This window comes from Rothia uropygioeca (genome assembly GCF_004136585.1).
Taxonomy (GTDB): domain Bacteria; phylum Actinomycetota; class Actinomycetes; order Actinomycetales; family Micrococcaceae; genus Rothia.
In genome coordinates this window covers 749089-864431 of record NZ_NOIR01000001.1, presented here as the reverse complement: position 1 = coordinate 864431, position 115343 = coordinate 749089, and the positions used below count along the sequence as shown (strand labels likewise).

At 61.0% G+C, this 115343-nt stretch carries 105 protein-coding genes, 1 tRNA gene and 1 pseudogene (2 of these 107 only partly in view); 51 read left to right on the top strand and 56 right to left on the bottom strand.

Features of this window, described 5'->3' with window-relative positions:
* The 4 genes in view from EWR20_RS03830 to EWR20_RS03815 are tightly spaced (at most 20 nt apart) and all read left to right on the top strand, a layout consistent with a single transcriptional unit that may run on beyond the window.
* Nucleotides 1–687: the 3' portion of a Rossmann-like domain-containing protein gene (locus EWR20_RS03830; protein ID WP_129359143.1), read on the top strand. Its footprint begins 132 nt before the window's first position; only the last 687 of its 819 coding nucleotides appear in the window; its start codon lies beyond the left edge, outside the window; its stop codon occupies nt 685–687.
* A gap of 20 nt (nt 688–707) precedes the next feature.
* Nucleotides 708–1955 carry an MFS transporter gene (locus EWR20_RS03825; RefSeq protein WP_129359141.1) on the top strand — a complete coding sequence of 416 codons (1248 nt, stop codon included), beginning with the start codon at nt 708–710 and terminating at the stop codon, nt 1953–1955.
* Nucleotides 1952–2950: a GHMP family kinase ATP-binding protein gene (locus EWR20_RS03820; protein WP_165000943.1), complete on the top strand. Its 999-nt coding sequence runs from the start codon at nt 1952–1954 to the stop codon at nt 2948–2950. The genes EWR20_RS03825 and EWR20_RS03820 overlap by 4 nt, the downstream gene beginning before the upstream one ends.
* Nucleotides 2947–4011, top strand: a complete 1065-nt coding sequence (locus EWR20_RS03815; RefSeq protein WP_238147550.1) for a pyridoxal-phosphate dependent enzyme — start codon at nt 2947–2949, stop codon at nt 4009–4011. Before EWR20_RS03820 ends, EWR20_RS03815 begins: the two co-directional genes overlap by 4 nt.
* Here EWR20_RS03815 and EWR20_RS03810 read toward each other — a convergent pair.
* The gene (locus EWR20_RS03810; protein WP_129359137.1) at nt 3995–4414 is read right to left on the bottom strand and encodes a GNAT family N-acetyltransferase; all 420 of its coding nucleotides are present in this window, start codon (nt 4412–4414) and stop codon (nt 3995–3997) included. The genes EWR20_RS03815 and EWR20_RS03810 overlap by 17 nt on opposite strands.
* 1 nt (nt 4415) lies before the next feature.
* On the bottom strand, nt 4416–5456 hold the full coding sequence (locus EWR20_RS03805) for an o-succinylbenzoate synthase (protein WP_129359135.1): 1041 nt from the start codon (nt 5454–5456) through the stop codon (nt 4416–4418).
* A 151-nt stretch (nt 5457–5607) separates the two neighbouring features.
* Between EWR20_RS03805 and EWR20_RS03800 the strand changes: the two genes are divergently transcribed.
* On the top strand, nt 5608–6549 hold the full coding sequence (locus EWR20_RS03800; RefSeq protein WP_165000942.1) for a phosphatase PAP2 family protein: 942 nt from the start codon (nt 5608–5610) through the stop codon (nt 6547–6549).
* A gap of 78 nt (nt 6550–6627) precedes the next feature.
* Here the strand turns inward: EWR20_RS03800 and EWR20_RS03795 are convergent, their stop codons facing one another.
* On the bottom strand, nt 6628–7536 hold the full coding sequence (locus EWR20_RS03795) for an MBL fold metallo-hydrolase (protein WP_129359131.1): 909 nt from the start codon (nt 7534–7536) through the stop codon (nt 6628–6630).
* Between the two features lie 104 nt (nt 7537–7640).
* On the opposite strand from EWR20_RS03795, the gene gluQRS reads away from it, so the two are divergent.
* From gluQRS to EWR20_RS03755, 8 genes are all read left to right on the top strand, one after another.
* Nucleotides 7641–8609 carry a tRNA glutamyl-Q(34) synthetase GluQRS gene (gene gluQRS / locus EWR20_RS03790; RefSeq protein WP_129359129.1) on the top strand — a complete coding sequence of 323 codons (969 nt, stop codon included), beginning with the start codon at nt 7641–7643 and terminating at the stop codon, nt 8607–8609.
* Nucleotides 8596–9540, top strand: a complete 945-nt coding sequence (locus tag EWR20_RS03785) for an EamA family transporter (RefSeq protein WP_129359127.1) — start codon at nt 8596–8598, stop codon at nt 9538–9540. Before gluQRS ends, EWR20_RS03785 begins: the two co-directional genes overlap by 14 nt.
* Before the next feature lie 153 nt (nt 9541–9693).
* Nucleotides 9694–11208, top strand: coding sequence for a sodium/proline symporter PutP (putP, locus tag EWR20_RS03780; protein ID WP_129359125.1), 1515 nt, complete (start codon nt 9694–9696; stop codon nt 11206–11208).
* Nucleotides 11209–11286: 78 nt separating this feature from the next.
* The gene (locus EWR20_RS03775) at nt 11287–12252 is read left to right on the top strand and encodes a 1,4-dihydroxy-2-naphthoyl-CoA synthase (protein ID WP_129359123.1); all 966 of its coding nucleotides are present in this window, start codon (nt 11287–11289) and stop codon (nt 12250–12252) included.
* 41 nt (nt 12253–12293) lie between these two features.
* Nucleotides 12294–13505, top strand: a complete 1212-nt coding sequence (locus EWR20_RS03770; RefSeq protein ID WP_129359121.1) for an AMP-binding protein — start codon at nt 12294–12296, stop codon at nt 13503–13505.
* A 106-nt stretch (nt 13506–13611) separates the two neighbouring features.
* On the top strand, nt 13612–14487 hold the full coding sequence (locus tag EWR20_RS03765; RefSeq protein WP_129359119.1) for a 1,4-dihydroxy-2-naphthoate polyprenyltransferase: 876 nt from the start codon (nt 13612–13614) through the stop codon (nt 14485–14487).
* A gap of 4 nt (nt 14488–14491) precedes the next feature.
* Nucleotides 14492–15814 (top strand): MFS transporter, encoded by a 1323-nt coding sequence (locus EWR20_RS03760; protein WP_129359117.1) that lies wholly within the window; start codon nt 14492–14494, stop codon nt 15812–15814.
* 523 nt (nt 15815–16337) lie between these two features.
* On the top strand, nt 16338–17276 hold the full coding sequence (locus EWR20_RS03755; protein WP_129359115.1) for a LysR family transcriptional regulator: 939 nt from the start codon (nt 16338–16340) through the stop codon (nt 17274–17276).
* A gap of 10 nt (nt 17277–17286) precedes the next feature.
* Here the strand turns inward: EWR20_RS03755 and EWR20_RS03750 are convergent, their stop codons facing one another.
* The gene (locus EWR20_RS03750) at nt 17287–17580 is read right to left on the bottom strand and encodes a DUF4229 domain-containing protein (RefSeq protein ID WP_129359113.1); all 294 of its coding nucleotides are present in this window, start codon (nt 17578–17580) and stop codon (nt 17287–17289) included.
* 74 nt (nt 17581–17654) lie between these two features.
* On the opposite strand from EWR20_RS03750, the gene EWR20_RS03745 reads away from it, so the two are divergent.
* Entirely contained in the window at nt 17655–18020 is a 366-nt protein-coding gene (locus EWR20_RS03745) for a PLD nuclease N-terminal domain-containing protein (RefSeq protein ID WP_129359111.1), read from the top strand.
* Between the two features lie 91 nt (nt 18021–18111).
* Here the strand turns inward: EWR20_RS03745 and ccsB are convergent, their stop codons facing one another.
* From ccsB to EWR20_RS03695, 10 genes are all read right to left on the bottom strand, one after another.
* Nucleotides 18112–19227: a c-type cytochrome biogenesis protein CcsB gene (gene ccsB / locus EWR20_RS03740; RefSeq protein ID WP_129359109.1), complete on the bottom strand. Its 1116-nt coding sequence runs from the start codon at nt 19225–19227 to the stop codon at nt 18112–18114.
* 79 nt (nt 19228–19306) lie between these two features.
* Nucleotides 19307–20932, bottom strand: a complete 1626-nt coding sequence (gene resB, locus EWR20_RS03735; RefSeq protein WP_238147549.1) for a cytochrome c biogenesis protein ResB — start codon at nt 20930–20932, stop codon at nt 19307–19309.
* Between the two features lie 60 nt (nt 20933–20992).
* Complete coding sequence (locus EWR20_RS03730; protein ID WP_129359105.1) at nt 20993–21760, bottom strand: cytochrome c biogenesis CcdA family protein; 768 nt, start codon at nt 21758–21760, stop codon at nt 20993–20995.
* A gap of 8 nt (nt 21761–21768) precedes the next feature.
* Entirely contained in the window at nt 21769–22407 is a 639-nt protein-coding gene (locus EWR20_RS03725) for a TlpA family protein disulfide reductase (protein ID WP_129359103.1), read from the bottom strand.
* A 123-nt stretch (nt 22408–22530) separates the two neighbouring features.
* Nucleotides 22531–23208, bottom strand: a complete 678-nt coding sequence (locus tag EWR20_RS03720; RefSeq protein WP_129359100.1) for a histidine phosphatase family protein — start codon at nt 23206–23208, stop codon at nt 22531–22533.
* Nucleotides 23209–23275: 67 nt separating this feature from the next.
* On the bottom strand, nt 23276–23581 hold the full coding sequence (locus tag EWR20_RS03715) for a glutaredoxin family protein (protein WP_129359098.1): 306 nt from the start codon (nt 23579–23581) through the stop codon (nt 23276–23278).
* Nucleotides 23582–23682: 101 nt separating this feature from the next.
* Nucleotides 23683–23781 carry a 30S ribosomal protein bS22 gene (locus EWR20_RS03710; RefSeq protein ID WP_003792170.1) on the bottom strand — a complete coding sequence of 33 codons (99 nt, stop codon included), beginning with the start codon at nt 23779–23781 and terminating at the stop codon, nt 23683–23685.
* Between the two features lie 181 nt (nt 23782–23962).
* A complete protein-coding gene (locus EWR20_RS03705; protein WP_129359096.1) occupies nt 23963–24928 on the bottom strand; it encodes a FadR/GntR family transcriptional regulator in 966 nt (321 codons plus the stop codon).
* 61 nt (nt 24929–24989) lie between these two features.
* Complete coding sequence (locus tag EWR20_RS03700; RefSeq protein ID WP_129359094.1) at nt 24990–25814, bottom strand: ArsR/SmtB family transcription factor; 825 nt, start codon at nt 25812–25814, stop codon at nt 24990–24992.
* 96 nt (nt 25815–25910) lie between these two features.
* Entirely contained in the window at nt 25911–27083 is a 1173-nt protein-coding gene (locus tag EWR20_RS03695; RefSeq protein ID WP_238147548.1) for an acetoin utilization protein AcuC, read from the bottom strand.
* 160 nt (nt 27084–27243) lie between these two features.
* Between EWR20_RS03695 and EWR20_RS03690 the strand changes: the two genes are divergently transcribed.
* Both EWR20_RS03690 and EWR20_RS03685 read left to right on the top strand, forming a co-directional pair.
* Nucleotides 27244–28653, top strand: coding sequence for a TrkH family potassium uptake protein (locus EWR20_RS03690; RefSeq protein WP_238147547.1), 1410 nt, complete (start codon nt 27244–27246; stop codon nt 28651–28653).
* Nucleotides 28646–29314, top strand: a complete 669-nt coding sequence (locus tag EWR20_RS03685) for a potassium channel family protein (RefSeq protein WP_129359090.1) — start codon at nt 28646–28648, stop codon at nt 29312–29314. Before EWR20_RS03690 ends, EWR20_RS03685 begins: the two co-directional genes overlap by 8 nt.
* Nucleotides 29315–29385: 71 nt before the next feature.
* Here the strand turns inward: EWR20_RS03685 and proC are convergent, their stop codons facing one another.
* The 5 genes from proC to EWR20_RS03660 form a co-directional block, all read right to left on the bottom strand.
* Nucleotides 29386–30237, bottom strand: coding sequence for a pyrroline-5-carboxylate reductase (gene proC / locus EWR20_RS03680; protein WP_129359088.1), 852 nt, complete (start codon nt 30235–30237; stop codon nt 29386–29388).
* 177 nt (nt 30238–30414) lie between these two features.
* Nucleotides 30415–31215 (bottom strand): sugar phosphate isomerase/epimerase family protein, encoded by an 801-nt coding sequence (locus tag EWR20_RS03675; RefSeq protein ID WP_129359431.1) that lies wholly within the window; start codon nt 31213–31215, stop codon nt 30415–30417.
* A 32-nt stretch (nt 31216–31247) separates the two neighbouring features.
* Complete coding sequence (locus tag EWR20_RS03670; protein ID WP_129359086.1) at nt 31248–32231, bottom strand: Ppx/GppA phosphatase family protein; 984 nt, start codon at nt 32229–32231, stop codon at nt 31248–31250.
* 1 nt (nt 32232) lies between these two features.
* Nucleotides 32233–35082: a type I DNA topoisomerase gene (topA, locus tag EWR20_RS03665; protein WP_129359084.1), complete on the bottom strand. Its 2850-nt coding sequence runs from the start codon at nt 35080–35082 to the stop codon at nt 32233–32235.
* A gap of 201 nt (nt 35083–35283) precedes the next feature.
* Nucleotides 35284–36936 carry a DUF7059 domain-containing protein gene (locus tag EWR20_RS03660; protein ID WP_238147546.1) on the bottom strand — a complete coding sequence of 551 codons (1653 nt, stop codon included), beginning with the start codon at nt 36934–36936 and terminating at the stop codon, nt 35284–35286.
* 63 nt (nt 36937–36999) lie between these two features.
* Between EWR20_RS03660 and EWR20_RS03655 the strand changes: the two genes are divergently transcribed.
* Nucleotides 37000–38091, top strand: a complete 1092-nt coding sequence (locus EWR20_RS03655; protein WP_129359080.1) for a glutathione S-transferase C-terminal domain-containing protein — start codon at nt 37000–37002, stop codon at nt 38089–38091.
* Here the strand turns inward: EWR20_RS03655 and trhO are convergent.
* Nucleotides 38088–38996: an oxygen-dependent tRNA uridine(34) hydroxylase TrhO gene (gene trhO, locus EWR20_RS03650; protein ID WP_129359078.1), complete on the bottom strand. Its 909-nt coding sequence runs from the start codon at nt 38994–38996 to the stop codon at nt 38088–38090. The genes EWR20_RS03655 and trhO overlap by 4 nt on opposite strands.
* A gap of 68 nt (nt 38997–39064) precedes the next feature.
* The gene (locus EWR20_RS03645; RefSeq protein WP_238147545.1) at nt 39065–39508 is read right to left on the bottom strand and encodes a pyridoxamine 5'-phosphate oxidase family protein; all 444 of its coding nucleotides are present in this window, start codon (nt 39506–39508) and stop codon (nt 39065–39067) included.
* Nucleotides 39509–39627: 119 nt separating this feature from the next.
* Between EWR20_RS03645 and EWR20_RS03640 the strand changes: the two genes are divergently transcribed.
* Complete coding sequence (locus EWR20_RS03640) at nt 39628–42168, top strand: Zn-binding domain-containing protein (protein WP_129359076.1); 2541 nt, start codon at nt 39628–39630, stop codon at nt 42166–42168.
* On the opposite strand, the gene EWR20_RS03635 is transcribed toward EWR20_RS03640, so the two are convergent.
* The 8 genes from EWR20_RS03635 to EWR20_RS03600 all read right to left on the bottom strand — a co-directional run bounded on the left by EWR20_RS03635 (nt 42103) and on the right by EWR20_RS03600 (nt 47815).
* Nucleotides 42103–42582 carry an Rv3654c family TadE-like protein gene (locus tag EWR20_RS03635; RefSeq protein ID WP_238147544.1) on the bottom strand — a complete coding sequence of 160 codons (480 nt, stop codon included), beginning with the start codon at nt 42580–42582 and terminating at the stop codon, nt 42103–42105. The genes EWR20_RS03640 and EWR20_RS03635 overlap by 66 nt on opposite strands.
* On the bottom strand, nt 42579–43040 hold the full coding sequence (locus tag EWR20_RS03630) for a TadE family type IV pilus minor pilin (RefSeq protein WP_129359074.1): 462 nt from the start codon (nt 43038–43040) through the stop codon (nt 42579–42581). The genes EWR20_RS03635 and EWR20_RS03630 overlap by 4 nt, the downstream gene beginning before the upstream one ends.
* Nucleotides 43041–43152: 112 nt before the next feature.
* Entirely contained in the window at nt 43153–43410 is a 258-nt protein-coding gene (locus EWR20_RS03625; protein WP_129359072.1) for a DUF4244 domain-containing protein, read from the bottom strand.
* A gap of 62 nt (nt 43411–43472) precedes the next feature.
* On the bottom strand, nt 43473–44021 hold the full coding sequence (locus EWR20_RS03620; RefSeq protein WP_238147543.1) for a type II secretion system F family protein: 549 nt from the start codon (nt 44019–44021) through the stop codon (nt 43473–43475).
* The gene (locus EWR20_RS03615; RefSeq protein WP_165000941.1) at nt 44018–44722 is read right to left on the bottom strand and encodes a type II secretion system F family protein; all 705 of its coding nucleotides are present in this window, start codon (nt 44720–44722) and stop codon (nt 44018–44020) included. Before EWR20_RS03615 ends, EWR20_RS03620 begins: the two co-directional genes overlap by 4 nt.
* Nucleotides 44723–44898: 176 nt before the next feature.
* Nucleotides 44899–45996: a TadA family conjugal transfer-associated ATPase gene (locus EWR20_RS03610; RefSeq protein WP_238147576.1), complete on the bottom strand. Its 1098-nt coding sequence runs from the start codon at nt 45994–45996 to the stop codon at nt 44899–44901.
* Between the two features lie 5 nt (nt 45997–46001).
* Nucleotides 46002–47384: a hypothetical protein gene (locus EWR20_RS03605; protein WP_129359063.1), complete on the bottom strand. Its 1383-nt coding sequence runs from the start codon at nt 47382–47384 to the stop codon at nt 46002–46004.
* Between the two features lie 146 nt (nt 47385–47530).
* Complete coding sequence (locus tag EWR20_RS03600) at nt 47531–47815, bottom strand: CHY zinc finger protein (RefSeq protein ID WP_238147542.1); 285 nt, start codon at nt 47813–47815, stop codon at nt 47531–47533.
* Between the two features lie 112 nt (nt 47816–47927).
* On the opposite strand from EWR20_RS03600, the gene EWR20_RS03595 reads away from it, so the two are divergent.
* Nucleotides 47928–49703, top strand: a complete 1776-nt coding sequence (locus tag EWR20_RS03595) for a bifunctional 3'-5' exonuclease/DNA polymerase (RefSeq protein ID WP_129359061.1) — start codon at nt 47928–47930, stop codon at nt 49701–49703.
* Between the two features lie 63 nt (nt 49704–49766).
* Here EWR20_RS03595 and EWR20_RS03590 read toward each other — a convergent pair whose 3' ends face one another.
* Nucleotides 49767–50507, bottom strand: coding sequence for an NUDIX hydrolase (locus tag EWR20_RS03590; protein WP_371811920.1), 741 nt, complete (start codon nt 50505–50507; stop codon nt 49767–49769).
* The gene (gene nth / locus EWR20_RS03585) at nt 50497–51375 is read right to left on the bottom strand and encodes an endonuclease III (RefSeq protein ID WP_129359059.1); all 879 of its coding nucleotides are present in this window, start codon (nt 51373–51375) and stop codon (nt 50497–50499) included. The genes EWR20_RS03590 and nth overlap by 11 nt, the downstream gene beginning before the upstream one ends.
* A gap of 190 nt (nt 51376–51565) precedes the next feature.
* Here nth and acs point away from each other — a divergent pair, with 190 nt between their 5' ends.
* Both acs and aroQ read left to right on the top strand, forming a co-directional pair.
* A complete protein-coding gene (gene acs, locus EWR20_RS03580) occupies nt 51566–53503 on the top strand; it encodes an acetate--CoA ligase (protein WP_129359057.1) in 1938 nt (645 codons plus the stop codon).
* Nucleotides 53504–53592: 89 nt separating this feature from the next.
* Entirely contained in the window at nt 53593–54024 is a 432-nt protein-coding gene (aroQ, locus tag EWR20_RS03575; protein WP_129359054.1) for a type II 3-dehydroquinate dehydratase, read from the top strand.
* A 39-nt stretch (nt 54025–54063) separates the two neighbouring features.
* Here the strand turns inward: aroQ and EWR20_RS03570 are convergent, their stop codons facing one another.
* Nucleotides 54064–55242: a MarP family serine protease gene (locus EWR20_RS03570; RefSeq protein ID WP_129359052.1), complete on the bottom strand. Its 1179-nt coding sequence runs from the start codon at nt 55240–55242 to the stop codon at nt 54064–54066.
* 286 nt (nt 55243–55528) lie between these two features.
* On the opposite strand from EWR20_RS03570, the gene EWR20_RS03565 reads away from it, so the two are divergent.
* On the top strand, nt 55529–56206 hold the full coding sequence (locus EWR20_RS03565; protein WP_129359050.1) for a Crp/Fnr family transcriptional regulator: 678 nt from the start codon (nt 55529–55531) through the stop codon (nt 56204–56206).
* An 89-nt stretch (nt 56207–56295) separates the two neighbouring features.
* Here EWR20_RS03565 and EWR20_RS03560 read toward each other — a convergent pair whose 3' ends face one another.
* The 3 genes from EWR20_RS03560 to EWR20_RS03550 are packed head-to-tail and all read right to left on the bottom strand — an operon-like array spanning nt 56296 to nt 57956.
* Nucleotides 56296–57282, bottom strand: a complete 987-nt coding sequence (locus tag EWR20_RS03560) for an NUDIX hydrolase (protein WP_238147541.1) — start codon at nt 57280–57282, stop codon at nt 56296–56298.
* Entirely contained in the window at nt 57269–57751 is a 483-nt protein-coding gene (locus tag EWR20_RS03555; protein ID WP_129359048.1) for a RidA family protein, read from the bottom strand. The genes EWR20_RS03560 and EWR20_RS03555 overlap by 14 nt, the downstream gene beginning before the upstream one ends.
* Before the next feature lie 4 nt (nt 57752–57755).
* On the bottom strand, nt 57756–57956 hold the full coding sequence (locus EWR20_RS03550) for a hypothetical protein (RefSeq protein WP_129359046.1): 201 nt from the start codon (nt 57954–57956) through the stop codon (nt 57756–57758).
* A 202-nt stretch (nt 57957–58158) separates the two neighbouring features.
* Between EWR20_RS03550 and EWR20_RS03545 the strand changes: the two genes are divergently transcribed.
* From EWR20_RS03545 to EWR20_RS03520, 6 genes are all read left to right on the top strand, one after another.
* Nucleotides 58159–60312 carry a transglycosylase domain-containing protein gene (locus EWR20_RS03545; protein WP_129359044.1) on the top strand — a complete coding sequence of 718 codons (2154 nt, stop codon included), beginning with the start codon at nt 58159–58161 and terminating at the stop codon, nt 60310–60312.
* A gap of 6 nt (nt 60313–60318) precedes the next feature.
* On the top strand, nt 60319–61272 hold the full coding sequence (locus tag EWR20_RS03540; protein WP_129359042.1) for a metallophosphoesterase: 954 nt from the start codon (nt 60319–60321) through the stop codon (nt 61270–61272).
* A gap of 77 nt (nt 61273–61349) precedes the next feature.
* Nucleotides 61350–63278 carry an ABC transporter ATP-binding protein gene (locus EWR20_RS03535; protein WP_129359040.1) on the top strand — a complete coding sequence of 643 codons (1929 nt, stop codon included), beginning with the start codon at nt 61350–61352 and terminating at the stop codon, nt 63276–63278.
* Nucleotides 63271–65109 (top strand): ABC transporter ATP-binding protein, encoded by a 1839-nt coding sequence (locus EWR20_RS03530; RefSeq protein ID WP_129359038.1) that lies wholly within the window; start codon nt 63271–63273, stop codon nt 65107–65109. Before EWR20_RS03535 ends, EWR20_RS03530 begins: the two co-directional genes overlap by 8 nt.
* Before the next feature lie 25 nt (nt 65110–65134).
* A complete protein-coding gene (locus EWR20_RS03525; protein ID WP_238147540.1) occupies nt 65135–68062 on the top strand; it encodes an FAD-binding and (Fe-S)-binding domain-containing protein in 2928 nt (975 codons plus the stop codon).
* Between the two features lie 122 nt (nt 68063–68184).
* A tRNA-Pro gene (locus EWR20_RS03520) sits at nt 68185–68261 on the top strand.
* A gap of 111 nt (nt 68262–68372) precedes the next feature.
* Here EWR20_RS03520 and EWR20_RS03515 read toward each other — a convergent pair.
* On the bottom strand, nt 68373–69860 hold the full coding sequence (locus EWR20_RS03515; protein WP_129359036.1) for an MFS transporter: 1488 nt from the start codon (nt 69858–69860) through the stop codon (nt 68373–68375).
* A gap of 176 nt (nt 69861–70036) precedes the next feature.
* Here EWR20_RS03515 and EWR20_RS03510 point away from each other — a divergent pair, with 176 nt between their 5' ends.
* Nucleotides 70037–71104, top strand: a complete 1068-nt coding sequence (locus tag EWR20_RS03510) for an NAD(P)-dependent alcohol dehydrogenase (protein ID WP_129359034.1) — start codon at nt 70037–70039, stop codon at nt 71102–71104.
* Between the two features lie 290 nt (nt 71105–71394).
* On the top strand, nt 71395–72015 hold the full coding sequence (gene udk / locus EWR20_RS03505) for a uridine kinase (protein ID WP_129359032.1): 621 nt from the start codon (nt 71395–71397) through the stop codon (nt 72013–72015).
* A gap of 36 nt (nt 72016–72051) precedes the next feature.
* Here udk and EWR20_RS03500 read toward each other — a convergent pair whose 3' ends face one another.
* Genes EWR20_RS03500 through EWR20_RS03490 form a run of 3 tightly spaced genes read right to left on the bottom strand, consistent with a single transcriptional unit; the run spans nt 72052 to nt 75301 of the window.
* Nucleotides 72052–72933, bottom strand: coding sequence for an SMP-30/gluconolactonase/LRE family protein (locus tag EWR20_RS03500; RefSeq protein ID WP_129359030.1), 882 nt, complete (start codon nt 72931–72933; stop codon nt 72052–72054).
* Nucleotides 72930–74435 carry a CoA transferase gene (locus EWR20_RS03495; RefSeq protein WP_129359028.1) on the bottom strand — a complete coding sequence of 502 codons (1506 nt, stop codon included), beginning with the start codon at nt 74433–74435 and terminating at the stop codon, nt 72930–72932. Before EWR20_RS03495 ends, EWR20_RS03500 begins: the two co-directional genes overlap by 4 nt.
* Entirely contained in the window at nt 74432–75301 is an 870-nt protein-coding gene (locus EWR20_RS03490; RefSeq protein ID WP_129359026.1) for a 3-hydroxyacyl-CoA dehydrogenase NAD-binding domain-containing protein, read from the bottom strand. Before EWR20_RS03490 ends, EWR20_RS03495 begins: the two co-directional genes overlap by 4 nt.
* A gap of 167 nt (nt 75302–75468) precedes the next feature.
* Between EWR20_RS03490 and EWR20_RS13020 the strand changes: the two genes are divergently transcribed.
* Entirely contained in the window at nt 75469–76353 is an 885-nt protein-coding gene (locus EWR20_RS13020; protein WP_165000940.1) for a LysR family transcriptional regulator, read from the top strand.
* Between the two features lie 39 nt (nt 76354–76392).
* Here the strand turns inward: EWR20_RS13020 and EWR20_RS13105 are convergent.
* The 4 genes and pseudogenes from EWR20_RS13105 to EWR20_RS03460 form a co-directional block, all read right to left on the bottom strand.
* A pseudogene (locus EWR20_RS13105) lies at nt 76393–77094 on the bottom strand (HNH endonuclease family protein); the annotation flags it as partial.
* A 208-nt stretch (nt 77095–77302) separates the two neighbouring features.
* Nucleotides 77303–77947, bottom strand: a complete 645-nt coding sequence (locus tag EWR20_RS03470) for a LutC/YkgG family protein (protein WP_129359024.1) — start codon at nt 77945–77947, stop codon at nt 77303–77305.
* Nucleotides 77948–77949: 2 nt separating this feature from the next.
* Nucleotides 77950–79710, bottom strand: a complete 1761-nt coding sequence (locus EWR20_RS03465) for a lactate utilization protein B (protein ID WP_129359022.1) — start codon at nt 79708–79710, stop codon at nt 77950–77952.
* Between the two features lie 2 nt (nt 79711–79712).
* Complete coding sequence (locus tag EWR20_RS03460) at nt 79713–80516, bottom strand: (Fe-S)-binding protein (RefSeq protein WP_129359020.1); 804 nt, start codon at nt 80514–80516, stop codon at nt 79713–79715.
* A 421-nt stretch (nt 80517–80937) separates the two neighbouring features.
* On the opposite strand from EWR20_RS03460, the gene EWR20_RS03455 reads away from it, so the two are divergent.
* Together EWR20_RS03455 and EWR20_RS03450 are read left to right on the top strand one after the other, a co-directional pair.
* Entirely contained in the window at nt 80938–82602 is a 1665-nt protein-coding gene (locus tag EWR20_RS03455; RefSeq protein WP_129359018.1) for an L-lactate permease, read from the top strand.
* 36 nt (nt 82603–82638) lie between these two features.
* Nucleotides 82639–83370, top strand: a complete 732-nt coding sequence (locus EWR20_RS03450; protein WP_129359016.1) for a FadR/GntR family transcriptional regulator — start codon at nt 82639–82641, stop codon at nt 83368–83370.
* Here the strand turns inward: EWR20_RS03450 and EWR20_RS03445 are convergent.
* The 3 genes from EWR20_RS03445 to EWR20_RS03435 form a co-directional block, all read right to left on the bottom strand.
* Nucleotides 83334–84257: a phosphoribosylaminoimidazolesuccinocarboxamide synthase gene (locus tag EWR20_RS03445; protein WP_129359014.1), complete on the bottom strand. Its 924-nt coding sequence runs from the start codon at nt 84255–84257 to the stop codon at nt 83334–83336. The two genes, EWR20_RS03450 and EWR20_RS03445, sit on opposite strands and share 37 nt — an antisense overlap.
* A 73-nt stretch (nt 84258–84330) precedes the next feature.
* Entirely contained in the window at nt 84331–85623 is a 1293-nt protein-coding gene (gene purD / locus EWR20_RS03440; RefSeq protein ID WP_129359012.1) for a phosphoribosylamine--glycine ligase, read from the bottom strand.
* Between the two features lie 91 nt (nt 85624–85714).
* Nucleotides 85715–86935: an LLM class flavin-dependent oxidoreductase gene (locus EWR20_RS03435; protein WP_238147539.1), complete on the bottom strand. Its 1221-nt coding sequence runs from the start codon at nt 86933–86935 to the stop codon at nt 85715–85717.
* Between the two features lie 145 nt (nt 86936–87080).
* Between EWR20_RS03435 and EWR20_RS03430 the strand changes: the two genes are divergently transcribed.
* From EWR20_RS03430 to EWR20_RS03420, 3 genes are read left to right on the top strand one after another with little or no spacing between them, the layout of a single operon-like run.
* Nucleotides 87081–88130: an ABC transporter substrate-binding protein gene (locus EWR20_RS03430; RefSeq protein WP_129359010.1), complete on the top strand. Its 1050-nt coding sequence runs from the start codon at nt 87081–87083 to the stop codon at nt 88128–88130.
* A gap of 8 nt (nt 88131–88138) precedes the next feature.
* Entirely contained in the window at nt 88139–89002 is an 864-nt protein-coding gene (locus EWR20_RS03425) for an ABC transporter ATP-binding protein (RefSeq protein ID WP_129359008.1), read from the top strand.
* Between the two features lie 7 nt (nt 89003–89009).
* The gene (locus tag EWR20_RS03420) at nt 89010–89879 is read left to right on the top strand and encodes an ABC transporter permease (protein ID WP_129359006.1); all 870 of its coding nucleotides are present in this window, start codon (nt 89010–89012) and stop codon (nt 89877–89879) included.
* Nucleotides 89880–89987: 108 nt separating this feature from the next.
* On the opposite strand, the gene EWR20_RS03415 is transcribed toward EWR20_RS03420, so the two are convergent.
* Entirely contained in the window at nt 89988–90605 is a 618-nt protein-coding gene (locus EWR20_RS03415; protein ID WP_238147538.1) for a TetR/AcrR family transcriptional regulator, read from the bottom strand.
* A gap of 116 nt (nt 90606–90721) precedes the next feature.
* Here EWR20_RS03415 and EWR20_RS03410 point away from each other — a divergent pair, with 116 nt between their 5' ends.
* The 6 genes from EWR20_RS03410 (at nt 90722) to purM (ending at nt 97069) form a co-directional block, all read left to right on the top strand.
* The gene (locus tag EWR20_RS03410; protein ID WP_129359002.1) at nt 90722–92233 is read left to right on the top strand and encodes an MDR family MFS transporter; all 1512 of its coding nucleotides are present in this window, start codon (nt 90722–90724) and stop codon (nt 92231–92233) included.
* 128 nt (nt 92234–92361) lie between these two features.
* On the top strand, nt 92362–93357 hold the full coding sequence (locus EWR20_RS03405; protein WP_129359000.1) for an asparaginase: 996 nt from the start codon (nt 92362–92364) through the stop codon (nt 93355–93357).
* Between the two features lie 3 nt (nt 93358–93360).
* The gene (locus EWR20_RS03400) at nt 93361–93771 is read left to right on the top strand and encodes a sterol carrier family protein (protein WP_129358998.1); all 411 of its coding nucleotides are present in this window, start codon (nt 93361–93363) and stop codon (nt 93769–93771) included.
* Entirely contained in the window at nt 93768–94124 is a 357-nt protein-coding gene (locus tag EWR20_RS03395; protein WP_129358996.1) for an MFS transporter, read from the top strand. Before EWR20_RS03400 ends, EWR20_RS03395 begins: the two co-directional genes overlap by 4 nt.
* Nucleotides 94125–94237: 113 nt before the next feature.
* Nucleotides 94238–95887, top strand: a complete 1650-nt coding sequence (purF, locus tag EWR20_RS03390) for an amidophosphoribosyltransferase (RefSeq protein ID WP_129358994.1) — start codon at nt 94238–94240, stop codon at nt 95885–95887.
* Between the two features lie 30 nt (nt 95888–95917).
* Nucleotides 95918–97069, top strand: a complete 1152-nt coding sequence (gene purM / locus EWR20_RS03385) for a phosphoribosylformylglycinamidine cyclo-ligase (RefSeq protein ID WP_129358992.1) — start codon at nt 95918–95920, stop codon at nt 97067–97069.
* 159 nt (nt 97070–97228) lie between these two features.
* Here the strand turns inward: purM and EWR20_RS03380 are convergent, their stop codons facing one another.
* On the bottom strand, nt 97229–97435 hold the full coding sequence (locus EWR20_RS03380; protein ID WP_129358990.1) for a DUF3073 domain-containing protein: 207 nt from the start codon (nt 97433–97435) through the stop codon (nt 97229–97231).
* Nucleotides 97436–97607: 172 nt separating this feature from the next.
* Nucleotides 97608–98552, bottom strand: coding sequence for a Sir2 family NAD-dependent protein deacetylase (locus EWR20_RS03375; protein WP_238147537.1), 945 nt, complete (start codon nt 98550–98552; stop codon nt 97608–97610).
* 99 nt (nt 98553–98651) lie between these two features.
* Between EWR20_RS03375 and EWR20_RS03370 the strand changes: the two genes are divergently transcribed.
* The gene (locus EWR20_RS03370) at nt 98652–99914 is read left to right on the top strand and encodes an alpha-hydroxy acid oxidase (RefSeq protein WP_129358986.1); all 1263 of its coding nucleotides are present in this window, start codon (nt 98652–98654) and stop codon (nt 99912–99914) included.
* Nucleotides 99915–100051: 137 nt separating this feature from the next.
* Here EWR20_RS03370 and clpB read toward each other — a convergent pair whose 3' ends face one another.
* Nucleotides 100052–102652, bottom strand: a complete 2601-nt coding sequence (gene clpB, locus EWR20_RS03365; RefSeq protein ID WP_129358984.1) for an ATP-dependent chaperone ClpB — start codon at nt 102650–102652, stop codon at nt 100052–100054.
* 167 nt (nt 102653–102819) lie between these two features.
* Nucleotides 102820–103407 carry a hypothetical protein gene (locus tag EWR20_RS03360; protein ID WP_129358982.1) on the bottom strand — a complete coding sequence of 196 codons (588 nt, stop codon included), beginning with the start codon at nt 103405–103407 and terminating at the stop codon, nt 102820–102822.
* Between the two features lie 120 nt (nt 103408–103527).
* On the opposite strand from EWR20_RS03360, the gene EWR20_RS03355 reads away from it, so the two are divergent.
* The 4 genes from EWR20_RS03355 (at nt 103528) to trmB (ending at nt 107370) form a co-directional block, all read left to right on the top strand.
* Nucleotides 103528–104193: an HAD family hydrolase gene (locus EWR20_RS03355; protein ID WP_193553876.1), complete on the top strand. Its 666-nt coding sequence runs from the start codon at nt 103528–103530 to the stop codon at nt 104191–104193.
* A gap of 125 nt (nt 104194–104318) precedes the next feature.
* Nucleotides 104319–104747, top strand: coding sequence for a hypothetical protein (locus EWR20_RS03350; protein WP_129358978.1), 429 nt, complete (start codon nt 104319–104321; stop codon nt 104745–104747).
* A 227-nt stretch (nt 104748–104974) separates the two neighbouring features.
* The gene (locus EWR20_RS03345) at nt 104975–106495 is read left to right on the top strand and encodes an alanine/glycine:cation symporter family protein (protein WP_129358976.1); all 1521 of its coding nucleotides are present in this window, start codon (nt 104975–104977) and stop codon (nt 106493–106495) included.
* 95 nt (nt 106496–106590) lie between these two features.
* Entirely contained in the window at nt 106591–107370 is a 780-nt protein-coding gene (gene trmB / locus EWR20_RS03340; protein WP_129359422.1) for a tRNA (guanosine(46)-N7)-methyltransferase TrmB, read from the top strand.
* Between the two features lie 38 nt (nt 107371–107408).
* Here the strand turns inward: trmB and EWR20_RS03335 are convergent, their stop codons facing one another.
* From EWR20_RS03335 to EWR20_RS03315, 5 genes are all read right to left on the bottom strand, one after another.
* On the bottom strand, nt 107409–107849 hold the full coding sequence (locus tag EWR20_RS03335; protein WP_129358974.1) for a heat shock protein transcriptional repressor HspR: 441 nt from the start codon (nt 107847–107849) through the stop codon (nt 107409–107411).
* Between the two features lie 3 nt (nt 107850–107852).
* Nucleotides 107853–108893 carry a DnaJ C-terminal domain-containing protein gene (locus EWR20_RS03330; RefSeq protein ID WP_129358971.1) on the bottom strand — a complete coding sequence of 347 codons (1041 nt, stop codon included), beginning with the start codon at nt 108891–108893 and terminating at the stop codon, nt 107853–107855.
* A 177-nt stretch (nt 108894–109070) separates the two neighbouring features.
* On the bottom strand, nt 109071–109694 hold the full coding sequence (locus EWR20_RS03325) for a nucleotide exchange factor GrpE (protein ID WP_129358969.1): 624 nt from the start codon (nt 109692–109694) through the stop codon (nt 109071–109073).
* A complete protein-coding gene (gene dnaK / locus EWR20_RS03320; RefSeq protein ID WP_129358967.1) occupies nt 109694–111553 on the bottom strand; it encodes a molecular chaperone DnaK in 1860 nt (619 codons plus the stop codon). The genes EWR20_RS03325 and dnaK overlap by 1 nt, the downstream gene beginning before the upstream one ends.
* 225 nt (nt 111554–111778) lie before the next feature.
* Nucleotides 111779–112495, bottom strand: a complete 717-nt coding sequence (locus EWR20_RS03315; RefSeq protein ID WP_129358965.1) for a hypothetical protein — start codon at nt 112493–112495, stop codon at nt 111779–111781.
* 218 nt (nt 112496–112713) lie between these two features.
* On the opposite strand from EWR20_RS03315, the gene EWR20_RS03310 reads away from it, so the two are divergent.
* The 4 genes in view from EWR20_RS03310 to EWR20_RS03295 are tightly spaced (at most 39 nt apart) and all read left to right on the top strand, a layout consistent with a single transcriptional unit that may run on beyond the window.
* Nucleotides 112714–113301, top strand: a complete 588-nt coding sequence (locus EWR20_RS03310; protein ID WP_129358962.1) for a DUF4282 domain-containing protein — start codon at nt 112714–112716, stop codon at nt 113299–113301.
* Between the two features lie 39 nt (nt 113302–113340).
* A complete protein-coding gene (locus EWR20_RS03305) occupies nt 113341–113847 on the top strand; it encodes a low molecular weight protein-tyrosine-phosphatase (RefSeq protein ID WP_129358960.1) in 507 nt (168 codons plus the stop codon).
* Nucleotides 113844–114446 (top strand): nucleoside/nucleotide kinase family protein, encoded by a 603-nt coding sequence (locus EWR20_RS03300; protein ID WP_129358958.1) that lies wholly within the window; start codon nt 113844–113846, stop codon nt 114444–114446. The genes EWR20_RS03305 and EWR20_RS03300 overlap by 4 nt, the downstream gene beginning before the upstream one ends.
* A gap of 39 nt (nt 114447–114485) precedes the next feature.
* On the top strand, nt 114486–115343 hold the 5' portion of the coding sequence (locus EWR20_RS03295) for a multidrug effflux MFS transporter (RefSeq protein ID WP_129358956.1). Its footprint extends 378 nt past the window's final position; the window shows 858 of its 1236 coding nt (coding positions 1–858); its start codon is at nt 114486–114488; the stop codon falls past the right edge of the window.

Sequence of the window (115343 nt, the reverse complement as noted above, 5' to 3'; positions counted from 1 at the left end):
GCCGCCGGAGAACAGCTCTATCGAAATCAATACGTACTCGTCCGGGTCGACGGCGCGTTCGGGGCCTGTGCTTTCGAGGCCGGGGAACTCGGCCCGGAAATTTCCGAGCTGTCCGGCAGCCCGGTGCGAGAACTGCTCGAACACGGCTCGGCCCCGATTCGATTGGCGGCACTCGACGCGTGGCTTGCCGCCCGAAACCCGCATCGCGACGATGCGAGGGCGCGGCTCGTCCGGCTTCCCACGGGCACTCCCGACGAACGGGCCGCCGCACGCGACCACGCGGTGGCAAGTCTGCTCGACATAACCGCGGGCGATCGGGTCGCGCTGATCGGCGTGGTCAACCCCTTGATCGCCGCGATCAGGCAGCGCGGCGGAGAGCCACTGCCCTGCGATTACGGAATGCGAACCACGCAGTGGGGAGATCCTGTGAGCCGTGACATGGAAGAGGTTCTGGACCGGGCAGATGCGGTCATCGCCACGGGAATGACCTTGGGAAACGGGAGCTTCGATCGCATTCGAAACAGGTGCGTGGAGCGTCGGATCCCGCTCGCGGTCTACGCCCAATCGGGATCCGCAGTGGCCAGAGAGTTCTTGGGATGCGGGGTTTCGGCCCTGAGTGCCGAGCACTTCCCCTTCTCGCAGTTCAGCGCCGAGGAAACCCCTCTCTACGTGTACAAGGCGCTATGACAGAGGACCGAGGAGCACACATGCACCACGAGCACCCGACCGATTCCGATGCAACACTGACTGACCGAGCGATCGTGGCCAGGATCTGGCCGCTTCTGGGCGCGTGCGCCCTCGGACTAGTCCCTTTCACCGTTTATTCCAATTTTCTCGTCGAGATCACCCGGGACAGCGGTCACCACGCGACCCTGATGGGGAGTCTGCGCGGTGTAGGGGGCGTCGCCGCACTCCTCGTCGGGCTGACGTGCGCGCCTCTTCTGGACCGTATCTCCCGGCGCATGGCCACGATCGTCTCATTGGTCCTATTGGCGTCGGCCTGTTTGGTCGGGATCATCGGCTCGCCCTGGGCTTGGGTAATCTTCTGCCTGTTCGTCGGAGCAGGCACCTCGATCCTCAATCCGGCAGCCTCCGCAATGGCCGCCGACCGGTTCCGCGACGAGGCGACATCTGGACGGGCCGCAACGCAGGTCTCGTCCGTCATGACCTTGACTGCGGTGTTGTCGGCACCCCTTCTGGCAGTCCCGGCCGCGTGGTGGGGCTGGCGAGGAGACCTCGTCGCCACGTCGTTGCTCTGCCTCGCACTGGCGTGGTCCCTGAAGTCGGGGATCGGTTCCACGTTGGAAGACCGGTCCCCGAGACAGGAGGGCCTGCACACCGGTTACGTGCAATCGCTCAAGATAGCCGTCGGGCTGCCTTGCATTCCGGCGTTGCTGACAGCTTCGATGTTGCGGACGGCGGCCTTCATGGGGCAGCTCGCCTACCTGGCCGTCCTGTACAACGAGCGCTTCCAGGTTGGCCCAGGGCTCTTTTCCTTGGTCTGGACGCTCTCCGGGTTGGCATTCTTCCTCGGTAACTGGTTCGGCGGTGTCGCGCTGCGCAAAATCTCCAATTCGGTCATGACCGCGTGGATCGGCGCGATCGCTGCGGCACTCGGAACCGCGGCAATCATGTGGCTGTTCGGGACCCATCACGTGGCTTCGGCCCTGGGCGCCACAACGCTCTTGGGGGCGTCCCATGCGGTTCTGGCCGCCACGGTGACAACCCTGCTTGTACGCCAATCAGGAAGTCACCGTGGGACGGTCCTCGGGCTCAATGGTGCGGGCCAAAGCCTCGGAGTATGCATCGGAGCCTCGATTGCAGGGCTGGGCCTGGCCCTCTCCGGTTGGAACGGCGCGGGGATTGCCTTGGGGGCGGTGACGGCGTGTGCAGCCGTTGCGGCAGCCAGGGCCGCGTGGCATCTTCGCGCAGTCCGCGAAGGAGCGAATCCATGATTGATCCTCTCCTGCCTCACAGCGGGTCTTCTGCCAAGCTTCCCGCGCCTCGCCGGGAACATGCCTCCGTCTCGGCCCCCGAAGTCGATCCCACGCTGATCACCGGCCGGGGATCGTGCATAGGGCACCACGGCGAATTGCTCCAAGGAAGCTTCTGGGACCGATCCCGCGGCAAGTACGTTCCCGGCCTGCTGACCCTTCCGTTACCCAGCAGGCGGGCCTACGCGACCTTTCGCCCCCGGGATTCTCAGGCCGGTGTCCGTGTGCAGGGCGCCCATTCGAAATCGGCGAAAGCAGCCGAACTGACCTTGGAACTGTGTTCCCGGCGAGGCCTCAACCGGCCTACGGGCGGGCATTTGCACCTAAGCAGTGACATCCATCGAGGTTGGGGAATGGGCTCTTCGACGGCCGACGTCGTGGCAACGATTCGTGCTGTCTGCGATTGTTGCGGCCTGGTGCTGGACGAAAAGGAGGTCAGCGCGATCGCTGTGCGTGCCGAAACGGCTTCCGACCCCCTGGCCTTCGACACCACGCCGGTGCTCTTCGCACAGCGCGACGCTCACGTCCTGCAACGGTGGGAGCAACCGCTGCCGCCTCTGTGGTTGGTCGGGTGCAGACTCGACGTCGAACCGATCGACACGGTTTCCATGGGACCCACACGGTATTCGACCTCTGAACGAACCGAATTCGATCGTCTACGGGGCCTCTTGGATCGGGCCGTTCGCCGGCGTGATCCCAAGGCCCTGGGGAGGATTGCGACGCGCTCGGCACTCATCAACCAAAGGCATCTGCCCAAACCCCATCTCGGGCGGGTGCTGGATATCTGCGGTCGGACGGGTGGTGTGGGAGTCCAGATCGCACACAGCGGGAACGTCTGTTCCATCATGTACGACGCCACCGACCCCGGCGTCGCGTCGCGCGCCTTCGAAGCCCGCCGAGAACTCACCGACTTAAGCTTGCCGACAACCATCCACGAACTTTGGGAGAATCCGTGATCGACGAGGCGTCACCGAACAATGCCGACATTCCCCGAGCGATATCGAGGCACGCGGGTCAGTCGTTGGGTGCCCCCGACCTGATCGAGCTGGCGCCCCAGTTGTTCGCTCTGCGATTCGAGGTGATGAAGGCACGCTCGGCCCGTGCGGCTCTGGGTCGTCTCATGCAAGACGGCACGATCCGGGCCGGTTCGACGGTCATCGACTCGTCGAGCGGCATCTACGCGTACGCCTTGGCTCTCGCATGTCACGAGCTCGGAGTGCACTGTTACATCGTCGGTTCGACCACGATCGACGAAACTCTGCGCATACAGCTTGACCTCCTGGGGGCCGAACTCGAGCAGATGCCTCCTTCCGAATCATTGCGGGCCGACCAACACCGCCGTGTATCGCGAGTCCAGGAGCTGGTCAGCGCTCATCCTGAGTGGCACTGGATGCGCCAGTACCACGACGCGGTTCATTACCTCGGGTATGAACCTGTCGCTTCTGCTTCGGGCCGCCTCCTGCTCGAGAGAGGTTATCGGTCCGTTGATCTCGTCGCTCCCGTGGGTTCGGGGGTTTCCAGCGGTTCGCTCGCCCTCGGTCTGGCATCGTCGGGGCTCGATGTGCGACTCGTCGGTGTTCAGCCCTTCGGCTCGGTCACTTTCGGCTCGGAAGGAGTCGAAGATCCGGACATGCTCATCGCCGGGATCGGCAGTTCAATCGAATTCGAAAACGTCCGACATGATATGTATCACTCGATCCATTGGATCTCGTACGAGGTGGGACGGTCGGGCACCATATCTCTCTGCCGGGAGCATGCGCTCTTCGCGGGACTCAGCTCGGGAGCGGCTTACGCAGTGGCGCGCTACCTCACGCAGCATGAGGATCCTCAGGAGCGTTGCGTTCTGATGACGTGCCCGGATACGGGACATCGCTATCTCAAGGGAGTCTACGACAACGCCGCGAAAGTTCGGGAGGTCTCCACCTACGAACCTCACCGCCTGGTCTCGCCCGGAGAACGACCGAGGCTTCCGTGGTCGTCGGTTCTTTGGGGAGGCAAAGTCAGTCCCGTGGAATGACCATCCCCATCGATTGGGGCATCGCGTCTCTGAACCCCATGCTGTAATACAGCGCGCGCCCTGGTTTGTCCGCCATCAAGGTGATGTACGGGTCAGCCGGGGCGTGCTGTCGAATTCTTCGGATCAAAGAAGAGATCACTTCCCGACCGATGCCCCTGCCCTGGTGGTCGGGCAGCGTCGCCATATCGGCGATGTGGAAGTACCATCCGCCGTCGCCCAGGACCCTGCCCATGGCCACAACCTCCTCCGATTCCACGTGCCTCACGTGCGCCCAGGCCCACGAACCGGTCAGTGCCGGAGCAGCCTGTTCCGGGGTCTTCGGAGACAGTCCCGCTTCCGCTCTCAAACGCACGTAGTCCTCGAGGTCAGGCGCATCCCCGATCAGACGGTAGTCCTCTCGCATCTCATTCCTCCTCGCCATTGGGTTGCCTCCGGACGTGTCCGGTCTTCTCGGCCAACCGGGCGTAATTGTCTCGGAGCCGGCCCATCCACCAGTCACGTCGGTGTCCGGGGGCTCGGAATTCTTCGAGTCGTGCCGGGTCGGGGGCTACTCGTCGGACCGGCAGATAGCCGTCCTCGGGAATCAACGGCTCATTCGTCAGGTCACCGGCGAGCAGGGAAGCCGTTCCCAAACCACAAGCGTGCTCCAGCTCAGGAATCGAAGCCGCGAGCGCAAGACCCGCACTCATTCCGACCGACGTCTCCAGGGCCGAGCTGACAACAGCCGGAAGACCAGCGTCGCGGATGATGCCCAGTGCATTGCGCGGACCGCCCAGCGGCGCGGCCTTGACCACGATCAAATCCGCTGCCCCCTCTTCCGCGACCCTTAACGGGTCCGATTCTTTGCGCACGGATTCGTCCGCCGCGATCCGCACGCCAAGACCTTCGCGAGCAATCGCCTGGCGCAATCTCGCGAGGCCGTCGATCGTGGGCACGGGTTGTTCAATGTATGCAGGAGCGAATTCAGCGAGCGCTCGGAGGGCATCCAACGCGGATTCGTGGTTCCATCCGCCATTCGCATCCATCTTCAGAACGGCCCCAGGAACGGCTCGTTGGACCGCACGCACTCGGGCGACATCGTCGTCAAGTGACTGTCCTTGCTCGGCCACTTTGATTTTGACTTCACGCACTTGACCGCGAGACCGAGAGAGTACCTCGGGGACGCGTTCCGGCCCGATGGCGGGAACGGTTGCATTGACAGGTACCTTGTCCCGGCGCGCGGCGGGGAATGGTTCCCATGCGGACTCTATGGCGGATGCCAGCCAGCGGGAAGCCTCGGTCGGTCCGTACTCCAGAAAAGGACAGAATTCGCCCCAGCCTTCCGGCCCTTGGAAAAGCAGAGCTTCCCGGTGATCGACGCCGCGGAACCGCACGTTGAGCGGCACGGAAACTACCGTTGCGGTGTCTTCCAATTGTTCAAGGCTGGGCCAGTCTCGCTCGGTCATGTCTCCACTGTGCACCTTTTCCTCGCGCAAGACTATGCAATGACATGGCGCTCAGGAAACGTTCAGGGAAATTCCGACGAATGGGCAGGTGATACTGGCATCCTGAACTGAAATGGGGTGGATTGATGAGCAGAAAGGGGGCCCGAGCCGTATGAGTACCGAGCCAACGCGAGAATTGGGCAACGGCCCTGAACGCGATTGGCCGTCGACGCATCGGAGACCGTTTCAGCCGCCAACTTTCGGAATCGTCGTCAAACACCTGGTCGTGATCGCGGTCATGATCGCAGGTTTGTGCGCAACGATCTGGACTTTCCTCTACAGCTATTCGGGCCAGTGGATCGACCAAACCGCACTCTCGGAAGTCAGCAACAACTTCCGCCAGTACAGCAAAGGTTCCGACGATCTTCTCAATGCCCTTCCAGTGATCTCCGGAGTGCTAGCGGTGATCGGCATCGTCCTGGTTCTCGTGCGCCGGCACAGATTCCTTCCGGCGTTGATCGGCCTCCTGATGGCGGTCGGCGCAAATGCCACGACGCAAGTTCTGAAATCTTTGATCCTGGACAAGCCCGATTTGGGGGTCCAGGAAGCGACCATGAATTCTCTGCCTTCGGGTCACACGACGTTCGCCGCCGCGGCCGGGGCCGCGCTTTTCCTTGCCGCACCCAAGAAGTGGCGGCCGTTCCTCTCGCTGATCATGTTCCTGTTCGGCACGCTCACCGGCGTTGCGACTGTCATCAATGAGTGGCACCGGCCAGCCGATGTGGTGGCCGCGCTCTTCGTGGTGGGCACGTGGACCGGACTCGGCCTGCTGGTTCTGCGATTCATCCCGGCCGAGGACCACGACACATCGAGTACACGCCACACGGGGATGCTCATCATCCCCCTGATGGTCATCTCCGGCCTCTTCCTGGCTTTTTGTGCGATGGCTACCTACATGATCGCCACCCAGCAGCACTTCACAGGAGCTGCCCTCTTGGGAAGCTTGTGTCTGATCTTTTCCGTGGGCTTGCTGACCACCGCGCTAAACGTTTGGCTCCTGCGCCGCAAGCAGCCCGCGGACGAACGTCCGTATACCAAGGTCTGGACCTACTAGAGGCATGTTCCTGCAGACAACATGACGAAAAAGCGGCGGGCGCTGTACCCGCCGCTTTTTTGTCATGGAAGATCAAACCTACTGGGCGTGCTCTCCCGTGGTGATGGGACCGGTAACTCCGGTGGGTGTGTCCTCCACGGACAGGTCCTCGCCCATCATTCCCTTTTCCTCCAGCCATGCCAGCCGGTCCAGGAGGATACGCGTGACCCCGGCATCGTACGGCAGCTTGTACATGGCCGCCGTAGTCGGGCCGGCATCCGGGTTGGAGGTCGAAGCCGCGATGCGATCGATCGCCTCACGCATGGTCTCCGACTGGCGCTGCACGAATGTTCGTTCGACCGGGGTGCCGTGCCCGGGAACGAATACGTGGTACCGGTCCAGTCCGGCAACGGTTGCCAGGGTTTGGACCCATACCTCGGGGAAAGAATCGTCGAATGCGGGGTCCGCGCCCTGTTCGACGATGTCGCCCGTGAAGAGGATTTCGTCCACCCCCGCCAGGACATCGTTGTCGGTGTGCCCCAAGCCCAGGTAGAACAGCGTCACGGCGCGGTCTCCGAGATCGACGCGCGTGAAAGAAGCACGACCGCCATCCCCTGGGAGTAAACGCGTCGGCGGGACGATATCCGTGTTGGGACCCTGGTGATGAGCCATCTCCGGCTCGAGAGTCTCTACATAACCGCGCTGACGGTCCGCGTAACGTTCCATTGCCCTTTCCGCATTCGGATGGGCCCAGAAATCGGTAGCTCCGTCCGCCGCGAAAACGGCATTTCCGAAGAAGTGGTCATAATGCGCGTGCGTGTTGACGACCACGAAGGGAAGGTCCGTGATTTTGCGGGCAGCACGGAAGATTTCTGCGCCTTGCCGCGGTCCGGCACCAGTATCGATGACCATGGCCTTGTCCGCGCCAAGGATCAATCCGGTGTTCAAACGGTAGTCATCCGTCATGATGACATAGATCCCGTCGGCAATTTCCTGTGTTCGAGCCATATACACACGGTACTTGATCCGAAGTGATTCGCGGGGCATCCCGGCGGGGAAACTCGTCAGCCCAACGCGATCGCCCACTTGCTCCTTCTCGCTACTATGGGAGCATGTTCACCCCATCCGACCAGCACATTTCCGCCCAAGGAGCGGGGCGTTACGCACCGTCGCCTTCCGGAGATTTGCATCTCGGCAATCTCCGGACCGCCCTTTACGCGTGGCTCTTTGCGCGGTCAACCGGTCGCCGCTTCGTCCTGCGCGTCGAAGACCTGGATCGCGTGCAAGAAGGCTCCGCGCGGCGCCAGTTGGACGATCTCGCGTCCCTCGGCATCGATTGGGATGATGAGCCGCTCGTGCAGTCGAAGCGCACCCATGCCTATGACGTGGCTGTAAGTGAACTTCGTGCCAGGGGTTTGGTCTACGAATGCTTCTGTACTCGTCGGGAGATCCAGGAAGCGGCCTCGGCGCCCCACGGGGCTCCGGGCGCCTACCCCGGAACCTGTAGGCAACTGACGGACGAGCAACGAGCCGAAAAAGCCCTGTTCCGGCCCGCAGCCTTGCGCCTCCGAGCCGAGGCCAGCGACTGGACGGTATGCGACCTCTTCGCCGGTCGGTACACGGACACCGTCGACGACATGGTGCTTGTTCGCAACGACGGGCGGGCGGCATACAATCTCGCGGTGGTGGTCGATGATGCGCATCAGGGAATCGACCAGGTCGTCAGAGGGGACGACCTTCTTTCATCGACGCCTCGGCAGTCCTATCTTGCTCATTTGCTGGGCCTCGACGAGATCGTCTACGCACATGTTCCGCTCGCCCTCAACCGCGACGGCAAGCGACTGGCCAAACGCGACGGCGCCGTCACGATGGCCAGACTTCGGGATGCGGGGCTTTCCTCCGCCGATATCGCGCGGATGATCGCCCAGTCGATGCCGCTCCGACCCGTACGCGGCTCCACCGGTCCGCACCTGCCGGAAACCGCGCAGCAGATGCTCGAGGTCTTCTCGCCGGATGCGATATCCCATGATCCCTGGACTGTCCTCGATCCCTTGATGGAGTCTTCCTGTGCCGCTTGTTGACCGCATCTCACCCCGTCACAAAGGCACCACGGCGTTGCTCGCGGTGCTCGTGGGTTCAACCGGCATCCAGATCACAGCCGCTGTCGCTTCGACACTCTTCGAAAAATTCAACCCCGTTTCGGTCTCGGGTCTGCGCATGACGACGGCCGCGGTCGTTCTCCTGCTGATCGCGCGACCACGCTTCTGGCGGTTCACCCGGAAAGACTGGCTCTCGGTCCTGGCCTACGGGGTCGTCTCATCCTTGATGAATGTTTTCTTCTACCTCGCGGTCGATCGCATTCCGCTGGGCGTCGCCGTCACCATCGAATACCTGGGCGCATTTACCGTGGCCATGATGGGTGTCCGCAAGATCAAGGACGGCTTATTCGCGCTCGGAGCCCTCGCCGGTGTGGTTCTCATCGCAGGTCCGACTTTCGGCAACACCGATTTGCTGGGCTACGTCTTCGCCTTCATGGCCGCCGCGTCCATGACCGGATACACATTCCTGTCGGGAAAGATCGGCAACGGTACCGAGGCGACCTCCGGGATCCGCGGGCTGTCGGTGTCCATCGCTATCGGAGCGATCCTATGGTCGCCCGCCACCGCGCTCGCGGTGCCGAGAATGAATCTGGGGGATTGGGGCATCGCAATATTCATCGGTGCCGTGGGGCTTGCATTGGCTTTCTCGTGCGATGCCTTCGCAGCGACGCTCACCAATCCTGCCGTTGTGGGCGTATTCTTCTCCCTGGACCCGGTGGTTTCCTCGCTGGTCGGTCTTGTGCTGCTCGGTGAGCTACTGGCCGTTCCGGCCTACGTGGGTATCGCGCTGATCGTCGTTTCGGGCGCCGCCGTGACCTGGCGCGCCAACCGCTCCGCGGCGATGATCACGACGCATACCGAAGCCCTCCAGGTCCTGCATACCTCTCAAATGCCCAAGGCTCCCCGGAAATAACACCGACGCCCGTACCGAAATACCGTGCGCTCATCTATCTCATATTTAATATAATCCCTGTGATCTGGCATACTAAACGATTCAAAGTCTGCCCCGAATACCTTGGGGGCGGATTGCGACACTCATCAATCCAGACGCACCGGAGATTTTTTGATGTCAGATCAGACATTTCAGTACATAGCCCTGGGGATATATTTTCTGGGGATGATCGTGATCGGCCTCTGGGCCAGCACCAAGAACACCGACAACGAAGACTACATGCTCGGCGGTCGCTCTCTCAGGCCAGGGGTCGCCGCCTTGTCCGCCGGTGCGTCCGACATGTCCGGCTGGCTCGTGATGGGCCTTCCCGGGGCGATCTACGTCTCCGGCCTTCTGGACGCATGGATCGCTATTGGCCTGACCATCGGAGCATGGGTCAATTGGAAGCTCGTCGCCCCACGTCTGCGCGCTTATTCGGAGGTCGCAGGCAATGCGATAACCATTCCTTCCTTTTTCGACAATCGCCTCAAAGCCGACGGTCTTTCAAGCCGCGTGCTGCGCGTAACGTGCGGAATCATCATTCTTGTATTCTTCATTTTCTATGTCTCGTCGGGCATGGTAGCCGGGGGCAAGTTTTACCAGACCACGTTCGGTGGAAACTATCTGCTGGGCATGATCGTCATTGCCGCGATCACGGTGCTTTACACGTTCTTCGGCGGATTCCTTGGGGCTACCTTCACGGACGTGGCACAAGGTCTGCTGATGCTGATCGCGCTCATCATGGTCCCGGTCGTCGCCGTCATTCAGTTCGGCGGCCCATCGCATGTTCTCCATGCCGTCTCGGAGGCGAATCCGAACGCTCTGTCGCTCGTCAGTGGCGCTACAGTCATCGGCGTCATCTCCTCTTTGGCCTGGGGCCTCGGATACTTCGGCCAACCCCACATCGTGATCCGTTTCATGGCCCTCCGGGCCCCCAAGGACGCACCGACCGCCCGACGTATCGGAATTTCGTGGATGGTCCTCTCCGTATTGGGCACCATCGCCACGGCCCTGACAGGTATCGCGTATTTCTCGACGCACCCTGAGGCAAGCCTCACGGACACCAAATCCGCCGAAACCGTATTCTTGGATCTGTCCCAAATCCTGTTCCATCCTCTGGCGGCAGGCTTCGTCCTTGCGGCCGTGCTCGCCGCGATCATGTCCACGGTTTCGTCCCAACTCGTGGTTTCGTCGTCGGCCGCGGTCGAAGACCTGGCCATGTTGATCATCAAGCGCAAGCCTTCCCCCAAGGTCCAACTGTGGATGTCCCGGGGCGCTGTCCTGACGGTTTCGGTCATCGCGGCCCTGATCGCTCTCGACTCGGATTCCGCGGTGCTCGAGCTCGTGGCCTTCGCCTGGGCCGGCTTCGGTGCGGCCTTCGGACCGCTGATGCTGATGTCCCTGTTCTGGAAAAAGCTCACCGCAACTGGCGGACTGTGCTCGATGATTGTCGGCGCCGTGGTGACGATCGTGTGGCGGTACGTGTTCCAGGACCCCGAGTCCACGGGCATCCTCGCACTGTACGAAATCGTCCCCGGCTTCTTGGCCGCGCTCGTGGTCGGCATCGTGGTGTCCTTGACGACCCACAAGCAGTCGGAACGCGTCGAGCGAGAGTTCGAGGAGGCCAAGGAACTGGCCTCGGCCCGCTGACCTGCACCGCCCCCGATGTCCTGCCCACGTGGTCCTCCCCGCGGGCAGGACGCGTAGAACACGGTTAGAATCGCAAAGATGACTACGCGCGAGAACTTCCCAGTGCCCCAGTCCGTTTCCGACACCTTCGATCCTCACCGGTGGCGTGAGGTCGAAGGCTTCGACGACTTCCAGGACATCACGTATCACCGGCAGGTCGAGCGGGACGCGTCGGGCCAGGTGGTTCGGGACCTCCCTTGCGTCCGCATCGCCTTCGACCGGCCCGAAGTTCGCAATGCTTTCCGCCCCGGGACCGTGGACGAGTTGTACCGGGCCCTGGACCATGCACGCATGACCAGTGACGTGGGAACTGTATTGCTGACCGGCAACGGCCCTTCGCCCAAGGATGGCGGCTGGGCCTTCTGTTCGGGCGGTGACCAACGCATCCGGGGACGCGACGGGTACCGTTACGCCGAGGGCGACACTGCAGATTCCATCGACCCGGCGAGAGCGGGCCGCCTCCACATCCTGGAGGTTCAGCGGCTGATTCGCACCATGCCCAAAGTCGTCGTTGCAGTGGTCTCGGGCTGGGCGGCCGGGGGCGGGCACTCTCTCCACGTGGTATGTGATCTGACCATCGCTTCTCGAGAATTCGGCAAGTTCAAACAGACCGATGCAACAGTCGGCTCTTTCGACGCCGGTTACGGTTCGGCCCTTCTGGCACGTCAGGTCGGTCAGAAGGCCGCGCGCGAAATTTTCTTCCTGGCCAGGGAATACGATGCCCAGCGCATGTACGAGATGGGCGCGGTCAATGAGGTCGTTGCACATGCCGACTTGGAAGAGACCGCTCTTCGATACGCCGCGGACATTGCGAGCCAATCCCCGCAAGCGATACGTATGCTGAAGTTCGCGTTCAATCTGCCCGACGACGGAATGGTCGGCCAGCAGGTCTTCGCGGGTGAGGCTACCCGCATGGGGTATATGACGGACGAGGCGGTGGAAGGGCGAGACGCCTTCTTGGGCAAGCGTGATCCCGATTGGTCCTCCTTCCCGTACTACTTCTAGTCACGGGGTGCACCGGAGCGCAGGGCTAGGCTGGAGGAGTCATGGATTTTTCTTCGCTCTCCCCTGCGCCCCCACCCTCAGCGGTTTCCGATGCCGCTCTTCACCTCGCCGGACCCGGATCCATCGGGCCGGAAGAGTTGTACCGAGGTCTCGGCGCGATCATCACCCGAGAGACCAGAGTCGGGGAAGAGGTCGCCGCGCTGGTCGTCGGGACCTCGGGCTCCACGGGACGCCCCAAAAAGACGGTGCTGAGCGCCCGGGCCCTGCGTTCCTCCGGACTTGCGACCGAGGTGGCCACGGGAACCGATGGCGGTGCCCATTGGTTGCTCGCGCTTCCGGTTCACTACGTGGCCGGGGCGCAGGTCGTGGCTCGTTCGATCTTGGCGGGTACACGACCTGTAACGACGGAATCCATTGTTTCCGGAAGCCATTTCACCGCACGGGACTTCCTCGACGCGGTCGACCGTCTCGGTGCGGGCAACCGAATGACCTCATTGGTGCCCACCCAAGTTCATGCTTTGCTCGAAGAGGTCGAATCCGGTGCAGTCCCGGAAACGGACATGCTCGAAGCGCTGCGCAGTTTCGATGCGATCCTGCTGGGAGGGGCCCCCGCGTCGTCCATGCTCTTGAGCCGTTGCGACGAACTACGGATTCCCCTCGTGCTGACCTACGGAAGCGCGGAGACAGCCGGCGGATGCGTCTACGATTCCCACCCGCTGCCCGGAACCCGTATTGCCATCGAGCCCTCCGCAGATGAGAGCGGTGCCGGACGAATCTGGCTGGGTGGACCAACCTTGGCCTCTGGGTACCTGGAGGACAGCGAGCGTACGGCCGAGTCATTCCGACGCGATCCAGAGGGGGTCTGGTGGTACCGGACCGACGATCTCGGAAGGTATACCCCGGAGTCCGGCCTGCGCGTCATGGGTCGAGCGGACGACGTTGTGATGACCGGCGGTGTCAAAGTCTCCGCTCGTGCAGTCGCGCGTGTCCTCGAAGAGGATCCCACGGTACGCGAAGCAATAGTCGTCGGGGTGGAAAGCCCCCAATGGGGCCAGGAGATTCGTGCCGCTGTTTCCCGCAGGCCGGAGCGTGACCCCGACGCCAAAGCTCTGACCGAACTCGTACGCCAACGATTGGGGCCTGCGGCGGCGCCCAAGGAAATCGTCGTATTGGACCAGTTGCCGCAGGCCAGTACCGGAAAGCCTGACCAAGCCGCGGTCCGGCGGCTGCTGGAGGGCTCCTCCGTCCAGTAACGATTCTCGCTCGACTGGCGCGTTCCGGCCTCAGTGAGACAATGAATTGTCATTCCATGCATCTCGCCTGGCGCTCGTGTGCCCGGCTCGTCCGAGAGGAACCATCGTGGCAACCATTGCACAATGGGTCGAAGGCGCTCGTCTGCGCACACTTCCCCTTGCCGTCGCCCCCGTAATCGCGGGGACCGCAGCCGCGATCGAACTGAGAGAATTCCGCCCGGTCTGTGCCGTCTTGGCGTTGCTCGTGGCCTTCTTCCTGCAGGTCGGCGTCAACTATGCCAATGATTATTCGGACGGCATCAAGGGCACCGACGATTCACGGGTCGGGCCCATGCGCCTGACCGGTTCAGGCGCGGCCCCCGCCAACCACGTCAAATTCGCGGCCTTCGGATGTTTCGCCGCAGCCATGGTTTCTGGGCTGGCCCTCGTCGTGATCACGGGTCAATGGTGGTTTCTGCTCATCGGCCTCTCGGCAGTCTTTGCCGCGTGGGGGTATACCGGAGGAAAACACCCGTACGGATATATGGGGTTGGGCGATGTTTTCGTCTTCCTGTATTTCGGGCTCGTCGCGACGATGGGAACAACCTTCGCGCAGGCTTCGCAACTGTCGATAACGGCCGTGGTCGCCTCGGTTTCCATGGGTCTCATAGCGTGCGGTTTGCTGATGGCAAACAATATTCGGGATATTCCCACGGACACCGAGGCAGGAAAACACACCCTTGCAGTCCGACTGGGCGATTCACGGGCACGGCTGGCCTACGCGATCGAACTCGCTTTGGCTTTTGCTCTGATGCTCTTCACCGTCCCTGAGAACCCGTGGAACCTCTTGGTTCTGCTGGCCATACCCCTGGCCTTGCCCGCCACGCGAACCGTTCTGTCCGCGACGGACATGAGAAAACTGATCCCTGTCCTCAAGCAGACTGGCTTGCTCAGCGTGCTTTTCGCGCTTCTGCTCCTGGTCGCTTCAATCATCGGAGCCTGACTCATTGACCAATACTCCCGAGAATTCTTCTTCGGAACCAAGTGACGGCGCCGACCAGCCCGGATCCGGGGCCACGGCGAGAATGCCGGGTGCTCACCGGGTCACGGCCGCGTGGTGCATCGTCGTCCTGCTGATCGCATCGTGCTTGAGGCCCGCGCTGACCACGGTAGGGCCGGTTCTGACGCAGATCGGCGACGACACAGGCTTGGGCTCGGGCGGTTTGGGTCTCATCGGTGCGCTTCCGCTCTTGGCCTTCGCGGTTCTGTCCCCCATCATCTCGATCCCGGCGCAAAGGGTCGGCATTGAGAGGGTCGTTCTTGTTGCCCTCGTGGTTCTGAGCTTGGGGATTCTTCTGCGGTCAACGCCCGGTATCGCGTGGCTCTGGGTCGGAACCCTGCTGGTGGGCGTCGGCATCGCCATAGGCAATGTGCTGGTGCCCGTCATCGTCAAGCGCGATTTTGCGAAGCACGTGTCTCTGATGACGGGGCTGTACACGGCGGTTCTGTCGGTGGGCGCTGCTACGGCCTCGGGAATCACCGCTCCCCTGTCACACAGCCTTCCCGGTTCGTGGCGCTCGGCCTTGGCCCTCTGGGCTATCATTCCGGCAATCTGTGCGGCATGGTGGTTCTACCTGACGCGCAAGGCTCGCAGGAGCGAATACGAGCGCTCTGGTTCACTGGCGAAGGCGATCACGGGCTCGATTCCCGCGGTCCCTTCCGCAGTCGAGCCCAACGCTTCGAGAAAGGTATCGCTCTGGAAGTCTCCCATCGCGTGGCAGGTCACGATGTTCATGGGATTCCAGTCGCTCATCTTCTACACCGCGGCGAATTGGCTCCCGACGGTCGAATCGACGATCGGCATCGGCGCGGCCACCGCGGGGTTCCACCTCTTCTTGCTGCAGCTCCTCGGAATCCTGGGCAATTTGAGCGTGAGCTTCCTGGCCGAACGCGGCGCGTCCCAGAGCTGGCTCGCAATGGTTCTCGCGGGATTCCTCATCGTTGCCCTGGCGGGAGCACTCGTTGCTCCTCAAGCGGCAGCCTTGTGGGCCAGCTTCATCGGCATCGGCTGCGGCGGCAGCTTCTCACTGTCCCTCGCCATGATCGGTCTCCGGACCAGCAGCTACGCCCAGACCATGAAACTCTCCGGAATGGCCCAGTGCTTGGGATATCTGATGGCCGCTCTCGGCCCGTTGCTTGCAGGTTGGTTCGCCGAAGCCTTGGGCGGGTGGGAGCTCGTTCTCGTGATCCTATTGGTTCTTATGGTCGTTCATTTCATCGCGGGTGCATTGGCCGGGCGCAACCGCAAGATCGGTACCGTCAAGAAATAACGCACGGGACACAGGACCGTGTGCCGGTCGCTGACCGGCGAACTTTGCGGACCCCGGTATTCCGTCGGGGCTGTCAGCTCCGAGACCGGTTCTATTCTGCGCACGGTAGGGCCTCGCCTGCTTCCATGGGACGTGGCTCCCCCGGCGGGGACCACCCGCCCGGCAGCAAACACAGACCACGCCATACGGTCGCGCAGGCATCCGGCCATCCCAGCTTCCTCAAGGGAATCCTCTCGCTGCATTCAATGACGATCCGGCCGCACAAGAAGGCAACTACCAGGACAAGAAGTATGACAATCGCCGACACCGCGGCGAGAAACAGTAATGCGATGAGCTGATCCATGATGGCCCTTGATTCTTCTCAGAAACGTTTGTCGGTATCAGCTTCCGATGTCCGTGCTCGGTGGACCATAGTCAATTCCCGCACAATCATTCGGACGGCCCGAACGATGACGCCCCGTCCGGCGGCCGGTGTCTTACAGTAAGGACTGTCCAACCCTTCGCGAGCACCTGGAGTATACAGATGAGCCTGTCGCCCGATCTCCACCGACTGCGCCTGTTTCTGGCCGTGCTCGACTCAGGCTCCGTCACCCTGGCAGCCCGGAATCTGGGATTCGCCCCGTCGACCGTGAGCGAGCAAATGCGTACTCTGAGTCGTGAAGCGGGAGGAGAGCTGTTTCGTCGAGATGGAACAGGCATTGTCGCAACCGAACTCGCGCGAGTCCTGGAACCACATGCGCGGGCTCTGCTCGACCGATTCACCCGGGCCAACGCCGAGCTCCGGGTTCATCATCAGCAGGCCACCTCGAGAGTCAGCGTCGAGTTCACATCCAGCGTGGGAAGCTCAATACTGAGCCCAGCTGCTGCGGCATTTTCCCGGATTCATCCCGAGGTGAAGCTCGAACTCACTCTGCAGACGGACGCTCTCGCGTCTGCGGACAAGGTTCGCCACGGAGAATTGGATCTGTCCTTCTCATTCGTCCGGTTAGAAGACCTTGGCCCCGGCCTTGCCGCGCAGGCGGTTTTGTTTGATCCTTTTGTTGCGGTGGTTCCCGCGGACGATCCTTTGGCAGAAAGAAATGACGTCACTCTCGAAGAGCTCGGGCGCAGACCGTGGATAAGTCATGACCATCCGCTCGGCTCGTGCTCCCAAGGCCTCGTCGAACAGTGCCGAGGCGCGGGCTTCGAGCCTCCCTACGAGATCGCAACCGACACTTTCGAAACGGCCCTGGACCTCGTCGGCGCCGGACTCGGTATCGCGGTCATCCCGGCCCTTGCGCTGGCCCGGCCGCGCGAGGACGTCCGACACATCACGATCAGAAAGGGTCATTCCGAGACCCAAGTCCCGGGACGTTGCATGGTGATCCTCCATCGGCCCGATGCGTCTCAGCACGCCATGGATTTAAATGATCTACTGCTGCGCACGGGGCAAGAGTTCCTTGCTGACCGGCATTATCTCTGAGGACAGAAGTTCAGACGTCTCGGCCTTCCTGGCGGAGCTGCTCGTCGACGTACTGGTCCTCGACCTCGACGTCCTCGTCCCCAACCGTCTTCTTCACGCGCTTGCCACGGATCTTCTGCCAGAACCGACCGAAATCGCGACTGGCCGCATTGTGAAGCTTGGGGAAGGCCAAATAGGACACGGCGAAGGCAATCAGAATTGCAAACACCCCGGCCAGGACCAAACCGGTCTTCAGGAAGAGGCAGACCACGAAGACCACGGCCATCATGCCGAAGCGAAGCAGGGTGTAGTACAAGAAATTCACGGTGTTTAACTCTACTCTCCGGACCTGAAGGTCCGCTCGGTGTCACATGGTCCAGCCGCCGGTAAGCTGTATTCATGCGAGCAGTTCTGATCATCGTCGCGGCAGCCGTCGTCGTCGGCATGACCATTTACGCCCTTTTGGATATCTCCCGTACGGAGAAGCACCATATCGTGGCTTTGCCCAAGCCCGTGTGGTTCGTCATCGCGCTGGTGTTTCCGGTCCTCGGGCCCGTCCTCTGGTTAATCTTCGGCTACAAACGGCGGCCTCCCACACGTGGTGAGGGCCCGGCACCCTCGGGCCCACGCCCCGGAGCCGCTCCCGATGACGACGAGGCTTACCTCCGGTTCCTGGACCAGCAGACCGAGCGCCGCAAACGCGATGAAGACCGACGCCGCCGTGAGCAAGGCCGTGAACAGGACGGCAACGAGGGCGCCGGCTGAGACGGGTCCCTCCAAATACAAAAAAGCGCTGCGTGAAAAAGACCCCACAGTGGACGGTCTCTTTCACGCAGCGCTGTTTTACGGACGGGTTCTACAGCCCCGAGTAGGAGTGCAACCCGTTGAAGACCACGTTGACCGCAGTGAAGTTGAAGATAATGCACCCGTAACCGATGATCGACAGCCACGCAGAACGCGGGCCTGTCCATCCGCGGGTCGCACGCGCGTGCAGGTAGGCAGCGTAGACCACCCAGATGACGAACGTCCAGACTTCCTTGGTGTCCCAGCCCCAGTAACGGCCCCAGGCCTTGTTGGCCCAGATCGCGCCCATCGCCAAAGTGAACGTCCACATCACGAAGCCCACGGTATTGAGACGGAAGGCAAAGTTCTCCAGAGCCTGGGAGGAGGGAACGAGGCGCATGAATCCGAGCCCGGTCTTCTCCCCTTCGATCAGTTTGCGTTCGCGCCGGGACTGGATGAGCTGGAGCACCGCCATAGCGAAGGTAATGGTGAACACTCCCGAAGCCATGACTGCAACAGACACGTGGATGACGAGCCAATAGGACTGGAGAGCAGGTTTGAGGTGCCCGACCGGTGTGGGGAAGCCGATGGTTGCCGCAACCATCATGATCAGCGCAAGACCCGTAACCAGCGAGCCGATAAATCGAAGGTCGCGGAAAATCAGGGCAATCAGGAAAACGATCGAGACCACGAGCGCGCCCGTGGTGCAGAATTCGTACATATTTCCCCACGGCACGCGACCCGCCGCCAGGCCGCGCGTCACGACACCTACGACGTGGATCGCGCAGCCGATGATCATCACGGCCACCGCAACGTTTGCTGCTGGGCGACGCTCGCCCGTGTAGGTCATGGAATCGTCAGCGACGTAGGAACTCAGTTTGGCCCTCGTCTGGGCGTTGTAAGCACGTCCGCGACTTCCGCCACCTCCGCCTTCGATGAGGGCCGTCGAAACACCGGATCTGGAACCGGTACCCGAGGACGCGGCCCCGCTCTCGGCTGCACCCACTCCTGCGCCGGCCATGACCGGGGCCTCCTCAGGCGCTCGCTGCGCGGCGGCCTCAGCCTTTCGTGTGGCCTTCGAGTGGGAGGCCAGGTCCCATGTGAAGGCCACGAAAGACACCAGATAGGTCACCGCGGCCAGGAGCATGAATGTCTCGCTCCACTGGCCTAGGTTCTCGTTGATGGTCATGCTTCCCTTTCTGGGCCGGTAAGTCGTGCCGAGCGCCGATACGGGTGCTCGCGCGGTTGTTCGGCCCGATGCGAGAAAATTACCCCTCGCTGAATTCTAGTCCCCATTCCTGGGCGAAAATCTCGGTCAATTTGTCGGCTTCTGATGCGAGCCGCGGGTCTTCACCGCGCGCCAGGAGTCCGTATTCGACAACGACGGCCTTGCTTCCGTCGTCGAGCTGTGTCTCATGGGCCTTGACCCACAGGCGGCGCCTTGCCACGAACAACGAGATGATCAGACCGCCGAAAGCCAAGAGGAACGACACCAGGACCACGGGCTTGCCCGGGTCGTAGTGGATGTCCAATCCCGCGTAGCGTTTGACGCCTTCGAATTCGATGCTGCCCTTTCCGTCGGGAAGATCGAATTTGTTGTTGTCCTCGGTCAACACGATGCCACCGTGTTCCGATTTCATCGAGTTGAGCTCGTTCAACTTATTCGTGTCGAGCACGTAGACGTTCTGCGGGTCTCCTTTGTCCAGTCCCAAGTCGCCGGAGTACGAAGACAGGACGAGCGCGGGATTCGCCGGCGCGGCGTCGGCAGAATACGGCATCTGACCGGACTGGATGACGGCGGTGGGCAGGAACATGCCCACGAATCCGAGTTGGTCGGGACCGGCGTCGGGAACCTTGAGGACCATGGACGAGGTGAAGACCTTGTCCGTAGGCAACGTGACCACTGGGCCCTCGTACGCGACCTCGCCGTTTCCACCGGTGACCTTGACGACCGGAGCGTACCCGTTGCCCGAAAGGTATACGTTGTTGCCGTCGATATTGAGCGGCTCGTTGACCTTCAGGGATTCCTTCTTCGCCTCCGCGTTCGGGCTATCCTTGACGGTCATCTGAGCGTCGTAGCTGAGGTCCTGTCCGTAGGTCGACGATGTCTTGTCGCGGTCGTAGGTGACGTTCAATTTGTCCAACGAGACCGAGAAATTGCGGAGCCAGTCCGGGTTGTAGTTGGTTCCGGGTTTGAACGAGTCGTAGCTGATCAACGTGTTCACGTGGGAATCTCCCTCGGTCACGATCTTCTGACCGCTGTAACCGAACTGGCCGCCGATAGCGACGCCGACCAGGACGCCGATCATCGCGGCGTGAAAGATCAAATTCCCGATTTCCCGGACGTATCCCCGCTCGGCCCCGACGCTCGGGTAGGCCCGATCCTCCCGAATTTCCGTGCGGTAATGACGCTTGCGAAGGATTTTGTTGGCCGTGCGAACCGCGGTATCGGCGGTGAGTCCGCCGTCGACGGAGTCGACCGGGATCGTCAGAACACGGTGTTGAGGCAGTCTTTTCAGATTGCGCGGGGTTCGAGGCGGCTTCGCCCCGTAGGCCTTGGCGTGTTTGATCGCGCGTGGTATCACGCAACCGATCAGCGAGATGAACAGAAGAATATAGATTGCCGAGAACCAGGCCGAGGAGAAGACGTCGAAGAGCTGGAGTTTCTCTGCGATGGGTCCCCACGTCTTGTGCGAATCCATGTACTCCTGGACCTTCTGAGGGTCCTGGATGTTCTGCGGGAACATTGATCCGGGGACCGCCGCAACCGCAAGCAGCAGCAAGAGGAACAACGCAGTATTCATCTTGGTCAGCTGGGTCCATGCCCACCTGAGCATGCCAATGGGCCCCAGTACCGGAGCGTCTTTCTTGGCTGCCTTCTTCTTTTTACTCATGCCATCCATTTTCGGTAGCGGGTTTCTGCCGTAGTGAGCTCGGGTTCTCCCCGAGTCCGATCACACCGGGAGCTCATATCCGGGACTGGTTGCCTGGAGCCAGGACATCATGTCGGCCCACAAACCGGTCGCCATGAGCACCCCGACGACGACGAGCGCAAGGCCGCCGATCACCTGCAACGACCGGCGGTGCCGTTTCAGGAAGTCGAACATGTCCGCCGACTTCCGGAAGCCAAGGGCGATGACCAGGAACGGGATCCCGAGGCCCAGACAATACGCTAGCGTGAGGCCGATGGCCTTCAGGCTGTTGGGACCTTCGATGAAGACCAGGGCCTGAACGGCCGCAAAGGTCGGCCCGATGCAGGGCGCCCAACCGAGTCCGAAGGTGATCCCGAGGATCGGGGCGCCCCACAGCCCGGCAGGGGGTTTGGAATGAATTTTCCGGTCTCTCTGGAACCACGAGAAACCGCCCATGAAGACGATCCCCAGGACGATGACCATGAGCCCCAGGATCACCTGGATCCAGGTTTGTCCGCGTAGCCACGGGGCCGCTCCCAGCTGCGCCAGGACCACTGACATCAGCACAAACACTGCGGAGAATCCCAGGATGAACAGCGCGGTTCCGGCGAACATGCGTCCGCGACGTTTCCGTTGCAGGTCGGTTCCCGTCAGGCCCGTGACGTAGGCCAAGTAGCCCGGAACCAAGGGAAGTACGCAGGGCGAGGCGAAAGAGATCAGTCCGGCGAGTGCGGCCAGCGGGATCGAGGCCCAGAGAGACCCCTCCAGCACTACGGAGCCAAAGGACGAGGAATCGGCGGCTAGATCCAATGCTCAACCTAAGAGTTCTTCGAGGACGAGGAGTCTTTTCCGTCGACCTGGTCCTGGAGCAGAGTACGGACCACGGATTCGTCGATCTGTCCGAGCACCCGGGCAGCGACTCGCCCCCGTGAGTCCAGAATGAGCGTCGTCGGAACGGCTTGCGCCGGAACGTACTGGGACAAAGCCATTAGGACGCCACCCGAGCGGTCCTCCACTGACTGGTACTTCACTCCGAAATTGCGTTCAAAGGCTTCCGCAGTGCCTTGCTCGTCGCGCAGGTTGATGCCATAGAAATTGGCCTTGTCGCCGAACTGGTCGAATAATTTCTGCAGATGAGGCGCTTCGGCCCGGCAGGGCGCGCATCCGGCATACCAAAAGTTCAGCAAGCTCGGTTTGTCGGTCAGGTCCGAGCCTTTGAGGGTCGTGCCGCCGAAGAGTTTGCCGTCGAAGTCAACGGGATCGCCACGGTCGGCTTCTTTGAATTCCGTGACCGAACCATCACCCGAAACATATCCCTTGCCGTCGGCCGAATTTGCTTGGTTCGCCAGATCGGAGTTGTCGTTGTTCGAACACGCGGTCAGGGCGGCCAGCCCAAGCACCGAGGCTGCCGATAGCAGGCCCCGGCGAGTCAGCGGGTTGGGATGAGAACTGGACATGGTGACTCTCTGAAAGATTGAGCGATGTTGTTATCGGCTCCGACCCACGGATCTGTCGGTCGGGCTCCGGACGGTTCGGACCTGCGCAAATTCACGCGACGAAGTACAAGTCCAACCGTTAGATTATGATCCGGGAAGCTGAACGACCCCTGAATACAACTCCGAAGCCGGTTCGCAATACGCGATGCTCGGACGCTGCCCGGCGCCGATGTCGTCGAAGGTGAAGGAGGTCAGAGACGCGAGATTACACTGTCGCGTTCGAGGGTCATGAGGCAGCATTCGTCCCTCAACGCTGGATCTCGCCATCCAGATGGGAAGCTGATGCGACACGATGACCGCCTCCGCGCCGTCTCCTCCTCGGGCGACGGCCCGGACCGCGGCATCCTTGATCGCTGCGGACATCCGCTCAACTTGTTCCCGATACGGCTCTCCCCACGAGGGCCGCAGAGGATTCAGCAATTTCGGCCAGTGTCGGGGGTTCCGTATCAGTTCGGACTTGTTGACGTGCAGGCCCTCGAAATAATTTCCGGCTTCGATGACCCGTTCCTCTGGATGGATCGGCAGACCGAGCTTCTCCGAGATCGGGCGCGCCGTCTCCTGCGTCCGAGTCAAAGGCGACGCCGCCAAGTAAACGATCTCGGCACCGTTCTCGGCCCTGCGCGCAAGTTCGCGAGCCGCCAGTTCTGCCATGGCCCGGCCGGTTTCGGACAAATGGAATTCCGGGAGGCAACCATAGACGATGCGGTCCGGGTTGTGAACTTCACCGTGCCTCAATAGGTGAACAGTTGCGCTAGCACTCATGTCTTCAGTCTTGCAGATCCGGCATCCGGCGGCCATTCTATTGCGGATTTGTGGAAGGAGCTTTCCCTCATACATCTTCCGGATCGGACCCGGCGATCAGTCCGCGGAGAATCCGGTCAAGGCGCCGCTTGTCCACGCGCCAGAAATCACGCGGAATCCCGTTGACCCTGACAACAGGAATGTCCTGTGCATGTTGTTTGAGAAGATCCAAGTGTTCCTCGACGTTGATCTGCGTCCATTCGATGCCGAGCGGCTCGGTCACCTCCGTGAGGTCGGATTTCGCCGCCTCGCAGAGATGGCACCCAGGGCTCGTGAGCAGTTCAACCGAGATCTCCCGAGCGGCTTGCGCGGCGTCGTCGTGTTCTGCGGCCATGCCGTGACCTCCAGTCGTGTCGATGGGTGTGTCCGGATACGCATTCGGCCGCCCCTCGCGCTATGGAGGTGGCGGCCGAAGATGCTGGGCACAAGAAGTGTCTACTTCTTGTTGCGGCGCTGGTGGCGAGTCTTGCGAAGCAGCTTGCGGTGCTTCTTCTTCGCCATGCGCTTGCGGCGCTTCTTAATAACTGAACCCATAGGATCCCTACCTTGATAGTCGTACATCGATGGCAGACACGCTCAAGCGCGGCAAAGCCACCGGATGGCGTCCTTGTCCCCCGTACCGAGGACGGCGGAGGCTTGCGGTCAAAACGTTCGCTCACAAAGTTTCGTGCGGGCAAAGACAAGCCCAATAATGCGAAAACGTTCCTCCCATACCCTACAAGGTCGAGTCAAATTTCTTCGAATCGTCCGAACTCCTTCCGTCACCCGTCGGAGGACTGGACGAGGAGCCCCCGTTCTGCCCGTTATTCTCGACCGGTTCCATGGAATTCAAGGTTTCCGCGACGGTCGGGGCGGTATCGGGCATATCCACGTCCCGTTCCTTGGTGTCCGCGACACTGTGCGCCAATGTCGAAGAAGGCTCCAAAGGATGCACTTCCCCGTCCTCATCGGTCTCCGGCTGAACGAAGACCGAGCCCGAAGACCTTTGCTTACGATCCGGGTCCACACCGGCCTCGAGGTAATGCCCCTCGATGTGTTCGGCGACCATTCGAGCGGCGAGTTCGTTGTCGCCCGCCTCGATTGCCGCGTAGATCGCCCGATGTTCCGCGCACAGCCGTGTGGCGGTCGTCGACCACAACGGAACGTAGCCCACGAGCGACAAGGTGTACTCGTAAATCGAGTCCCTCAATGAGGTGATGAGACCTGTTACCAACGAATTACCGGCCAACCGGGTCAGTGCGACGTGAAAAGAGACTTCGAGGTGGTGAAAATCCTTGAGCGACAGATCGTCCCGAGCCATTTCGTCCATGATCTTGACGAGTTCCCGCATTGCTGGGTGTTCTCGGTCTGCACGGCGGAGGGCCCACGTTTCGAGTAATACCCGGGTGTGAACGATGTCCCGCAGGGGGTATTCGGCAGTAGCCATATGAAGTTTGAGGGCAGGACCTGCGCTTGCGGCGGGTTCACGAACCAGCTGCGCTATCATCTGGTGTCTCTTGCCTTCGTAAAGCCGGACGATGCCCATCGATTCGAGATTTTTCAGCGCCTCGTGCGTCGCGTTGCGGGAGGCCCCGACGGCATCAGAAATTCTGCGTTCGCTCGGCAGCTCTTGCCCAAGGACAAGGTTCCCGTCGAACAGCTCGTTCTCCAGCCATTGGAGGATCTTACGGTCGGTAGCCATGCGGTGATGAGTCTTTCACTGTCGTCAACGATGAGGTTCCAGGACGGAGAGGTCACCCCTCCTATCGCCCACGCTTTCTAGCAAACAGATTAGCCAAAAAACCTGATTGTTTGTTCTCTGCGGCCACGTGTTGAGCGCCCGAGACCCCTTTGGTGCGGCGCACTTCGGGGTCCAGAGGCTCCCAGCTCGTGGATTGCGTCGAGCCCTCCGTCTCCTTCTCCGAGGAGGGTTCGCCCCCGGGCAGTTCCGCGGTCGTCTTCTCGGTCTCGTGGTTGATAACGGCCGGCGTCAGGTCCGAGGTGAACTCCTCGACGTCGTCACCGCCCGCAGGCTGAGCACTCGCACTCAGAGGCGCAAGAGGGGTGAAGACAACCCCGTGGCGCTTCCTAACGACTGCAGGCCTTGTGGCCTCATGGGCGTCCACGGTGTCAGGTTCTGCCGGGGTGGCTTGTGAAGAAGTTCTTTCGGGACCGAGGTCACGGCGTTCCGAGACACCGGCAGAAACATTCTCCTGTGCCTGCACTCCGGGGTCCTCGGTAGAAGCCGATTCGGCGGTCGACTCGGTGGCTTCGTTACTGTTTTCTTCTTCTGCAGGGGCCCCGGTCTCCGGTCCCACAGCGTCGCCCTCTTCGGCGACCAGCTCCTCCGTCCATTCGCGAAGGTCGCGAAGCGGCTCGGGGTTCAGCGAGTAAAGCCTCCTCTGCCCTTGCGCCTTCATGGTCACCAACCCCGCCTCCCGAAGGACTTTGAGGTGCTTCGACACGGTCGGTTGACTCACGCCCAGTTCCGTGACGACGTCGTTGACCGGGTGCGGCCCGTTCTTCACGACTGTCAGAATCCGCCGGCGGGTAGGGTCTGCTACCACAGCAAACACGTCATTGCTCATGCCTCCACCATAACGGTGTATGCCCTATGACGTATGCATACACGCCCGCTTGGGTCCATTGAGAACTCTTGAGTCAGTTCAGGGACAGTCGATTCCTCAGTCAAACCAAGGGTCCAGCCCCCAGAGTGGGAAGACTTCCTTGCGGGTCGCCATAACCGATCTGTCGAGGACATCGGCCGGGTCGAACCCGATCTCCCATGAACGCCACCAGATGTCCGCTTCGTCACCCATCATATGGGCCGCACGGACGCCGTACTTCTCCGTGATGTAGGACCGCCAGCTCTCCGGAGTGGGCGTCGTGGTCTCGACAGGATGATTGGCCACGATCCCGATCAGATGCGCCCAAGCCCGGGGCACAGCGTCGAGGCAGTTGTATCCTCCGCCGCCGGTCGCGATCCATCGGTCTTCGCAGAGCTCATTCGCCAGGTCGGCGATGGACAAGGCCGCTTCGCGCTGAGCATCCACGCTCAACCGCATATGCGTCATGTCGTCCTTGAAATGCGAATCACAGCCGTGTTGCGACACGATGATTTCAGGGTCGAAAGCGCGTGCCAATTGAGGAACGATCGCATGGAAGGCCCGCAGCCAGTCGGCATCGGCCACAGTGGTCGGCAGGGCTACGTTGACCGCGCTTCCCGTGGCAGGACCATCGGCTCCGATCTCTGCGGCGAAGCCCGTACCCGGAAACAGGGACATCCCTGTTTCATGGAGCGAGATGGTCAGCACGCGCGGGTCGTCCCAAAAGATGCTCTGGGTCCCGTCCCCGTGGTGCGCATCGACATCGATGTAGAGAACACGCTCGACGCCGTGGTCCAGGAGGTACTGGATTCCCACCGCGCAGTCGTTGTACACGCAGAACCCGCTCGCGTGGTCACGGTGCGCGTGGTGCATTCCGCCGCCGAAGTTGACGGCGCGCGTGACCTCTTGGGCCATCACCGCCGACGCCGACCGCAGCGTCCCGCCCACGAGCCTGGCCGCGGCCTCGTGGACGCCTAAGAATCCGGGCGTTTCTTCTCCGTCGAGTCCGCTCCCCGGAACCTTGAGAGCCGGGTCCGCACTGACAGCCTTGACCGTGTCCACATACTCGCGAGAGTGAGCAGTCAACAGGGCGGCGTCATCGGCAATCTCGGGCCTCTCGATTTGAAGATGAGGAAGGTCGAAAAGCCCCAGTTCCTGGGCCAATCGCGCAGTCGCATCGAGACGACAGGGGTTCATGGGATGATAATCGCCGAAGAAATACGAGGTCATGGCGGGATCCCACGTCACCATCGCCGTCGGATCCGCTCCTTGCCCACTTTCCTGAAAGTTTGTAAGTGACGTCACAGGGATATTGTGGCACGGGAGCAGGCAGGTCACGTACTCGGGCCGGTCAGATATCATGCCTACCGCTACGCTAGGTAGGGTCAAACATTCGTCGTCAGGAGTTCGCGTGCTGAGCAAGGACACGACCCTGACCGCGGAGCCTCGCCGGCCCGTGGATCAGGTGAAAGACCTGGTCAACCGAATCTTCGGGACCACGCCCGCACGGATTTCGATCACGTTGTTCTTCCTCGTGATCGTGTTGTGCTCACTTCTGCTGATGTTGCCCGTCTCGAGCAGATCGGGTCATCCCCCGGCCCTGGAGCAGGCAACGTTCACGGCGACGTCAGCAGTCACGGTCACGGGCCTGACCACTCTCACGACCTCGGCCCAGTGGACTCTTTTCGGGCAGTTCGTCATTCTTCTGGGCGTTCAGATCGGCGGTTTGGGCACGCTCACCATGACGTCTTTGCTGTCGATGGCGCTGGGACGCAAATTGGGACTGCGCACGAAGCTATTTGCCCAAGAAGGACTCAGCATTACGAGCAAGCAGGGGAAGCTCGGAGAGGTCGGATCTCTCCTACGCACCGTGGTCCTGACATCGGCCAGCATTGAGGCGACGATTGCCGCTATCCTGACTCTGCGACTGATGACCCTCGGGGAAAACCTTCAGCAAGCTCTGTGGCACGGAATCTTCTACGGTATATCCTCGTTCAACAACGCGGGTTTCACACCGCACACAGATGGACTCGTACCCTACGGCAACGACTGGTGGATTCTTCTTCCGCTCTGCGCGGGCGTCTGGGTCGGGTCCCTCGGATTCCCCGTGATCCTCGTCGTCAGGATGTTCGGCCTGCGATTGAGGCACTGGAACCTCAATGCTCGCATCACGGTCTTCGGCTCCCTGCTGCTCGTCGTCTTCGGGTCGATCCTCTGGGGTGCTTCGGAATGGAACAACCGGGACACGATTGGCAACGAAGGCGTCGGCGAACGCCTCCTTCACTCTTTCTTCGCCTCGGTCATGACGCGTTCGGGCGGGTTCAACCTCGTCGACATGGACCAGACGCACTCGATCACCAAGCTCCTCAGTGACCTGTTGATGTTCGTCGGAGGCGGATCGGGTTCGACCGCAGGCGGCGTCAAGATCACCACAATGGCCGTCATTTTCATCGCTATCGTCGCCGAAGCACGAGGAGACCAGCATGTGATCGCTTTCCGTCGCACTATTCCCGATACCGTTCTGCGCATTGCCATTTCGGTGGTCATGATGAGCGCAACGATCGTCATGCTCGGTACGGCGGCCCTGATGCTGATCTCGAATCATCCGCTGGACGAGATCCTCTTCGAGGTCATCTCTGCCTACGCAACATGCGGTCTGTCCGTAGGATTGTCGTCAGAGTTACCGGCCGCGGGATTGTACGTTCTGTCCGTCCTGATGTTCATCGGCCGTCTCGGAACCATTACCGTGGCCACGGGTTTGGCGCTGAGGACTCGCAGCCGTCTGTACAAGTATCCGGAAGAGAGGCCCATCATTGGCTGATCGTTCACCTCACAACGCCCCGGTTCTGGTCATCGGGTTGGGACGCTTCGGCGCCGCCACGGCGCAGCAACTCAGGCGTCAGAACAAAGAGGTCCTGGCCATCGAACGGGATCCGGATATGGTCCAGCGTTGGTCCGGGCTTCTTACCCACGTAATCCAAGCGGACGCCTCGGACATCGATGCCCTGCGTCAGGTCGGAGCGGGAGACTTCACCTCGGCCGTCGTGGGCGTAGGAACCTCGATCGAGTCGAGCGTTCTCATCACGGCAAACCTGGTGGACCTCGGTATAGAGAGAATCTGGGCCAAGGCGATCACCCCGGCCCACGGCAAGATCCTCTCTCGCATCGGGGCCCACTACGTGATTTTCCCCGAAGCCGACGCGGGTCGACGTACCGCACACCTCGTCTCCGGCCGCTTGCTGGATTACATCGAATTCGACGACGATTTCGCGATCGTCAAAATGTACCCGCCCAAGGAAACCCACGGATTCACGCTCCAGGAATCGGATGTCCGGAACCGTTATGGCGTGACCATTGTCGGTGTGAAATCGCCGGGCGAGGAATTCACGTATGCGACGGCGCGCACTAAAGTCACCTCGCGCGATGTGCTGATCGTCTCGGGCCAAGTCGATTTGATCGAACGCTTCGCGGCTCGCCCTTAGCTTCCCACCCGGTAGACGCCGCCCCGGTCCGGGAGCCCAAGGCGGCGTCGTGGGTCAGCAACCGGAAGAGGTCACCGACGGAATTCCTCAACCATTTCGGCGTTTCGGTGTGCCGAGGCCTTTGCGGCCTTCTCCGTCAGCTCGATCAGCCCCCCGTCCGCGAAGACATCGATGGCCCGCTCCGTGGTTCCGTTGGGGCTGCACACTGCTTTACGGAGCGCTTCGGGGTCGGCATCGTCGGCGTGGAGCAATTCGCCGGCACCGGATACCGTCTCCTTGGCGAGGAGACGAGCGGTTTCGGCGTCGAGACCCATGGACTCACCGGCCTTCTGCATCGCTTCAGCGAGGAAAAAGGCGTAAGCCGGACCGGAACCCGAGACGCCGGTGACCGCATCGATCTGATCTTCCTCGACGTCGATCACGGTGCCAGAGTTCTTGAGAACATCGTGGGCCAGATTGAGCTGCTCCGCAGTGCAGTGCGTGCCGGGGGCCAAAGCGATCACACCGCGTCCGACACGAGACGGCGTGTTGGGCATGGATCGGATGACCGGCTGGCCATCTCGCAACTGGCCTTCCAGCATCGACAGGTCGATTCCGGCCGCGACGGAGATGACCAAGGCCTCATCTTTGAGGGCGTCCTTGATTTCGGCCGCCAGATCCAGAATGCCCTTCGGTTTGACGCCGAGCAGGACGACGTCGGCGTTCTCGACGGCATCGAGGTTGGCGGAATCGCTGTCCTCACCCGAATAGATGGCGACTGCCCGTTGGTCTTCCGGAAGTGACTCCTCGAGCTTGCGAGCGCTCTCAACGGAACGGGTGGTCGCACGGACCCGCTTCGGGTCGGTGCCACCGGCGAGCAACCCGGACATGATTGAGCCGTTCATGGATCCCGTTCCCAAGAAGGCGATGATGGGCTCGGACATTTGGTCCTCCTGTGAGGTTGCGGTCGTTCGTTCTTCCTCTACGTTAGCGAAGGCCAACACAGACTTTCATTCCCAGGGGACCTTGAGACGCAACCAAGTCGGTGCACATCCGAAGCGTTTAACGTTGTCAGTACCTCATAGGTGCGAGTGATAAGCGGATTTCAGGGGTGAGGACCCCTACTTCCCCAAGTGCCGGTGAGCGAATTCGAGGGTTTCAGACAACCATTCGTCTCGCTCACCGGCATTTTTGGCTTTGCGCGTGGAAACCTCGACCGCGACCACACCTTCCCACTCGGTCTCGACCAAGTGATGCAGGGTCTGAGCAACCGGTTGAGTCCCATGACCGGGGCGGGCGTGCTCGTCCATCACCGATTTGCCGGAGCCGTCGGTCAGGTGCACGTGGCCCAGACGGTCACCCAGCTGTCGAACTGCTTCCAGCGAATCCGTCCCAGACGCCGCGGCATGGGAGAAGTCCCAGGTCACCCACTCGTAGTTCTGGCCGAGAGGGGACCAGTGCGGGGCGTACATCAGAACTTCTCGTCCTCCGAAGCGCCACGGATACATGTTTTCAACCGCGATTTTCACGCCTTCACTGTCCGAGATGCGACGTACACCCTCCGGAAACCCCTTGGCGTATCTCCTCTGCCAAACAAACGGCGGATGGGCCACCATGACGTCCGCACCGACGCGCCTGACCATCTTCGCGGCGAGACGAATTTTGTTCCACGCGTCGCCCCAGACGTGTTGCGTCAGCAAAAGTGTGGGCGCGTGGATCGCCGAGATGGGCAGCTGGTATTCCTGCACGTAATCGAGAAGTTCGTCGGGATCACGGCTCAAGGGATTGCCGGTAATCATGATCTCCACGGAGTCGTAGCCCAGATCTCGCGCGATCGCGAAAGTGTCTTTGACGCCCAATGGAAAGACCGATGATGTCGACAGGGCCACGGGTCGCTGAGGCAGCTTCATTGCACCTTCCATGGCCCTCCCGGAAACCGATTCCTCCACGGCACTTACTCCTTTTTGTTCGGCGTCAATGACTTCGGGTCAACCATAGCCGCCGAATCTTGGGAATTGAGCCGATCCATTCGTCGCAGGATCAGGCCCTCTCGCAGTGCCCAGGGAACCGAACGCATGGTGTTGATCCCGTACATGTCCAACGCCGTCTCCGCGACGATTCCGCCCGCCAGGATTTGGGCTGCGCGCTTGGACGAGACTCCAGGCAGATCGGATCGTTCGTGGGGTGTCATGGCTTCCATCCTCCTGGTCCACAGACGAAGGTCTTCGAGATGGAATTCGCGTTTGACGTACGGACCGGCCGCGTAGGGGGCGGCGCCGCAGATACGGGCCAGTGATCTGAAGGTCTTGGACGTGCCCACGACCATATTCGGAGACCCCGCTTTCTTCACCGTCTCCACGGCCGGCCTGAGCGTCTCCTTGACGTGTTTGCGCAACGCTTTGATCTCTTTGGGCTTTGCCAAATCATGGTGAATGAATTGTCGAGTCAAGCGACCAGCACCAAGCGGGGTAGATACCGCGACATCCGGCAAGGCATCGATACCGAGGGCCATCTCGAAGGACCCTCCACCGATATCCAAATCCAGGATCCTGCCGGCGCCCCATCCCTGCCAACGACGCACCGCGAAGTAAGTGATCGCGGCTTCCTGGTCACCGGAAATCTCCGTGAGGTTGACTCCAGTCGAGGACTTCACATGGTCCAGGACTTCTCCTCCATTGCCGGCTTCTCGGATAGCCGATGTGGCAAATGCCAAGAGATCCTCGGCGTCGTGGTCAGCAGCGAAATCACGCGCTTCGGTGACAAACTTGGTCAGCGCGTCCCGTCCTGCGTCGGAGATATCACCGTTCTGATCCAAGTACTGCACCAGCTGAAGCGGCATTTTGTGGGAGGCGTACGGTTCTGGACGTGAGCCCGGGCGCACATCGAGCAGGAGCAGATGAACCGTATTCGACCCCACGTCGAGAACCGAGAGCCTCACCTCAGTTCTCCTCTGATTTCACTGTCTTGGATCCTGAACGGGAGGGCGTCGACTTCTTCGCAGCGGAAGTCTTCTTGGATGCCGTCGTTTTCTTGGCAGCCGGAGTCTTTTTCGACGTCGACTTCTTGGCGGTCGACTTCTTCGCGGTGGATTTTTTCGCCGGCCCCTTGGCTCGCTTCTCCGCAAGTAGTTCTACGGCTCGCGTATGCGTCATGGACTCGATGGTCTCCGAGCGGGGAACCGTGACGTTGGTCTCCCCGTCCGTTACATACGGCCCGAACCGCCCGTCCTTGATCACGATCGGTTTCTCGTTGCTCGGATCCTTGCCCAGCTCGGCCAAAGGCGGCTTGGCGGTTGCGCGCCCACGCTGCTTGGGCTGTGCGTATATCGCGAGCGCTTCGTCGAGAGTGATCGAGAAGATCTGCTCCTCCGTACTCAGCGAACGCGAGTCCGTGCCCTTCTTGAGATAAGGACCATACCGGCCGTTCTGGGCGGTAATTTCCGTGCCTTCCTCGTCCTTGCCCACGACACGCGGCAGGGAGAGCAATTTGAGCGCGTCCTCGAGTGTGACCGTCTGAAGAGACATGGACTTCAGAAGTGAAGCTGTCCGGGGTTTCTCCTTCTTGGGTTTCTTCGGCGGCTTCGGCTTGCCGTTCTTGTAATACTCGACCGGTTGGTTGGCCAGCTCTTCCTCGGTAAGTTCAGGAACGACCTCGGTGACGTAAGGGCCGAACCGACCGTCCTTCGCCAAAATCGTCCGTCCGTTCTCGGGGTCTGTTCCCAGCTCACGTCCGTCGGCTTTGCCCTGTTCGATGAGCTCGGCAGCCTTCTGAGCGGTCAGTTCATCCGGGGCAAGATCGGCCGGGACGTTGGCGCGGATCGGATCCGTGACTTCGCCAGTCTCTTCATCAACCGAGCCGCCGGTCTCCAGGTACGGACCGTAACGGCCGACTCTCAAGGTCACGCCGTCGGTGATCTCGATCGAGTTCACCGCACGGGCGTCGATCTCTCCGAGATTTTCCACGATCGGCTTGAGACCGCTTTCGGCGTCGTTGCCGAAATAGAAACCCGTGAGCCAATCGACCCTTTGTTCCTCGCCCCGGGCGATTCTGTCCAGATCGTCTTCCATCTCGGCCGTGAATTCGTAGTCCACATAACGCGAGAAATGTTCTTCGAGGAGTCGCACCACGGAAAACGCCGTCCACGATGGCACCAAGGAACCCGAGCGGTTGTTCACGTAACCGCGGTCCATGATCGTCGAGATCACAGCGGCATAGGTCGAGGGCCGACCGATTCCCAGCTCATCCATGGCCTTGACCAGAGACGCTTCGGTGTATCGGGGCGGAGGTGAGGTCTCGTGTCCGTTGGCCTCGATATCGCGGCCGGTCAGCACATCGCCCTCGACCAATTTGGGCAGGCGTTTGTCGTCGCCGTCCTTCGCATCGTCTGCGTCTCGGGCGGCGTCCTTGCCTTCCTCGTATGCGGCCATGAAGCCACGGAAGGTGATGACCGTACCCGAGGCGGAGAATTCCGCCGTGCGCGAGTCGCTGGTCTGCGCTTCGAGTTTGATGGAAGCCGTCTGCCCCTTGGCGTCAGCCATCTGCGATGCGACGGTCCGCTTCCAGATCAGCTCGTAGAGCCTGAACTCATCGGGTGAAAGCTTGGACTTGACCGCCGACGGAGTGCGGAAAGAGTCCCCTGCCGGTCGAATGGCCTCGTGCGCCTCTTGGGCGTTCTTCGACTTCGAGGCATACAAGCGTGGCTTCGACGGTACGTATTCTGAGCCGTAGAGTTCAGTGGCCTGATTACGCGCCGCGTTGATCGCCTGATCGGACAATGCCACCGAGTCGGTACGCATATATGTAATGTGCCCGTTCTCGTACAGGCGTTGGGCAACCTGCATCGTGGACCGCGAGGAGAAACGAAGCTTGCGGGCCGCTTCCTGCTGGAGGGTCGACGTCGTGAACGGCGCGGCCGGGCGGCGGGTATACGGTTTAGTCTCGACCGACGAAACCGAGAATTCCGAGCCTTCCAACGCGGAAACCAGCCCGCGTGCCGCTTCTTCATCGAGGTGGGCGACCTTGGCGCGGGCGGCCGACTTCAAATCGCCGGAATCAGAGAAATCCTTACCCGTTGCGACCCTCATCCCGTCGAGGGATGAGAGCTTCGCCTTGAATCTCTCGGACGACTTGGTCTCGAAAAGGCCGGCCAAATCCCAGTACTGCGCCGAACGGAACTTCATCCGTTCCCTCTCCCGCTCGACGACGAGCCTGGTCGCGACAGACTGAACACGTCCGGCGGACAGTCCCTGAGAAACTTTGCGCCACAACACTGGCGAGAGTTCATAACCATAGATGCGGTCGAGCACACGCCGCGTTTCCTGCGCATCCACGAGAGAATCGTCGATGTCTCGTACGTTCTCGAATCCGCGTTCGACTGCTTCCCGAGTAATCTCAGGGAAAGTCACCCTATGCACGGGAACCTTGGGCTTGAGCACTTCGAGAAGATGCCAGGCGATGGCCTCGCCTTCGCGGTCCGCATCGGTTGCGAGGTACAGAGCGTCGCACTCTTTGAGCAACCGTTTGAGCTCGGTAACCTTTTTCTTCTTGTCAGGGTTGACGACGTAATACGGCGCGAAGCCGTGATCGATGTCCACGGCGAATTTGCCGACCGGAGTCTTCTTCAGCTCGGCGGGCAGCTCGGAAGGCTGGGGCAAATCCCGGATGTGTCCCATTGAGGACTCGACGATATACGCGTCCCCTAGGTAACCTCCGATGGTTTTGACCTTGGAAGGAGACTCCACAATGAGGAGACTCTTACCGGTCGTCTTGCCCTTGGCCTGTGTTGGCACGTCGCTCCTTGTGTCCGATCTGGTGGATACGCCCCCACAATAGCCGAGGAAATGAGACGGCTCGTCACGTATCCACAGACACGGTGAGATACGCCTCTCTCCGCCAAGGGGTTCTCGGACCACGCTACCGGTTTGCGTAATGTGCCGTGGCCCTCGCAATCGGCTTGGTCACCCAACCCACTTTTCTTGGGGCGCAGAGGTTCACCCTGCCTCGTGGAAGTCGAGGAACCCACCCTCGATCATTCGTCTGACATGGGACAAGAGGGCAACTGAGGCGTCCGGTGCTTCCCAGTCGAGCAACGCCGCGAGCGCGTCGATGATCTGACCGGCCGTCAACTCACCATCACATGCCGAGACGAAACCTGCGGCTTCGGTCGAGAGAAGCTCGGTCCGACGCAACCCGGCTCCCTGCCTGAGCACAATTACTCCCGGATGCTCGGAACCGGGCCTTTGATGCCGCTCCTCGGTCACGTCGTCGGCAACCGACAGGTGACTCGCACGAAGTTCGTTGTCGCTCAGTGGGGCGAGAGTGTCTTGGGCCTCGATGGCTCTGGTCACGAAGGGCGCGATCGGTTGTTGGATAGGATGCTCTATTTTCTCGAATCGTAGAACCGAGGGCGTTCCGGTCGGCCGTCGAAGCCAGATCATCCCGAACCCGATGGAGACGACTCCCCTTGTCGAGAAGTCCCGCATATAGTCCAGATAAGCTTCTTCGAATGCCTGCGGGTCGCGATTCTGACTGGCGTCACGCAACCAAGTCTCCGCGTACTGCTCCGGCGAGGTCTCTTCGCGCTGGATGAACCAGGCCTCACAGTCATCAGGCAGCCACTCCCTCGGGCGCAGGTCCCAGGACTGTTTCCCAGTTTCCTCGTGAGCGTCTTCCAGAATTTCCCAGTTGCCCAGCATCTGCGCTCGTCCGTCGCGGTTCAGAACCTGCGGAATCCGGCGCACTAGGGTCGAGACGATGTCATCCCCCGGCAATCCGCCGTCGCGGTAGGTAAAACGATCATTCTCTCCTTCGCTCTCGCGCCGAGGCGTGATGACGAACGGCGGGTTCGACACGACGAGGTCGAAGCGATCCCCTTGGACGGGCTCGAGCAGACTTCCGAGGCGCAAGCTCACTCGCTCCTCCAGGTTATCCGGGTCAATGCCCAAAGCCGGTGCGTTGAGGACGAGGTTGAAGCGTGTGATCCCTAGAGCCCGTGAGGAGATATCGGTCGCGGTCACGTGACGGCAGTGCCCCAGCAAATGGAACACCTGAATTCCGCACCCTGTGCCGAGGTCCAAGGCCTTGTCCACGGGCCGGCGCTCTGTGAACTGAGCCAACGTGAGGGAAGCCTGTCCCACGCCCAGAACGTAATCACGAGGCAACACCCCATCGGTCTGGTGCGCGCCCAGATCGGAGACGACCCAGAGGTCGGTTCCGTCGTCGGCCGAATGCGGTCGCAGGTCGAAGGCCGCGCGGAACATGGAGGAGCCTTGATGTGCCGGTGCGGACTCCGGGATCAGTAGATTGAGACGATCGAGTACGTCATAGGCACCCTCGCCCAGGGTCGCCTCGAGAGCCTCAGCGCTCGCAGCTCCTCCCAGCATGAAGAAATCGACGACACCTGCAAGTCTCCGCCGGCCTGGTTTCGCGGAGGCTCGTCCGCTCAAAATCTGCCGGATCCGGTGCTTGGCCGGAACCACCTGTTCCCTGACCATTGCTTCGAACGCTCCGTCCCCCAACAGGGAAAGGATCCCCTCATAAGAGAAATCGACCGCGGCCAACGCCTCAGCGAGGCTTTCCACGGCCGTGCCGTCATAGCTGTAAGGGGTTTCGGGCACGCGAGAGAATTCCGGTTGTGAAGTCACACCTCTAGCATACGAGGTGCAGAATTGGTTTACGGAGCAACCATTCGGGGGCATAGTGGGACTATGGAACAGAACCAAGATAGCCATTCCACTCGTGGGTCCTATGTCACCCAAGGAGAAGAATTCACCCGGGACACCAACTACATCGAGGACCGGATTCTTGATGGAACGGACCTGCCCGCTGGAACCGAAGACCGCGATCGTGGGGTTTGGCCGGTTGAAGCAGAACGTTATCGCCTGATTGCGGCACGCGCGTGTCCGTGGGCCAACCGAACGATCATCGCCCGCAGGCTTCTCGGTCTGGAAGACGCCTTATCGATCGGCATGCCCGGACCGACACATGACGCCCGTTCCTGGACATTTACATTGGACCCGGACGGTAAGGATCCGGTGCTGGGAATCGAAAGGCTCCAACAGGCGTTCTTCGCGCGCTACCCGGATTACCCCCGGGGCATCACGGTCCCCGCTATCGTGGACGTCCCGTCGGGAAAAGTGGTCACCAACGACTTCCCGCAGATCACCGAGGATTTTTCGAAGCAGTGGACCGCGTTCCACCGCGAAGGTGCCCCGGATCTGTGGCCCGAAGAACTCGAGGAGGAGATGCGTGAAGTCATGCAACGCGTCTTCACCGAAGTGAATAACGGCGTGTACCGTTGCGGCTTCGCGGGCTCGCAAGAAGCGTACGAGAAAGCCTATCGGAGGCTCTGGACCGCGATGGATTGGCTTGAAGAGCGCCTGTCCTCCCGGCGTTACCTCATGGGCGATCACATCACCGAGGCTGACGTCAGGTTGTTCACCACCCTGGCGCGATTCGATGTCGTCTATTTTTCGCATTTCAAGGCGAACCGGCAAATGCTCTCAACCTTGCCGAACCTGTGGGGGTACGCACGCGATCTCTTCCAAACGCCCGGCTTCGGCGACACGGTCGACTTCGAGCAGATCAAGGAGCATTACTACGGGGTGCAACGAGACATCAATCCGACGGGCATTGTGCCCGTAGGCCCTGATACCTCCGGTTGGCTGACCGATCATGGACGGGAACGTCTCGGCGGAAGCCCGTTCGACACCGAGAACGGAGCGACGCCGCCCGGGCCGGTTCGTGCAGACGAGAAGGTTGCGGCGGGTCACAACCCGCTCTATCCCGTCAGCGCCTAAACGGAGGAGGTCTGCCGGCCCTGGCGGGCGGTGGCGCAGCCGCTGGGACAGGTGAGGTTCTTCGCCGCACAGTCAGGGCACAAGAGAATAAGCTCCCGGCAGTCCTGATTACTGCAGTTCTCGAACTTGTTCGAGGCTGATCCGCAGGCTTCGCAACGACCGATCATCACGGCCTCCGGGGAGAACTCGATGTGCATTCTCTGGTCGAAAACGTAGAGGGAACCTTCCCACAACCCCGCGTCGCCAAATTTCTCGCCGTAGCGAACGATTCCGCCGTCGATCTGATAGACGTCCTCAAACCCCCGATTTTTCATGAGGGCCGAAAGGATCTCGCAACGAATCCCACCGGTGCAGTACGTGACAACTTTTTTGTCCTTGAGGTCATCGTATTTTCCGGATTCGAGCTCGGCCAGGAAGTCGTGCGTGGTTCGCGTGTCCGGCACCACCGCATTCTTGAATCGCCCGATGCGAGCTTCGAACGCGTTCCGGCCGTCGAAGAAGACGACATCGTCCCCGTTCTGCTCGACGAGTTCGTTGACTTGCTCCGGGCTCAAGTGGGTTCCTCCCCCGACGACGCCGTTCTCGTCCACCTTGAGTTCGTCCGCGGCGCCGAACGCCACGATCTCTTCGCGTGCTTTGACGGAAAGCCGAGGGAAGTCCTCGGCACCACCGTCGGACCATTTGAATTCCATGTCCCGGAATCCGGAAAACTGCCGAGTGGTGCGGACATATTGTTTGACCGCGCTGATCTCACCGCCGACGGTTCCATTGATGCCGTGTTCGGATACGAGAATACGACCTCTCAGCCCCCATTTTTCGCAGAGAGCGCGTTGCCAGAGCACGACGGACTCGGGGTCCGCGATGGGAGTGAACTGGTAATAGAGAACGATGCGAGAAAGAGCCACGAAAGTATTTTAGGCGATGCCCGCCCCGTGGTGAGCGTGATCTTCGGCCCGATGCTCCGGCGCCGGGCTCAGTCACCTAGCCGGAACCTTCGACCGGTGATCTCGGTCGGCGTGATCTCCACGAACTCAAGCTTCTCTGTGCGCACCCACGGGAACAGGGGCATCGCGGCCACCCGGTCCGTCTCTGCCGGATCGGTCAGCAGACGCGCGCTACCTCGCACTACGACGCTGTGCGCGACCGCCCCTTCAATTTTGTCCGTTTCCAAGGCCACATTCGGGTTCAGCTGAAGCTTGGTGAGTTTGCTCCCGGGAGCGGTTCTGAAATAGATCCGCCCGTCCGAAGCGAAGATGTTCAGTGGCGTGATGTCGATTTCGCCTTCGTCGACGGTGACGAACCGTGCGATTCGCGCTCGGGAAAGGACCTGCCAGCTCTCATCATGGGTCAGTTCCCGGACCCGGGGCCCATCATCATACGAACGCTTCTCACCTGAGATATTCATCGGCATGTTCATGGCTTCAGTTTGCCACGAACAGTTGATTTTGTGGCCACTTCGCGGCCTAAACACCGCGGCTACGGACGCGGTCGAGATGCGGATCTGCGCCGCGATGACAAGGGTGTCACAATGGTCTAGTGCCGCAGCCCAATCACCTCCTCCGAGCGCTCAACCGAGGCGATAATCCACCGGAGGTCGTCCATACCCGCGTCCTACCCGAACGCGATGCTGTGACTTCGTCCTGGCCGGATTGGCTCCATCCGAACGTCGTCGACGCGTTTCAGGGCCTCGGAGTTCCAGAGCCGTACCGCCACCAGGTTCTCGCGGCCGACGCCGCTCATTCGGCCCAGGCTCGATCTGTCGAATATGCAACGGAGTGCAGATCCGCCGGAAGGCAGGTCTCGACAGGAAGAGGGCACCACGTCATCGTCGCCACGGGGACCGCTTCTGGAAAATCCATGGCGTACCAGATGCCGACGCTGGACGCGATCGTCCGAGGCTCGGTAGAGCCTGGTTCAAGGCTGCATTCAAGGGAAGCCACGGTACTTTATCTAGCGCCAACCAAGGCTCTTGCGGCCGACCAGCTGGCCTCGGTGCGATCTTTGGAAGTGCCTCAGGTTCGTGCGGACACGTACGACGGAGACACGGAGTTCGGCGAACGGGCCTGGATTCGCGATCACTCGAACTTCGTGTTGTGCAATCCAGACATGTTGCACGCGGGAGTTCTGCCGAACCACGAACGCTGGGCGAGGTTCCTGCGCCAGCTGCGTTACGTAATCGTCGACGAGGCTCATGGATATCGCGGAGTGTTCGGCGCTCACGTCTCGATGGCCTTGCGACGACTGAGGCGCATCTGCGCACTTCATGGTTCCTCCCCGACATTCATCGGAGCCTCGGCGACCTCAGCCGATCCGCAGCGATCATTCTCAAAGCTCTTGGGGGTCGAGGAACCGAGGGTCTCTTCTTTCGTCCACGACGATTCGCCGCACGGGTCCGTCACGGTGCTTCTCTGGGAACCGCTTTTGGAAGAAACAGTCTCCCGCGACGGACTTGCCCCGGGAGTACCTCGTGTGCCCGACACGACCAGCGCACTGCCGACGCCGTCCTCCCCAACCTCCCCCGTGCACACGCGCGGGTTCAACGGTGCGGGTCCGACGGGCGCTGGAGAAAACGGCGCACCGCGTCGTCGCTCGGCATTGTCCGAGGCAGCCGAGATGCTCACCGATTTGGTCGCGGAACGCATTCGGACCATTGCATTCATCAAATCCAGACGCGGGGCCGAAACAATGGCCGGTCAGGCTCAGGATTATCTTCAGGATATAGACCCCTCGGTGGCCCACAGGGTCTGTGCCTATCGTTCGGGATATCTTCCTGAGGAGCGGCGCGAACTCGAGCGCCAAGTCCGTTCGGGGGAAATGCTGGGTGTGGCCTCGACTCCTGCTCTCGAGCTGGGGATCGACGTCGCCGGCCTCGATGCGGTTCTGGTCGCGGGTTGGCCGGGGACGCGGGCTTCGTTCTTCCAACAAATCGGCCGTGCCGGCCGTGCCGGCCAGGAGTCCCTCGCGGTGTTCGTCGCAAGCGATGATCCCCTTGATACCTATTTGGCACATCACCCTCGGGATATTTTCGACACGACCGTCGAGTCGACCGTTTTCGACCCGAGCAACCCTTATGTTCTTGCACCTCATCTCTGTTCGGCCGCCGCCGAGAGGCCGCTGCGCCTGGAGGAGTTGAGCTTGTTCGGGCCGACTGCCGAGTCTGTGCTCGATACTTTGGTCCGCGATGGCTACCTCCGTCGACGACCGACCGGTTGGTTTTGGACACATCCCGAATCTGCCGCTGAAATGGTGGATATCCGGGGCGGCGGTGGTCATCGGTTACAGATCATTGACGCCGAGACGGGCGGAATCATCGGAACGATGGAATCCAGCCAGTCGCACTATCAGGCACACCCCGGGGCCATTTACGTGCATCAAGGAAAGACCTGGCACGTAGAAGAGCTGGACGAGGAGTCAAGAGCGGTCGTTGTCAGCCGCGCGCACCCCAACTTCTATACCCAGGCCCGGGACGTCACGGAGGTGAGCGTCCTCGAGACCGAAGACAGCAGGAGTTGGGGGACCGTGACTCTCAACCGCGGCCTTGTCCGAGTCCGAACCCAGGTGGTCTCTTTTCAGAGGAAAGCGTTGTCGAGCAATGACCTCATCGACGAGGAGCCCCTGGATCTCGATGCGCAGGAGCTCGTGACACGAGCCGTCTGGTGGACCATTCCCCCGAATCTCATGACCACCGCCGGCGTCGTCGAATCCGACGTTCCCGGGGCCTTGCACGCGGCCGAGCACGCTTCGATCGGTCTGCTTCCACTCGTGGCAACCTGTGACAGATGGGATATCGGAGGCCTCTCCACCGCGCTGCACGTCGATACCGAGCTGCCCACGATCTTTGTCTACGACGGGTATCCGGGTGGTGCAGGCTTCACCGAACATGGTTTTTTCGTCGCGCGTTCCTGGCTCAAGGCGACGCTCGAAGCGATTGTCTCGTGCGAATGTGAGAACGGATGTCCCTCGTGCGTTCAGTCTCCGAAGTGCGGCAACAAGAACAATCCCTTGAGCAAATCAGGCGCCGTTGCCTTGCTCCGGGGCATGCTCGCTGAGGCGGCCCCCGATCTCCTCGGAAGATGAAGCTGCTTCCTCTTCTTCGGACGGAGGGGGGCCGGCACGAGAGATCCCGCGCGCCGGGCCCAGGACCGCGAGCATGGGGTGCAGCGAGACTTCGACTTCGACATCGACGACGTCACTTCTTTCCGGTGCTAGCGCGCAGTGAACGAGCCTGGCCCCGTTGTCCGCGCCCAACGAACGCGCGATGTCGCAAGGTTCCCCCGGGGTGATCCCTCGGGCCGCATCAGCCGCGGCAAGGGCTGCGAGGTCGGCAGACTTGGCCGCGCGATGGTTCATCAGGGCCACGTGGCTCACGCCCGAGACCAGCATCAGAAGGCTGATGACCATCATGACGACGACGATACCCATGACGGCCGCCGATCCTTGGTCGTCATCGCAATCACGGACCTGCCGCACATCGAATCGGATGACGCTCACGGCTCGGTACCGGTTTCCCGCTGAGCGTGCGCGTGCGAGGTGAGAACGAGATTTCCCCAGCTCCCGAGGATTCCGGGGGGCCGAGCTGAAACGCTGATCTCAATGTCTTGTCCGGACCGCTTGATGTCGACGCGAGCATCATCTCCCGCTATACCCCGAGCTACGTGTGACGTTTCTTCCCACGGTTCACCTCGCGCGGCTGACCTGGCCGACATCCGTGCGGCTTCTTCGACTTTGACGGCGCATGCTCCGACAGCTCCGGCACCGACGACGAATGCAACCAGAATGATGACCACCGGCATGACCACAGCGAACTCTGCCGTTATCGTTCCGGATTCGCCGTCTGGATTCAGAAAAGCTCTCGCTCGTGGGCAAGAGACCGATACATTTTTTCGGCGGCGACCAACGGCCGAATGCAACTGGTTACCCGAAGCGGCGTCTTTTCGTCCTATCTCCACTAGGTTTCCTTCCTGCACATGCGTGGTTTGATGCGTGGCTTCCTGAGTGCGGCATGAACGACGAGGGCGCCGAGAAGTCTTTAAACGGCTTCACGGCGCCCTGTTGAGGCCCCTATCCAGTCGAGAGTGCCGTTCGTATCACGCCGAGCAGGAGTTCCTTGACTTCTCCACTCTTGAGGATCACCACGAGGAGGCCGGCAAAGCCGACGGCAGCAAGCATCACGATTCCGTATTCGGCTGTCGTCGCGCCGAGATCCGGGTCGTCGGGCTCTCCCGCTGGCGCGAGAACAGTTTTCGCGAGTGCTCGTTCCGGATTGCCCGGAGCATTCTCCTCGATGAATCCGGTTTGGTCGGTCAACTGGTCGTGCATCTTTTCTTTCCTTTCTCAGCCGGCTTGTCGGTTGCCGGAGTCCAGCCGTTCGCAAGATCTGGTCATCGCCAAGTGGTCGGCATGAGCCCAATCAGTACGGGTATTACTCCCAAACAGATGAATGCGGGCAATGAGCACAGGCCCAAAGGAAGCACGAGCCTGACGCCGAGTGCCGCGGCCAATTTCTCCGCTTCGCGATGTTCCGAACGACGCATTTGCCCAGCCCTCGCCCGGAGCAAGGACGACGACGGCGCACCGGTGCGGACCGCGAACCCCAGAACCTCCCGGAGCACCGCTGCGGTCTCCGTTGCCCGCCCGGTCCCGACCACACTCCACGCGTTGTCCCATGAGATTCCGAGCCGGAGCCTCTCGGCGGCAGAAACGAAAGCCGGGGACCCCTCTATCCTGGCAACGATGCCAACCGCTTCGGTCAGCGGCAGCCCTGCGTCGAGAATGGTTGCGACCAGTTCGAGACATACCCGAGGACTCAACTCATGGGCTCTCTGGCGTACAGAAACGAGATCACCCTGGATCAATCGCGATGATCGGGTCCCACCCAATCGATAGAGAACGCAACCCACACACAGCACAAGCACAAGCACAATCGTCACGGATTCCACCTTCGGGGCCCCAGCAATTCTCTAGCGGCTCTCGCAAGGGCTCCAGGTTTCCATGCAAGCAATCCGGAGAGGTGCGCCAGGAACGGCTGCTGGCTGTGTTCTCCCTGGGCCATGAGGACTAAGCGTCTGCTCCAAACCATGCCGATGAAGCCCAGAGTGATCCCCGCGGCCAAGGCCGCCTGCCCCCAAACTTGGCCGATGAGAATGCCGAGAGGATCGGTGCCCATCAGGGCGCCCAACCCCAGGCCCACTATGGGCAACGCGGAAAGAATTCTGGCCGTGGCACGCGGTCCTGCTAGCGCCGCCTCCCTGGCCGCCCATGCATCCAAATCATCCTCAACAGCCTCAGCGATCCTCTCCAGGACCTCTGCGAGCGACGCTCCCGTCTGTTGGGAAACCGTCCAAGCGGCCACGAGGGTATCGATGATCTGCCGCGAGGCGGTCGAACCGAGTTTCACCGACTCGAGAGCCCTCATCGGGTTCATTCCTGCCCCTGCGGCCCGGGCGGTCTGTTCCACAACGGAAGTAATATCTTTTTGCACGCGACTGGAATCCCCGTCAGTGACATGGGCGGGTCCGGCAGCCCGCGATTCTGCCAGTTCCAGCCACACCCGCTGTGTCGGTGCCCCGGCCCTGAGCAGTGCGGCGAGTTGTCGGATGGCCTCCGGCCAGAGCACCAGTTCCGCTTCCATCGGACGAGGCCGACAGGCTCCATTCACCAGAGAGAATATTCTGCTCTTCGCCTTGTTGTCTGGATTCGAGAGGCACGCCCACCTCGAGTTTCGCGCGAGAGATCTGCGGCCCATCCAATACAGGCCACACGCGCAGGCAATCGTCGTCAAAGCGTCCATCATCTGCCGCACTCCCCTCACGTCGCGGTGTTGGACTTCTTCGTCTCATGACCTGCCATGTACCGGCGTAGTTCCGCGCTCTGATCCGCCAACGTGAGCAGGTCGGACCAGGCCCGATCGTGTTTCGCCCCGCCATGATCGTCAAACTCTACGGCGATTGCTATCGCCAATTCACTGCCGCGGCCCGTCAGCACCCCGATGTGCCGAATCCACCGCTGCGACGCTGAACGGGACACGTGGACCACGACGTCGATCGCGTTGGCTGCTTGGCGTCCAACCGCATCCGGGCTGAGTCCGGCCAGGGCCCCGAGTGCCAGAAGCCGAGAAGGGACAGACGAAGCAGAATTGGCGTGAAGGGTTACTCCGCCGCCTTCGTGGCCAGTATTCATAGCGAGAAAGTAATCTTTGATTTCAGGGCCACGGCATTCCCCGAGGATCAACCGGTCGGGCCCCATCCGCAACGCCTCGCGGATGAGGTCGGTGAGCGACACCGCGCCTTGGCCTTCTGCATTGGAATGTCTGGTCCGGAGCGAAATGACATGAGGATGCGCCGGTGACAATTCCGCGGAATCTTCCAAGAGGATCAGCCGCTCCTTCGCCGGGCACAATTCCAGTAAAGAATTCAGAAACGTGGTCTTGCCGCTTCCGGTCGACCCGCTGATCAGAATTGATCGTTTTTTGGCCACGAGCGCCCTGAGCAGTTCCCCGGTTTCGGCAGTAAACATCCCATTGCGTTGCAACGATTCGAAACTTGGGCGGTTCGCGGGCTGGACCCTGATCGACAGATGCGTATGACTGGGCACGATGGGAGGTAGGACAGCGTGAATCCTGTAGCCGTTCGGGGACTGCACATCGGCACACGGATGGCTTGCATCCAAACGCCGGCCCTCGGCCGAAATCACTCGCATTGCGAGTGCACGAACTGTGTCCTCGTCGGGAAAACGCAGATCTCTCCTCTCGAGCCCATCAACACCATCCGTCCAGATCTCATCGGGAGCGTTGACGTATATGTCCGTCAGGCCAGGTTCTTCGAGCAAAGGCTCCAAGACCCCCAGTCCTTGGAATTCGGCCCTTTTCGATTCCCACAAGGCAAGCTTTTCCCCTGCCGCAACCATCGAAATCACGCCCCATTTCTCTGCAGCAAATGCTCACGAGTCAGACAGGACCCCTGGCTGCCTCGGGTCCGGACGAGCTCACGCCCGGGTCTCTGCCCTGAACGCCCCTCGAAACGTCGTCGAGCAGGAAGTGCAATTGACGCGAACTGCTGGTCCACCGAGGGAACGACATGCCTTGCAACGTTTGAAAAATCCATGATCGAGTCCTTGAGGGCATCCACGATCTCTCCAAGAGTCCGGCGCAGGGGGCGCCTGTAAGCGACCTCGAGGAGGTGACCTGATTCATAGGCATCGTGCACCGCGATCACGTGAGGTATCGCGGTGGCCAGTGGCATTCCGATGGCCTGAGCCACATCCGAGTCAGAAACGTCGCACCATCGTGGGCCGGTTCCGACAGGAACAATCGGCAAAAGACGAGACCAACGCTGACAAGCGGCCTTGGCCTGGCACAATCCACGAAGGGTGAAGGGAACCAGGAGCAAGAGAGCCGAGCATCGAAGGACAGCGGTCGTCTCCAGGCAAGACCAAGACAACGGAACGGCACCGAGGTCAACTACCGGAACGGCCTCTCGAGCCAAGTCTTCGATCGTCTCCCACAGTTCAGCCTCGGAAACGCCGACCTCATCTGGCTCGTCAGGATCACCCGAAAGAATCGGCAACCCATGCGGGCTGGGAACGGCTGCCACTACTCCAGCCGGGTCGGGACGTTTCGGAAGCCTCCGAATGTCCTGCCACCTCAGTCCGCGCAGAGGATCCGGTGCCACGCAAGCCTCAAGTGCCGTACTTCCGGGCACTGCGTCGACAATGATCGGCGAATCGCCGTCCTCCAACAAACGCGAGCCGATCCACAGCGATGTAGTCGAGGTTCCGATGCCGCCGCACGTCCCGAGGACGCCGATCGTCGGGTGCTGACGATCAGTGCGTTGAGCACTCGCGAGCCGATCAGCGAGCCAGGCCCTGCCTTGTGGAAGCATCACAACGTCAGGCTGACGCCAAAAACGAGCGATTTTTCGGGCGGCGTCCCACGGATCTTCTCCCCCATCAAAGCCGGCCACAACCAAGGGGCCATGAGGCCCTGGAGACGAGGAGAGGTCTTTTTCGGCGCGTCCAGACAATGTCAAGGCTTGTTCGGCTTCCATGACCATCGCATCCAACGGTCCGATCAGCGGGTTCTCTCCCGGTCCCACTCGGCGGAGACCTATGTCTGCCGCTCGTGCCACGTCCTCGGTAATACGCATGAAGATCCGACGATCGCCCCAAGCGACCAGTGTGCGAGTTACGCCATTCGAAGGGTCTTTGTCCGGAGCCCGATTGACCAGTTCGTGAACAAAGGCTTCCGAGTCCTGGATGCAAGTGGGGCGATCAGATCGGTGGTTTTGGATGTCCATGACGACATCCTGGCGCAGTTCAAATGCGGTGCCTCCACCAACTAGTTGGTAAAAACCTACGTTGTGGGTTCTATCCGCAGAGCCTCCGCCAATTGCTGTGCTGTGGACGATCCGAGCCACGCAGCAACGCTCCCCTGGATGCTCTGCTACTCGATCTCAAAATACAGGTGATAGTGCAAGGCACAACGTTCGTTGAAATCCGAACCGCACCGAGGACAGCAACTTGCAGATATGTAATCGTGAATCGGCAATTCCGAGTTGCAAGCACCGCACAAAATCGCTGCCGTCTGACGCTCGTCGACACTCCACTGACTGGCTTCGTGGGATTCGGCCTCCGCGTGGCAGAGATGACATGGGTAATACCGGTCGCAACACTTGAAACGAATTGCAATGATGTCTTCTGGTTGGTGATAGTGCACGCAACGCGTCATACGGTCTACGGTCCGACCATAAACCATGGGTTGTATCGAATCGCCGGAACTATTTCTCGCGTCATCCACAGGCTTAAACCTACGCCTCGTGTAGAGCGGGATAATAGTTGACATGCTCATCGTGATTGGCCCCGAAGACTCCAGTACTGCTCCGGATACGGAGGCAGCAGCCTGGCGTGCCATCACGGTAGAAGACGGAAAGAGCGGTTCTACTCGACGATTCGGGCCGGAACAGTTGCCACAATTCGTCGGAGCGGTTCTTCGAAACTCTCACCGCCCGGACCGAGTGCGATGGGTCTGGTCTTCCACTGCTGCCGTGTATCCGGCCCTTCTCCGGGCCGGTGTCTCAGTGTCGAGATGCTGGGATCTGGCGTTGGGCCAAGAGATCTTGGGCAATGCCGCAACTCTGCCCAGTAACGGCATTGACTACGCTCCGGTCGTCGATATCAACAAGGACTCCGGTCCTCTACCTCCCGGCCGCTTGTCCGTTCCTCGCATCGACCCGCATCAGATCTCGCTCTTTGACGCGCCCTCTCCTTCCCAAGCCCCACACGAAGCCACCGTTGACGATCTTCTCGCGGAGTTCCAGGCACAGTATCGAGCAGTCGAGGAAGCACCGGAGCGCCGGCGCCTTCGACTCCTGCTAGCGGCAGAATCGCAAGGTTCTCTTATTGCCGCAGAGATGTATCAGGAAGGGTTGCCGTGGAACGCCGAGATACACCGGCAAATCCTGGACGACCGTTTGGGGCCGATGCCACCCGAAGGCCAGCGTCCGGCCCGGATGCAGGAGCTCGCAGAAAGCATAGGAATAATGCTCGGATCGAGCCATCTCAATCCTGATTCTCCCCAAGAGCTCCTACGCGCGCTCAATTCGGCAGGGGTCGAGGTGACCTCAACCCGGAAATGGGATCTCGTGGCTTGGGCGGAGCACGGTGGAACACGTGCGGAATCGCGCAAAGAATTTATCGCCCCGCTGCTCAAATACAAACAGCTGTACCGACTCTGGACCGCAAATGGTTGGCATTGGCTGGATGAATGGGTTCGGGACGGCAGATTCCATGCAGCCTATGTAGTAGGAGGCGTCGTCACTGGTCGCTGGGCCGCACACGGCGGCGGAGCCATGCAGATTCCACAGACAGTCAGAGATGCCGTCCGGGCTGATCCCGATCACGTTCTAACCGTCGCGGATGCCTCCCAGGTCGAACCTCGTATCCTCGCGGCCATGTCCGGCGATGGCGCTCTGGCCGTCGCCGGACAAGGTAAGGACCTGTACGTAGGAATTGCAGAAATCGGTCGGAGGACGGGTTCGGCGCTCAAGGACAGACCGGCGGCCAAGATAGCCCTTTTGGGCGCGATGTATGGAGCCACCTCGGGGGAAGCCGGGGCGCTCGTCCCTCATCTCAAGCGCTTGTTCCCGGAAGCAATCGACCTTGTCGAGAGAGCCGCCACTGTGGGCGAACGGGGCGGTCAAGTAACCACGTGGCTCGGTCGTACTTCTCCGCTGCCGGACCAACGATGGTTCGACGCCGTCCGAGACGTCAGTACCGCAGCTTCGGAATCGCGTTCCCGAGCCATGTCCCGGTCGCAAGGCCGATTCACGCGTAACTTCGTCGTTCAGGGGACGGCGGCCGAGTGGGCCATGTGCTGGATGGGCGAAATCCGACGTCGGTTGCGGTCCGGAGGAGAAGGAGGCTCGCCGCTGCGCACCTCACTGGTCTTTTTCGTTCACGACGAAGTAGTCCTCCACGGCCCGGTGGCAGAGGCCGACAGCGTGGCACAAATAGTCACCGAGTCCGCGGGTGCAGCCGGGAGGTTGTTGTTCGGCAATGCTCCGGTGGATTTCCCTCTTACGGTCGCGACCGTCGGTTCCTATGCGGACGCGAAATGACTCGGGCCCCGGCGGCTCTCCCGACGCTGCCGGGAATCGGTTCTGCCCGCAACGACGCATCCATCACATGGGGGCCGGTACCGTTCGGGCTCGGTCCCAATCCTGGTCCCAACCGAGTTCGTGAAGAACGCGATCCAGAACCACTCCGGTAAACCCCCAGATCGTGACAGGCCCCGACGCCGAGGCTACGTCAAAGGCTGGTGATCTGTAGGTTTTCGGACCCCGGGTCACGGTGGCGTAATGCCGATTCTGCGGATCGATCAGGTCGCGCACCGGAACTCGGAAAACCTGCGACGACTCCGCGCTGTCCACTACCGCAACACGAGACGGGTCCTTCCACCAGCCCAGCACCGGCGTGACCATGAAATTACTGACGGGCAACGGTACCGGAGCCAGTTTCCCCAGAACCTCGACCCCGTCACGGTCGAGCCCCGTCTCCTCGACGGCTTCCCGCAGCGCCGCCTCAACGAACGAATCCTCTGCTTGAAGGTCTTCGGGGTCGACTTTCCCTCCGGGAAAGGCCGGTTGCCCGGCATGTTGGCGCAGGGAACCTGCCCGAACCACAATGAGGACATCGAGGTCGGCACCAACGCCGACGGAGGCGCCCGTGGTGGACGTTGCCGGCGCGTCGTCAAGCACGCCGAAAAGAATGAGGACGGCAGCATCCTTGGCAGTTTCGGGCTCCATGCCCCCGATTCGCCACGGTTCTCTGTCCTCCATGACGATTCCATGTCCTCGTACACCCAGACGCCGGAGGGCATCGAGAGCGGATTCCTGAGGCGAGCGGATAGGGTCATACCCCAAGGCTGTATCCTTCCTCACGCAGTTGGCGACGCGTCGCGCCTTCCAGGAACCGGCGATGAAGTTCTTCACGCCCGGGCGCAAATTCGTACTGGAGCAATTCCACCGCGGCGTCTTCGTCGGTTTCGCCCGAGCCGTAGGACGGGCAAAGGTCCGCGATCGGACACACACCGCAAGCTGGCACACGGGAGTGGCAGATGCGTCGACCGTGATAGATCAACCGGTGGGACAGCATTGTCCAGTCCCGCGGTTCAAATAATTCGGAAATATCGCGCTCAACCTTGGCCGGGTCCTTCTGATCGGTAAATCCAAGTCGGCGGGCCAGGCGCCCGAAGTGCGTGTCGACTGTCAGACCGGGAAGGCCAAAAGCATTGCCCATGACCACGAATGCAGTCTTCCGACCTACTCCGGCGAGTTTGGTGAGCTCATCAAGGGTTCCGGGGACTTCTCCGTCGTATTCGTCGACGATCTGTCCCGCAAGTTTGATGATCGAGCGTGCCTTGGCACGGTAGAAGCCCAATGGATGCACGATTTCCTCGATGGCTTCGTGGTCGGCCGCCGCGAGCGCTTGTGCATCCGGATATGCCGCGAACAGCTTCTGCGTCACCAGGTTGACCTTGATGTCGGTGGTTTGTGCGGACAGGACCGTCGCGACCACAAGTTCGAAGGCGTTCTCGAAGTCCAATTCGGCAACCGCGTACGGATACGTCTCCCCCAGGATCCGATTGATTTTTCGTGCTCTGCGCACCAATCCCAGCTGCGTCTCCTGTTTGCCGAGTCGACGACGTCGAGCCGCGCCTGCCCGCGCCTTGTCCTCAGGTACGTATCGAATTTCAAGGCTGGGACGGGACTGGTTGTGTGCAGTGGTCATATTGGTCAAGCCTACCCAGAGCAGTGAGGCTCGGCGAAGCGAGGCAACGGCCTAGAGGCCGGCTGATCAGGGGATTTTCCTGCCTGCGAAACGCCGCCGCCCCAGTGATCCCAGTCACGAGATCTCTATTACAGTGGTTGCAAGGAACTTTCGCGGTTTTCCTGACCGCTTCGACCAGAAAGGAAGAAAAGTGAGCGAGACTCCTCAGACTTTTCCGCCCAACCAGGACTTCGCCGCACAAGCAAATGCTGGGGCTGACCTCTATGACCAGGCTTCTTCGCAAGGCACCGATTTCTGGGCCGAGCAGGCGAAGCGGTTCCTGCATTGGGACAAAGAATTCACGCAGACCCTCGACTGGACCAACCCCCCATTCGCCAAGTGGTTCGGGGATGGCGAGCTCAACGCCGCATATAACGCAGTCGACCGGCACGTCGAGGCCGGGAACGGCGACCGTGTGGCGATTTTTTTCGAAGGTGAGCCGGGCGATAGCCGCACTTACACTTACCAAGATCTCAAAGACGAGGTCTCGCGGGCGGCCAACGCGTTCCAGGAACTCGGCATAGAGAAGGGGGACCGCGTCGCGGTCTACCTCCCGATGATTCCGGAGGCCGTCATCACGATGCTCGCGTGCGCACGCATCGGCGCGGTACATTCGGTGATCTTCGGAGGATTCTCGGCCGACGCAATTCGCTCGCGTGTTGAGGACGGTGAAGCAAAACTCGTGGTCACCGCGGACGGATCCTTCCGCCGAGGCCAGCCGACACAGCTCAAATCCACCGTGGACAAGGCCCTGACGAAGGGCGGAGGCAGCGTAGAGCATGTCCTCGTGGTCAAACGCAACGGCGCGGACGTCGACTGGTCCGACGGTCGTGACGTCTGGTGGCACGAGACGGTCGAGAAGGCTTCCTCAGAACACCAGCCGGTCCCAAATAACGCCGAGGATCCGCTCTTCATCCTCTACACCTCCGGTACGACCGGCAAGCCCAAGGGAATTCTGCATACCACTGGCGGATATTTGGCGCATGCCGCTTACACGCATTACAACGTATTCGACATCAAGCCGGAGACGGACGTGTACTGGTGCACCGCCGACGTCGGGTGGGTCACCGGGCACACCTACATCACCTACGGCCCGCTGCTCAACGGGTCGACCCAGGTCATTTACGAAGGGACCCCGAATTCTCCGCACCGTGGCCGTTTCTGGGAAATCGTCGACAAGTATGGGGTGACGATCATGTACACCTCCCCCACGGCGATCCGGACCATGATGAAGTGGGGCGAGGAAATTCCGGAACAGTACAAACTCGATTCATTGCGGCTCCTCGGAACCGTCGGCGAGGCCATCAACCCCGAGGCCTGGTTGTGGTTCCATCGCGTGATCGGCAAGGAACGTTGCCCGATCGTCGACACTTGGTGGCAGACCGAGACGGGAGGCATCATGATCTCTCAGCTTCCCGGCGTCACGGAAGCCAAGCCCGGTTCGGCTCAACGGCCGTTGCCTGGTGTGAGTGCCGAAGTTGTGGACGACTCCGGACAGAAGCTCGAGAACGGAAATTCGGGCCTGCTCGTCCTAACCGAACCCTGGCCGTCGATGTTGCGGACGATTTGGGGAGACGACCAACGATTCGTCGACACGTACTGGTCACGTTTCGACGAAAAAACCTACTTCGCCGGCGACGGCGCCAAACGTGACGAAGACGGCGACATCTGGGTTCTTGGCCGTGTGGACGATGTCATGAACGTTTCCGGTCATCGACTTTCGACACCGGAGATCGAGTCGGCACTTGTTTCTCATCATTCTGTTGCTGAGGCAGCAGTGGTCGGAGCCACCGACGAGACGACTGGACAAGCCGTGATCGCCTTTGTGATTCTCTCGGACGAAGCCGCCGCTGAGGGCCGCGATACCGAAGAGCTTGCAGCGGAGATCCGCGCTCACGTCGGCGAAGAGATTTCCCCTATCGCCAAGCCGAAGAAGGTACTGATTGTCCCCGAGTTGCCGAAGACCCGTTCGGGCAAGATCATGCGCCGGCTTCTGAAGGACGTGGCAGAAGACCGCCCGGTCGGAGACGTCTCGACGCTCGCAGATCAGACGGTCATGGACCAGATCACCCAGACGCTCAGCAAATAGAAGAGATTAGCTTCGATGCCAGGCGGCCGTGCCTCGTTCATGACGAGGCACGGCCGCCTGGCTGTGGGACGACGTGAAAGAATGACGGCATGAACAAACCGATCTTCGTGCTCAATGGCCCCAATCTGAATCTCCTTGGCGTACGCAAACCGGAGATCTATGGATCTACGACTCTTTCGGATATCGAGTCCACCGTTCGAAAGCGAGCGCAGGAGCTGGGCCTCGGGATCGAATTCATGCAGTCAAACCACGAGGGCACTCTGGTCGACGAGATTCAGCGGGCGCGCTCCGAGGCGGCCAGCATCATCATCAACCCGGCCGCATTCACGCATTACTCCGTCGCGATTCATGATGCCTTGGAAGCCGCAGAGCTCCCGGTCGTCGAGGTGCACCTTTCGAATGTTCACCGGCGAGAGGAATTCCGACACCGCTCCTTCGTCTCGTTACAGGCCGAGACCGTAATCGCTGGGGCCGGCGCATTCGGATACATCATGGCGCTGGAGTATCTGGCACAGCGTTAGCCTCGCAGGCTGCTCGCCACGCAACCACCCTGCCCTGAATCAGCCAGTCGTGCACTGCCCCGTCGGGACCGGTTCGGTCAGGGAATCAATGCTGTCCAGGACCGGAGCGAGTTCCGTCATGGAAAGCGCATAACCGGTTTCACCCTGCGTGGCCTTGGCGAAGATGACTCCGATGACCTGGCCCTGACTATTCAGAAGGGGCCCGCCTGAGTTGCCTTGCTCGACGTTGGCGGCCAGTTGATAAATCTCACGGGGCTTGCTGGTCGACCCGTCTTCGGCCGTCGTGGCGTTGTAGCCGAGGCCCTGGATCGAGGCGGAGCGCGACGTAAAAGGCCCTCCCAAGGGGTAACCCATGAAATTCGCCAGTTCCCCGGCCTGCCCGTTGTCTCCAGCCTTCAGGGGAGAAGCTTCGAGGCCGGGAACGTCAAGAACTGCCAGGTCGGTCGAAGCATCGTAGTAGACGGTTTTACCTTCGAAGCTCTGCCCCTGCCGGGTCTGAACCAGGGGGTTGCTCACGCCGGCGACGACGTGTGCGTTCGTGACGACTTTGTTCGGAGCGGCCACGAAGCCTGATCCGGACTGGTTCTGCGCACAAGCCTCGGCGGTCCCATTGATCTTGAGGACTGAATCCGATGCATTGCGCAAAGAATCGGTATCCGGCGTTTCTGACGGGGCAGCCTGCTGGGGGAAGAGTTGCTCGTCGAGACGAGGTATCCCGGACTGTTGCAGAACGGCGGCCCTTGCCTGCGCGATAGCCTGCTGAACTGGAGTGGGTGTCGCGGATTCCAGACCGGAGATCACCTTGGAATTACCGATCGTCGTGGTGATCGCCGAGACTCCCAGTTGGGCTGCGGAAAAGCTGAGTACAACAATCACCAATGCGCATGTCAGAACGTTGAGCAGGGCCCCGCCGATTCGATCGATGATGCCGAGGCCCGTTTTCTCGGTGAGCCTCCGCAGCGGACGGCCGATGGCCATTCCCAATGCCTGCCCGATGAGGATCAACAAGCCGATGCTGGCGATCGCGACGACGATCTTCCAACCTCCCTGGACGTGCTCCACCAACAACGGAGTCACGTAAAAAGCTGCAACTGCACCGAAGGCGAATCCGATCACGGACCCCAGAGTCATGAAGAAGCCGCGTGAATAGCCCGCGATGAAGTAGGCCAGCAGGATAAGGATGAGGATCCAGTCCAGAATCGTGAGGTCGGTCAGCATGATCACCAATCGTCGCGGTCACACCCCGAAAATCACGGCGGTCGGGGTGGCTCACAATGTTAGTCGCCGCTCCTGGAAAGAACCTAAGCCAATTCGACGTTCAGCAACCTTTATGCGAGGATATGGGCTCGTCTGTGGCGGATTCGACACACAACTTATACAGTGGATTTTGGATACGTTGAATTTGTCACACGAGTAGCCGACGTCGCGCCCATCCCGATTGAACATACGAGATGGAGTGGACGCGTGCGGCGGGCATTAAAGACCCGGATCAATGAGGAGAATTATGGATATCGAGGTTCTGCGCAGGGCGCCCCTTTTCGCAACACTGGATGATGAAGCTTTCGCCGCGCTAACCGAGGAATTGACCGAGGTGGACCTGTCCCGCGGTGCGACGTTGTTCTACGAGGGCGATCCGGGTGACCAGCTCTACTTCGTCGTCTCCGGCAAGATCAAATTGGGTCGCACGGCCTCCGACGGCCGCGAAAACCTGGTCGCGATCATGGGTCCGGGCGAGATTTTCGGCGAGATGGCTCTGTTCGATCCGGGCCCTCGCTCGACGTCGGCGACCGCAGTCTCCGAGTCCCGCTTGGCCGGTGTCAAGCACTCCAGCCTCAAGAAGGCCATGGACCGGAGCCCATCGATCTCAGGCCAGGTCCTGCAGGCACTCGCCCGTCGCCTCCGCCGCACCAACGAGAACCTTGCCGATCTGGTCTTCTCAGACGTCCCCGGCCGCGTCTCCAAGGCGCTCCTGGACCTTGCCGATCGATTCGGTCGTCCGGCGACTGACGGCATCCTGGTCGCTCACGAGCTCACGCAGGAAGAGCTCGCACAACTCGTCGGGGCTTCCCGCGAGACCGTCAACAAGGCCTTGGCCGAATTCGTGCAGCGCGGCTGGATCCGACTCGAAGCCCGCGCCGTCGTCATCCTCGACCTCCAGCGCCTGCGTCAGCGGAGCCGCTAGAGGTTCCACGGGACGTGCTTGAGCGTTCTGGTGCTGAAAGGGGGCCGGGTGTATATGCACCCGGCCCCTTTTTTATGCGGAAATGCGGACTACGAACCTTTTGCCCTGGTCTTGACGGCCTCTCGCGGTGGGGTGAAGGCCAACATGAGCTGTCCGTCCTTTTCTACGAGTTCCGGTTTCTTGACGTGGACCTGACGTTTCTTCGTCAGAAAGGCAATAGTCGTTTGGCAGGTCGCAACGGATTCGAGGACGGACAAAGTCCCCGGCGTCATCAACTCTTCAAGTGATTTTCCGCGGGTGTCCTCAAGATCGATCTCGTTCCCCAGCGCCGTCGACGTTTTGTCGGAGACCAATTCGCGTGCGGGGACCCAACGTCCCCACATGCCTTTCGACGCCAGAAGTTTCGGGCGTTGGCCCACGGGAACCACGGAAGCGAAGAAATGCGTGTCGAATCGCCGATGGGAGAAGTCAGGCGTCTGCCACCGTCCGAGGGGCTTCAGGAGATCCGTCCGGACTTTGAGTCCCCCGCGTTTGAGATAGGCGATGAAGCCCAGTTCGTGCCCAGCGATCGCTTCCCGCGAGGCCATCGTTTCGCTGGCTTCCGTATATTCGACGGTGTCTTGCTCATTCGGCCCGGCAAGCAGGACACCGACTTCCTCGAAGCTTTCGCGAATAGCCGTAACGACCGCGCTCCTGGCCTCGACAACGTCGTTGTGCCCCAGTTTCTGTGCCCACTGCGCGGGTGTCGGCCCGTACCATCCCACGGGATCGTGGTCCTCCGGCTCCACGGCACCGCCGGGGAAACAGATACGACCCAGAGGGGACGCCGGTGTCGTCCTGTAGGTGAGAAACGTCTCAAGCCCGTCTTTTCCCTCGCGGATATAGACGACCGACGCAGCCGTTTTCGCCTGGCAGCAAGCAGACCTGTCTTCTTCCGCCATCCACGCTCGCGCGGCGGTGGCCTCACGCGAGGTCAGCGGAAAATAATAGTCACCGGCGGGCTTCGGACAGGATGCTGGGCCGGTTTTCGCGGTTACCCGGTTGACGGGCAGTGCGAGAGGATTAGGCAAATTCAACGATGAGTTCCACTTCAACGGGTACGTCGAGAGGAAGGACGGCGACGCCGACAGCTGACCGGGCGTGAACCCCGGCCTCCCCGAAGGCCTTACCATACAACTCCGACGCGCCATTGAGAACCTGAGCCTGGCCCGTGAATTCCGGAACGGAACTGACGAAACCGGTGACCTTGACGATCCGGCGCACTCGGTCGAGATCACCGATCGCAGACTTCACCGCGGCCAGGGTGTTGAGGGCGCACACTCGAGCTTGGTCCTGAGCGTCTTCAATGCCGACCGTTCCCGGCTCGCCGCCGTCGGAGACCTTGCCCTTGAACGCGAATTCGCCGTTCTGGACCGGGATCTGGCCGGAAGTGTAGACGTAGTTCCCCGACACCACCGCGGGCACATAGGAAGCTACGGGGACGGCAACGTCCGGAACCACAAGCCCTTCGGCTGCCAATCGTTCCTCAACCTTCGACGTAGCCATAGTCTTAGCCTTCCTTGGGGCGCTTGAAGTAGGCGATGGGGTTCGCCTGTGTCGGCGCGACCATATTGCCCGAGGGAGCATCGCCTGCCGGCGCAGCCCCCGGGAGGACCGTAACGAGTTCCCATCCGTCCTGACCCCAATTATCGAGGATCTGCTTGGTTGCGTGGATCATGAGCGGCACTGTCGCGTATTCCCATTGAGTCATGGTCCCAGCCTATCCACCCCCGCAACGCCGCGCTATTCCTGAGCGTCCGCGTTCCTGAAAGGCATATTGCCCGGCCCGACACAAAGTGGACTTTGGGTGCTCTCCCAGCGCTCATTCAGCGCAGTCTTGGACACGGAGTGATTTGTCCCCAGAGGGGGCCCAGAGGCGTACGTTTTCCTATATCGACTTGTATGCTGTTGGAATGGCTTCACCCAAGAAATCCGCTCGGCAGCGTGACCGACGAACTCCGAGCGACTTCATTCAGTTCCTTGCCCTCAGTATTGTTGCGGGGTTCGTGACCGCTGGCCTCCTCATTCCGCCGGCGGCCACAGCCGGTTTGACCGCGAGCGCCTCGATCAACTGGTTCAAAGGGCTCCCTGATGATCTCTCCGCTGGCCCTCTGTCGAAACCGTCGACGGTTCTGACGAGTGACGGGCAGAAGATCGCGACGTTCTATTCAGAGAATCGCAGCGAGGTCCCTCTGGACCAGATCTCCGACAACATGGTCAACGCCCAGCTGTCCATCGAGGATGACAGCTTCTACGACCACGGAGGTGTGGACGCGTTCGGTATCGGACGTGCCCTGTTGAACAACATCGTCCACCCTGGCTCGCGTCAGGGCGCTTCCACGATCACCCAGCAATACGTGAATAACCTGCTGATTGATCAGGCGACCCAGAGCGGTGAGGACGCCACCACGACCATGGGTGCCAACAAGGGCATGCTGGACAAGATCAAGGAAATGAAGCTCTCCATCTCGATGGAGCAGAACAAGTCGAAGGACGATATCCTCAACGGCTATCTGAACCTCGTCAATTACGGCGGAAGCAATTACGGTGTCCAGGCGGCCGCGAAGTACTACTGGGGCATCGACGCGAAGGACCTCAACGTCCAGCAATCAGCGTTGTTGGCCGGAATGGTTCAGTCCCCTGCTTATTACGATCCTCAAGCCAATCCCAAGGCCGCCACGGATCGGCGCAATACCGTGCTGCACACTATGCTCCAGCACGGAAAGATTTCGCAGGACCAATACGATCAGGCCAAGGACGCACCACTGGACTTGGACATTCACACCACGGAGTCGGGCTGTGAAGCCGCAACCGACGCCCCGTACTTCTGTGATTACGTCCGCAATGAGTTCCTGCAGGACAAGCGGTTCGGGGACAACAGTGACGAACGTCGGGCATTGTTGACGCGTGGTGGTTTGACCATCAAGACGACCTTGAAGAGCAAGGACCAGAAGACTGCCCAGGACCAGGTGAACCAGACCCAGCCGACTGACGACAACCCTGATTCTGTGAGCACCTCGCTCGTCTCGGTTCAGCCGGGTACGGGGAACATCCTTTCGATGGCCCAGAACTCCAACTACAACAATGGCAAGGGAGTCGGGAACACGGTGTACAACTACAACGTGGACTCTGCCATGGGCGGCACACCAGGGTTCCAGCCCGGTTCGACTTTCAAGGCCTTCTCCCTGACCGAGTGGATCAAGGAAGGCAACGGCGTGAACTCGACGATTGACGCTTCCAAGTTGAGCTATCCAGCGGGAACCAAATGGAGAGCCAGCTGCAAACCCGGCGGTTCGGTGGAGAACCCCGGCGCCAATGGGGCTTGGTCGTTCCAAAACGCTGAGGAAGGCTACAACAAGCCTATGACGGTCAATGAGGGCCTCTACAACTCGATCAACTCGGCCCTCTACGCGATGGACAACTATCTGGATCTCTGCAATATCGGCAAGACCGCTCAGGACCTTGGCGTGGTCAAGGGGGACGGTTCCGGAGACCAAATCCAAACGCAGGATTCCCTGGCCTCGCTCATTGGTACGGAAAACGTTGCTCCCATGGCTATGGCCAATGCTTTCGCGACCTACGCCTCGGAAGGCAAGTACTGCTCACCGCGTTCGATTGAGAGCATTACCGACCGCAAGGGCCAGGCCATGGACGTGTCTCCGGTTTCGTGCAACCAAGCCATCGACCCTGACGTCGCCCGAGGTGTGAGCTTCGTTTTGAAGAACGTCTTGACCAAGGGCTCTGCCTACCAACGAGGGATCGGCTTGGAGAACGCTTCGGCAGCCAAGACGGGTACCACGGACGATTCCACCCAAACCTGGACCGTGGGTTACACCCGCGGCGTCGCGACGGCATCGTGGGTCGGCAACGTGGACCTCGGTTCGCGGTCCCTCAATGGGCTTCGGATCGGAGGTCAGACCAAGGATTACGTGGATGGTGCGACGTACGCGGGCCGACAGTGGCAGGACTACATGAAGGCCGTATCTCGCGACTACAACACGGACCCCTTCACCAATCCTTCGGACCAGGTCCAGAGTGACGACATCAAGTCACAGAAGGCGGAGTAGCCAACGGTGAACCGATTTCGCCTTTCGGCGGCCTCCGGCACAGCTTCGATCCTCCCCACGGCCTTCAGGAGCGCGGGAATCGGGGTCGCGACGGGGGCCGCCGTCGTTGCGTACGGCCATTGTGTCGAATTGAACCGATTCCAGGTCAGGGAGGAAACCTTGCGGGTGCTCCCTGCCGGTGCCCCATCCCTCCGGGTTCTGCATATATCGGATATGCACATGATTCCGGGACAGCGGCGAAAGACCGAGTTCGTACACTCCCTGGCCGACTTGGATCCCGACCTGGTCATCAATACGGGAGACAATCTCAGCCATCTCGACGGCCTGCCACCGTTGTTGACTGCATTGGATCCGCTGTTGGAGTTCCCGGGAGTCTACGTACCCGGTTCCAACTGCTATTTCGCTCCCCGGCTCAAGAATCCCGCCCGCTACCTGTGGAAGCACACAGGAGATGAAAAGCGGGATGAGCGTGCTCCGGATGTCCTGCCATTTGCGCAGATGCACCAGGCCTTTGACGACCGCGGCTGGGTAGGTCTGATCAACCGGGCTCGCAGTCTTCGCATCCAGGGAGTTCGCCTGGATTTTTCCGGCGTCGACGACCCTCATTTGGGTTACGACAGTCATCCGGGCTTCGTTCACCCTGATGGAGCACGCGAGGAACCCTCGTTACGCATTGGGGTGATGCACGCCCCCTATATGCGCACGATTCGTCGTTTTGTCGATGACGGCGCGGAGCTCATGGTGGCTGGCCACACCCATGGGGGCCAGATCTGTCTTCCAGGGGGCCGTGCCATCGTCTCCAACTGTGATCTCGATCCTTCGCGAGCCAAAGGAATCTCTTACGAGGAGGGCGTCCCCCTCGAAGTCACGGCGGGTCTCGGTACCTCGAGATACGCGGCCGTCCGGTTGTTCTGCCCTCCGGAAGCAGTGCTGCTTCATCTGACCGCCCGACCGGCCTAGCAGCGACCCCTCGACTCCGGGTTCCCCCGAGGCGAAACCAGGTCTGACTGGCAAAAACGAAGAGTATCGTTTGCTTCGTGCAGCGTAGTCAGAGCCCGGAAGCCCAACAGTTGTTGTCCGGGTACATCGAACCTATTCGCACCAAGCTCGTCCTGGGCATCATTTCTGCCGTGGCGGCAACTTTGATGGGGCTGGCGATTCCTCAAGCGCTCCGCTTCGTGGTCGATGCGATCCAGAACCACAGCTCCGGTGCGGCCTCGGTGTGGGGCGGTGGAGCACTCGTCGCCGCCCTAGGCTTCTTGCAAGTCGTGTTCATCTGGCTGCGTCGCTACCTCATCATGGACCAAGCACTCCACATGGAGATGCGCATGCGCGAGGCGCTCTTCGAGAAGCTTGCCCGCCTCCCAGTCTCTTTTCACGATCAGTGGTCTTCCGGCCAGCTGCTCTCCCGGTCGACGTCGGATCTCGGCCTCATTCGTCGCTGGTTCAGTTTCGGAATCCCCAATCTGACGTTGATCGTGGTCACCGTCGTCGTCGGCGTCGGGCTCATGGCGTTCGACGCCTGGCCGCTCGCGCTCATCTATCTGCTTTGCGTCATTCCTGTCCTCGTGATCATCGCTCGGGCCATGAAACGTGTCCGAGCACTGACTCGAGAAGTCCAGCAGAGGGCAGGGGACCTCGCAACGTCCGTCGAGGAATCCGTGCACGGCATCCGGGTCCTCAAGGCACATGGAAGAGGCGAGCACTCCCTTGAGGAATTCTCCGATCAGGCGCAGGGACTGCGTCTCACGGAGATCTCCCGGACCAAAGCAATGGCGTCCCTCTCCGCCCGGACATGGCTCGTTCCCGAAATCATGATGGCAATATCCCTGCTTGTCGCAGGGTGGATCTACATGAACGGTCTGCTGAGCGTGGGTGACGCGGTGGCTTTCCTCGGGACGGCGGTCATCGTGACAGGACGCTTGCGCAGCGCAGGCATGATCATCAATCTCTATGAGGCCTCCCATGTTGCGGCGGAGCGACACCGACAGGTCATGGCCCAGTCGGATGAAGAGTCCGTTCCAGTTCTCGGCGTCACTCACCCGGCTGCGGGCTGGAATCCTGATGACCTGGATGCTATCCCTCCGCCCGCCGCATCCCTGGCGTTCGACGGAGTGAGCTTCGCCTACCCGAAAGACTCCGGAGGGGGCCGCATCCCGTTCGACGCGTCCGGGGCAGGTACGGCGAACGAGATCCCGGCACCGGAGAGGGCAACGATGGTTCTCGACGACGTCTCCTTCGACGTACGCCCAGGAGAAACCGTCGCTCTGGTCGGAACCACCGGTTCAGGAAAATCCACGATTCTGTCCCTCGTGGATCGTCTCTACTCCCCCTCGACAGGACGAATACTGGTGGACGGCATGGACGCGGCGGACTTGGCTCTCGATGAGCTCCGTTCACAAATCGCCATCGCTTTCGAAGAACCCACGCTGTTCTCGACGAGCATTCGGGAGAACGTCCTCTTCGGCCTGCCTGAGCCTGTGGGCCGTGACCTGGAGCCCATCGATTGGGAAGACCTCGACGAATCCCATCGAACCAACCGTCAGAAAATCCTGTCCGAAGCCCTCCACGTCGCGGACGCCGCATTTGCACTGACCCTTCCGAACGGCGTCGAGACCCAGATCGGGGAAGAAGGTCTGAGCCTCTCCGGCGGGCAACGTCAGCGCATCGCCCTGGCCCGGGCGATCGCGGCCCACCCGAGGATCCTGCTGTTGGACGACCCGTTGTCGGCTCTGGACACCAAAACCGAGGAGACGGTCGTGAGACGACTGCGTGAGACGTTGACGAATACGACCACGCTTCTCACGGCGCATCGCCCCTCCACCGTGGCGTTGGCGGACAGGGTCGCGCTCTTGAACGAGGGCAAGATCATCGCTTACGGGACGCACCGAGAGCTCATGTCGCGGGCCGAGTACCGACACGTCATGACGGCAGAAGACACCCTCGAGGAGGGCTACCGTGAGTGAACGACGCACCGCAGGTTTAGGTGTCCGCAATGAGGACAAAATCAATCTAACCAAGAGCGAGAGCAAGGCCGTTCGCAAACGCTCCTTCCAACTGCTGGCCTCCCTGGTCAAGCCGGTTCTCTGGCCGGCTGTAGGGACGTTGGCCTTGGTCATCGTGTCCGAGGGCTTGGGCGCATTGGGCCCCGCGCTGACCGGCTGGGGCATCGACATCGGATTGCCTCAACTGAAGCAAGGCCATCCGGCAGCGCTGATTGCGATAGTCGTCGCATATATTGTTTCGGCGGTGATATCTGCCCTGACGGTCTATCTGAACGAGACGATCACCGCCAAAATCTCTCAATCGATCCTGTACCGGATCCGGCGTAGAACTTTTGCGCACGTCCAACGGCTCAGTCTGGATTTCCACGAGAAGTACACCTCGGGCCGCGTCATTTCTCGCCTCACCTCGGATTTGGAGACGATGCGTGAATTCCTGGATTCGGGGCTCTCGCAGATCGCCTCCTCGTTGTTGTCGATGGTCATGATGGCCGTCATCGTGATCGCCCTCGACTGGCACACCGCTATTGTGATCGGAATCGCGCTGATACCGATGATCTCGCTGACGGTCTGGTTCAGAAAGAGATCCGAGGTCCAGTACAGAGCCCAACGCATCTCATCGGCCCAACTGATCGGCAACTTCACGGAAACCATGACGGGTATTCGCGCCGTCATGTCCTTCCGCCGCCAGCCGAGTGCGCGCCGTTCCTACATGAAATTCGCTGATCGATACCGGCAACAGAACCTCAGATCGGTCCGCCTCTTCGGCATATACATGCCGGGAGTCATGCTGCTATCCAACCTCACGGTGGCTGTGGTTCTGGTCGTCGGAGGCTACAACGTTCTGCACGGTGTTATCGCGGTCGGGGCCCTCTTGTCCTTGGTGCTCTATACGCAACGAATTTTCGACCCGCTGATGGATCTCTCGAGCTTCTACAACACTCTCCAGTCCGCTACCGCTGCACTCGAAAAGGTCTCCGGCCTTCTGGAAGAGCGTCCCAGCGTGGCAGACCCTGACCGGCCGCGCACTCCGGGAGGCACCTCAGAGATTCGTGGCAGATTACAATTCGACCAGGTCACGTTCAGTTATCGCGAAGAGGCCACCAACCCGGTCCTGCCCACCCTCGATTTGAGCATTCCGGCTGGCCAGAAAGTTGCCCTCGTCGGCCAGACGGGCGCAGGCAAGTCCACCATCGCAAAACTGATTGCCCGGTTTTATGACGTCAGCTCGGGGAGGATTCTTTTGGACGGCGTAGACCTGCGGGACCTGCGAGATACCGATCTTCGTCAAGAGGTTGTCATGGTCACGCAGGAGTCCTACCTCTTCTCGGGTTCGGTGGCCGACAACATCGCCTTGGGACGCCCCGGCGCGACCCGCTCGGAGGTTATTCGGGCGGCTCAACAAGTGGGCGCGGACGAGTTCATCCGCAAACTGCCCGAAGGGTATGATACGGATCTCAATAAACGCGGCGGACGGGTTTCGGCAGGTCAACGGCAGTTGCTGTCATTCGCCCGCGCTTTCTTGGCGGACCCGGCCGTCCTGATTCTTGACGAGGCGACCGCGTCCCTGGATCTGCCTTCCGAGAGGCTCGTCCAGCGCGGTCTGTCTGAGTTGTTGGGCGGCCGAACCGCCGTCGTCATCGCCCATCGTCTGTCGACCATCTTGGATTCGGAGCGCGTGCTGGTCGTCTCCGACGGTCGCGTGGTCGAGGACGGATCTCCTCAGGCCTTGATCGATGCGGGCGGACGATTCTCGGAGCTGCATGAGGCATGGCTATCCTCCGTGGAACGGTGATTGTCAGCCTTCTAGGATGGAAAACATGAGCTCCACCACACCGTTGACACCGCTCGCACATTCCCCGCTCGCCGTATCGGAGGCCCCGGCGAGCCCCGAATTCGAAGCCCTCGCGGTCAGTCTCGAGGCCGGATCCAGCGCCGCGGCGTCTTCGAAGGAAATTGACCGGCTCGCGATGGCGCATGACGCTTCGCATTATCTTCTGGTCCCTCAAGGCATTGTGCGACCGAGCTCGGCGGACGACGTCGCCGCCGTCATGTCCTCGGCTTCGAAAGCCGGGTTGCCCGTCACTTTCCGGTCGGGCGGCACCAGCCTCTCCGGCCAGGCCGTCTCCGACGGGGTCATGGTCGACACTCGCCGGGCCTTCCGCGGGCTTGAGGTGTTGGACGATGGACGGAGAGTTCGCGTGCAGCCCGGCGCTACCGTCGGAGCGGTGAACGGCGCTCTTCGACGGTATGGACGGAAAATCGGGCCTGACCCTGCTTCCTCATCCGCGTGCACGATCGGCGGAGTGGTCGCGAACAATTCCTCGGGGATGTCCTGCGGAACCGAGTTCAATACGTACCGGACCCTGGATTCCATGGTCTTGATCCTTCCTTCGGGGACCATGATCGATACGTCGGAGGCCGACGCGGATGCTCAATTGCGTCAGCAAGAACCACAAATCCACGAAGGGTTGCGAAGATTGCGACGCCGTGTGGTCGACAACCCGGAATCGCGCCGCATCATCGCGCATCAGTATTCGATGAAAAATACGATGGGTTACGGGATCAACGCATTCCTCGATTTCGAGGAACCGGTGCGCATTCTCGAGCATTTGATCATCGGTTCTGAAGGAACCCTCGGCTTCGTGGCATCAGCAACATTCAGAACCCTGGAGATACTTCCCGCCGCGTCAACCGGGCTCTTGGTTTTTCCGGACCTCATCTCGGCGACTTCCACGGTTCCTCTCCTCGTCGAGGCCGATATGGCGACCGTTGAGCTCCTCGACTCGACCTCGATTCGCGTGGCCCAGCGCTCAGGTAAGGTCGCCGACGCTCTGGCCCAGGTCGACGTCGACCAGCACGCGGCGCTCTTGGTGGAGTTCCAGGCCACGACCTCCAAGGAAGTCGTTGAAAGGTACGAGGCCGCTCGCTCGATGCTGGAGTCCTTGGATCTTTCATCTCCTGCGGAGATGACCACGGATTCCGGGCAACGCTCTCTCTTGTGGGCGGCTCGGAACAACTTGTACGCGACCGTGGCGGGCAACCGCCCTACCGGAACCAACGCACTGCTCGAGGACGTTGTGGTCCCCGTAGGGAGCCTGGGTGAGACCTGCCGAGACCTCGGCACCATGTTCGACGCGCACGGTTACGAGGATTCGGTGATCTTCGGTCACGCGAAGGATGGCAATATCCATTTCATGCTCAACGAGCGCTTCTCGGAGCCAAGCAAGCTGGAACGCTACCGCGAGTTCACCGAAGACATGGTTTCGCTGATCTTGGGAAATCGGGGGTCGCTCAAAGCCGAGCACGGAACGGGCCGCATCATGGCTCCATATGTGCGCCGTCAGTTCGGGGACGAGTTGTACGGGGTCATGTGCGAGGTCAAACGCTTGATCGACCCGGGCAGCATGCTGAACCCCGGCGTCGTCATCAACGACGATCCGGATGCGTATGTGCAGAATCTCAAGGTTGCGGAGACCGTCGAGGAAGAAGTGGACCGTTGCGTCGAGTGCGGCTATTGCGAGCCGGTATGCCCTTCCAAGGACCTCACTCTGACTCCTCGGCAACGAATCGTGATGCGTCGGGAGCTCGAGGCAGCACGGGCACGAGGGGATCACACACTCGTCCGGAAGTTGGAGGCCGACTGGGACTACGAAGGCGAACAAACGTGCGCCGTGGACGGCATGTGTGTCACCCGCTGTCCCGTGGACATCAACACGGGCGACTTGATTCGCCGTTTGCGCTCGGAAAAACAGCAACCCACCGAGAGCGCAGGGTGGAAGGTCGCAGCCGAGAACTGGGGGGCTGCGAATAACGCGGCCAATTACGGACTGCGTGCCGCCAAGCGCCTCCCCTGGCCCATGCCGGTCGCCGCGACGAAACTGGGGCGGAAAATTCTCGGCGAAGACGTCATACCCCAGTACAACAAGCACTTGCCTTCGGGCGGCCGACGCCGTGCGAGTCGCGTCGATGATGGAGCCTCTTTCGTTTTCTTCCCGGCCTGCGTCAATTCGATGTTCGGTGCGGTGGATGGGATTGGGGCACCTGCCGAGGAGAGCGCGACGTCATCGCTGATGAACTTGGCGCATCGAGCAGGTTTGCGGTGGAACACGCCGGAAGGCATCGATTCGATGTGCTGCGGAACCCCGTGGAAGTCCAAGGGGTTCACCGATGGTTATTCCGTGATGTCCGATCGGGTGCTGGAAGGTCTCTGGTCTGCGACCCGCGGCGGAGAATTGCCTGTCGTTTGCGATGCGTCGTCGTGCACCGAGGGGCTCGAAACCATGAAGTCCAAGGTGCTCGACGCCGCGGCCACCGGCCCTCAGCAGGCTCCGGATGGCGAGGTTCGGGACTTCTCACGAATCCGTTTCGTGGACTCGGTCGAATTCGTCGCGACGGCGATTCTGCCGCTCCTCGAGATCCATCGGAAGCTCGACTCGCTGGTCCTACATCCGACGTGTTCGCTGACCCATTTGGGTCTGGGGCCTCAGCTCGAGGAGCTGGGGAACGCCGTTGCCGAGGAATGCCACGTTCCGCTCGAATGGGGCTGTTGCGCCTATGCGGGCGACCGCGGGATGCTCCATCCTGAGCTCACCCAGTCCGCAACCCGCGCCGAAGCAGCTGAGGTCAATGCGCGACGCTACTCGGCCTATGCTTCGTCGAACCGGACTTGCGAACAAGGCATGACCGAAGCCACCGGACAGACGTACCAGAACATTCTGCAGCTCGTGGAGTGGGCCAGCCGATAACCGGGTGGAAGGCGACGTGCCCGGGGCCACTCTTGGCCGGTTTGCCGGGCTATGGCGGATCCGCTATTCTAGAGAAGTTGCTTGACGCGATATTCGGGTTTCCCGTGCGGACAAGTCAACATCGGGATGTGGCGCAGCTTGGTAGCGCGCGTCGTTCGGGACGACGAGGTCGCAGGTTCAAATCCTGTCATCCCGACCAACAGTTCGAGCCGCGAGATCATCAGCATGATCCCGCGGCTCGAACTTTTTGAGACCGTAGGTCCATCGGAGATGAACCTACGGTCTCTTGCTTTTCGGGACCCGTATCCGGCTACGAGGCGACGCGTTCTTCCCGACGCCCTTGCACCAGGTCGCGAATGCCGATGCACCCGGCGAGGATCACCACGACCGCAATCACGAGAAGCCCGACGACCATCGCCGTCGACCAATCGGACTTGGCAACCAGGGCGAAAACGATTCCGGTGATCGCCGCGATGCCGATGGACGTGCCCACGCGTTGCCCGGTCTGGAGGACGCCGCCAGCCGACCCCGCGTAACGCATCGGAACATCGGCCAAAGTCAGCGTCTGATTCGGGCTCACGACGAGTCCCTGGCCGCCGCCGACGAAGGTCAGGCTGAGAAGCATCCACCACTCGCTGAGGCCAATTCGTCCGTGGAGGAAAACCAGCAATGCTGTCACGAGCAATCCGAATAGGACCGAACTCATCCCGATCAGAACCAGGGGTCGGCCGATTTTGACAATGTATCGACCGGCGACCGGTGCGCTGATGGCACTCGCGGTTGCCGCGGGGAGACCCATCATGCCTGAGGCCAGAGCCGTGTGTCCCAGACCTGACTGCATGTAGAGGGCAACCAGAACCCAGATACTGGTGACACCGACGAAGTACAAACCGATCAGCATGGTTCCGTTGGCGAACGATCGGGTCTTGAACAATTCCATGTCGATCATGGGTTCGCCACCGTTCCTCCGGTAACGCCTCTCCCAGAAGGCCCAGAAGACCAGCAAGGCTACAGCCACGACGATGGACCCCCAGATCCACGGTCCGACCGATGATTCCACGAACGGGAGCATCACAAGAAGCACGGCAAGGCCGAAGGTCACCAGACCGACCGGATCCAAATCGGCTTTCCGTTTGGGTGCGGCACTCGTCGGGTCGATGACTGGCAACGACGACGTCGAGTGCTCGGGAGGAACCGGTTTCCAAGCGGTATCCGGAAGCCAAGCCCTGGCGAGCAAGAGGGCCACGATACAAATCGGAACGTTGACGAGGAACGCTGCCCGCCAGCCGATTTCCTGCCCGAACAGGCTGATCAGGATGCCGCCGAGCACGGGGCCGATGGCCACGGAGACACCGACGACGCCGCCGAACATTCCGAAGGCTTTGCCTCGTTGAGTTCCCTTGAAATATTGCTGAATGAGCCCGATGGCCTGTGGGTTGAGGAAACCCGACCCCAGCCCCATCGCCACTCGCGCGATATTGAGCACGATGGCCGATGGCGCGAGCCCGGACACCAGAGCCCCCAGACCGAACAGGCTGACACCTAAGATGAAAAGACGCCCCCTCCCGTACACATCCCCGGCACGGCCTGCCGCTACCAAGAGGACGCCGAATGCCAGCGCGTAGCCGGAGAGGACCCATTGCAATTCGGAGCTGCTGGCACCGATGGATGTCTGCACGGCGGGAAGTACGACGTTGACGATGGACACGCTGAGCAGGGACATGAAGAGAGGCACCAGGGTCAGTGCCAGGATCCTCTTCTGCTCGGTGTTGAACTTTCCTGGGGAATCTAAGGGCATAACTTCTACTTCTACTCGGGCCAGTCCGACACGTCCATGCCGGGTCGCACATCCCGAGTCACAATTCTGAGGAAACTCACACCCAATGATGCGTACGGCGAACGGCCCAGACATCACGGAGACATAGCCGTAGATTTATACGTGATTCATCTAGTACGACTTCAGGAGGCAGTTTCATGCCCATTTCAGTCAAGGCTCTCCAGAAAACCGGCCCGGACCAGCCGTTCAAGGTCGCCACGATCGACCGTCGCGATCCCCGGCCTGATGATGTCCTGATCGATATCAAAGCAGCCGGCATCTGCCACAGTGACATCCACACCATCCGCAACGAATGGGGCGAGGCTCATTTCCCGCTGACCGTCGGTCACGAGATTGCGGGTGTCGTCGAGGCCGTGGGCTCCGACGTGACCAAGTACAAGGTCGGAGATCGGGTCGGCGTCGGCTGCATGGTCAATTCCTGTGGCGAGTGCGAGGAATGCCGCGACGGACAGGAACAGAACTGCACCCGTGGCGGAATGGTCGGCACGTATAATTCCGAAGATGTCGACGGCAGCATCACTCAAGGGGGTTACGCCGAGAAGGTCGTGGTGAACCAGGACTTCGTTCTCCGCATCCCGGATGCCCTGGACTTCGACGTCGCCGCTCCGCTGCTGTGCGCCGGCATCACCACCTACTCGCCTCTTGCGACGTGGGATGCGGCGCCGGGCAAGAAGGTCGCTGTTCTGGGGCTCGGTGGCTTGGGGCACATGGGCGTCCAGATCGCCGCCGCGAAGGGCGCCGAGGTGACGGTGTTGTCGCGCACGCTGAAGAAGGAACAGGACGCCAAGGAGCTGGGCGCGACCCGAACCCTGGCCACCTCGGAGGAAGATTTCTTCAAGAATCATCGCGGTGAATTCGATCTGATCCTGAACACGATCTCCGCATCCATTCCGGTGGACAAGTACATGAGTTTGCTCAAGCCGCGGGGTGTCATGGCAGTCGTCGGTTTGCCGCCCGAGAAGCAGGAGTTCAGCTTCGGTTCGGTCATCGGCGGGCGCAAGGCGATTGCCGGTTCAAACATCGGCGGCATCCCCGAGACCCAGGAGATGCTCGACTTCTGCGCCGAGCACGGTTTCGGGGCGAAGATCGAGACGGTTTCGGTTCAGGAGGTGGACGACGCTTACGATCGCGTCGTCGCCGGTGATGTGAAGTTCCGCTGCGTCATTGACACTTCCACGTTCGACGACGTCGAGGTCGAGGCCTGATCGCCGATACGCTGAGGCGGTGACGGTCGGCCTGCGATGCGGACGACTGCATGAGAGCGCCGCGTGAATGAGACAGCCCTACGGGCAGTCTTGTTCATGCGGCGCTCCTTTTGTACGCCGAGGCCTCCTACCGACTGAGCGGGCGGAAATCGACGAAAGACGCAGTCTTCCCCAACCAGCGCTGATTTGTGGTCAGGCATGCACTCACCGAAGCACGTTTTTGGATATACCTGACTTCCGCATACGGCAGAATGGAGCAGTAGAAATCGAGCATCGGGAGCAGTTCACGCATGAAACCATTGGTCATCGGCATTGCCGGAGGCACTGGATCCGGTAAGACAACCTTGACCCGTGAGCTGGTCGCCAGCTTCGACAAACACGTCTCTGTGGTCTACCACGACAACTACTACAAGCGCCGCGACGATCTGTCCTATCAGGAGCGGTGCCAACTTAACTACGATGCCCCAGAAGCCTTCGACAACGAGCTGCTGATCCACCATGTGGATCAACTGGTTGCCGGGAAGAGCATCGAGTGCCCGATGTACGACTATGCGGCTCACAATCGGGCCGACGAGACCACGATCATTGATGCCCAGCCGATCGTGATCCTCGAGGGAATTCTCATATTCGCCGAGGACGAGATCTGCGAGCGCTGTGACATCAAATTATTCGTGGACACGGATGCCGACGTCCGCATCCTTCGCCGCATCAAGAGGGACGTTTTGGAACGCGGCCGTTCGGTGGAATCGGTGGAGAGCCAGTATCTTTCAACCGTGAAACCCATGCATGAGCTGTACGTCGAACCGTCCAAGAGGCGTGCGGACCTGATCATTCCCGAAGGAGGCGGTAATCTGGTCGCCTTGGACATGCTGATTCACCGGATCAACCGTCAGCTGGAGACCAGCCGCTGACGGCGTGACGGATACCGACGTCGTCCGACTCCGAGATCAGCACATGGCCAGACCCGTCATCGGACCTTCGAAAGCAGCGAGAATTCCTTCCTCGCCGCTCGATCCGGGAAGCGGGACCACTCGGATGGCCCCGGACAGGTCCGAGACGAATACCGTCTCGCGTTCGACGTCAACGGCAAGACCGATCGCTTCCTGGAACCCTTGGGCAAGGATCTCCGGTTCCTCACCCTTCTTGGCTGGCTCGGGGATCGCACCGCGGTTGAGGGTGTTGCCCTCCGGCCCTGCTCCCCTGTCGGTCCAGTAGATGTATCCGTCACTGAGTTCGATATCGATGGGTTCCGGCAGGTCTTCCCACAGCGTCTCAACGTCGGGCAGGTCTGCTCGGCCGTCAGTCCGGTTCAAAGGCGCACGCAGGATCCGCCCGAGGCCTCCTTTGGAAGGACCTTTCTGTGTCCAGTAGATCCACCCGCGCTGCTCGTCGACGGCCACGCCGACGCATTCATCGAGTTGGTCCCCGGGCTCTTTCGACACTAGATCCGCCAACTTAGTCCCGTCCGTCCGACACCTCGTGACACGGCATCCCTCGCGGTCGGACCAATAGAGCCTGGGGCCGTGTCCCGTGAGTTGTTTTCCGGTCGTCAAGCTCCCGTCGGGGACGAGATCGCGGAATTCGGTTCCATCCAGACCAATGGCGTGGAGGCCGCCGTTGCTCCGTGAGAAGTCGAGACCGGTTTCATCGGCGAGGGAGAAGTCCCCTGCGGGCTCTCCCATAGTCGTCCAGTACACCGTGCCGTCCAATACGACGATGCCGTCTGGGAACGGTCCGGCGTCCTCGACGAGAACTTCTGTTTGCCCGGTCGAGGTGTCTATGCGGAAGATCCTCGAGGGCACAAGCTGAAGGGCCAACAAGTGCGTCATCTTTCGTTTCCTCCGATCCAATGTGGTTTATGAGATCCTCGTGGGATCAACGGGTAGGCGTATGCCCCGGGCGTTCGAGACATGCTGACTTGTTCGGCGACACCTTGGTAGCGCCCGAGAGGTGTTTCCGTGGTGAAGGTTTTCGGCGGCAGGTATTCGTGCCCTGGCGCCTTTCCCGCGGTCGCTTGGGCGTAATCCTTGTCGAAGATCCCGAGGCTGCGCATCCAGAGGGCTGTACGGGTCAAGGAGACGGACACCTTGTAAGAGCCTCCGTGCTCGGCTCGCAGCATGAGCGCCCGCAGGATTCCGAGTTCCAGGAACCACGAGGTGATGTAGTCATTGACCACGGGCACCTGAGGAAGCGATGGCACCCCGTCCTGGCCCTCATCGATCAGGACACCGGCAAGTGCCCCGGCTGTCTGGTCGAATCCAACGCGCCCCGCCCAGGGGCCGGTCTCACCATTGAGGTTGACACTCGCGTGAATGATTCCGGGCCGCGCAGCTGACGCGTTCTCGGCGTCCAAGTTGTGTCGACCCAAGTACCCTGGTCGGCGGTTGGCAAAGAAGATGTCCGCACCGCGAAGAAGATCCTGCATGGTTGCCGCATCGTCCTCGCGTTTGAGGTCCAAAGTGGTCGAGCGCATGCCGACATTCGACGTTCCGTAGAGCAGCGGGAGCTCGTGTTCGTTCGGATCCCATACGTTCAGGACATCTGCTCCGTGAAGGGCAAGGGCTCGTCCGGCTCCGGCGCCCGCGATGATGTGGGCCCGGCCCAGGGCACGCACGCCCTCAAGGGGGTTCTCGATGCCACCGGGGAGGGGTTCAGGGTCACTATCCCCGATCTTTTCCACCACGACGGGAGGCATATTGGAGAGGACTTGGTCGTACTGTTGGGTCGCAATCAGCTCGTCCGTGGTCCTGCACATCGGCATGATCACTCCGGCCTTTTCGCCGGCCTCCTCGAGATCAAGGGCCTTCCACTGCGATATCGCTTCTGCTACGCGATCCCGGCTCTCCGGTACGTCCAGTAGCTTCGCGGTATCGTGGCGAAGTTTCGGATAGGGCCCCATGGGGTGCATCCAGCGCCCGTCCGCGGTCCGGTAGAAGCTCGAGGTTGAGAATGCGTCGCTCACGGCCACTGGGTCGCCCATAGGGTATCCATTGAGCAGTTCCCACCGTTTCTCGTAGAACGGGCACAGTCGGCGAGGCGCGGTACGCAGATCCATCGAAATATCTTGGCCTCGGCCGCCCCTCATGCGCCATAGTGCCGCAACAGCGACCGATTTGGCGACGAGAGCTATCGAAGTGCCGCCAGCCAAGCGCAAAACGTCGGGAAGCACGGGATCGCTTCCCACGAAGTCGATCGTCCCGCCGGAGTCCTTCGGGGAAAGCCCCACACATCCGAGGAGGTCTGTCAGAGCGGCATGCGGGTCGAAATCATCTCCTGTTGCGGGGGCGCTTCGCAGGCAAGCCGTCAATTCGTTGTGGGCTGCTCGGCTCATCGGGTTTCCTCCTCGTCACCGCACCTGGTCAGTGCGTCGAGCACCGCTCTGGTCCGGCGGTCCCGCCTTTCCATCAATTGAACGTACGCAGCGTCGCCGACCCCGTAGGCATCTTCGACTGCTTCGTGAAGTTCGCCTTTGCGAGTCGGGTCCGGATGGCCGGTGCGGAAATCCATCTGTGCTCCGACGTGGGCGTCCAGATGTCGAATGCCTCCTGGTCCTCCGCCGAGGTGGCGGGATTCGAACGGCCCGATGGTCGACCACCGCAACCCGAGCGAGTTCCGGACCAAGGTGTCCAGCTCGTCGGGGGCGATGATGCCTTCCTGGACCAGATAGGCTGCCTCATCATTGAAGGCCTTCTGCAGCCGGTTCCCAACGAAACCGCGAATTTCTCTTTTGAGACGCACGGGTTGGCGCCCGAGTTCGCGGTATACCTCTATAGCGCGTTGGATCGATTCCTCAGACGTGCTCGCCGAAGGGACGACCTCGACCAAGGGCATGAGCTGCGGTGGATTGAAGGGATGGCCGACAAGGATTCGTTCGGCGGCCGGATTGCCCTCACCCATGGCCGAGGGCAAGAGAGAAGAAGAGGACGATGCGAGGACCGCGTTCGGGGCCGCGTGCTCGGCGGCTGCCGCGAAGAGCTCCTTCTTAACTTCGATCCGTTCGGGTCCATTCTCCTGAACGAAGTCAGCGCTCTCCAGGGCACGGGCTAGATCCGGCTCAGCTGTCGCGCGGATTCCGGTCAGGGCCTCCTCCAGGTCGGGTCGTGGATCGGATACGCGCACTTCCCAGCCGGCATCCGAGAATAAGCGCGCCCAGGACTGACCGATGACCCCGGCCCCGATAATCGTGACAATTGACAATTCTTTGTGCTCCTTCCAGCGACGGGAGCAAAGGCACTCGACCGGGTCCGTCCGTTACGATGGGCGCCGCGTTTCCTCTCGCTTCCGGTACTGAATCTAGGCCGCTGGCGTTTTCGAGGGAATGACCAAGTTTGCGGTCCGATTATGATCAATGCGATAACAATGATGTGGACGTCAAACATTTGCGCTATTTCCTGGCTGTCGCTCGCGAGCTGAATTTCACCCGAGCGGCCCGTTCTCTCTACATCTCGGTGCCTCCGTTGTCCCAGCGAATCCGTGAACTGGAAACCGAGCTAGGAAGCACCCTCTTCGAACGCAACACGCGCCACACCAGCCTCACTCCGGAGGGAGAGCGACTGTTACCCTTGGCCGCACGTATCGTCGCGGATATGGATCGCGTTCCCGAAACCGCACAGGGCACGGATCGACGTGTGCACGTGAACCTTGGCATACCCGACCTCCTGGGCATGCCCCAGCGGAAACGGCTCGGGGAGCTCATGGATAGGACATCACGAGACTTCGACGTCAAAGTGCGACACACCGCTTCGCTCGATATCGACAGGGCGCTGATAACCCGCAGTATCGACGCGGGGCTCTCCAGGGTCCGCTCGACCCACCCAGATCTCGCGGAAGAAGTAATACTTTCCGAACGGTTGTCGATCGTCTGCGATGCCGCTCACTTCCCCGAACCCCAAACCATCCGTCCTGCGGACCTGACCGATTTCACCGTGGTGGAGGGCCCTCCGTACTGGGATCTGAGAACGGAAGCGGAACGCGCACCTCTCCGCAACGCCGGCATCCGATTCGATCCTTCCCTCACATACACGGATCTGGGCGGAATGCTGCTGTTGCTGCGGAAACATCCGCGGTTCAGCATCGTCCCGACGGACGCCGACATGATCCGCGGTCTGGACCCGGACGAGTTTTCCGTGCATCCACTGAGCAAGGATGTGCCTCCGATGACGCTGAGCCTTGTACACCGCAGGGCGGACGACTGGCTCCAGGACTTTGCGAGACGATGCGTGATCATGCTCCGTGACAACGAAGGCTGAGAGCCGGTACTCGGGGCAGTCCCCCAAAACCTTGAGAATCGCTTGCTTTTCTTCGGGCGTTACGCTCAGGCTGTAACGGGCCTTGATCTTGAGCTGCCGCGTCACATACGGGCAGTGAAATTCTCGGCGCGGCGGAAGCCAACGAGATGCATCGCTACCTCCCTTGTCCTCGTTGGCGCGGCCGTCCACGGCCAGGAGGTTATCGGGGTCGTTGGCGAAAGTCCGTCGCTTCTCGTTCGTCCACTCCGATGCCCCGGAGGCCCAGGCATTCGACAACGCCACCACGTGATCGATCTGGACTTTTCGCGATTCCTTCCCTGCGATGAATTCGATGGGCTGACCCGTGTAGGGGTCCTCAAGCGTACCCTTCTCGACGACGCATAGCCGCCGATCACGAAAAGTCACCCTGGCCAGGTCCCTGGCCAGAATGTCATTCCGCGTGTCGCAGCCGTTGTGGTCCTCATCCGACCATGCCCGCCCGAAGGATTCTCTGTGGTACGCGTCACGGGGCTTATGGTTTTCCACGGATAGGGCGGCCAAGTATCCGGCCGAATCCTCCGAGAGGACGACGGTTCCCGCCCCGCCCTGGGTCCATGTGTGGACCCTTTTCCTGAGTCCCTCTCCCTCACGGCCATTGAGAACCCCCAGGCAAACCAGCACCACAACAGCCAGAGCGACGACCACAGACCAGACCGATCCCCGGACGGCCCGATCGCGAGACTTCAAATTTTTCGACCTCATGGCCAGAAAGATTCCACGATGCCGGGAATCGGACCTTCAGATCGTGCCGATATGACCGCCTCCTGTGTGCGCAGGGCAGCGATCGCCAATTCCTGAGGGTCTGTGGAGGCATCTCAGACAAAACACCGCCCCCGATCTCTACGGCTTCCAAACTGCCGTGACCGGGGGCGGTGCTCTTCTTCTCACGGGAGATGTGCCCGCGCCTGACCTATCTATCGAGAATGATCACGTCCAGGGTCCTGGGCCCGTGGACCCCCTCCACGCGCTGAAGCTCAATATCCGAGGTCGCCGAGGGCCCGGAAATCATGGTGATCGGGCGCTCCTCGTTGACACGGTGCAAGGATTCCGGGATCAGCTCGACAATCGTGTCCGCCGGGACCACACAAATGTGATGGTCAGGTACCAGAGTAATCGCACGGCGCCCCTCGGAATCCGAGGCGTTGAGAAAAATCGTTCCCGTCTCCGCGCAGGAGACGGTCGACGAGGTCACCACCGCGTCGACCGCGTCCAGTTCACGATCGGTCAACGACCCGGCCTTCTGACCATTCCCCGAGTCAACGAGGTGGCGTCGGGCGGCGCTGTCCTCGGGCAACCATGCAAGGTCCAGCCCCTTGGGAATCACGTACCGGGACGACTTCCCCAGGAGCTTCTCGATGCGTTCGGCCACCGTCTCGACGGTTTCCTCATAGACGTTCGCCTTGTAGTCGACCAAACGGTCGACCAGCATTTCACGGACTTCCTGCGCGGATTTCTCCGATTCGGTCCGGTATGCCCGCGTGGCAACGGGCGCCACCGGGCTATCGACCAGCGATGCCCGGACCCGCCTCAGAATCTCTGCCTTTGCTTCCGACATGGTCAGTCGCGCCCTTCCTGGGAACCTTGGGCTTTGCCCTGGTTTTCTGCCGAGTCCGTTTCAGTGTCCTTGAGCAACTCATTCTCCCGCCGGGCGATCTCGGGGTCGCGCCGCTGCTCCTTCTTGAGCTCTTGGGCTTGCTTCTCGGCCCCTTCGCGTTGATCCTGAGCCTCAGAGGCATGCTGATTGTGCAACTGATCTGCGAGTCCGGCGTTCTTCGCCATCAGAGCGTCGATATCAACCTTTTCGGATCCCGCACGCTGCTTCGAACCGTTCTTCTTGTTCTTCTTCCACCAGTGGCGGAAGGCCTGCTTGGGCGGCTCCGGAATGTCTCGGTATTTCGTCCAGCCACCCACGAGGCCCGGGAGCCAGTTGATCTTGTGATCGCGTCCCGCCGCAAGACGCCCCGCCGGCAAACCGCGTTCTGCAAGACCGAGAAGTTTAGAGTTGGAGAACATCGCCTTGGCACCGGCCATGATCGCGTCCATCTGGTCGGGTGCCTGACGCTTCGTGCCTTCTTCGCCCTTGCCGTGTTTGGCATCCACGTCTTTGCCGCGCAGGTGAACCAACACATCAGGGATGTTGATCTTGACCGGGCACGCCTCGTAGCAAGCACCGCACAACGACGATGCGTAAGGAAGCGAGTTGTTCTCTTCTGCTTCGACTCCGGTCAGCAACGGCGAAAGGATAGCCCCGATCGGGCCCGGGTAAACCGACCCGTAGGCATGTCCGCCGGCCCGCTCGTAAACGGGGCAAACGTTCATGCAGGCCGAGCACCGGATGCAGTGGAGCGCTTGACGCCCCATCTCATCGGCCAATGCCGCCGTGCGACCGTTGTCCATGAGAATCACGTGAAGATTCTGGGGCCCATCCCCCGGAGTCACACCGGACCACATCGAGGTATAGGGGTTCATGCGCTCGCCCGTCGAGGAACGGGGCAGAAGCTGCAGGAAGACCTCCAGATCCTGGAAGGTCGGGACCAGCTTCTCGATGCCCATGAAAGAAATGAGTGTGTCCGGCAGAGTCAGGCACATACGCCCATTGCCTTCGGACTCGACGATGGTCAGCGTGCCGGAATCAGCAACGCCAAAGTTGGCGCCCGAAATCGCGACCTTGTTACGGAAGAATTTCTCACGCAGGTGGTGGCGGGAGGCCTCGGCCAATTCCGCAGGGTTGTCCGAAATATCCGGATTGACGCCCGGCATCTTCTTCAAGAAGATGTCACGGATCTCCGAGCGGTTGCGGTGGATCGCGGGAACCAGGATGTGCGATGGCTTGTCCTCGCCCATCTGCACAATTTCCTCGGCCAAGTCAGTCTCGACAGCGGAGATGCCTTGTTCTTCGAGGAACTCGTTGAGGCCGGTTTCCTGAGTTGCCATCGACTTGATCTTGATGACTTCTTCGACTTCTTGTTCCCGGATGATATCGAGAGCGATCTGATTCGCCTCGTCGGCGTCCCGAGCCCAGTGAACGTGTCCGCCGCGCTCGGTGAAATTCTTCTCGAACTGCTCGAGGAGCTCGGGAAGACGAGCCATGACGTCTTGTTTGATCTCGGATCCGGCGGTCCGCAGATCTTCCCAGTCGGGAAGTTCCCCGACGACGTTGGCGCGCTTCTCGCGAATCGTATGCGTCGCAAAGCCAAGGTTGGCGCGCAATTGCTCGTTCTTGAGCTCCCGACCAGCGAAGGACGTGAAGGATTCTTCGGCAACGATATTGCCGGTTCCGTGGAAGACCTTGGGCATGCCCAACTGTGTAACGGTCATGGCTACTTTCCTCCTGTAGTGGTGGTCATCGCCACCGGGCCGGAGACTTCGAGCGGGTTTTCTTTGGTGCTGGCAAGGATCTCGGCGAAGTGGAGGGTCGTGACGTCGGATCCCTTGCGCGAGAGGGCCCCATCGATATTCATGAGGCAGGAGACGTCACCTCCCGCGCACAACTCGGCGCCCGTCGATTCGATGTTCTTGACCTTGTCCGCAGTCATTGCCCCGGACGTATCAGCGTTCTTGAAGGAGAACGTACCGCCGAAACCGCAGCACTGGTCGATGTCGGGAAGCTCAGCGAATTCCAGACCCTCCACGGTACGCACCAGGTCCGATTGGCGCGTGCCCAGCTTCATGATCCGCATGCCATGGCAACTCGAATGGAACGTGACCTTGTGCGGGAAGTAGGAACCGAGTTGCTCCGCGGCGTTCGTGATCCCCAAGACGTCGATCAGCAGCTTTGACAATTCGAAGGTCTTGCCTGCAACCTCTTCGGCTGCAATGGCTGTTCCCTCGTCACCGGCGTGCCGAGCAATCATTGGCTGCTGGTGTCCCAGGGAAACCACGCATGAGGCCGAGGGCGCGACGGCGACATCGTAGTCCCAGTCCGAGAACGACTCGACGTGGTTCTTGACGATGGGGTACGCGTCGTCGAAATAGCCACTGTTGACGTGCATTTGGGAACAACACGTCTGGCCGGGAGGGAAAATCACGTCGTGGCCGAGGCGTTCCAGGATGTCCACGGTCGCCTGGGCGACCCGCGGGTACATCGCGTCGACGATGCACGTTGAGAAAAGTGCGATCCGCATGGCGTCTCCATTTCAATAAGTGCGGGCCATTCTCCTCAGAATGGGACCAGGAGGATGCCCGCAAGACGCTCCCCACCTTAGTGACAATTTATTAACGACCTCCAATAAGGAGCACCTAAGTTACTCGAATCGCACCTGGGAAACCTTAACTGGCGCGTCATTTCAGGAAACACGACCGAATTAGAAAAGGTTTTTGTAACCTAAAAGCCTACTGCGCGACTACCGTGCCCGCGTCGCACTCCATCCACACTTACTCCGGTTTTGATTTCGTCAAGAACATCGGTATGGTGTCGGTCTGACCACAGAGTAATGCGGGACACACACCCCTATGAGCTCCTCAGCATTAGTGGCTTACTTCACTCACTGCATCAGCGTTGATGCTCGTCGAAACGCGTGCGTCAACCCACTCCAAGGAGACCGCGTGGACACATTCACAGCCACCACCAACGCCGTCGGCGGGTCGATAGGGCTCTCGGCGCTCGTCGCGATACTTCCACTCCTGGCCTTTTTCATCATGCTGCTCGGAGTCAAAGCCAGCGCGCATATCTCTGCACTCACGGCCCTTCTCGTATCCATCATCGTCGCGGTCATCGGCTTCAACATGCCGTTGGGACTGACCTTGATGTCGGGGACCCAGGGACTCGCTTATGGCGCGTTCCCCATCGTCTGGATCATCGTTACGGCGCTGTGGTTCTACCAGGTCACGGTCGAGTCCGGACGTTTCGAGGACCTTCGTCTGACCTTCGACCGCATCGGCGGCGGAGACATTCGCATCCAGGCAATACTGATCGCCTTCTGCTTCGGCGGGCTTCTCGAGGCCCTCGCCGGTTTCGGGGCCCCCGTCGCGATCACCGCGACCATGATTCTTGCCCTGGGCGTCAAGCCGCTGCGAGCAGCGGTCACCGTCCTGGTCGCCAACACCGCGCCGGTGGCCTTTGGCGCTCTGGCCATTCCGATCACCACCGCCGGAACCCTTACCGGTGAGAACCCGGCACATATCGGCGCCATCGTCGGCCATCAGGCCCCATTCGTCGCCGCGATCGTTCCGTTCATCCTCCTCTGGCTCCTCGACGGATTCCGAGGAGTTCGGGAGGCCTGGCCCGCAGCCCTGGTCATCGGTCTCTCCTTCGGCATCGCACAGTGGTGGTCGGCGACGCACTTCTCGTATGAGTTGACCGACATCGTGGCTTGCCTCGTGTCCCTCGGCGTCGCCGTGTTGTTCCTCAAGGTGTGGAAGCCGCGCGGCACGGAGGCATTCCGTGAACGCTTCGGCATCAAGGCCCCTCCGGCCTCAGAGAAGCTCAAGCCTGTCCGGGTTTGGATGGCGCTGCTGCCCTATCTGGTAGTCGTCGGTGTCTTCGCGATCGGCAAATTGTGGAAGGCAGGAGTCAGCATTCCCGCGGCTCTGGCGAAGACGGACATCAAGATCCCGTGGCCCCTCACATCCGGAAACATCGTCACCGCGGCCGGCAAACCGATTTCCGGCACCACCTTCAACTTCCAATGGCTGTCCAATCCGGGAACCATGCTGCTCATAGCAGGCTTGATCGTGACGGTGCTCTACGGCATATTCAACGAGAAGGGCCGTTACAAACTGGGCTTCGGCCACGCTATAGCCCAGCTCTGGTACTGCTTCTACCGCATGCGGTGGTCGGCTCTGACGATCGTTTCGGTCCTTGCCCTCGCGTACGTCATGAACTTCTCGGGACAGACCGTGTCCATCGGAACGTATCTGGCCTCGTTGGGCGGGATCTTTGCTTTCCTCGCGCCCACACTTGGCTGGCTGGGAACCGCGGTAACCGGATCAGACACCTCGGCCAATGCGCTGTTCTCGAACCTGCAACACACCGCGGCCTCCAACGCCGGGCTGGACCCGAACCTCATGCTCGCGGCCAACACCAGCGGCGGTGTCGTCGGCAAAATGATCTCTCCGCAGTCCCTCGCCATTGCGGCTACCGCTGTTGAAATGGAGGGCAAGGAATCGGAAATCTTCAAGAAGGTTGTGCCCTGGTCCCTCGCCATGCTCCTGATCATCTGCACCCTCGTGTTCTTGCAGTCCAACGTCTTGTCCTGGATGCTGCCTTAAACACCTAGTGACGATGCGAAGCTAGGGTTGTCTTCTGTGGAGAACAAGACCTACAGCATCGTGCTAAAGAACATCGAGGACCGGCTGCGCAGTGGCGAACTTTCCGTGGGCGACCGGCTCCCCTCGGAGCGCACTCTCGCGGAAGAGTTCGGCATTTCTCGGGCTTCTGTCAGAGAAGCAATTCGAGTCCTGGACGCGATGGGCCTCGTCCGTTCAGGCGTCGGCTCTGGCCCCAGCGCAGGAGCGGTTGTCGTTTCCGAACCTTCCGCCGCCCTTGGCTGGGGCCTTCGCATGCACTTGGCGTCCAACTTCCTGCCTGTGCGAGACGTGGTGTCGACCCGCGAGCAATTGGAGTCCCAAGCCGCGGCGGAGGCCGCGACCCGCTGGTCGAACACACAGGACAAAGTGGTGCTGACCAAGGCAAACCGCTTTCTCGACGAGATGGACGACCCCCTGTTGCCGGATGCCCGCTTCCACGAGTTGGATGCGCAATTCCATTTGCTCATTTCAAGCCTCGGAGGGAACGTCGTGATCACCACAATCTTGGATTCCCTACGTCAAGCCACCGTCGGTTACGTTCGAGAAGGAGTTCCTCGTCTCGGAGATTGGCCCAAGGTTCGACGCCGTCTCCAGGAACAGCATCGAGGCATCCTTGCCGCGGTTCGCGAACGCCGACCCGAAACGGCTGCCGAGCGCGTTCGCGAACACATCCAGTGGTTTTATGGGGTCGCTTACGCGGAGAATTCGAGGCCGGTCAATTTTTCGTAGGCCTCGACGTAACGTGCGCGGGTCTTGTCAACGATTTCCGCAGGCAACTCGGGCGGCGTCGACGATCCGTCCCATCCAGAAGCTTCGGAGGACAACCAATCCCGCACGAATTGCTTATCGAAGCTGGGTTGCGGCCGTCCCGGGCCCCACTGTGCGCCGTCCCAGAACCGTGACGAATCCGGGGTGAGGACCTCGTCGCCCAAGGTTACTTCCCCGCGGTAGGAGTCCAGCCCGAACTCAACCTTGGTGTCCGCCAGAATGATTCCGCGTTCACGGGCTATTTTTTCTGCGGTCCCGTAGATATAGAGCGTCAGTTCCCGGATTCTCTCGCCCATCGCGCGGCCGACGGCATCCGTCATTTCTTCGTATGTGATGGCTTCGTCGTGCTCACCGACCTCAGCCTTTCCCGTAGGCGTGAAAATGGGTTCTTCCAGGCGGGATCCGTTGACCAAGCCGTCCGGCAACTCGATTCCGCATATTGCGCCGGTGCGCCGATATTCCTTGAGGCCCGAGCCCGTCAGATAGCCTCGGGCGATGCACTCGACCGGGAACATCGACAGCGACTTGCAGATCATTGCTCGGCCCGCCACTTCGTCCGGGACATTGGTCGAGAGCACGTGGTTTGGTACCTGATCGAGTTGCTCGAACCACCAGAGGCTGAGCTGGGTCAGAATTTTTCCCTTGTCAGGGATGGGCGTAGCCAGGATGTGATCATATGCGCTGACCCGGTCCGTGGCCACGACCATGACGGACCCAGCGCGAGTCTCGGCGTTGTCGGCAAAGGAACAGCCGATGACGTCGTTGCCCTCCTCGGGGACGTAAAGGTCCCTGACCTTGCCAGAATAGATGTGCTTCCAGCCCGGAATGGTGGTGGGCTCTGGGGACATGCGCTGCGCTCCTGGGTGTGTGATTGATGTGCAGCCCCACGCCGCACGCGCGAGGCCCGATGCGAAGTGAAATCTATAAGGTAGGCACTTGGATCTGGCCTGCCGCGGCTTTCTGCGCGATATCTCGCCGGTACTGCGCGCCTTTCCAAGCGATCTTCTCGGCTCCCCTGTAGGCCCTGCTTCGGGCGTCTTCGAGGTCCTCCCCCAACGCAACGACGGCGAGAACTCGTCCCCCCGAAGTCACCACGGATGTGGTCCCGCTCAGCGACCGCTCGCGCCGGGTGCCCGCGTGCATGACCGAAACGCCCTCCAGGGCTTCCGCCTCCTCGAGTCCGGAGATTTCGTCACCCTTGCGCGGAGTATCGGGGTAATTCTCGGCGGCCATGACCACGTCGACCGCGGTGCGAAGGTCCCACCGGAGGGATTCCCGCCCGTCGAGTTCGCCTTGGGCTGCGGCAAGAAGCAGTTGGCCCAGGGGCGTCTTGAGACGGGCCAGCACCGCCTGGGTCTCCGGGTCTCCAAAGCGAGCATTGAATTCGATGACTCGGATCCCACGACTTGTCAGGGCCAATCCGCAGTACAGCACGCCCACGAAGGGAGTCCCACGGTCCGCCATCACGTCAACCGTTGGCTGGGCGACGCGCCGGACGACCTCTTCGGTGAAGTCTTCGGGAAGCCACGGCAACGGGGTGTATGCCCCCATCCCTCCGGTGTTGGGGCCCTCGTCGTCATCGTGGATTCGTTTGAAATCCTGCGCCGGACTGAGCGGGACCGTTCGTTGCCCATCGCAGATCACGAACAGTGAAACTTCTGGACCGTCCAAGAATTCCTCGATGACGACCGACGAGCCGGCGTCAAAACAGGATTGGGCGTGAGCCAGAGCCTCATCGCGATCCTCCGTAACGACCACGCCTTTGCCGGCAGCAAGGCCGTCGTCTTTGACGACGTACGGCGCACCAAAAGCGTCAAGGCATTCCCTGACGGTCGCGGCGTCATGAGCGACGCGGGCCATGGCAGTCGGAACATTGGCCTCGGCCATGACTTCTTTGGCGAAGGCTTTCGAACCTTCCAGCTGGGCGGCGTCGGCGTTCGGACCGAATACCGGGAATCCGGCTTCACGCAGGGCATCGGCGACTCCTGCAACCAACGGAGCTTCGGGTCCTACGACGATCAGGTCCGCGTCCAGCCTTTCCGCCAGGGCCGTTGCCTCTTCGGGGCTGTTGGCGTCGATGGCATGAGTCGGAACGACAGCGGCGATTCCCGCATTGCCGGGAGCCGAATGTACTTCCGTGACCGCCGGGTCGCGCAGGAGCGCAGCGATAATTGCGTGTTCACGCCCGCCCGGGCCAAGCACCAAAACCTTCATAGAGCAACAATAGCGAATAGGTAACGACGAGTACGCATCGCGTGCTATCGGGCCCGGCTGGAGCGGTTAATACAGCTACATCCTGCGAAGACTAGATGAGTCCGTCGGACTCGAGCAGGGGCCGAACCCCTTCACCGAACCAGAATGCTTCTTCAAGGCACGGATACCCGGAGAGCACGAATTCGTCGAATCCGACCGATACGTATTCCTTGATCAAGTCGGCCACCTCTCGGTGGGATCCCACCAGTGCCGTTCCGGCTCCGCCGCGGACCAGTCCGACACCGGCCCACAGCCCGGGGTGGATCTCCAAGTCGGAGGAGGAGCCTCCGTGCAGATCAAGCATCCGACGCTGGCCCTCCGACTCGGATTTTCGCAGGGCCTCTTGCTGCTTCCGAATCAGTGCGGGGTCGATATTGGCCAGCATTTTCTCTGCCACGGCCCAGGCCTCGGCCGAGGTATCCCTCGAAATCGTGTGCAATCTTATACCGAACCGGACCGTGCGCCTTTGTTCCTCGGCCAGGCCCCGGATCCAATCGATCTTCTCCTTCGCTTGCTGCGGCGGCTCGCCCCAGGTGAGGTACACGTCCGAGTGCGCCGCGGCAACGCGCCCTGCCGCCGGAGACGAACCGCCGAAGTAGATTTCCGGGCGCGGCTCGGGCGGGTACGCCAACCGAGCTTGTTCGACGCGGACATGCTCACCGGCGTAGTCGAAGGGTTCTTCGTGATCCCACAGCCGGCCGACGACATCCAGGAATTCACCGGTTCGTTCATAGCGGCCCTCTTTGTCATTGAAGTCGCCAAAGGCTTTCTGCTCGGCCGATTCGCCACCTGTCACGATGTTGATATTGAGGCGGCCCTTGGTCATGTCCTGATACGTGGCCGCCATCTGAGCGCCCAAGGTCGGCGAGATGGCGCCCGGCCGAAACGCGACCAAGAACTTCAGCGTCTCGGTGTGCTGGGAAATTGCGGCCGTGGTCAGCCATGAATCCTGGCACCACAAGCCCGTTGGCGTCAGGACGGACTCGAATCCGTTGTACTCGGCGGCTTGAGCCACTTGAGTCAGGTAGCGCAAGGAGGGAGGACGGATCGCAGCCGTACCCTGGACTTCCGCACCGTGGCCGCCGCCGACAACGCCCCGGGAGTCGGAGCTCGTCGGCAAGAACCAATGCAGTTTTATCGCGCCCATGGAATTCCTTAGGTTCGTGATCTTGATTTGCTCGACACGGTACGCCCCCACGTACACGGCCGAAATCACTGACGACATGCGGAGAAAAACGGCGTCATAAATTACACCCAATTCCGTCTTTTCCATTTCTTACCTGCTTATTGATGTGGGAGAAGCGGATTCGTATTGTCTATTTTCAATAATTATCGGGAATCTGAATATAGATGAGCCGAGTCGTATTCAGGCACCCTGCAAAACCAGTTGATACCAATTTCCGTGGAGGAGAACACCCATGGTCGCCCCAGCTACTCCCCCGAATTCCCCACCCGGCCGCCGCCTTATCGGAAGGCGAAGGGCTTTGTCGGGCCTGGCCGGGTTGGCCGGAATCGCTGCCACGGCGTCGCTCGCCGGTTGCGGGCAGTCCTCCCAAGCCGCAGAGGCCAACCGGGTGGTGCGATATCAGGGTTGGCCCCAGACAGTGCTGTTCGCCGAGCTCGCCCAGGATCTGGGGTACCTGCCCATGGCGGAGCTGAAGTACATCGGCAATACGACGAGCGGACCACAGGACATACAGACCGTTGCGACGGGAGATTCCGACATCGGGCACGCCTTTTCCGGAGCCGTGATCAAACTGGTCGAGGCAGGAATTCCAATTCGGGCGGCATCCAATTATTACGGCTCAGACGAAGAGACTTATGTCGGGCTCTACTCTTCGAATGACGGAGACATCAAGAACCCTCTGGACCTCGTCGGAAAAACCGTAGGAATGAATACTTTGGGCGCACACTCCGAAGCTTTTATTTTTCAGTTGTTGGAGCATTCCGGCGCCACCCCCGAGCAGGTCAAGAACGTCACTTTGGTCCCCATCCCTCCCAGCGACATCGAAATCTCCATTCTTCGGGGTCACATCGACGCGGGTGTGATCGACGGCATCGCGCAGGATCTCGTCCGAGAGCACGGAACCCTCCGTGAGTTGGCCCGCGATGTCGACCTTTTCGGCAAATTTCCCGCTGGCCAGATGGTCATGCGCCAGGAATGGATCGACCAGAATCCGGACCTCGCCCGGGAGGTGGCCCACGGCTCCGACCGAGCCGTTCGCTGGGCCACCGAACAGCCTCGCGAAACGGTCGTCGAGCGCATGGTCAAGATCGTCAGCAACCGAGGCCGGGGCGAAGATCCCGCTCCCCTCCAGTATTGGAAATCCACGGGACTCACCCAGGGCGGAATCATGCAGGACAACGATTTTGCCCGGTGGGAAGAGTGGCTCCGTACTCGGAAAATCGTCAGCCAGCCGGTCGAGCCGGGAAAGTACTACACCAATGATCTCATCCGGCAGTCTTGAGGAGTCCCATGAGCGAGCATGTACCGAAAATAGAAATCAAAGGTCTCGGCAAGGAGTTCTCCACGCCAGGCCAGTCTGCGTCAACGCCCACGATCACGACCGTTCTGGACAATATCGATTTCAGTATCGAGCAGGGTCAATTCGTCACTCTGGTCGGCCCCTCCGGGTCTGGTAAAACGACGATCCTCGACCTATTGGCCGGGTTGACCTCGGCGACTACGGGGCAGATCTTGATCGATGGAAAGCCTCTTCGGGGGCCGGGACGCAATCGCGGCGTCGTTTTTCAGCAATACGCGTTGTTGCCGTGGAAGTCTGCCCGGGACAATGTGGTGTTCGTTCTCAAGAACACCGTGGACAAAGGTTCGCGTCTCAAAGCGCACGACCTACGTGTCAAGGCAGACCGCTTTCTTCGGTTGGTAGGTCTGGACGGATACGAAGACCGGTATCCGCATCAACTGTCCGGGGGAATGAAGCAGCGGGTCGCAATCGCGCGGGCGCTGTCCTACGAGCCGGAGATTCTCCTGATGGACGAGCCGTTCGGCGCGCTCGATGCCCAAACCAGGGAGACTCTTCAGAGCGAGTTGATCCGCATTTGGCAGGACACCGGGACGACGGTCCTGTTCATCACCCACTCGGTCGAAGAGGCCGTATACCTGGGCCAGCGCGTCGTCGTCCTGGAATCCCGGCCCGGTCGGGTCAAAGACGTCGTCGAGGTCGGAAACCATACGGTCGAACCCGGACGGGACGTACGTTCGAGCGAAACCTTCGTCAGGGCACGCCACGAGGTGTGGAGCCTACTGCACACTTCAGCGTCCGAAAAACCGGCCTCCCCGGAGGCCGAGACAGAACCCGCAACCGCCGGTACGCGTTAGGAATCCCATGAGCACCATAACTGCGCAAGCATCTGTTGATTCCGCATCGCCCACGTCACCGGACGCGGCCCGTGCCCCTTCGCCCGGCGGCCGCCCCCGTGGGCCGGCTAAACGGCGGCCGAGGCTCCGGAAAACTGTTCTGGGTTCCATTCCCATCGTCCTTTTCGCTGTGCTCTGGGAATTCGCTCCGCTTCTCGGAAGCCCAACCTTCCAGGTTTTCCTTCCGCGATTCCATGTGGTGGTCGGCGCGTGGTGGGATCTTCTGGTATCGGGCGAACTGTGGTCGCATTTCTCGGCCAGCCTCGCCCGGTCGTTGGTAGGATTTGCGATCGCCACGGTCCTCGGAATCGCATTCGGTCTGGTCATCGGCTGGTACCGGGCCGCCTACGAGATGCTGAACCCGCTTCTGGAGATTTTCCGAAACACGGCCGCACTGGCTCTGCTGCCAGTCTTCGTTCTGCTTCTGGGGATCGGAGAGCTGTCCAAGGTGGTCATTGTCATCTACGCGGCGTTCTTCCCGGTTCTGCTCAACACGGCGGCCGGTCTCAAAACGGTGGACCCGCTCTTGATCCGTTTCGGAAAGACGCTCGGGCTGAGCCAAGCGGCACTGTTCCGGCACATCATTCTCCCCGCGGCCGTCCCGACGATCTTCACAGGGATTCGCATCGCGGGTTCGGCCGCGATTCTGGTGCTCATCGCGGCGGAGATGGTCGGGGCGAAGTCCGGTCTGGGGTTCCTCATCACCTCCAGTCAGAACAGCTTCCTGATCCCGCAGATGTATTCCGGCGTCCTGACCATTGCGCTGCTGGGACTGATCGTGAATTCGCTGTTGGTTGGGCTGGAATCGCGCTTCTCCCGGTGGCGCACGGATCAGTAGGATCGGACCGTCAAGCGGGCCGATCGGGCGGCCGGGATCGCACCGATCATCACGGAGCAATCAGGGCATATCTGGATGCTTGACTCGCCGTTCCCATCCGGCAACACATTATCGAGGCCATAGCCCCGTACCGATGACCCTCCGCAACTGCGCGCGGCATTCGCGGTAGACATCTACTGGTTCCTTCGCTGTCCCCTGGATAGCCAATTCGCCCCATTGTCGCCAGGCTACGTGCCACCCCATCAGGGCCGTCTCGCAGATCAGGAGCCCTTGAAGCCCTACGTAGTCGGGAAGCTGTTCCCTGAGTCGGTCGAGGAGTCGCTCGAGGAGCTCTTTTTCCTGTCCCGTGGCCGCCATATTGAACTCCGGGTCGGTCGCCAAGAGCCGAGAGATCCGACGGTGGTCCTCGATTTCGGACGCGGTTGGTTCGGACAGGGTCGCGTCCATCATGGCTTCCACAGTTTCGAGGACCGCGGTCGGCTCGGAGGCCGAGAATTCCACTCGGTCGATGGCCCGCACCATGGTGCGTTGGATCGGCAACGCGGCTTCTTCCTTGGTCGAGAAGTAACGGAAAAAGGTGCGTGGAGAAACACCTGCTCGAGCCGCGATCTCCGGAACTGTCGTCGCCCGGACGCCTTGCTGTTCGAAGAGTTCCAAGGCCGCACGGTGTATCTCCCGTTCGGTCTGCAGCTTGCGTCGAGTTCGCAAGTCAACCGTCTGATCCATGGGGACCTCCTTCGACATTACGGCCATGTCAAATATCACACGCCTATGGCACTTACGCCAAAGTGGCACTCCGTGACATTATCGGTGTTCACCCCTCACAGAAATCAGGTATGTGCATGTCCCCTGGTCCTTCGCCAGCGAGCCCGCAAACAGGGCAATTCTCGGAAGTCGTCGCCGCCGAGGCGCGAGCCACCCCCGAGGAACAACCCGAGGCGCTCCCGACCAAACACATCGTTGGCGTATTGGCTGTACTCGTAGTCTCCGCCCTCATCATGATCCTCAACGAGACGGTCCTGACCGTCGCCCTGCCGGACATTATGGCGGACTTCGATATCAGCGCCGCCACCGCGCAGTGGCTCACCACCGGATTCCTCCTCACGATGGCCTGCATCATTCCGACGACGGGCTGGATGCTCGAGCGATTCACCATCAAGCGTCTCTTCCTGGTCGCACTGTCGCTCTTCGTTGTGGGTACGGCAATGGCCGCCTTCGCACCGAATTTCGCGACGATTCTTGCCGGACGCGTCATTCAGGCGGGTGGCACGGGCATTGTTCTGCCTCTCCTCATGACCTCCACACTGATCATGGTCCCCCCGGCACACCGAGGAACCGTCATGGGCCTCAACTCGGTTGTCATCGCGGTGGCCCCTGCCGTTGGCCCGACTCTCTCCGGAATCATTGTCAACGCGCTGAGCTGGCACTGGGTTTTCCGCATGATGCTCCCGCTGGGCGTCATCGTCCTGCTCGTCGGTTTCTTCCTCCTCAAGCCCACTGGCCACACCCGGAAGCTCCCCTTGGACCTGGCTTCCGTCGTACTGGCAGTTCTGGGCTTCGGTGGCATCGTGTACGCGATGGGCTCCGTGAGTGCAATCGCAAAGGGCCACTTGACCCCGCTGATCGGTTTGGTCGTCGGCATCATCGCGCTGGTCCTCTTCGCCTCACGCCAACGGAAACTTCAGAAGGCATCCGGATCGGCTTTGCTGGATCTGCGCCCCTTTGCAGTGCACAACTTCCGGCTAGCGGTTTCCGTGCTCATGATCGCGATGGCCGTGATGTTGGGATCCGTTATGGTCCTGCCGATCCTGATGCAGTCCGGTATGGGCATCAATGTGATGACGGTCGGGCTGGTCATGTTGCCCGGCGGTCTCGTGCAAGGTCTGTTGTCACCGCTGATCGGGCGCGTTTACGACAAATTCGGGCCTCGTCCCATGGTCATTCCCGGCACGGTCATGCTCACCGCCGGGCAGTGGCTCTTCTTCCTGATTCACCCGGATACCAGCGTCGGATTCATCGTCGGGGTTCACATTGTCTTCAGCCTCGGCATGGCCATGATCATGACGCCGATGATGACCGTCGCCTTGGGATCTCTGCCTCAGAGCCTCTATAGCCACGGTTCGGCCATCATGAACACCCTGCAACAACTCGGTGGGGCCACGGGCACGGCGATCCTGACCGCGGCTCTGACCGTGGGCACCGGAATCGCCGTCGCCGCAGGCTCTTCGGCCGGTGAGGCACAGGTCAGCGGCTCTCACGCGGCCTTCTTCGTCGGAGGGGTTCTGGGCATTGTTGCGGTCATCGTGGCCCCCTTCATCCACAAGATCAGGGAAACACACCTCCGGATCGACTAGTGCGGCGTCCGATAGAGATCGGGGCGGCATCGACGCGGACAGACTTCCACCACGATGCCGCCGGCCTTTGTGTTCACCGGACGGGTGGGCACAGCCGTTGCACGGGCGGCCGTGGAACAATGACTTCTATGCAGACTTTCAGCTGGGAAAATGCGGCCGAGCTGGCCGTCGTCGAGCGGAGCGGCTTCGTGGAGTCCCGCCACATTGGCGCGGCCGCGGTGGTCTCACCCGAAGGCGAAATCGTCCACGCTGTCGGCGACGCCGATGCCCCGATCTTCCCCCGCTCGACTCTCAAACCGTTTCAGGCCATCGCCTCGCTCAAGGCGGGCGCTCCCTTGCGCGGCGCGGAGGTAGCCATCGCCGCAGGTTCGCACGAGGGCTCATTCGAACAGATCCAAGTGGTCGCGGACATCCTGCAGGATGCGGGGCTCTCGCCGCGCGATCTGCAGTGCCCCGAGGCCTTCCCCAAGGACGAACGCGCGCACTCCTACTTGCTCACGCATGACATGGGAAAACAACGTATCGCGTTCAACTGCTCCGGAAAGCACGCCGCATTCCTTGCGGCTTGTGTCCACAACGAGTGGGACACCGGGACATATTTGGAACCGGACCACCCATTACAGCGACTCGTTATGGAGATCGTGGAAGAGTTCACGGGCGAACCGGTCCAGACCATCGGTGTGGATGGATGCGGCGCACCCGTTCCGGCATTCAGCTTGAACGGTTTGGCGCGGGCATACGGAACTCTGGGCGAGGGAATACGCAACATCAAGGCGGATGCCCGAACCGCGACCTTGGCGACCGCCATGGCCGATTATCCGGAAATGGTCCAGAACCACGGCAAACCCAACACCCTCGTCATGGAAGAGCTCGACGTCATCGCCAAATTCGGCGCGGAAGGGGTCTTGGCCATCGGCACTCGGGACGGCGCGGCGGTAGCGGTCAAGTCGTTGGACGGATCCTTCAGAGCTGTCACGCTGGTAGCCCTGACTCTCCTGGCTCGGCAGGGCTACATCGCCCAGGATTCGGTCGAAGCGCTCCTGCCCCGCGTGCTCCAGCCCATCACGGGCGGAGGCAAGCCGGTCGGCCAGGTGCGGCTCGGATCCGCGTTCGAGGAGGCTTGACCCATGGCACGGCGCAAGATCACCGACGACGTCGGCCTGGCAGCGCTCCGTTCGTGGGAATCCGACCCCACGGCGACGGACCGTAAGACCAAAGCCGCTGCCGTCCGATACGCTCTCGAGGAATTGGCTCACCGCGCCCCCGGCAATTCGGTCGAGGTCCGAGTCCCGCCATTCGGCGTCACTCAGGCCATCGAAGGCCCGCGGCATACCCGCGGCACTCCCCCGAACGTCGTCGAGACTACTGCGGATACGTGGTTGGGCCTTGTTACCGGCCTCATGACTTGGGAAGAGGCCCGCGCAGGCGGCACGGTGGATGCGTCTGGGAACCGTAGCGACCTCTCATCCCTCCTACCCCTCTTCTCAACCCGGACCGCGATGAAGCGCGCCTCGGAAAAAGGTAACCTGAAGCAATGACCGAATCCTCTTCTGCTCACCCAGAATCCGACGAGCCCTTGGCCCCCGGGGAGTCTCCGAATCCTGACCGTGGTCCCTCCGAACGCGAGGTGCTCGTCCGTCGCGCGCCCTCGGTCATTGCCTTCCTCATCACCGGCCTGGTGCTGGGCCTGATCGTCGCCGCGATCTCAACTTTCTTGGGCCCGGCGGACCAGAAATACACCCTTGGCGCAATCTTCGGCATGATGGCCGTCATCTTCGGAACCCTGGGCGCAGTTCTCGGCGCCGTTGTCGGGCTGATCGCCGACAGAATTTCCCGGAAGAAAGCCACAAGGTTCCGCGCGGTACGCATCGACGACGATCCTGAAGACTGATTCACCTCTCGCAGGACGGCTGGTTCCGGATAGACTTGGACTCGTTCCCGCTGCTCAGCGCCGGCGGCAACGGCGTTGAAGAACACTGACCGCACATTCAGGAAGAAGCTTTCGTGGTTCGACCCGACGGAAAACTGTCACACGACCTCCACCCAGAGGACAAAGGCCCCCAGGACGAATGCGGTGTTTTTGGTGTCTGGGCTCCGGGCGAGGACGTAGCGACTCTCACCTATTTCGGTCTTTACGCATTACAGCACCGCGGGCAGGAGTCCGCGGGCATCGCGACGAGTAACGGCGAACGCATCTCGGTGTACAAGGACATGGGCCTGGTTTCGCAAGTATTCGACGAAACCATCCTCGGCACGCTCGGCGGGCACATGGCAATCGGTCATTGCCGTTACGCCACCACCGGCGCGACCACGTGGGCCAATGCCCAGCCGACCCTCGGATCAACGCCGCATGGCACCGTTTCTCTCGCGCACAACGGCAATCTCACCAATTCGGCGGATCTCTACGATCGGCTCATCGACAAGTCAGGTTTCCCATCAGCAGGTGAAGTCGCTCAAGGAAATACCACCGATACCGCGTTGGTCACCTCGCTCCTCGCAGAGCACCCACACGATTCGCTCGAGGAAGCAGCAATGGAGCTGCTCCCCACCTTGCAAGGCGCGTTCTGCCTCACTCTGATCGACGAGAACACGCTTTATGCTGCCCGTGATGCTTACGGCGTCCGTCCACTCGTTCTCGGCCGCCTCGATCGCGGGTGGGTCGTGGCCTCGGAGTCGGCTGCTTTGGACATCGTAGGTGCAACCTATGTCCGCGATGTCGAGCCCGGTGAATTCATCGCGATCGACGAAGACGGCGTGCGTTCCCGCCGATTCGCCGAGCCGACGCCGGCAGGTTGCGTGTTCGAGCACGTGTATCTGTCGCGTCCGGATGCGGTGATCAACGGCCGCGCGGTGTACGAGTCTCGCGTCGAAATGGGCCGCCAGCTAGCACGAGAACATGGCGTCGAAGCCGATTTGGTCATGCCCACCCCCGAATCCGGAGTCCCTGCTGCCATCGGTTTCGCAGAAGAATCAGGGATTCCGTACGGAAACGGTCTGGTCAAGAACTCGTACGTCGGCCGAACCTTCATCCAGCCGACCCAGACGATGCGGCAAATGGGGATTAAACTCAAGCTGAATCCGTTGCGCAGTGTCGTTGCGGGTAAAAAACTGGTCGTCGTCGACGATTCGATCGTTCGCGGCAATACTCAGAGGGCTCTGGTGCGGATGCTCCGCGAAGCCGGTGCAGCCGAGGTCCACGTCCGTATTTCGTCCCCGCCGGTCAAGTGGCCTTGCTTCTACGGGATCGACTTCGCCTCCCGGGCCGAGCTGATCGCCAACGGTATGTCCGTCGATGAAATCGGCAAGTCCCTCGGCGCGGATTCACTCGGGTACATCTCGGAAGACGGAATGATCCAGTCCACCGAGCAGCCCAGGCATCGGCTGTGCACCGCGTGCTTCACGGGCGATTATCCCATTGCTCTGCCCGACGCCGATCGTCTGGGTAAGAACTTCTTCGATGCGCATCGTTCCTCGTCCACGGGCCCGACGGCGTCGGCGCGGGCCCAGCGTCCGGCCTCGTCCGACAACTCGGCGTCCAGAGACACGCAAGAAGACGAGCAGGTGATGGCCGAGAACTCCTCGTGCGAACCCGGCCCGGACTCGGACCTGGAATCGCTGGTTCTCCCCGAAGACCGAGCTCCGCACAAGAACTGACAGCACCCCACCGATCTCAAAGGACCATAGATGGCTCAACCCCACCAGACCACCGCGGGCCTGACGTACGCGAGCGCAGGCGTCGATGTCGAGGCCGGCGATCGTGCCGTCGAGCTCATGAAAGAAGCCGTCAAGCAGACCCACAAACAAGGCGTCGTCGGCGGTGTCGGCGGCTTTGCGGGACTCTTCGACATCTCGGCCCTGACGCAATACCGGAAGCCATACCTTGCGACGTCGACGGACGGCGTGGGAACCAAAGTGGCGATCGCCCAGGCTCTGGATATTCACGACACGATTGGTTACGACCTGGTCGGCATGGTAGTCGACGACATCGTCGTTGTTGGTGCCAAGCCCCTGTACATGACCGATTACATAGCCTGCGGCCGCGTGGTTCCCGAGCGCATCGCGGATATCGTACGAGGAATCGCTTCTGCATGTTCCGTGGCAGAAACCGCCCTGGTCGGCGGGGAAACCGCGGAGCATCCGGGCCTCCTGGGCGAGCATGAGTACGACGTCGCCGGTGCGGCCACCGGAATCGTCGAAGCTGACGAGCTTCTCGGACCGGATCGCGTGCGCGAGGGCGACGTCGTAATCGGCATGGCTTCTTCCGGCATCCACTCGAACGGCTATTCACTGGTCCGCAAGGTCATCAATCTCGCCGGCTGGTCCCTGGACCGGGAGGTCTCCGAATTCGGCCGCACCTTGGGCGAAGAGCTGTTGGAACCGACCCGGGTCTACGCCGCAGACGTTCTCGATCTGGCGCGCACCTTCCCGGTATTGGGCGAAGACGGCCAGCTCGGTCACGGCGTCCGCGGATTCTCTCATGTCACCGGCGGGGGCCTCGCGGCCAATCTGGCCCGCGTTCTCCCGCAGGGTCTCGAGGCCCGCGTGGATCGGGCCTCTTGGGAGATCCCCGCGATTTTCCGCGTCATCGCCGAGTTGGGCAAAGTTCCGGAACCGGACCTGGAACGTACGCTGAACCTCGGTGTGGGCATGATCGCGATCATAGATCCGTCCGTGGCGGACGACGCCGTGAGGCACCTCAACGATCGCGGGGTGAATTCGTGGACGCTGGGAACCGTCGCTCAAGCGGATCCGCCCGCAGACAAGGGGCCCGACTACGTCCAGGGAGCCAAAGGCGTCAACGGTGGCGCGGTCCGCATGGTGGGCTCCTACAGCTAGACCTCAGACCCGCTTCGCGGACGGCGCTTGCACCATTGTGGTGGGGGCGCCGTCTGCTGGCTCGGCTCAAACAGAATATTAAACAGAAGCGCACCGGTTGACGTGGTCAACCGGTGCGCTTCTGACGATTGGGTGGCAGGCGCCAACGCCCGAATGAGCTTATCGATCCTCTGCGGAATCGTCACCGTACTCGTCTGCATAACCCGAGTACTCGTCCTCATTCGAGTGGACATCGTCTCGCTCGGCTCGCCGATCCTTCGCCGCGCTAAGTTCTCGTTCGAGCGCCGAATAATCGGTTTGCGGGCTGAAATATTTGATCTCCCGCGCCTGCCTCGTTGCCTTAGCCTTCTGACGGCCGCGCCCCATGGCGTGACCCCCTCTTATCGCTCGCTCCGGCGGCGGCACTGTGATGGGCACACAATGCGGCACCGGAATATCCGTCAATCTTCCGTCTGTTAAGGGTACATGGTTTGTCAGTAGTATGCTCACCGAGGAACGTACGTGACACGGGCATCCGGTTCAGCCCTGGAAGAAAGCGCTATAGTCCCAGCTCATCGAGCAGCGAGAGAAAGGCCGGTTCCACCGGGCTCCGCCAGAGGTAAGTGGCCCTCGTATCCGCGCGCCCGGGGCCACCATTGATGACGGCCAATGGCTTTCCTTGCCGCAAACCGTCCAGGACGATGCGCAATCCGCTCATGACGGTCAGCGACGACCCCGCCACGAGAACGGACGTGCACGCGGCGAGCATCTCACGAGCGGCCTGCTTCCGAACGGTCGGCACGGGCTCACCGAAGTATACGACGTCGGGCTTGAGGAGCGTCGAGCCGCATACGATGCAACCGACCATGTGAAAACGTTCGACCCATTCCCCCGTGAGCTCGACGTCGCCGTCCGGGTTCACCAGGCTCGGATCCAGGGTAATGGATTCCAGGTAGCCCGGATTCGCATCCTTGAGGCGGAGGTCGAGGGCACGCCGATCTTCCGTGTGCCCGCAGACGAGACACGCAACCCGGCCGAGGTCCCCGTGCAACTGCACGAGGCTCTTGCTGCCGGCCTGCGCATGGAGCCCGTCGACATTCTGTGTCACGACGCCACCCACGAGGCCTTCCTGCTCGAGCTCCGCCAGGGTGTAGTGAACAACATTGGGTGCGGCTTGATTCATGAGGCGCCAGCCGACGAATGATCTGGCCCAGTAGCGGTGCGACGCATCCGGGTCATGACGGAATTCCTGGTACGTCATGGGGCGATGTCGTCGGAGGGAGCCCTTCGGTCCCCTGTAGTCCGGTATCCCGGACCCCGTCGAAACCCCGGCTCCCGTGACGACCAGCACCGGCCCCTGCCGGAGAAGGTGGGCGATGCCTTCGCGGGCTTCTCTCTCCGGTGTCGCCGTTGCCGTTTCATCCACCACCCTGGCGATGGAACGAAGTGCCGCTTGATGCGCGTTGCCGAGGCGATCCGCGGCGTCGGGGGCTGGAGAAGTCACACTCCCACAGTATCGGACGTCCATGAGCTCCTCACAGGTGTTTGGCGCTGCGCAAAGACTAGGGTGTAAGCCCAGACCCGCTCGAGGAAGAGGAGAGCCATGTCCATGAAATCCGCCACGAAGAACCGTCTGGCCCCGCTGACCAGGCAGTTCCCGGACCGTCAGATGCTCAAGGATTTCATTAAGCTCGAAGGCCTGCGCGTGGACAGACGAGCTCACCGCCTCGAACGTGCCCAGGATATATGGGACCTTCGCGAGATCGCTCGCCGCCGCACACCCAAGGGCCCCTTCGATTATGTGGATGGCGCGGCAGAGCGCGAGCTGTCCCTCGGTCGGGCGCGGCGGACCTATGACGATTTGGTCTTCCACCCGCAGGTCCTGCGCGACGTTTCCGATGTGAGCCTCGCGACGACCGTCTGCGGCTCCGAGGCCTCGATGCCCTTGACGATCGCACCGACTGGTTTCACGCGCATGATGCACAGCGAAGGCGAAATTGCGGGCGTGCGTGCAGCCCATGCGGCTGGGATCCCGTTTTCGTTGTCGACGATGGGAACCGAGACGATCGAACGCGTCGCCGAAGCGGGCCAAGACGGGCGCACATGGTTCCAGCTCTACCTCTGGAAGGAAGATCGGGATACCTCCTTCTCACTCGTGGACAGAGCTGCACAAGCAGGCTTCGACACCTTGCTCGTAACGGTGGATACACCGGTCGCCGGTGCACGCCACCGCGACGCGCGCAATGGCATGTCCTTTCCGCCCAGGCTCACACCCAAGACATTCCTCAATGCTTCCTACCGGCCGGAGTGGTGGATCAATTTCCTGACCACTGCCCCGCTGGGCTTCACGAATTTCGGAGGGACACCGAGCCACAGCCTCGCAACGATTGGGGACATGTTCGATCCAAGTCTCGACATCAGCGAATTGAGGTGGCTTCGTTCCCAGTGGAACGGGCATTTGATCGTCAAGGGCATCCAGACCCCGGAGGACGCCGAGCGTGCGGTCGAGGCTGGGGCAGACGGGATTGTGCTGTCGAACCACGGTGGCCGTCAGCTGGATCGCGCCCCTGTTCCGCTCCTTATGCTCCCCAAGGTGCGCCAGCGCCTGGGCGAAGACGCAACCATTCTGATCGATACGGGAATCATGTCCGGCGCGGACGTTGTCGCGGCCGTCGCTTTGGGTGCCGATGCCGCCCTGATCGGCCGCGCGTACCTCTACGGCCTCATGGCTGGCGGTGCGGAAGGCGTCGAGCGCGGACTGTCTATTTTCCGTAACGAGATGCAGAGAACCCTCCAGCTCATGGGCATCCCGGATATCAATTCGGTCGGCCCCGACCACGTCGGAATGCACTGGCGTACCCTCTAAGCTGCTTCGAAGCAGAGTCGATCGACAACAAACGTGACGAAGGCACCGGTTGCGGACACAACCGGTGCCTTCGTGCCGATCGAATGTTACTGGCGGCAAGAGACCAGCTCTGCCTCGGTCTGCTGGCGGGCGGGATCCTAGCGGCTCGACGTCACCGTTAGCCCGTCCGCGGCGACGTCCGGATTGACGTCCACGTGGACGACGTCGCCGTCGTGAATGTCTCCGGACAGGATTCCCTTGGCCAAACGGTCGCCGATTTCCCGTTGCACCAGTCGGCGCAAAGGCCGCGCGCCGTACGCCGGGTCGTACCCGGTCATCCCCAGCCATTCGGTCGCCGCGGGCGTGACGTCCAGGGAAAGCCTCTTGTCGCCCAGGCGTTTGCCCATCGCTTGGACCTGGAGGCTCACGATCTTGGACAGGTCCTCGCTCGAGAGCGGATCGAACATGATGATCTCGTCCAGTCGGTTCAGGAACTCGGGTTTGAAGGACGCGTTGACCACGTTCATGACGGCCTCGTGCTTTTCCTTGTCGTCCAGGGTCTGGTCGACCAAGAATTGGCTCCCGAGGTTCGAGGTCAGGATCAGGATCACATTCCGGAAATCGACGGTTCGGCCCTGGCCGTCGGTCAGGCGGCCGTCGTCGAGAACCTGAAGCAGGATGTCGAATACCTCGGGGTGGGCTTTCTCCACTTCGTCCAGGAGAACCACGGAATACGGACGACGTCGCACGGACTCGGTCAGTTGCCCGCCTTCCTCGTATCCGACGTATCCGGGAGGCGCACCGACCAAACGGGACACGGAATGCTTTTCCGAATACTCGCTCATGTCGATGCGAACCAAAGCGTGTTCGTCATCGAACTGGAATTCCGCGAGCGACTTCGCCAGTTCCGTCTTGCCTACACCTGTAGGCCCAAGGAACAGGAACGAGCCGATCGGACGATCCGGATCCGCGACACCGGCACGCGAACGACGAACGGCGTCTGCCACGGCGCCCACGGCAGTCTTCTGCCCGATGAGACGCTTCCCCAGTTCGGATTCCATATTGAGCAGCTTCTCGGATTCGCCCTGAAGCATCCTGCCGGCCGGGATTCCCGTCCAGTTGGAGATGACCTCCGCGATGTCGTCGGCAGTGACTTCCTCGGAGACCATCGTTTCCTTGGCGGTCTGCTGCTGATTCTCTTCCTTTTGAGCCGCATCGAGCTCCTGCTGTTTCGCGGGGATCTCCCCGTACAGGAGTCGGGAAGCCTCGGCCAGGTTGCCTTCTCGCTGCGCCACTTCGGCTTGCGAGCGCATCTCGTCGATTTGGGTCTTGATGTCACCCACACGGTTCAGACCAGCCTTTTCGGCCTCCCACCGCGCGTTCAGCGCCGAGAGCTCTTCTCTCTTGTCGGCCAGGTCCACACGGAGAGCCTCCAACCGCTCGATCGACGCCGGATCCTTCTCATTGGACAGAGCCAGCTCTTCCATGGTCATGCGGTCCACGGCGCGGCGGAGCTCGTCGATCTCCTCAGGGGCCGAGTCGATCTCCATCCGCAGACGCGAAGCGGCCTCATCCACGAGGTCGATCGCTTTGTCCGGCAGCTGACGCCCCGTGATGTACCGATTCGACAACGAGGCGGCGGCAACCAGCGCGGAGTCGGCGATCTGCACCTTGTGGTGGGCCTCGTAGCGCTCCTTCAGCCCGCGAAGAATCCCGACGGTATCTTCCACGGTAGGCTCACCCACGTAAACCTGCTGGAATCGACGCTCGAGCGCGGCGTCCTTCTCGATGTTCTCCCGGTACTCGTCCAACGTGGTTGCACCGATGAGGCGCAGCTCCCCACGGGCGAGCATTGGCTTGAGCATATTCCCGGCGTCCATCGAGCCTTCGCTCGCACCGGCACCCACGAGGGTGTGCAACTCGTCGATGAAGGTGACGATCTGTCCTTCGGACTTCTTGATCTCGTCGAGAACCGCCTTAAGACGTTCTTCGAACTCGCCACGATATTTGGCACCGGCGATCATCGAGCCGAGATCCAGGGAAATGAGACTCTTGCCCCTCAAGGACTCCGGCACGTCACCCGAAACCATCCGCTGGGCCAGGCCCTCCACGACGGAGGTCTTCCCGACGCCCGGTTCACCAATGAGCACGGGGTTGTTCTTGGTACGGCGCGACAGAACCTGCACCACTCGGCGGATCTCGGAATCGCGTCCGATCACCGGGTCCAGTTTTCCGGAGCGCGCGACGGCGGTCAGGTCCGTACCGTACTTCTCGAGGGACTGAAACGTCCCTTCCGGATCCGGCGACGAAACGTTCTGGTCCCCGCGTACGGAGGGAAGGGTCTTCTCAATCGCGTCAACCGTTGCACCAGCATCGGCCACGGCACGGGCGGCCTCGGTATCTGACACCTGGGCCAGACCGAGGAGGAGAACCTCCGTGGAGATGTAGTCGTCACCCAGCTTGGTTCCGGCCTCCTGCGCATTCTGGATCGCTTTGAGCGACTGGCGCGAGAATTGCGCTTGAGCGACCGAAGACCCGGAGGACGAGGGCAATTTCTTAATCAGATCACTGGCCTGCGCCGAGAGCGCGTCGATGTCGATGCCGAGAGATTTGAGCACCGCAACGGCAACTCCTTCGCGCTGGTCGAGAAGCGCCTTGAGGATGTGTGCTGGCTCGATCTGAGGGTTCCCCGCAGTCTGAGCGTTCATGTTTGCGGCGTTCAGAGCCTCTTGGCTCTTGGTGGTGAATTTAGTATCCAAGATGGGCTCCCTTGCTAGTCACTAATGGATTGCGTCTGAGGTGTTCAGCTAACTTGAGTCTACTACGCTCAAGTTCGGCTGTACAGGGATTCCCAAAACGTTTTCCACAGGTTTTGCAGTGATTCGGCGGGATTCTCGGGTCTTCACTCCTGCCGACACCGCGCTCTTCAGTACTCGCCGTCGTTGTAATTCATCGCGTCCAGAACCTCGTCCTCTGTCGCGGGCCGACCGCTGGATTTTCGGGCGCTGTATCGCTCATGGTTGATCGCGATGATGAGCGTCGCAAATGCTCCCACGAAGGTCAGAATCGCGAAGGTGTTGCCGAATCCAGCCGAAAGCCCAACGAGGTCATGGCCGAAAACTTGGGAGAGGGCAGAGACAGTCTCGCCGTTCACGCGGTCAGGGATCAGGAATCCGAAAACCCCGGCCAAGATCCAGGTCAATGCCTGGATCGAGGCGAGCATCCCAGACGTCGAGCGAGCTTCGTACCGATTCGCATCCGTATACATCCGCCATGACGCCAGGAGCATGACCACCAGATACAACGGTCCGACGCTGACCAGGAAGGTCCCGACGAGCGTGCCACCGGCACCGAAGAGCGATCGCCCGGTCGTGACCCAGATGGCCCCGACCAACGCCATCGGGAATCCGATCCAGGACGATATGCGCAGCAATGCTGCATCCCGCCTCCCGGGCAACTGACCGGAGGGGGCTAGGGCTTCAGCGGGACGGGCAACGGATTCGGCAGAACTCACAAGACCAGTGTATGAGATGCGGCTCCGGCACGGAGTGGCAGATTCGGGTATTCAAACGTCCACGAATCGCGGGATCCTCCTACCCCATGTGGGTGATACGGGCACCAGTAGGCTATTGGCATGACTTCTTCTCTCCCCGCAGCAATTTTCTTCGACCACGACGGCACTCTGGTGGACACCGAGCCTTTGTGGGCCCAGTCCAAATCTGACCTGGCCGTCCAGTTCGGCAAGACATGGACGGAAGAAGACACCCTCGCTTGCTTGGGCCGCCCGATGACGGACACGCTCATTCGCCTGCAAGAACTCGGCATTCCCCTGTCCAAGCCGGAGCTACTGGCACGATTGACCACCGACGCCCGCGAGATCATCTCGCAAACCGAGGTACCGTTCCTTCCCGGCATCTCCGATCTTCTCGAAGAACTGGCCCAAGCACGGATTCCGACGGCGATCGTCACCAATGCCACCGCGGAAATCGCGAATATGACTGCGGGCCGGGCCCCGGAAGGTTTGATCCGCACCGTGATCGGTAACGAAGACGTCACCGACCCCAAGCCGAATCCGCAGCCCTACCTCATGGCCGCGCAGCGTCTCGGCGTCGAACCCGAAGACAGCGTCGCCGTGGAGGATTCCCCCTCCGGTGTCGCGAGCGCTATGGCGGCAGGGATGAAAACGATCGTCGTCCCGGGGATGCAACCGGTCGGGCCCGATCAAGGGAGCATTCACCTGAACCACGAGGACCTGACCCTCGAAGCACTCCGCGGTCTGTTCGCCCCACGTCCGGCCTGACCCAGACCGTGTGACGGATTCCTAACGCGACCGTGCGGCCACGGTATAGAGTTGGAATCAGGTGGGTTGCGTCAATATAAACACTGATCAGCCCGGACCTATAAACCTTAAGAAAGGAAATGATCATGGCCTTTTCCCTCCCCAACGCGGTTCTCCGCGCTGTTCCCGGTGCATTCATCCTCAACTCCGGATACGGCAAGCTGAACCTCGACGAGCAGACCGCCGGCCAGTTGCAGTCCATGGCCGCCAACGCATTTCCCGCCGTCAAGGATCTTGACGCGGCCACGTTCGGCAAGGCCATCGCGTACTCCGAACTCGCTGTCGGCGGCGCACTGGTCACCCCCGTGATCCCCAGCCGCCTTGCCGGCCTGGCTCTGGGCGCATTCGCCGGTGGCCTGTTGGCCATGTATTTCAAGACCGAGGAGATGACCGAGGACGACGGCATCCGCCCATCCCAGGCTGGTACCGCCGTTGCCAAGGATTCGTGGATCGCCGCGATCGCCCTCGCGCTGATTCTCCAGGGCAAGGGCAAGAAGAAGGCCAAGAAGAAGTAGCCTTAGACGTCGACGACCCAAGACGCCGCCCACGCGTTTTTCGGACAGCAGTTCGGGAACGTATGGGCGGCGTTTTGTGTGCGCGACAGGCCCAGACACCCGAACGACCGCACAATATGGGCCGGGCCGGCAAGTATTGCTACCCTCATATCAGCCTGCGAAAAGCGTCGGAAAGTGTCGCTGACTAGCGACTATATCGAGTATCTTGCCTGGAACGAGGAATTCTAGTGGAACACATCAGTTCCATCATCAACGCGGTCGACAACTTCGTCTGGGGCCCATGGTTACTCTTGCCGCTTCTCCTCGGTACCGGAGTGTTCCTGACTTTCAGACTTTCGGGTATCCAACTCCGCTATTTCGGAAAGGCGATGTCGCTGGCCTTCGGACGACGTAGCCGGCAAAGCGGGGAAAAGGGCGAAATCTCCTCCTACCAAGCCATGGCAACGGCCTTGGGCGCTACGGTGGGCACGGGCAACATAGTAGGTGTAGCACTCTCGATCCACATGGGCGGTCCGGGCGCCCTGTTCTGGATGTGGGTGACCGCGCTGGTCGGGATGGCGTCCAAATACAGCGAATGTTTCCTCGGAGTACGCTTCCGCACCCGGGACAAGAAGGGAGAGCTGACGGGAGGGCCGCAGGTTTACCTCGTCCGAGGCATACCCAACAGATTCGGGTGGCTTCTCTCCGTCACATTCGCTGCATGCGCCGTCGTTGCGACTTTCGGCGTCGGCAACATGACGCAGTCCAATGCCATTGCGGCAAACCTGGACAATACTTTCTCCGTGGCGCCATGGGTCACCGCCGTGGTCATCGGGATCATGACGCTGATCGCCCTGCTCGGAGGCATCAAGTCCATTTCCAAGATCACGGTGTTCTGCGTGCCTCTCATGATTGCGCTCTACGTCTTCGGGGGCCTCTACATCATTGGCGTCAACTACGAAGGGATCCCGCAGGCCATCGCCCTGATCTTCGGAAATGCTCTGACTCCCCACGGCGTCGGAGGAGGGATCGTCGGTTCTCTGCTGATGACGATCCAGATCGGGGTCGCCCGCTCCTTGTTCTCCAACGAGTCAGGCATGGGCACGGCATCGATCCCCTCGTCGATCGCGCAAACTTCCCATCCCGTCCGCCAGGGCCTCGTCTCGATGACGCAGACTTTCGTGGACACACTTGTTGTTATCTCGATCACTGGATTCGTGATCATCACCACCGGCGTGTGGGAGAAGGACGATCCTGACGTCATGACCTCTCATGCTTTCGCGACGGGTCTGCCAGGCAACTGGGGCGGAGTGGTGGTGACTGTCTGTCTGGTGCTTCTGGGGTACTCGACCGTTCTGGGTTGGGCCTACTACGGAGAACGGTGCATCGAGCGCCTCGGCGGGGGCACCTTCGGGATCACGACTTACAGGGTCATTTTCGCTATTGCCTGCGGTTTCGGAGCAGTGGCCCCCTTGACTCTGGTCTGGAAATTCTCGGACGTCATGAACGGCATTATGGCGATCCCGAACCTCATCGGACTCATTATTCTGTCCGGCCTCGTGGTTCGGGAGACCCGCCATTATCTGCGGCACGACCCGGATTTCGAGGCCAGTACCGCAGAGATTGACGAGTTCATGGGCTCCGACCTCGGTGCCCTGGACGCGCAGATCGACCATCAGGTCGATTTGTCACAGAAGCACTCGACCCTGTCCCACCCGGAAGCCCCGGAGGATGCGAGCGAAGAACCCGCAGGCGTCGGGGGCGGCTGAAGGGCGTGCGATAAGCTGATGCGGCGGCCCGGTTGATCCACGGATCCTTCCGCGACATACGTCAGCGCGCGGGAGCTCATCGGGCCACCGCAACCCTGCCGCCCCATCAGATCACCGGAGCATCCTTGAGCGACGTCCCCCAGAAATTCCATCGCCAGCCTTACTCTTTCGTCCGACGAGGCGACCGACTCACTGCTCGCCGCCAGAAGGCATGGGACACCTACGCTCCGACACACGTCCTGGATGTTCCTCGTGAGATAACGGATACATCGGTGGCCGAGTCCGCCGAATTCAACCATGAAGCGATCTACGGGAGAAAAGCGCCTCTCGTCGTGGAAATCGGTTCCGGACTGGGCGAGGCCATCGTTCACGCTGCGAGCGAGCATCCGGAGAATGACTATCTTGCCGTCGAGGTCTACAAACCCGGAATCGCAGACTTGCTCCTCAAGATGGGACAGGCCGAGATCACCAACGTCCGCTGCGTCCAGGCGAACGCTCCCGAGGTGCTCGAGAATCTGCTTGAGCCGGATTCAGTGGACGAAATCTGGGTCTTCTTTCCGGACCCCTGGCACAAGTCGCGCCACCACAAGCGCCGCCTGGTCTCGCCCGGATTCACCGAAAAAGTCGCGCGCGTTCTCAAACCGGGCGGTATCTGGCGTCTGGCCACCGATTGGGAAGAGTACGCCTGGGTGATGCGCGAAGTCATGGAAGCCGCACCGGACTTCGACAATTTGTATGCAGGCGAAGGCGCAACCGAAGAGGATCCCCACGGCGGATGGGCTCCACGCTGGGAAGGGCGCGTCCTCACAAGTTTCGAACGCAAAGCAGGCGAGGCCGGACGCAGAGCGCACGACCTCGCCTATCGTCGTCGTTGATGAGGCGGCACCGCCTGTCGATTCTCGACGCTGAAGCCTTACCGATACGGAAGCTGGGGCCTAGCGATAGCCAGCGCCTTACTGGGTGTTTTGGCGCTGGGACGTTGACCACGGCCCAGCTTCACGACGTCGCCGCCGATCGTCGCGGCAAATACCCGGGAGGATTCTTCCAGTCGGTCCTGGGCGTCCTGCAACTCCTGCGTGAGCTCTCTGACTCGGGCTTGCAACGCGTCGACTTGGTTCTCCAATTGGAGAACCCGCTTGATTCCCTCGAGGGAGACCCCTTCGTGGGACAGTTGCTGGATCTGCCGGAGCCGGACGACGTCCTTCTGCGAATAGCGTCGCGCGCGCCCCGGTAGCCGCGACGGTGTCACCAAACCGAGCCGGTCATACTGCCGAAGCGTTTGCGGGTGCATCTCCGCGAGCTCGGCCGCAACCGAGATCACGAAGAGTGGTTGGTTCACGTCGCCGAATTGCATGGGTTACACGACCTTTGCCTTCTCCGCCAGGCCGGCCCTCGGATCGCCTTGGGAGGCCAGCTCTGTGAATTTCTTGAGCGCCTCTTCGGCCTCCGGGGACAGGTCCTGGGGCACCTGAATCTCCGGAATCACGTAGAGGTCGCCGGTGTGCTTCTTCGTCTTCACGCCTCGGCCTTTGACACGCATTCTGGTGCCGGGCTCCTGGCCGGCCTTGAGACGCAGGCGAACTGTTGATCCGTCGGTGGTCGGCACGGACAGGACCGTGCCAAGTGCCGCTTCCTCGTAGGAAACGGGAACACGGACCGTGAGGTTGTCTCCATCCCGTTCGTACAACTCGTGCGGGCGGACGTGCACCGTGACGATCAGATCAGACTTGCCGCCCGGACCGATGCTTCCTTTGCCGCGAAGGCGGACTTTCTGGCCATCACGCACGCCCTCGGGCAGACGAATAGTCGTGCTGCGTTGATCGGGACGGTTGACCTTGACTTTGGCGCCCTCCAGGGACTGACCGAAGTCAATGGTCACGCTGGCCTCGACGTCGGGGTTACGGGGCGCCTGTTGTTGGGCGCCGAACGGGTTCTGGCCACCGAAGTTGCCGCCTCCTCCGAACAGGTCCGCAAAAGGATCCCCACCGGAGGAGCCGTACTGCACGCGAGGCCCGCCCGCGCCGCCGAACGGGCTGCCGCCGTACGTGGTCCGCGTTCGGCCGCCACCGAACATATCCCCGAAGAGGTCCTCGAACCCACCGGCACCGGCAGGTCCCCCCGGGCCGCCTTGCCCGCCAGAACCAGCGCTGAATCGAGCTCCCGAGCCCATGGCACGGATGGCATCGTACTGTTTGCGCTGTTCGGGGTCAGAAAGGACCGTATTGGCCTCGGAGACCTCTTTGAATTTTTTCTCTGCGGCCTCGTCCCCGGGGTTCTGATCCGGGTGATACTTGCGCGCGAGTTTGCGGTAAGCCTTCTTGATGTCGGCTTCGCTGGCATCCTTGGAGACGCCCAGAACCTTGTAGAAGTCTTTTTCTAGCCAATTTTCGCTAGCCATTGACGCCTCCTTTCAAAGCGTTGCGTGGTGTGTTCTCTTCCGCTCTTGTATATCTCAAAATAGTGGAAACGAACGACGCCGAGGCCCTCCCCCGCCACAGAGGCAGAGGTTCGGTGCCCCGGCGTCGATTCGCTGGAGGCGGTGCGGCTGGGCCGAGACCGCCGGTCGGGCCTCTGGTCAGCCCTCGGCTACCGCCACAGCAACCTGGGCAGGACGCAGAACGCGGTCCTGGACCCGGTATCCGCTGCGGAAAACCATGGACACGTGGTCGGGTTGGACCTCGCTCGTGGGCTGCTGCATCACGGCTTCGTGGACCTTGGGATCGAACTCTTCGCCGGTATCGCCATAACGCTCCAAGCCGTGCTTCGTCAGCGCGTCCTCGAACTTGTTGGCGATCGACGCGAACGGCCCGTCCTCCAGATCGCCCGCCTTGCGAGCCGCATCGATATCGTCGATGACGGGGAGCAAGGAACTCACCACGTCGGCGACCACGAACTGTCGAAGCTGGTCCCGTTCTTTCTGGGACCGGTTCTTGAAGTTCACGAATTCGGCTTGCAGACGGCGCAGATCCTCGAGGCGCTCGTTCGCGGTCCTCTCAGCCTCCGTTGCAGGGTCCTGTATGGGCTCCGCCTCGGAGGGGTCCGCAGCGGCCTCCGCCGCGGACCCGTCCTGACCGTCAGCCTCAGCACCTACACCCTCGGCGGTCTCCGCCTCGGGAGCTCCTTCCGCGTCGGGAGCGTTGAAGGCGTCCTCCAGCGGGTCGTTTCCCTCAGGGTTATTGGTGTTGTTCGGCTCAGTCATTAGTTCTTCTTTTCATCCTCATCGTCAATGACCTCGGCGTCGACGACATCCTCGTCATTGGCATCGGCGTTCGCCTCGGAGGTGTCCTCCGTCTCGGCTCCAGCCTGCGCCTGCGAGTAGATCGCTTCGCCGAGCTTGGTCTGAGAAGCCTGAAGCTTCTCGAATGCGGACTTGACCGCGTCGTCGTCGTCGCCCTCAAGGGCCTTCTTGACCTCGTCGACGTCTCCCTGAACCTCGGTCTTGATCTCCTCGGAGACCTTGTCCTCGTTGTCCTTGAGGAGCTTCTCGATCTGGTAAGCGCTGGACTCCGCGTTGTTGCGCAGATCTGCGGCCTCACGACGGGCCTTGTCCGACTCGGCGTTGGCCTCTGCGTCCTTGACCATGCGGTCGATGTCTTCCTTGGACAACGAGGTACCGCCGGTGATGGTCATCGACTGCTCGGTGCCGGTGCCCTTGTCCTTCGCGGAGACGTTCACGATGCCGTTGGCGTCGATGTCGAAGGTCACCTCAACCTGCGGGACACCACGAGGGGCCGGAGCGATACCGGTCAGCTCGAAGGTGCCGAGCGACTTGTTGTCACGGGTGAACTCACGCTCACCCTGGAAAACCTGGATCGACACGGAGGGCTGGTTGTCCTCTGCGGTTGTGAAGGTCTCGGAACGACGCGTCGGGATGGCCGTGTTGCGCTCGATGAGCTTGGTCATCACACCGCCCTTGGTCTCGATGCCCAGCGACAGCGGGGTCACGTCGATCAACAGGACGTCCTTGCGGTCGCCCTTGAGCACACCGGCCTGCAGAGCAGCGCCCATGGCCACGACCTCATCCGGGTTCACGCCCTTATTGGGTTCCTGGCCGCCGGCCAGCTTCTTGACCTCTTCGACGACCGCCGGCATACGGGTCGAACCACCGACGAGCACGATGTGCGCAATATCAGCAACCTTGATACCGGCTTCCTTGATGACGTCGTTGAAAGGCTTCTTCACGCGGTCCAGAAGGTCCTGAGTCAGGTCCTGGAACTTCGCGCGGGAAAGCTTCTCGTCCAGGTGAACCGGGCCGTCGGAGGTCACCGAGAGGTATTGCAACGAAATGTTGGTCGACGAGGCCGAGGACAGTTCCTTCTTGGCCTGCTCGGCTGCCTCGCGGAGACGCTGCAAAGCAATCTTGTCCTTGGACAGATCCGCGCCTGTCTTGGACTTGACCTGCTCGAGAAGCCAGTCGACGATGCGCTGGTCCCAGTCGTCACCGCCAAGGCGGTTGTCACCCGAAGTCGAGCGAACCTGAATCGTCGAAAACCCGTCCTCGTCCTTGCCTACTTCCAGCAAGGAGACGTCGAAGGTGCCGCCACCGAGGTCGAAGACCAGGATGAGCTCATCTTCGTTGCCCTTGTCCAGGCCGTAGGCCAGAGCAGCCGCAGTGGGCTCATTGACGATACGCAGGACATTGAGTCCGGCGATCTCGCCGGCTTCCTTGGTGGCCTGGCGTTCGGCGTCGTTGAAGTACGCGGGAACGGTGATGACGGCGTCGGTCACGGTGTCATTGAGGAAGGACTCGGCGTCGCCCTTGAGCTTCTGCAGGGTACGTGCCGAGATTTCCTGCGGGGTGTACTTCTTACCGTCGATGTCGGTGTTCCAGTCGGTGCCCATGTGGCGCTTCACCGAAGAAATGGTGCGATCCACGTTGGTCACTGCCTGGCGCTTGGCGATGTCGCCGACCAGGGTCTCGCCGTCCTTGCCGAATGCAACAACCGACGGAGTGGTGCGAGCGCCCTCGGCGTTCGCGATGACGACGGGCTCGCCGCCCTCGAGTACGGCAACCACAGAGTTGGTGGTACCGAGGTCAATGCCTACTGCACGTGACATATGGTTTTTCTCCTTACGTAGTCCGAAAACCGGGGCACATTCCGGCACTCACGACACTGCTTCCGCAGGGGAGGCCATCGATCTTGCGCACCCGGAGGTCTCACTTCTTGAGTTGTCCTGACTCAAGTCTGCCACTTCTCAGAAGAAAGTCAAGAGACTTGAGCGAAGTCGACTCAACTTTATTTACAGAAGACCGCCCAGGTTACGGACGTGGCCGGAAACCGATCACCACTCCTTCCCGCCGAGCTCCTTCTTGGCATCATCGGCCGTTCCGGCATTGCCGATGGCGGCCCAGTGGTTACCCTCGAGACCCCATTCGCCTTTGTCCTCATCCATGACCGGGGCATTCAGTGCATCGCTCAATGACGACTTCACATCGGCCTCGTGTTCGGAATAGATGCCGACGATGAGCTTGCTGTCCTCCTTCGCACCAGACAGGGCCTGGAAGTCGCTCAGATCGATATTCGAGCAGACATACACCTGAGCGTCATCAGGGAAGTTCTCCTTAGGCAGAACAGAGTTCAGCAGCGTCTTGTCCAGATCACTGCATTGCCCCGCCCCCTGAGCGGATCCAAGATTCTGCACCTTGTCCCGAAAATCGCCCTCATCATTGATCTTGCGCCCGCCCAGCACTCCGGCGAACACGAGGGCGAGGATGACGACCAGGGCTATGACGATCACGCCGCCACCTATAGACAGACCAAGGATCAAACCTTTGCGAGATTTTCGCTGTCCCTCCCCGTACACCTGACGTCCGGGGTGCGCACCTGGGGGAAATTGCTGAAAATCCGTCGGTGGGTAACCCGTCTCATGCGACGTGTTGGGCTGGTTGGGACCGGGAGGTCGCAACGGACCCCAATTGGGCTCGTTGGGCTCGTTGGGCTCGTTGGGCTCGTTGGGCTCGTTGGGCTCGTTGGGCTCGTTGCCGGGATGATGACTCATGATCAGACCTTTCTTGCCCGCTATTTCGGAGCGATTGTGCATTTTTCCAAGCGTATGTAATCCAAAAGACATCTAACAGTGTTTCGATCTCGCAGACAGGAAATTCACGGCGAGACGGTGATTTGCGACAGTTCAATGAATAGACTGATCACATGGCACTTTTACGCGAGTGACTTGCCTTAACTTATGAGCATTCAAAAGTACAGGGAGTATTGACCATGTCTGATCACGAGCACGAGGAATCAAACCAGCAGGGCAATTCGTCGAATAATGGGAACGGGTCGAGGGCGGACAATTCGAAATCCCATCAGGATCCCCATCAGTCCGACGGACCGTGGCAGCCGCCGCAGAACTCCTCTCGCGGCTACGGACAGGCTCCACACGGTCAGGGTTACGGACAGAACCCTCAGGGTCAGCCGAATTACCCCCAACAGAATGGATATCCGGGACAACCGGGGCAGCCGCAGCAACAGGGTTACGGCCAACCAGGCTACGGACAACCGCGGGGCCAGGGTGAGCCGGGATTCTTCCAGGCCATGTTCGACCTTTCGTTCCGTCATTTCGTGACCATCAAGTTTGCCTCGGTCATCTACGTCATCGGCTTGGTCGTGATCGGCCTGGGCTGGCTCTTTTCGGTTATTGTGGGATTCGCGGAAAACGCGTGGGTTGGACTCATTTTCCTGATCCTCGGGGCCGTCGTGGCGTTCGTGTACATTATTCTGTTCCGCGTGACCCTCGAGTTCTACGTAGCAATGGTCCGGACATCGCAGAACACGTCCATCCTTGTGGAGCGTGATCGGCGCTGAACTCACATGTCGCCGCCCGGCCCCGGTAACGTGGTGACCATGTATCGCATTGTTACCGTTTGCACCGGCAATATCTGCCGCTCCCCCATGGCCGAATACCTAGTACGCAACGCGGCGCAGGACGCCGGGCTGAGTGGCGTTGTCGTCACATCTGCTGGTGTGAGCGACGAAGAACAAGGAAATCCCATCGATCCTCGGGCTCGGAAAGTCATGGACCGGCTGGGCATCGACACCAGCGGCCATTCTGCCCGCCAGGTCACGCGCCAGGATTTGGAGGACAACGACCTCATCCTGGCTCTGGACGTCCCTCATTTCAGGGCTCTCCGCCGCATGGCCGCAGACGAGGCCCAAGCTGCCAAGATCCATCTCATGCGCGAATTCGATCCTTCCGCGGCCGGCGAGCCGGTCGAAAAAATCGGCATCTATGACCCGTGGTACGGCGATGCCTCGGATTTCGATCGGACTTTCGGAATGATCGAGGATTCCGTCCAAGGCGTGATCGACGAGGCATCTCGGCACCCGGAGGCACGGAACGAGGAATCATGACGGTCGATCCTCGCAATTGCGCATACGAACGCCAACCGATCTGGGTCATGTCCTCGCACACGATTCTGCCGAAGGACGAGCAGGACTTATGGAAGGCCATCGGCCAGGCACGCTCGCTCGCGTCGGGCCCTGAACCGTTTGTCGTGGCGATTGACGGGCGCTCCGGTGCGGGCAAGTCGAAGCTGGCTGGACGTCTCTTGGAACGTGCGCGCGCCGAAGACGGATCAGATACCGTCGCACTCTTCCACCTGGAAGACATTTATCCCGGGTGGGAAGGCCTCGAAGACGGCATCGACATGTATGCGGAGCTGCTCGAGCGCTTGATGCGCAATGAGGACGCGACCTGGCGAGCCTGGGACTGGACGCGGAATCACTATGCGGAGGAAACGCAAGTATTGAGCGCAGACCGATCGCTCATCATCGTCGAAGGCGTCGGTTCGACCGCGCCGGGACATCCAGAAACGCGCCCTCACTTCGGGGTTTGGCTTCATCTCGAGGCGAATATCCGCAAGTACCGTGCCCTCAAACGCGATGGCGACATGTACCGGCCCTATTGGCAGTTGTGGGCCTCGCAAGAGGATAGGCTGTTCGCGCGGTAATTCGGCGGCACTTTCCGCACACGGGCAACAGGGTGCCCCGTGAGGCGCCATCAACCTGAGAAACGTGAGGTCAGATTGAACCCCACCGCATCGCGCATCCCGGTGCCTCTCCTCATCCTGCTGGGGACGCTCACCGGCATAGCGCCTTTGGGTACAGACATGTATCTGGCGGCTTTCCCCCAAATGACGCAGGACCTCGGAACGGCGGCCTCGCTGGTCCAGCTGACGCTCTCAGCATTCATGGCTGGCCTGGCGATGGGCCAGATTATCATCGGTCCGCTATCAGATCAGTGGGGCCGGCGGCGTCCCTTGGTGATCTGCTCATTCATTTGCGTGCTGGCCACCATGGGGTGCGCGCTGGCACCGACTGTCCACCTCCTGATCGGCTTGCGGTTCTTGATGGGATTCACCGGTGCGGCGGGACTCGTTCTGGCTCGTTCAGCGATCACCGACCTCACGGAAGGACATCAGACTGCCCGATACATGAATTTCATGATGATGATCAACGGGATCTCACCGGTCCTGGCCCCGACTCTGGGTGGCATCATCCTGGGATTCGCGCCCTGGCGCGCCGTGTTCTGGGTCCTCACGGTGATGACCCTCGTGATGGCCATCGGAGTGTTCTTCCTGTTTCCCGAATCGTTGCCGAAGGACCGCCGGCACGGAGGAGGGCTCGCGGCTTCCGGCCGCGGCATAGCCTGCGTCGTTCGCCGCCCTGCGTATATGGCATATATGCTCGCGTTCGTCTTTTCCTTCGGAACCTTGTTCTCCTACATTTCCGGTTCCACCTATGTGCTGCAGAACAACCTCGGGCTCACGGCCACCCATTATGCTCTGGTTTTCGCGGCCAATTCCTTCGGGATCCTAGCTTTCTCCTGGGTTTCGAATCTCTTGCTG

Excerpts from the sequence above, each read along its gene's own strand:
- EWR20_RS03825 (WP_129359141.1), top strand. The coding sequence starts at position 708 with ATGCACCACGAGCACCCGACCGATTCCGATGCAACACTGACTGACCGA.
- EWR20_RS03820 (WP_165000943.1), top strand. The coding sequence starts at position 1,952 with ATGATTGATCCTCTCCTGCCTCACAGCGGGTCTTCTGCCAAGCTTCCC.
- EWR20_RS03810 (WP_129359137.1), bottom strand. The coding sequence starts at position 4,414 with ATGCGAGAGGACTACCGTCTGATCGGGGATGCGCCTGACCTCGAGGAC.
- EWR20_RS03805 (WP_129359135.1), bottom strand. The coding sequence starts at position 5,456 with ATGACCGAGCGAGACTGGCCCAGCCTTGAACAATTGGAAGACACCGCA.
- EWR20_RS03800 (WP_165000942.1), top strand. The coding sequence starts at position 5,608 with ATGAGTACCGAGCCAACGCGAGAATTGGGCAACGGCCCTGAACGCGAT.
- EWR20_RS03795 (WP_129359131.1), bottom strand. The coding sequence starts at position 7,536 with ATGGCTCGAACACAGGAAATTGCCGACGGGATCTATGTCATCATGACG.
- gluQRS (WP_129359129.1), top strand. The coding sequence starts at position 7,641 with ATGTTCACCCCATCCGACCAGCACATTTCCGCCCAAGGAGCGGGGCGT.
- putP (WP_129359125.1), top strand. The coding sequence starts at position 9,694 with ATGTCAGATCAGACATTTCAGTACATAGCCCTGGGGATATATTTTCTG.
- EWR20_RS03775 (WP_129359123.1), top strand. The coding sequence starts at position 11,287 with ATGACTACGCGCGAGAACTTCCCAGTGCCCCAGTCCGTTTCCGACACC.
- EWR20_RS03770 (WP_129359121.1), top strand. The coding sequence starts at position 12,294 with ATGGATTTTTCTTCGCTCTCCCCTGCGCCCCCACCCTCAGCGGTTTCC.
- EWR20_RS03755 (WP_129359115.1), top strand. The coding sequence starts at position 16,338 with ATGAGCCTGTCGCCCGATCTCCACCGACTGCGCCTGTTTCTGGCCGTG.
- EWR20_RS03745 (WP_129359111.1), top strand. The coding sequence starts at position 17,655 with ATGCGAGCAGTTCTGATCATCGTCGCGGCAGCCGTCGTCGTCGGCATG.
- ccsB (WP_129359109.1), bottom strand. The coding sequence starts at position 19,227 with ATGACCATCAACGAGAACCTAGGCCAGTGGAGCGAGACATTCATGCTC.
- resB (WP_238147549.1), bottom strand. The coding sequence starts at position 20,932 with ATGAGTAAAAAGAAGAAGGCAGCCAAGAAAGACGCTCCGGTACTGGGG.
- EWR20_RS03725 (WP_129359103.1), bottom strand. The coding sequence starts at position 22,407 with ATGTCCAGTTCTCATCCCAACCCGCTGACTCGCCGGGGCCTGCTATCG.
- EWR20_RS03720 (WP_129359100.1), bottom strand. The coding sequence starts at position 23,208 with ATGAGTGCTAGCGCAACTGTTCACCTATTGAGGCACGGTGAAGTTCAC.
- EWR20_RS03715 (WP_129359098.1), bottom strand. The coding sequence starts at position 23,581 with ATGGCCGCAGAACACGACGACGCCGCGCAAGCCGCTCGGGAGATCTCG.
- EWR20_RS03710 (WP_003792170.1), bottom strand. The coding sequence starts at position 23,781 with ATGGGTTCAGTTATTAAGAAGCGCCGCAAGCGCATGGCGAAGAAGAAG.
- EWR20_RS03705 (WP_129359096.1), bottom strand. The coding sequence starts at position 24,928 with ATGGCTACCGACCGTAAGATCCTCCAATGGCTGGAGAACGAGCTGTTC.
- EWR20_RS03700 (WP_129359094.1), bottom strand. The coding sequence starts at position 25,814 with ATGAGCAATGACGTGTTTGCTGTGGTAGCAGACCCTACCCGCCGGCGG.
- EWR20_RS03695 (WP_238147548.1), bottom strand. The coding sequence starts at position 27,083 with ATGGTGACGTGGGATCCCGCCATGACCTCGTATTTCTTCGGCGATTAT.
- proC (WP_129359088.1), bottom strand. The coding sequence starts at position 30,237 with ATGTCCGAGCCCATCATCGCCTTCTTGGGAACGGGATCCATGAACGGC.
- EWR20_RS03675 (WP_129359431.1), bottom strand. The coding sequence starts at position 31,215 with ATGGAAGGTGCAATGAAGCTGCCTCAGCGACCCGTGGCCCTGTCGACA.
- EWR20_RS03655 (WP_129359080.1), top strand. The coding sequence starts at position 37,000 with ATGGAACAGAACCAAGATAGCCATTCCACTCGTGGGTCCTATGTCACC.
- EWR20_RS03645 (WP_238147545.1), bottom strand. The coding sequence starts at position 39,508 with ATGAACATGCCGATGAATATCTCAGGTGAGAAGCGTTCGTATGATGAT.
- EWR20_RS03625 (WP_129359072.1), bottom strand. The coding sequence starts at position 43,410 with ATGCACGACCAGTTGACCGACCAAACCGGATTCATCGAGGAGAATGCT.
- EWR20_RS03615 (WP_165000941.1), bottom strand. The coding sequence starts at position 44,722 with ATGGAAGCGGAACTGGTGCTCTGGCCGGAGGCCATCCGACAACTCGCC.
- EWR20_RS03610 (WP_238147576.1), bottom strand. The coding sequence starts at position 45,996 with ATGGTTGCGGCAGGGGAAAAGCTTGCCTTGTGGGAATCGAAAAGGGCC.
- EWR20_RS03605 (WP_129359063.1), bottom strand. The coding sequence starts at position 47,384 with ATGGACATCCAAAACCACCGATCTGATCGCCCCACTTGCATCCAGGAC.
- EWR20_RS03600 (WP_238147542.1), bottom strand. The coding sequence starts at position 47,815 with ATGACGCGTTGCGTGCACTATCACCAACCAGAAGACATCATTGCAATT.
- EWR20_RS03595 (WP_129359061.1), top strand. The coding sequence starts at position 47,928 with ATGCTCATCGTGATTGGCCCCGAAGACTCCAGTACTGCTCCGGATACG.
- nth (WP_129359059.1), bottom strand. The coding sequence starts at position 51,375 with ATGACCACTGCACACAACCAGTCCCGTCCCAGCCTTGAAATTCGATAC.
- aroQ (WP_129359054.1), top strand. The coding sequence starts at position 53,593 with ATGAACAAACCGATCTTCGTGCTCAATGGCCCCAATCTGAATCTCCTT.
- EWR20_RS03570 (WP_129359052.1), bottom strand. The coding sequence starts at position 55,242 with ATGCTGACCGACCTCACGATTCTGGACTGGATCCTCATCCTTATCCTG.
- EWR20_RS03565 (WP_129359050.1), top strand. The coding sequence starts at position 55,529 with ATGGATATCGAGGTTCTGCGCAGGGCGCCCCTTTTCGCAACACTGGAT.
- EWR20_RS03555 (WP_129359048.1), bottom strand. The coding sequence starts at position 57,751 with ATGGCTACGTCGAAGGTTGAGGAACGATTGGCAGCCGAAGGGCTTGTG.
- EWR20_RS03550 (WP_129359046.1), bottom strand. The coding sequence starts at position 57,956 with ATGACTCAATGGGAATACGCGACAGTGCCGCTCATGATCCACGCAACC.
- EWR20_RS03545 (WP_129359044.1), top strand. The coding sequence starts at position 58,159 with ATGGCTTCACCCAAGAAATCCGCTCGGCAGCGTGACCGACGAACTCCG.
- EWR20_RS03525 (WP_238147540.1), top strand. The coding sequence starts at position 65,135 with ATGAGCTCCACCACACCGTTGACACCGCTCGCACATTCCCCGCTCGCC.
- EWR20_RS03515 (WP_129359036.1), bottom strand. The coding sequence starts at position 69,860 with ATGCCCTTAGATTCCCCAGGAAAGTTCAACACCGAGCAGAAGAGGATC.
- EWR20_RS03510 (WP_129359034.1), top strand. The coding sequence starts at position 70,037 with ATGCCCATTTCAGTCAAGGCTCTCCAGAAAACCGGCCCGGACCAGCCG.
- udk (WP_129359032.1), top strand. The coding sequence starts at position 71,395 with ATGAAACCATTGGTCATCGGCATTGCCGGAGGCACTGGATCCGGTAAG.
- EWR20_RS03500 (WP_129359030.1), bottom strand. The coding sequence starts at position 72,933 with ATGACGCACTTGTTGGCCCTTCAGCTTGTGCCCTCGAGGATCTTCCGC.
- EWR20_RS03495 (WP_129359028.1), bottom strand. The coding sequence starts at position 74,435 with ATGAGCCGAGCAGCCCACAACGAATTGACGGCTTGCCTGCGAAGCGCC.
- EWR20_RS03470 (WP_129359024.1), bottom strand. The coding sequence starts at position 77,947 with ATGTCGGAAGCAAAGGCAGAGATTCTGAGGCGGGTCCGGGCATCGCTG.
- EWR20_RS03465 (WP_129359022.1), bottom strand. The coding sequence starts at position 79,710 with ATGACCGTTACACAGTTGGGCATGCCCAAGGTCTTCCACGGAACCGGC.
- EWR20_RS03460 (WP_129359020.1), bottom strand. The coding sequence starts at position 80,516 with ATGCGGATCGCACTTTTCTCAACGTGCATCGTCGACGCGATGTACCCG.
- EWR20_RS03445 (WP_129359014.1), bottom strand. The coding sequence starts at position 84,257 with ATGTCCCCAGAGCCCACCACCATTCCGGGCTGGAAGCACATCTATTCT.
- purD (WP_129359012.1), bottom strand. The coding sequence starts at position 85,623 with ATGAAGGTTTTGGTGCTTGGCCCGGGCGGGCGTGAACACGCAATTATC.
- EWR20_RS03435 (WP_238147539.1), bottom strand. The coding sequence starts at position 86,935 with ATGGAAAAGACGGAATTGGGTGTAATTTATGACGCCGTTTTTCTCCGC.
- EWR20_RS03430 (WP_129359010.1), top strand. The coding sequence starts at position 87,081 with ATGGTCGCCCCAGCTACTCCCCCGAATTCCCCACCCGGCCGCCGCCTT.
- EWR20_RS03425 (WP_129359008.1), top strand. The coding sequence starts at position 88,139 with ATGAGCGAGCATGTACCGAAAATAGAAATCAAAGGTCTCGGCAAGGAG.
- EWR20_RS03420 (WP_129359006.1), top strand. The coding sequence starts at position 89,010 with ATGAGCACCATAACTGCGCAAGCATCTGTTGATTCCGCATCGCCCACG.
- EWR20_RS03415 (WP_238147538.1), bottom strand. The coding sequence starts at position 90,605 with ATGGATCAGACGGTTGACTTGCGAACTCGACGCAAGCTGCAGACCGAA.
- EWR20_RS03410 (WP_129359002.1), top strand. The coding sequence starts at position 90,722 with ATGTCCCCTGGTCCTTCGCCAGCGAGCCCGCAAACAGGGCAATTCTCG.
- EWR20_RS03405 (WP_129359000.1), top strand. The coding sequence starts at position 92,362 with ATGCAGACTTTCAGCTGGGAAAATGCGGCCGAGCTGGCCGTCGTCGAG.
- EWR20_RS03400 (WP_129358998.1), top strand. The coding sequence starts at position 93,361 with ATGGCACGGCGCAAGATCACCGACGACGTCGGCCTGGCAGCGCTCCGT.
- EWR20_RS03395 (WP_129358996.1), top strand. The coding sequence starts at position 93,768 with ATGACCGAATCCTCTTCTGCTCACCCAGAATCCGACGAGCCCTTGGCC.
- purM (WP_129358992.1), top strand. The coding sequence starts at position 95,918 with ATGGCTCAACCCCACCAGACCACCGCGGGCCTGACGTACGCGAGCGCA.
- EWR20_RS03380 (WP_129358990.1), bottom strand. The coding sequence starts at position 97,435 with ATGGGGCGCGGCCGTCAGAAGGCTAAGGCAACGAGGCAGGCGCGGGAG.
- EWR20_RS03370 (WP_129358986.1), top strand. The coding sequence starts at position 98,652 with ATGTCCATGAAATCCGCCACGAAGAACCGTCTGGCCCCGCTGACCAGG.
- EWR20_RS03355 (WP_193553876.1), top strand. The coding sequence starts at position 103,528 with ATGACTTCTTCTCTCCCCGCAGCAATTTTCTTCGACCACGACGGCACT.
- EWR20_RS03350 (WP_129358978.1), top strand. The coding sequence starts at position 104,319 with ATGGCCTTTTCCCTCCCCAACGCGGTTCTCCGCGCTGTTCCCGGTGCA.
- EWR20_RS03335 (WP_129358974.1), bottom strand. The coding sequence starts at position 107,849 with ATGCAATTCGGCGACGTGAACCAACCACTCTTCGTGATCTCGGTTGCG.
- EWR20_RS03330 (WP_129358971.1), bottom strand. The coding sequence starts at position 108,893 with ATGGCTAGCGAAAATTGGCTAGAAAAAGACTTCTACAAGGTTCTGGGC.
- EWR20_RS03325 (WP_129358969.1), bottom strand. The coding sequence starts at position 109,694 with ATGACTGAGCCGAACAACACCAATAACCCTGAGGGAAACGACCCGCTG.
- dnaK (WP_129358967.1), bottom strand. The coding sequence starts at position 111,553 with ATGTCACGTGCAGTAGGCATTGACCTCGGTACCACCAACTCTGTGGTT.
- EWR20_RS03315 (WP_129358965.1), bottom strand. The coding sequence starts at position 112,495 with ATGAGTCATCATCCCGGCAACGAGCCCAACGAGCCCAACGAGCCCAAC.
- EWR20_RS03310 (WP_129358962.1), top strand. The coding sequence starts at position 112,714 with ATGTCTGATCACGAGCACGAGGAATCAAACCAGCAGGGCAATTCGTCG.
- EWR20_RS03305 (WP_129358960.1), top strand. The coding sequence starts at position 113,341 with ATGTATCGCATTGTTACCGTTTGCACCGGCAATATCTGCCGCTCCCCC.
- EWR20_RS03300 (WP_129358958.1), top strand. The coding sequence starts at position 113,844 with ATGACGGTCGATCCTCGCAATTGCGCATACGAACGCCAACCGATCTGG.